The sequence below is a fragment of the Streptomyces sp. NPDC102437 genome, from assembly GCF_044765565.1.
Classification (GTDB): Bacteria; Actinomycetota; Actinomycetes; order Streptomycetales; family Streptomycetaceae; genus Streptomyces.
On sequence record NZ_JBIWKI010000020.1, the window covers coordinates 57,672 to 166,038 of the forward strand.

General features: G+C 70.8%; 89 protein-coding genes and 2 pseudogenes (1 of these 91 running past the window's edge). 44 read left to right on the forward strand and 47 right to left on the reverse strand.

Annotated features, from left to right (window positions below; translation table 11 throughout):
- Positions 1-1,937, forward strand: the 3' portion of a protein-coding gene (gene glgX / locus ACIRJP_RS24835) for a glycogen debranching protein GlgX (protein ID WP_404178057.1). It extends 274 nt beyond the left edge of the window; the window shows 1,937 of its 2,211 coding nt (coding positions 275-2,211); its start codon lies off the left edge, out of view; the stop codon is at positions 1,935-1,937.
- Positions 1,938-1,980: 43 nt separating this feature from the next.
- Here the strand turns inward: glgX and ACIRJP_RS24840 are convergent, their stop codons facing one another.
- The 4 genes from ACIRJP_RS24840 to ACIRJP_RS24855 are packed head-to-tail and all read right to left on the reverse strand — an operon-like array spanning position 1,981 to position 5,670.
- Positions 1,981-2,628, reverse strand: coding sequence for a response regulator (locus tag ACIRJP_RS24840; protein ID WP_404178060.1), 648 nt, complete (start codon positions 2,626-2,628; stop codon positions 1,981-1,983).
- A 19-nt stretch (positions 2,629-2,647) separates the two neighbouring features.
- A complete protein-coding gene (locus ACIRJP_RS24845; RefSeq protein WP_404178063.1) occupies positions 2,648-3,937 on the reverse strand; it encodes a sensor histidine kinase in 1,290 nt (429 codons plus the stop codon).
- A 31-nt stretch (positions 3,938-3,968) separates the two neighbouring features.
- Positions 3,969-4,766: an ABC transporter permease gene (locus ACIRJP_RS24850; RefSeq protein ID WP_404178066.1), complete on the reverse strand. Its 798-nt coding sequence runs from the start codon at positions 4,764-4,766 to the stop codon at positions 3,969-3,971.
- Position 4,767: 1 nt separating this feature from the next.
- Positions 4,768-5,670 (reverse strand): ABC transporter ATP-binding protein, encoded by a 903-nt coding sequence (locus ACIRJP_RS24855; RefSeq protein WP_404178069.1) that lies wholly within the window; start codon positions 5,668-5,670, stop codon positions 4,768-4,770.
- A 172-nt stretch (positions 5,671-5,842) separates the two neighbouring features.
- Between ACIRJP_RS24855 and ACIRJP_RS24860 the strand changes: the two genes are divergently transcribed.
- Together ACIRJP_RS24860 and ACIRJP_RS24865 are read left to right on the forward strand one after the other, a co-directional pair.
- A complete protein-coding gene (locus tag ACIRJP_RS24860; protein ID WP_404178072.1) occupies positions 5,843-7,741 on the forward strand; it encodes an ABC transporter ATP-binding protein in 1,899 nt (632 codons plus the stop codon).
- Positions 7,738-9,627 carry an ABC transporter ATP-binding protein gene (locus ACIRJP_RS24865; RefSeq protein ID WP_404178075.1) on the forward strand — a complete coding sequence of 630 codons (1,890 nt, stop codon included), beginning with the start codon at positions 7,738-7,740 and terminating at the stop codon, positions 9,625-9,627. The genes ACIRJP_RS24860 and ACIRJP_RS24865 overlap by 4 nt, the downstream gene beginning before the upstream one ends.
- A gap of 106 nt (positions 9,628-9,733) precedes the next feature.
- Here the strand turns inward: ACIRJP_RS24865 and ACIRJP_RS24870 are convergent, their stop codons facing one another.
- Positions 9,734-10,015 (reverse strand): hypothetical protein, encoded by a 282-nt coding sequence (locus ACIRJP_RS24870; RefSeq protein ID WP_404178078.1) that lies wholly within the window; start codon positions 10,013-10,015, stop codon positions 9,734-9,736.
- Positions 10,016-10,115: 100 nt separating this feature from the next.
- On the opposite strand from ACIRJP_RS24870, the gene ACIRJP_RS24875 reads away from it, so the two are divergent.
- Positions 10,116-10,841: a hypothetical protein gene (locus tag ACIRJP_RS24875; RefSeq protein WP_404178081.1), complete on the forward strand. Its 726-nt coding sequence runs from the start codon at positions 10,116-10,118 to the stop codon at positions 10,839-10,841.
- A gap of 209 nt (positions 10,842-11,050) precedes the next feature.
- Positions 11,051-14,617 (forward strand): CHAT domain-containing protein, encoded by a 3,567-nt coding sequence (locus ACIRJP_RS24880; RefSeq protein WP_404178084.1) that lies wholly within the window; start codon positions 11,051-11,053, stop codon positions 14,615-14,617.
- Positions 14,618-14,690: 73 nt separating this feature from the next.
- Here the strand turns inward: ACIRJP_RS24880 and ACIRJP_RS24885 are convergent, their stop codons facing one another.
- Complete coding sequence (locus ACIRJP_RS24885; protein WP_404178087.1) at positions 14,691-15,368, reverse strand: hypothetical protein; 678 nt, start codon at positions 15,366-15,368, stop codon at positions 14,691-14,693.
- 5 nt (positions 15,369-15,373) lie between these two features.
- Entirely contained in the window at positions 15,374-15,568 is a 195-nt protein-coding gene (locus ACIRJP_RS24890; protein WP_404178090.1) for a hypothetical protein, read from the reverse strand.
- A 140-nt stretch (positions 15,569-15,708) separates the two neighbouring features.
- Between ACIRJP_RS24890 and ACIRJP_RS24895 the strand changes: the two are divergent.
- A pseudogene (locus tag ACIRJP_RS24895) lies at positions 15,709-16,038 on the forward strand (ABC transporter ATP-binding protein); the annotation flags it as partial.
- 120 nt (positions 16,039-16,158) lie between these two features.
- Positions 16,159-17,187: an alcohol dehydrogenase gene (locus tag ACIRJP_RS24900; protein WP_404178093.1), complete on the forward strand. Its 1,029-nt coding sequence runs from the start codon at positions 16,159-16,161 to the stop codon at positions 17,185-17,187.
- A gap of 18 nt (positions 17,188-17,205) precedes the next feature.
- Here the strand turns inward: ACIRJP_RS24900 and ACIRJP_RS24905 are convergent, their stop codons facing one another.
- On the reverse strand, positions 17,206-18,768 hold the full coding sequence (locus ACIRJP_RS24905; RefSeq protein WP_404178096.1) for an MFS transporter: 1,563 nt from the start codon (positions 18,766-18,768) through the stop codon (positions 17,206-17,208).
- 137 nt (positions 18,769-18,905) lie between these two features.
- Between ACIRJP_RS24905 and ACIRJP_RS24910 the strand changes: the two genes are divergently transcribed.
- Positions 18,906-19,820: a TetR/AcrR family transcriptional regulator C-terminal domain-containing protein gene (locus ACIRJP_RS24910; protein WP_404178099.1), complete on the forward strand. Its 915-nt coding sequence runs from the start codon at positions 18,906-18,908 to the stop codon at positions 19,818-19,820.
- A gap of 164 nt (positions 19,821-19,984) precedes the next feature.
- Positions 19,985-22,018 (forward strand): M4 family metallopeptidase, encoded by a 2,034-nt coding sequence (locus ACIRJP_RS24915; RefSeq protein WP_404178102.1) that lies wholly within the window; start codon positions 19,985-19,987, stop codon positions 22,016-22,018.
- Positions 22,019-22,100: 82 nt separating this feature from the next.
- On the opposite strand, the gene glgP is transcribed toward ACIRJP_RS24915, so the two are convergent.
- Positions 22,101-24,707: an alpha-glucan family phosphorylase gene (gene glgP, locus ACIRJP_RS24920; RefSeq protein ID WP_404178105.1), complete on the reverse strand. Its 2,607-nt coding sequence runs from the start codon at positions 24,705-24,707 to the stop codon at positions 22,101-22,103.
- A 599-nt stretch (positions 24,708-25,306) separates the two neighbouring features.
- Between glgP and ACIRJP_RS24925 the strand changes: the two genes are divergently transcribed.
- The 4 genes from ACIRJP_RS24925 (at position 25,307) to glgB (ending at position 33,174) form a co-directional block, all read left to right on the forward strand.
- On the forward strand, positions 25,307-27,346 hold the full coding sequence (locus ACIRJP_RS24925; protein WP_404178108.1) for an alpha-1,4-glucan--maltose-1-phosphate maltosyltransferase: 2,040 nt from the start codon (positions 25,307-25,309) through the stop codon (positions 27,344-27,346).
- Complete coding sequence (gene treS, locus ACIRJP_RS24930; protein WP_404178111.1) at positions 27,343-29,049, forward strand: maltose alpha-D-glucosyltransferase; 1,707 nt, start codon at positions 27,343-27,345, stop codon at positions 29,047-29,049. The genes ACIRJP_RS24925 and treS overlap by 4 nt, the downstream gene beginning before the upstream one ends.
- A 238-nt stretch (positions 29,050-29,287) precedes the next feature.
- The gene (locus ACIRJP_RS24935; RefSeq protein WP_404178114.1) at positions 29,288-30,691 is read left to right on the forward strand and encodes a maltokinase; all 1,404 of its coding nucleotides are present in this window, start codon (positions 29,288-29,290) and stop codon (positions 30,689-30,691) included.
- A 56-nt stretch (positions 30,692-30,747) separates the two neighbouring features.
- The gene (glgB, locus tag ACIRJP_RS24940) at positions 30,748-33,174 is read left to right on the forward strand and encodes a 1,4-alpha-glucan branching enzyme (protein ID WP_404178117.1); all 2,427 of its coding nucleotides are present in this window, start codon (positions 30,748-30,750) and stop codon (positions 33,172-33,174) included.
- A gap of 81 nt (positions 33,175-33,255) precedes the next feature.
- On the opposite strand, the gene ACIRJP_RS24945 is transcribed toward glgB, so the two are convergent.
- The 3 genes from ACIRJP_RS24945 to ACIRJP_RS24955 form a co-directional block, all read right to left on the reverse strand.
- Positions 33,256-35,496 carry a hypothetical protein gene (locus ACIRJP_RS24945; RefSeq protein ID WP_404178120.1) on the reverse strand — a complete coding sequence of 747 codons (2,241 nt, stop codon included), beginning with the start codon at positions 35,494-35,496 and terminating at the stop codon, positions 33,256-33,258.
- Complete coding sequence (locus ACIRJP_RS24950; protein WP_404178296.1) at positions 35,493-36,170, reverse strand: ABC transporter ATP-binding protein; 678 nt, start codon at positions 36,168-36,170, stop codon at positions 35,493-35,495. Before ACIRJP_RS24950 ends, ACIRJP_RS24945 begins: the two co-directional genes overlap by 4 nt.
- 122 nt (positions 36,171-36,292) lie before the next feature.
- Positions 36,293-36,658 (reverse strand): hypothetical protein, encoded by a 366-nt coding sequence (locus ACIRJP_RS24955; RefSeq protein WP_376308213.1) that lies wholly within the window; start codon positions 36,656-36,658, stop codon positions 36,293-36,295.
- A gap of 482 nt (positions 36,659-37,140) precedes the next feature.
- On the opposite strand from ACIRJP_RS24955, the pseudogene ACIRJP_RS24960 reads away from it, so the two are divergent.
- Positions 37,141-37,380: pseudogene (locus tag ACIRJP_RS24960) on the forward strand (NIPSNAP family protein); the annotation flags it as partial.
- Between the two features lie 366 nt (positions 37,381-37,746).
- Here the strand turns inward: ACIRJP_RS24960 and ACIRJP_RS24965 are convergent.
- Complete coding sequence (locus ACIRJP_RS24965; protein ID WP_404178123.1) at positions 37,747-37,977, reverse strand: hypothetical protein; 231 nt, start codon at positions 37,975-37,977, stop codon at positions 37,747-37,749.
- A gap of 94 nt (positions 37,978-38,071) precedes the next feature.
- Positions 38,072-39,313, reverse strand: a complete 1,242-nt coding sequence (locus ACIRJP_RS24970) for a helix-turn-helix domain-containing protein (protein WP_404178126.1) — start codon at positions 39,311-39,313, stop codon at positions 38,072-38,074.
- Positions 39,314-39,746: 433 nt separating this feature from the next.
- Here ACIRJP_RS24970 and ACIRJP_RS24975 point away from each other — a divergent pair, with 433 nt between their 5' ends.
- A complete protein-coding gene (locus ACIRJP_RS24975) occupies positions 39,747-40,796 on the forward strand; it encodes a MarR family transcriptional regulator (protein WP_404178129.1) in 1,050 nt (349 codons plus the stop codon).
- A 246-nt stretch (positions 40,797-41,042) separates the two neighbouring features.
- The gene (locus tag ACIRJP_RS24980) at positions 41,043-41,396 is read left to right on the forward strand and encodes a beta/gamma crystallin domain-containing protein (protein ID WP_404178132.1); all 354 of its coding nucleotides are present in this window, start codon (positions 41,043-41,045) and stop codon (positions 41,394-41,396) included.
- A 43-nt stretch (positions 41,397-41,439) separates the two neighbouring features.
- On the opposite strand, the gene trxA is transcribed toward ACIRJP_RS24980, so the two are convergent.
- The 3 genes from trxA to ACIRJP_RS24995 all read right to left on the reverse strand — a co-directional run bounded on the left by trxA (position 41,440) and on the right by ACIRJP_RS24995 (position 43,655).
- Positions 41,440-41,781, reverse strand: a complete 342-nt coding sequence (gene trxA / locus ACIRJP_RS24985) for a thioredoxin (protein ID WP_404178135.1) — start codon at positions 41,779-41,781, stop codon at positions 41,440-41,442.
- 3 nt (positions 41,782-41,784) lie between these two features.
- Positions 41,785-42,189: a MerR family transcriptional regulator gene (locus tag ACIRJP_RS24990; protein WP_351260055.1), complete on the reverse strand. Its 405-nt coding sequence runs from the start codon at positions 42,187-42,189 to the stop codon at positions 41,785-41,787.
- A 107-nt stretch (positions 42,190-42,296) separates the two neighbouring features.
- Positions 42,297-43,655, reverse strand: a complete 1,359-nt coding sequence (locus ACIRJP_RS24995) for a cation:dicarboxylate symporter family transporter (RefSeq protein WP_404178138.1) — start codon at positions 43,653-43,655, stop codon at positions 42,297-42,299.
- Positions 43,656-43,823: 168 nt separating this feature from the next.
- Here ACIRJP_RS24995 and ACIRJP_RS25000 point away from each other — a divergent pair, with 168 nt between their 5' ends.
- Positions 43,824-45,515 (forward strand): ATP-binding protein, encoded by a 1,692-nt coding sequence (locus tag ACIRJP_RS25000; RefSeq protein ID WP_404178141.1) that lies wholly within the window; start codon positions 43,824-43,826, stop codon positions 45,513-45,515.
- Positions 45,512-46,186 carry a response regulator gene (locus ACIRJP_RS25005; protein WP_404178144.1) on the forward strand — a complete coding sequence of 225 codons (675 nt, stop codon included), beginning with the start codon at positions 45,512-45,514 and terminating at the stop codon, positions 46,184-46,186. Before ACIRJP_RS25000 ends, ACIRJP_RS25005 begins: the two co-directional genes overlap by 4 nt.
- 80 nt (positions 46,187-46,266) lie before the next feature.
- Here the strand turns inward: ACIRJP_RS25005 and ACIRJP_RS25010 are convergent, their stop codons facing one another.
- Positions 46,267-47,526, reverse strand: a complete 1,260-nt coding sequence (locus ACIRJP_RS25010) for a vanadium-dependent haloperoxidase (RefSeq protein WP_404178147.1) — start codon at positions 47,524-47,526, stop codon at positions 46,267-46,269.
- A 68-nt stretch (positions 47,527-47,594) separates the two neighbouring features.
- Entirely contained in the window at positions 47,595-48,287 is a 693-nt protein-coding gene (locus tag ACIRJP_RS25015) for a hypothetical protein (RefSeq protein ID WP_404178150.1), read from the reverse strand.
- A 319-nt stretch (positions 48,288-48,606) separates the two neighbouring features.
- On the opposite strand from ACIRJP_RS25015, the gene ACIRJP_RS25020 reads away from it, so the two are divergent.
- Both ACIRJP_RS25020 and ACIRJP_RS25025 read left to right on the forward strand, forming a co-directional pair.
- A complete protein-coding gene (locus tag ACIRJP_RS25020) occupies positions 48,607-49,116 on the forward strand; it encodes a sigma-70 family RNA polymerase sigma factor (RefSeq protein WP_404178153.1) in 510 nt (169 codons plus the stop codon).
- Positions 49,113-49,805, forward strand: a complete 693-nt coding sequence (locus tag ACIRJP_RS25025) for a zf-HC2 domain-containing protein (protein ID WP_404178156.1) — start codon at positions 49,113-49,115, stop codon at positions 49,803-49,805. Before ACIRJP_RS25020 ends, ACIRJP_RS25025 begins: the two co-directional genes overlap by 4 nt.
- Before the next feature lie 163 nt (positions 49,806-49,968).
- Here the strand turns inward: ACIRJP_RS25025 and ACIRJP_RS25030 are convergent, their stop codons facing one another.
- The 3 genes from ACIRJP_RS25030 to ACIRJP_RS25040 form a co-directional block, all read right to left on the reverse strand.
- Complete coding sequence (locus ACIRJP_RS25030) at positions 49,969-51,303, reverse strand: Dyp-type peroxidase (RefSeq protein ID WP_404178159.1); 1,335 nt, start codon at positions 51,301-51,303, stop codon at positions 49,969-49,971.
- Between the two features lie 20 nt (positions 51,304-51,323).
- Positions 51,324-52,337 carry a hypothetical protein gene (locus ACIRJP_RS25035; RefSeq protein WP_404178162.1) on the reverse strand — a complete coding sequence of 338 codons (1,014 nt, stop codon included), beginning with the start codon at positions 52,335-52,337 and terminating at the stop codon, positions 51,324-51,326.
- Between the two features lie 63 nt (positions 52,338-52,400).
- Positions 52,401-52,931: a hypothetical protein gene (locus ACIRJP_RS25040; protein ID WP_404178165.1), complete on the reverse strand. Its 531-nt coding sequence runs from the start codon at positions 52,929-52,931 to the stop codon at positions 52,401-52,403.
- A 279-nt stretch (positions 52,932-53,210) separates the two neighbouring features.
- Here ACIRJP_RS25040 and ACIRJP_RS25045 point away from each other — a divergent pair, with 279 nt between their 5' ends.
- The gene (locus tag ACIRJP_RS25045) at positions 53,211-53,852 is read left to right on the forward strand and encodes a helix-turn-helix domain-containing protein (protein ID WP_404178299.1); all 642 of its coding nucleotides are present in this window, start codon (positions 53,211-53,213) and stop codon (positions 53,850-53,852) included.
- 30 nt (positions 53,853-53,882) lie between these two features.
- Here ACIRJP_RS25045 and ACIRJP_RS25050 read toward each other — a convergent pair whose 3' ends face one another.
- Entirely contained in the window at positions 53,883-54,890 is a 1,008-nt protein-coding gene (locus ACIRJP_RS25050; RefSeq protein ID WP_404178169.1) for a helix-turn-helix domain-containing protein, read from the reverse strand.
- Positions 54,891-55,116: 226 nt separating this feature from the next.
- Positions 55,117-56,142, reverse strand: coding sequence for an ATP-dependent 6-phosphofructokinase (locus tag ACIRJP_RS25055; RefSeq protein WP_266729632.1), 1,026 nt, complete (start codon positions 56,140-56,142; stop codon positions 55,117-55,119).
- 237 nt (positions 56,143-56,379) lie between these two features.
- On the opposite strand from ACIRJP_RS25055, the gene pta reads away from it, so the two are divergent.
- The 3 genes from pta to pyk are packed head-to-tail and all read left to right on the forward strand — an operon-like array spanning position 56,380 to position 61,254.
- Positions 56,380-58,452 (forward strand): phosphate acetyltransferase, encoded by a 2,073-nt coding sequence (pta, locus tag ACIRJP_RS25060; protein WP_404178172.1) that lies wholly within the window; start codon positions 56,380-56,382, stop codon positions 58,450-58,452.
- A 5-nt stretch (positions 58,453-58,457) separates the two neighbouring features.
- Positions 58,458-59,813 (forward strand): acetate kinase, encoded by a 1,356-nt coding sequence (locus ACIRJP_RS25065; RefSeq protein ID WP_404178175.1) that lies wholly within the window; start codon positions 58,458-58,460, stop codon positions 59,811-59,813.
- Between the two features lie 10 nt (positions 59,814-59,823).
- Entirely contained in the window at positions 59,824-61,254 is a 1,431-nt protein-coding gene (pyk, locus tag ACIRJP_RS25070) for a pyruvate kinase (RefSeq protein ID WP_404178178.1), read from the forward strand.
- Positions 61,255-61,347: 93 nt separating this feature from the next.
- On the opposite strand, the gene ACIRJP_RS25075 is transcribed toward pyk, so the two are convergent.
- The 4 genes from ACIRJP_RS25075 to ACIRJP_RS25090 all read right to left on the reverse strand — a co-directional run bounded on the left by ACIRJP_RS25075 (position 61,348) and on the right by ACIRJP_RS25090 (position 65,468).
- Positions 61,348-62,622, reverse strand: coding sequence for a hypothetical protein (locus tag ACIRJP_RS25075; protein WP_404178181.1), 1,275 nt, complete (start codon positions 62,620-62,622; stop codon positions 61,348-61,350).
- Positions 62,612-63,169 carry a DUF6114 domain-containing protein gene (locus ACIRJP_RS25080; protein WP_404178184.1) on the reverse strand — a complete coding sequence of 186 codons (558 nt, stop codon included), beginning with the start codon at positions 63,167-63,169 and terminating at the stop codon, positions 62,612-62,614. Before ACIRJP_RS25080 ends, ACIRJP_RS25075 begins: the two co-directional genes overlap by 11 nt.
- A 94-nt stretch (positions 63,170-63,263) precedes the next feature.
- Positions 63,264-63,905: a DUF6230 family protein gene (locus ACIRJP_RS25085; protein WP_404178187.1), complete on the reverse strand. Its 642-nt coding sequence runs from the start codon at positions 63,903-63,905 to the stop codon at positions 63,264-63,266.
- Between the two features lie 600 nt (positions 63,906-64,505).
- Positions 64,506-65,468 (reverse strand): tetratricopeptide repeat protein, encoded by a 963-nt coding sequence (locus ACIRJP_RS25090; protein WP_404178190.1) that lies wholly within the window; start codon positions 65,466-65,468, stop codon positions 64,506-64,508.
- A gap of 357 nt (positions 65,469-65,825) precedes the next feature.
- Between ACIRJP_RS25090 and ACIRJP_RS25095 the strand changes: the two genes are divergently transcribed.
- Positions 65,826-66,455, forward strand: coding sequence for a TetR/AcrR family transcriptional regulator (locus ACIRJP_RS25095; protein ID WP_356086440.1), 630 nt, complete (start codon positions 65,826-65,828; stop codon positions 66,453-66,455).
- Positions 66,456-66,463: 8 nt separating this feature from the next.
- Here the strand turns inward: ACIRJP_RS25095 and ACIRJP_RS25100 are convergent, their stop codons facing one another.
- The 4 genes from ACIRJP_RS25100 to ACIRJP_RS25115 all read right to left on the reverse strand — a co-directional run bounded on the left by ACIRJP_RS25100 (position 66,464) and on the right by ACIRJP_RS25115 (position 70,534).
- The gene (locus tag ACIRJP_RS25100; RefSeq protein ID WP_404178194.1) at positions 66,464-68,164 is read right to left on the reverse strand and encodes a methylmalonyl-CoA mutase; all 1,701 of its coding nucleotides are present in this window, start codon (positions 68,162-68,164) and stop codon (positions 66,464-66,466) included.
- A 103-nt stretch (positions 68,165-68,267) separates the two neighbouring features.
- On the reverse strand, positions 68,268-68,600 hold the full coding sequence (locus tag ACIRJP_RS25105; protein ID WP_266729642.1) for a DUF3817 domain-containing protein: 333 nt from the start codon (positions 68,598-68,600) through the stop codon (positions 68,268-68,270).
- Positions 68,601-68,685: 85 nt separating this feature from the next.
- Positions 68,686-69,195, reverse strand: coding sequence for a MarR family transcriptional regulator (locus ACIRJP_RS25110; protein WP_356930959.1), 510 nt, complete (start codon positions 69,193-69,195; stop codon positions 68,686-68,688).
- Between the two features lie 10 nt (positions 69,196-69,205).
- Entirely contained in the window at positions 69,206-70,534 is a 1,329-nt protein-coding gene (locus tag ACIRJP_RS25115) for an MFS transporter (protein WP_404178198.1), read from the reverse strand.
- A 75-nt stretch (positions 70,535-70,609) separates the two neighbouring features.
- Between ACIRJP_RS25115 and ACIRJP_RS25120 the strand changes: the two genes are divergently transcribed.
- Positions 70,610-71,608, forward strand: a complete 999-nt coding sequence (locus ACIRJP_RS25120) for a DUF5937 family protein (RefSeq protein ID WP_404178200.1) — start codon at positions 70,610-70,612, stop codon at positions 71,606-71,608.
- Positions 71,609-71,665: 57 nt separating this feature from the next.
- Here ACIRJP_RS25120 and ACIRJP_RS25125 read toward each other — a convergent pair whose 3' ends face one another.
- Complete coding sequence (locus tag ACIRJP_RS25125; RefSeq protein ID WP_014048385.1) at positions 71,666-71,959, reverse strand: MTH1187 family thiamine-binding protein; 294 nt, start codon at positions 71,957-71,959, stop codon at positions 71,666-71,668.
- Positions 71,956-72,306 (reverse strand): DUF3817 domain-containing protein, encoded by a 351-nt coding sequence (locus ACIRJP_RS25130; protein ID WP_093544066.1) that lies wholly within the window; start codon positions 72,304-72,306, stop codon positions 71,956-71,958. Before ACIRJP_RS25130 ends, ACIRJP_RS25125 begins: the two co-directional genes overlap by 4 nt.
- Positions 72,307-72,552: 246 nt before the next feature.
- On the opposite strand from ACIRJP_RS25130, the gene ACIRJP_RS25135 reads away from it, so the two are divergent.
- From ACIRJP_RS25135 to ACIRJP_RS25150, 4 genes are all read left to right on the forward strand, one after another.
- Positions 72,553-73,185, forward strand: a complete 633-nt coding sequence (locus ACIRJP_RS25135; protein ID WP_383715634.1) for an AIM24 family protein — start codon at positions 72,553-72,555, stop codon at positions 73,183-73,185.
- Complete coding sequence (locus tag ACIRJP_RS25140) at positions 73,185-73,835, forward strand: AIM24 family protein (RefSeq protein WP_266912068.1); 651 nt, start codon at positions 73,185-73,187, stop codon at positions 73,833-73,835. Before ACIRJP_RS25135 ends, ACIRJP_RS25140 begins: the two co-directional genes overlap by 1 nt.
- Entirely contained in the window at positions 73,832-74,596 is a 765-nt protein-coding gene (locus ACIRJP_RS25145; RefSeq protein ID WP_404178204.1) for an AIM24 family protein, read from the forward strand. Before ACIRJP_RS25140 ends, ACIRJP_RS25145 begins: the two co-directional genes overlap by 4 nt.
- A 125-nt stretch (positions 74,597-74,721) precedes the next feature.
- A complete protein-coding gene (locus tag ACIRJP_RS25150) occupies positions 74,722-75,198 on the forward strand; it encodes a MarR family winged helix-turn-helix transcriptional regulator (RefSeq protein WP_404178207.1) in 477 nt (158 codons plus the stop codon).
- Positions 75,199-75,291: 93 nt separating this feature from the next.
- Here ACIRJP_RS25150 and ACIRJP_RS25155 read toward each other — a convergent pair whose 3' ends face one another.
- Both ACIRJP_RS25155 and ACIRJP_RS25160 read right to left on the reverse strand, forming a co-directional pair.
- Positions 75,292-76,764, reverse strand: a complete 1,473-nt coding sequence (locus ACIRJP_RS25155) for an ATP-binding protein (RefSeq protein WP_404178210.1) — start codon at positions 76,762-76,764, stop codon at positions 75,292-75,294.
- Positions 76,761-77,423 (reverse strand): response regulator transcription factor, encoded by a 663-nt coding sequence (locus ACIRJP_RS25160; RefSeq protein ID WP_404178213.1) that lies wholly within the window; start codon positions 77,421-77,423, stop codon positions 76,761-76,763. The genes ACIRJP_RS25155 and ACIRJP_RS25160 overlap by 4 nt, the downstream gene beginning before the upstream one ends.
- Positions 77,424-77,542: 119 nt before the next feature.
- Here ACIRJP_RS25160 and ACIRJP_RS25165 point away from each other — a divergent pair, with 119 nt between their 5' ends.
- Positions 77,543-78,148: a PepSY domain-containing protein gene (locus tag ACIRJP_RS25165; protein WP_404178217.1), complete on the forward strand. Its 606-nt coding sequence runs from the start codon at positions 77,543-77,545 to the stop codon at positions 78,146-78,148.
- Positions 78,149-78,247: 99 nt separating this feature from the next.
- On the opposite strand, the gene ACIRJP_RS25170 is transcribed toward ACIRJP_RS25165, so the two are convergent.
- The 4 genes from ACIRJP_RS25170 to ACIRJP_RS25185 form a co-directional block, all read right to left on the reverse strand.
- On the reverse strand, positions 78,248-80,557 hold the full coding sequence (locus ACIRJP_RS25170; RefSeq protein ID WP_404178220.1) for a protein kinase: 2,310 nt from the start codon (positions 80,555-80,557) through the stop codon (positions 78,248-78,250).
- 28 nt (positions 80,558-80,585) lie between these two features.
- On the reverse strand, positions 80,586-83,078 hold the full coding sequence (locus ACIRJP_RS25175; protein WP_404178223.1) for a protein kinase: 2,493 nt from the start codon (positions 83,076-83,078) through the stop codon (positions 80,586-80,588).
- A 224-nt stretch (positions 83,079-83,302) separates the two neighbouring features.
- Complete coding sequence (meaB, locus tag ACIRJP_RS25180) at positions 83,303-84,262, reverse strand: methylmalonyl Co-A mutase-associated GTPase MeaB (protein ID WP_404178226.1); 960 nt, start codon at positions 84,260-84,262, stop codon at positions 83,303-83,305.
- A 54-nt stretch (positions 84,263-84,316) separates the two neighbouring features.
- Positions 84,317-85,519, reverse strand: coding sequence for an acetyl-CoA C-acetyltransferase (locus ACIRJP_RS25185; protein ID WP_404178229.1), 1,203 nt, complete (start codon positions 85,517-85,519; stop codon positions 84,317-84,319).
- Positions 85,520-85,653: 134 nt separating this feature from the next.
- Between ACIRJP_RS25185 and mce the strand changes: the two genes are divergently transcribed.
- From mce to ACIRJP_RS25220, 7 genes are all read left to right on the forward strand, one after another.
- Positions 85,654-86,082 (forward strand): methylmalonyl-CoA epimerase, encoded by a 429-nt coding sequence (mce, locus tag ACIRJP_RS25190; RefSeq protein ID WP_072486742.1) that lies wholly within the window; start codon positions 85,654-85,656, stop codon positions 86,080-86,082.
- Between the two features lie 242 nt (positions 86,083-86,324).
- Positions 86,325-90,218 carry a polarized growth protein Scy gene (gene scy / locus ACIRJP_RS25195; RefSeq protein WP_404178232.1) on the forward strand — a complete coding sequence of 1,298 codons (3,894 nt, stop codon included), beginning with the start codon at positions 86,325-86,327 and terminating at the stop codon, positions 90,216-90,218.
- A 184-nt stretch (positions 90,219-90,402) separates the two neighbouring features.
- Positions 90,403-91,341 (forward strand): cellulose-binding protein, encoded by a 939-nt coding sequence (locus tag ACIRJP_RS25200; protein WP_266729657.1) that lies wholly within the window; start codon positions 90,403-90,405, stop codon positions 91,339-91,341.
- A 97-nt stretch (positions 91,342-91,438) separates the two neighbouring features.
- Positions 91,439-92,440 carry an ABC transporter ATP-binding protein gene (locus ACIRJP_RS25205; protein WP_404178236.1) on the forward strand — a complete coding sequence of 334 codons (1,002 nt, stop codon included), beginning with the start codon at positions 91,439-91,441 and terminating at the stop codon, positions 92,438-92,440.
- A gap of 5 nt (positions 92,441-92,445) precedes the next feature.
- Positions 92,446-93,225: an ABC transporter permease subunit gene (locus ACIRJP_RS25210; RefSeq protein ID WP_404178239.1), complete on the forward strand. Its 780-nt coding sequence runs from the start codon at positions 92,446-92,448 to the stop codon at positions 93,223-93,225.
- 205 nt (positions 93,226-93,430) lie between these two features.
- Complete coding sequence (locus ACIRJP_RS25215; protein WP_404178242.1) at positions 93,431-94,549, forward strand: ABC transporter ATP-binding protein; 1,119 nt, start codon at positions 93,431-93,433, stop codon at positions 94,547-94,549.
- Complete coding sequence (locus tag ACIRJP_RS25220) at positions 94,546-95,418, forward strand: ABC transporter permease subunit (RefSeq protein ID WP_404178245.1); 873 nt, start codon at positions 94,546-94,548, stop codon at positions 95,416-95,418. Before ACIRJP_RS25215 ends, ACIRJP_RS25220 begins: the two co-directional genes overlap by 4 nt.
- A gap of 25 nt (positions 95,419-95,443) precedes the next feature.
- On the opposite strand, the gene ACIRJP_RS25225 is transcribed toward ACIRJP_RS25220, so the two are convergent.
- On the reverse strand, positions 95,444-95,773 hold the full coding sequence (locus ACIRJP_RS25225) for an ATP/GTP-binding protein (RefSeq protein ID WP_404178248.1): 330 nt from the start codon (positions 95,771-95,773) through the stop codon (positions 95,444-95,446).
- Positions 95,774-95,994: 221 nt separating this feature from the next.
- On the opposite strand from ACIRJP_RS25225, the gene ACIRJP_RS25230 reads away from it, so the two are divergent.
- On the forward strand, positions 95,995-97,038 hold the full coding sequence (locus ACIRJP_RS25230; RefSeq protein WP_404178251.1) for an LLM class flavin-dependent oxidoreductase: 1,044 nt from the start codon (positions 95,995-95,997) through the stop codon (positions 97,036-97,038).
- 74 nt (positions 97,039-97,112) lie between these two features.
- On the opposite strand, the gene ACIRJP_RS25235 is transcribed toward ACIRJP_RS25230, so the two are convergent.
- Positions 97,113-97,505, reverse strand: coding sequence for an SCO5389 family protein (locus tag ACIRJP_RS25235; protein ID WP_404178254.1), 393 nt, complete (start codon positions 97,503-97,505; stop codon positions 97,113-97,115).
- Positions 97,506-97,775: 270 nt separating this feature from the next.
- Here ACIRJP_RS25235 and nucS point away from each other — a divergent pair, with 270 nt between their 5' ends.
- Complete coding sequence (nucS, locus tag ACIRJP_RS25240) at positions 97,776-98,447, forward strand: endonuclease NucS (protein WP_259931854.1); 672 nt, start codon at positions 97,776-97,778, stop codon at positions 98,445-98,447.
- Positions 98,448-98,537: 90 nt separating this feature from the next.
- On the opposite strand, the gene ACIRJP_RS25245 is transcribed toward nucS, so the two are convergent.
- The 4 genes from ACIRJP_RS25245 to ACIRJP_RS25260 form a co-directional block, all read right to left on the reverse strand.
- Positions 98,538-101,018 (reverse strand): ATP-binding protein, encoded by a 2,481-nt coding sequence (locus ACIRJP_RS25245; protein ID WP_404178257.1) that lies wholly within the window; start codon positions 101,016-101,018, stop codon positions 98,538-98,540.
- 214 nt (positions 101,019-101,232) lie between these two features.
- A complete protein-coding gene (locus ACIRJP_RS25250) occupies positions 101,233-101,556 on the reverse strand; it encodes an STAS domain-containing protein (RefSeq protein WP_123461690.1) in 324 nt (107 codons plus the stop codon).
- Between the two features lie 234 nt (positions 101,557-101,790).
- The gene (locus tag ACIRJP_RS25255) at positions 101,791-102,639 is read right to left on the reverse strand and encodes a 3-hydroxyacyl-CoA dehydrogenase family protein (RefSeq protein ID WP_404178260.1); all 849 of its coding nucleotides are present in this window, start codon (positions 102,637-102,639) and stop codon (positions 101,791-101,793) included.
- Positions 102,640-102,806: 167 nt separating this feature from the next.
- Positions 102,807-103,112, reverse strand: coding sequence for a hypothetical protein (locus ACIRJP_RS25260; RefSeq protein WP_404178263.1), 306 nt, complete (start codon positions 103,110-103,112; stop codon positions 102,807-102,809).
- Between the two features lie 453 nt (positions 103,113-103,565).
- On the opposite strand from ACIRJP_RS25260, the gene ACIRJP_RS25265 reads away from it, so the two are divergent.
- Entirely contained in the window at positions 103,566-104,153 is a 588-nt protein-coding gene (locus tag ACIRJP_RS25265) for a cob(I)yrinic acid a,c-diamide adenosyltransferase (RefSeq protein WP_404178266.1), read from the forward strand.
- A gap of 33 nt (positions 104,154-104,186) precedes the next feature.
- On the opposite strand, the gene ACIRJP_RS25270 is transcribed toward ACIRJP_RS25265, so the two are convergent.
- Entirely contained in the window at positions 104,187-104,738 is a 552-nt protein-coding gene (locus tag ACIRJP_RS25270; protein ID WP_404178269.1) for a hypothetical protein, read from the reverse strand.
- Positions 104,739-104,888: 150 nt separating this feature from the next.
- Between ACIRJP_RS25270 and ACIRJP_RS25275 the strand changes: the two genes are divergently transcribed.
- The 3 genes from ACIRJP_RS25275 to ACIRJP_RS25285 form a co-directional block, all read left to right on the forward strand.
- The gene (locus ACIRJP_RS25275; protein WP_404178272.1) at positions 104,889-106,085 is read left to right on the forward strand and encodes a sensor histidine kinase; all 1,197 of its coding nucleotides are present in this window, start codon (positions 104,889-104,891) and stop codon (positions 106,083-106,085) included.
- Positions 106,082-106,732: a response regulator gene (locus ACIRJP_RS25280; RefSeq protein WP_404178275.1), complete on the forward strand. Its 651-nt coding sequence runs from the start codon at positions 106,082-106,084 to the stop codon at positions 106,730-106,732. The genes ACIRJP_RS25275 and ACIRJP_RS25280 overlap by 4 nt, the downstream gene beginning before the upstream one ends.
- Positions 106,733-106,902: 170 nt before the next feature.
- On the forward strand, positions 106,903-108,367 hold a 1,465-nt coding region (locus tag ACIRJP_RS25285; RefSeq protein WP_404178278.1), incomplete at its 3' end, for a glycosyl hydrolase family 18 protein.

Genomic DNA, 108,367 nt, shown 5'->3' on the forward strand with positions numbered 1-108,367 from the left:
CGGGGCAGCGCTACGGCTACCGGGTGCACGGCCGCTGGGACCCCTGGACCGGGGCCCGCTGGAACCCGGCCAAGCTGCTCCTCGATCCGTACGCACGGGCGGTGGACGGCGCGTTCACCCTTCCGGCCGAGGTGTACGGCCATGTGAGGGACTGGCCGCAGCAGCAGGTCGCCGACACCGTCCGCGACGAACGGGACTCCGCCCCGCACGTCCCCAAGGGCGTCGTGGTCCATGACGACGACGACTGGGCCGAGGACCGCAGGCCCAAGACCCCGTGGGCGGACTTGGTCATCTACGAACTGCACGTACGCGGCTTCACCAAGCTGCACCCCCAGATCCCCGAGGAGCTGCGGGGCACGTACGCCGGCCTCGCCCATCCGGCGGCCGTCGGACACCTCCAGCGGCTCGGGGTGACGGCGGTGGAACTGCTGCCGGTGCATCAGTTCGCCCACGAGGACCATCTGCTGAGGCGCGGGCTGCACAACTACTGGGGCTACAACTCCATCGGCTACTTCGCCCCGCACGCCGGCTACTCGGCGAGCGGCACCGCGGGCCAGCAGGTCGGCGAGTTCAAGCGGATGGTGCGGGCGCTGCACGACGCGGGGATCGAGGTGATCCTCGACGTGGTCTACAACCACACCGCGGAGGCGGGCGAGCTCGGTCCGATGCTGTCGCTGCGCGGCATCGACAACCGGGGCTACTACCGTCTCCAGCCCGATGCCCGCAGGTACGCGGACTACACCGGCTGCGGCAACACCCTGCACGTGGTCCAGCCGCAGGTGCTGCGGCTGATCACGGACTCGCTGCGCTACTGGGTGACGGAGATGGGCGTCGACGGCTTCCGCTTCGACCTCGCGGCCGCGCTGGCCCGCTCCATGCACGACGTCGACATGCTCTCGCCGTTCCTCGCGGTGATCGCCCAGGACCCGGTGCTGCGCCGGGTGAAGCTGATCGCCGAGCCGTGGGACGTCGGCAACGGTGGCTACCAGGTGGGCGCCTTCCCGCCGCTGTGGACCGAGTGGAACGACCGCTACCGGGACGCCGTGCGGGACTTCTGGCGCGGCGCGCTGCCCGACGTGCGCGACCTCGGCTACCGGCTGACCGGGTCCAGCGACCTCTACGCGTGGGGCGGCCGGCGCCCCTACGCCTCGGTCAACTTCGTCACCGCGCACGACGGCTTCACCCTGCGCGACCTGGTGAGCTACGAGCAGAAGCACAACGAGGGCAACGGCGAGGGCAACCGGGACGGTACCGACGACAACCGGGCCTGGAACTGCGGCGCCGAGGGCGAGAGCGAGGACGCCGGGATCAACGCGCTGCGCCGCCGCCAGCTGCGCAACCTGCTGACCACGCTGCTGCTGTCGACGGGCGTGCCGATGCTGGTCGCGGGCGACGAGATGGGCCGTACGCAGGGCGGCAACAACAACGCGTACTGCCAGGACAACGAGATCGGCTGGCTGGACTGGTCACTGCTCGAACAGCCCGGCTGGCGGGCGCTGACCGAGCTGACGGCCCGGGTGCTGCGGCTGCGCCGCACCCATCCGGTGCTGCGCCGCCGGGCCTTCTTCTCCGGGCTGCCGCAGGCGGCGGACGGGCTGCGGGACCTGGCGTGGTTCACGGCGGGGGGTACGGAGATGACGGAGGCGGACTGGTACGCGCCGGCCGCCACGGTCGGCCTCTACCTCTCCGGGCGCGACATCCCCGGCCGGGACGCGCGGGGCGAGCAGATCACGGACGACAGCTTCCTGGCGGTCCTGCACGCCGGCCACCGCCCGTGCGGCTTCCGACTCCCCGGGCCGCCGTGGGCGCGGAGCTACGAGCTGGTCCTGGACACGTCGCGGGAGGACCAGGCCACGGCTCCCGGCACCGTCCACCCGGGCGACGGGACGCTGACCGTGCCGGCCAGGTCGGTGCAGCTGCTGCGCGTCAGGGAGTGAGTGGAGTGTGCGGTGTGAGCGGGCGCCGGGGCCGGGGCCGGGGTCAGCCGAGGATGCCCCGGTCGTAGCCGATCGCGACGGCGGCGGCCCGGTCCTTGGCGCCCAGTTTGGCGAAGACATGGGTGAGATGGGTCTTCACGGTGGCCTCGCTGATGAACAGCTCGGCGGCGATCTCCCGGTTCGACGTGCCCTTCGCGACGAGTTCGAGCACCTCGCGCTCGCGGCCCGACAGCGCCTCGCTGCCCGCCGCCGGGGTGCGCACCCGTGAGATGAGCCGGGAGGCGACGGCGGGCGAGAGCACGGTGCGGCCGTCGGCGGCGGCGCGGACGGCGGTGAACAGCTCGTCGCGGGGCGCGTCCTTGAGCAGATAACCGGTCGCGCCCGCCTCGATCGCGGGCAGGGTGTCGGTGTCGGTGTCGTACGTGGTGAGGACCAGCACCTTGGACCGGGCGCCGCGCCGGGCCAGTTCGGCAATGGCGGCGACTCCGCCGCCGCCCGGCATCCGCAGGTCCATCAGGACGACGTCGGGGTCCAGCCGGATCGCCAGCTCGACCCCCTCGACCCCGTTCGACGCCTCCCCGAGGACGTCGAAATCCGGGGCCGAGTCGAACATGCCGCGCAGACCGTCCCGTACGACGGGGTGGTCGTCGACGACGACGAGGGTGATGACACGTGCGGATTCCTGAGCCATGGCAGGACAACCGTACTGGTCATCGGCTGTGCCGGACCAGGGGCACCCGGGCACTGACGGCCGTGCCCCGGCCCGGCTCCGTCTCCACCTCGACCGTGCCCGCGATGCGTTCGGCTCGGGCCCGCATGCCGCCGAGCCCGAAGCCGCCCGCACCGCAGGCCGGCGGCAGGGCGGCCGGGTCGAAGCCGCAGCCGTCGTCCCGTACGTCCAGGGTGAGTTCGTCCCCCATGAACGACAGCGTGACTCCGGCCCGGGAGGCCCCGGCGTGGCGGCCGACATTGGCGAGGGCCTCCCCGGCGATCCGCAGGAGGGTGGCGGCTATCTCGTCGTGGACCGGCTCGACGGTGCCGGTGACGGTGAAATCGGCCCGGACCCCGTGGCGTTCGGACCACTCGGTGACCGTGCGCTTCAGCGCGCCCGGCAGGTCGTCGTGTTCCAGCGCGGCGGGGACCAGGTCGTGGACCGAGCGGCGGGCCTCGCCGAGGCTGTGCCGGGCGAGGGCGGCGGCGCGGTCCACGTGCACCCGGGCCTGCGCCGGGTCGGCGTCGCCGATCGAGGTCACCACCTGGAGCTGGGCGATGATGCCGGTCAGGCCCTGGGCCAGGGTGTCGTGGATCTCGGCGGCGAGCCGGCGGCGCTCGTCGGCGACGCCCGCCTCGCGGGCCTGGACCAGGAGCTGGGCGTGCAGCCCGGCGTTCTCCGCCATGGCCTGTTCGAGCCGGGCGTTGGCCGACTCCAGTTCGGTGATGGTGTCGACCTGGGTGCGGGCGTGGTCGGCCTCTCGGTCGCCGATCCTGGCGAAGACCATGGTGAGGGTGCCGTGCAGGCCGAACAGGGCGGCGAAGGCGAACCAGTTCATCAGGGAGGCCGGCGGCAGGCCGCTGCCGCACTGCGCGCCCGCCATGATGGCGGCGGTGACCAGCAGCGCGGGGCGGACGGCCCGGCGCGGGAGCAGCCGGCCGGTGTCGAAGTATCCGAGGATCGCGAACACCGAGTAGAAGGGGTTGCACCAGGTCAGTGCGAAGGCGAGCGCGGTGCGGGCGACGAAGTAGCACTGAGCCGCCCGCGACCTGGGCGGCCTGGTCGGCCCGACCCGCCCCCACCAGAGCTGGAGGACCAGGGCCGCCGGCACCAGCGCCGCCGTGGTGTACACGTCCGCGCGGTCCATGATGAACGGGGCGCTCACGGCCGCGACAACGGTGCTCAGGCCGAGGAACCCGTAGGGCCCGTACCTGAAGAACCGCTCCCACCCCAGCTCGGCACTGGTCACATCGTTTTGGTGCGCCGTCGCCGTGTCCCACGCCTTCATGGGTGCAGTCTCCCCGTATCCGGCGCGACGGTCACTCCCACCGGAACAGACGGGTCGCGAGGAAGGTCACCAGCGCGGTCCACAGCACCATCACACCGAGCTGGGTCAGACCGGGCCAGCTGCCGGACACCGCCCGGTCCAGCGCCTCGGACGCCGCTCCGAACGGGGTGAACCGGACGATGTTCCGGAGGGTGTCCGGCATGCTCTGCACCGGGATCCAGACACCGGCGGTGAACATCATCAGGACGTTCACCGCGGCACCGATGCCGGCGGACGCCTTGAGCGTGCGGGAGAGGGCGCAGAGCAGTGCGCCGAGGGTCAGCACGCTCGCCGTCGACAGCAGCAGCGCCAGGACGTAGCCGACGGGCTGTCCGGGCAGCGCGACGCCGAAGGCGACCCGGCCGACGGCCATCGCCAGTGCGGCGGAGCCGAGGGCGGCGGCGCCGTGCAGGGCGATCTGCGCGGTGAGCAGCGCGGAGGGGCGTACCGGAGTGGTGGACATCCGGCGCAGGATGCCGCGTTCGCGATAGCCGGTGAGGACGGGCGGCATGGCCTGCAGCCCGGACATGATCATGGCGAGCAGTACCGCCACCGGTACGTACAGATCGATGACGCGCCGGCCTCCGAGCGCGTCGTCGTGGGCCCGGAAGGAGGGGATCAGGCCGAGGACCGTCATGAGCGCGGTCGGGAAGACGAGGATCCAGAACAGGGCGGCGGGTTCGCGGAGGAAGAGCCGGGTCTCGGACCTGAGCACCGCCTTGCGCGCGGATGCGGAGGCGGGGGCGGATGTCGTGGTGGCCGTGGCCGTGGCCGAGTTCGGCGTGGTCATCTCAGGCCGCCTGTTCTGTGAGGTCGAGGAAGGCGTCGTCGAGCGTCGCCTCCGAGACGCGGAGCCGGTGTGCGGTGATGCTGTGCCGGGCCAGCAGGGAGATCACGGCGTTGACCGTCTCGTCGGTGCCGCTGATGACGACCCGGTCGTCCTCACGCTCCACGGAGACCGCGCCGGGCAATTGCTCCAGCTCCGTGTCGGTGAGCGGCCGGGACGGGGTGAAGGAGATGACCGTGGAGCCGGCGGAGCTGCCGATCAGGCCGGAGGGGGTGTCGAGGGCGACGACCTTCCCCTTGTCGATGACGGCGATCCGGTCGCAGAGCTGCCTGGCCTCCTCCATGAAGTGGGTGACCAGCAGGACGGTGACGCCGCTGTCGCGTACGTCCTCGATGAGCTTCCAGGTGTCCCGGCGGGCCCGTGGGTCCAGGCCGGTGGTCAGCTCGTCGAGCACCACCACGCGCGGGTTGCCGACCAGGGCGAGCGCGATGGACAGCCGCTGCTTCTGACCGCCGGACAGCTTGGCGAAGCGGGTGCCGTCCACGGTGTGCAGGCCCAGCCGTTCGGCGAGCTCCCGCCAGTCGACGGGGTCCGGGTAGAAGGCGCTGTACAGCTCCAGCGCCTCGGCCACGGTGAGTTTGGGCTGGAGCTCGCTCTCCTGGAGCTGGGCGCCGAGCAGGCCGGTGAGCCGGTCGTGGTCGGCGACGGGGTCGAGTCCGGCGACGCGGATCGTGCCGCCGTCGGGGACCCGCAGCCCCTCGACGCACTCGACGGTGGTGGTCTTGCCCGCGCCGTTGGGGCCGAGGATCCCGAAGATCTCCCCCTCCTCGACGGCGAAGCTCACTGAGTCGACCACGGTGCGCCCGGCGTACGCCTTCCGCACCCCGTTCACTTCGATGATTGCCATGGACACGAGCATCGGGCGCGGGGGCCCGGCGCACCATCGTCCATCGCGCTCGAAGAGGCATCAGCCGATCGGTTGATACGGACTACGACCTGCGCTCCCGCAGCCCATGGGACGTACGTCGGCCGGAAAACCACATGAGCGATGTCAGGGGTGAAACGTAATCTCGACTGTGATGCCCGAGGAACATGCAGAGCCCAAGGACCGGTCCACCGTTCAGTCCCTGTTGCGGTTGTGGCCCTATGTGAAGCCGGTACGCAAGCGGCTGTTCGGCGCCGCCCTGGTCGCGATCGTCGCGTCCAGCGTCGGCCTGGTGATCCCCCTCGTCCTGAAGTGGATGGTCGACGGCCCGGTGGCGGACCGCGACCCCGGCGGGGTCTGGCTCGGCGCGCTGTACCTGCTGCTGCTGGGCATCGCCGAGGCCGCACTGTTCGGGGTGCGGCGATGGATGGTTGCACGACCGCTGGCCGGGGTCGAGGCGGCGATGCGGGCCGATCTGTACCGGCATCTGCAACGGCTGCCGGTGGCGTTCCACGACCGCTGGCCGTCGGGGCAGTTGCTCTCGCGCGCGACCACGGACCTGATGCTGCTGCGTCAGTTCCTGGCCTTCCCGCTGACCTTCCTGCTGGTCAACGGTGCGACGATCCTGATCGGCATCGTCATTCTGCTGATGCAGCACTGGACACTGGGGCTGGTGCTGCTCGCTCCGGCGGTGCCCCTGATGGTCATCTGCCTGCTCTTCGAGACGAAGTTCTCACTGGTGGCGCGCCGGGCCCAGGACCAGGTCGGCGATCTGACGACGGTCGTCGAGGAGAGCGTGCTCGGCATCCGTATCATCAAGGGCTTCGGCCGGCACCGCAGCCAGGCCCTCGTCTTCCGTTCCCTCTCGGAGCGGCTGCGCACCACGGAGCTGGGCAAGGCCCGTCTGCTGGCGGGCATCTGGTCCGCCAACACCCTGCTCCCGGAGCTGTCCATCGGTGCGGCGCTGGTACTCGGCACGGTCCAGGTCGCGGACGGGAACCTCTCGGCGGGCACCCTGGTCGCCTTCCTCTCCACGGCGCTCGCGCTGCGCTGGCCGGTGGAGTCGATCGGCTTCCTGCTGGCGATGAGTCAGGAGTCGGCGACGGCGACCGAGCGGTTCTTCGAGGCGATGGACGTGGCCGAGGAGGCGGACGCGCCGGACGTGGCCGGGCGGGCCGACGCGGACGAACAGGCCGGCGTGGACGGGCGGATTCAGGGCCGCGAATCATCCCGGGGCGAAATGGTCTTCGAGGGCGTGGAGTTCCGCTACCCCGACGCGGAGCCCGGTTCCGTGCCCGTGCTGTCCCGGATCGATCTACGGATCCGGCCCGGCGAGACAATGGCCCTGGTCGGGGCCACGGGCTCCGGCAAGACGACGCTCACCGCCCTGGTGCCGCGGCTGCACGAGGCCACCGCGGGGCGGATCACACTGGACGGCACGGACATCGCCACCATGTCCCGGGAGCGCCTGCGCGAGCTGGTGTCGGTGGCGTTCGAGGAGCCGACGCTCTTCTCGGCGAGCATCGGGGAGAACGTGCTGATGGGTGCCGAGGGCGCCGGGGACGACGAGTTGCGCAGGGCACTGGCCATCGCCCAGGCCGGCTTCGCGCACGAGCTGCCCGAGGGCGTCGACACCCAGGTCGGCGAGCAGGGCCTCAGCCTCTCCGGCGGCCAGCGGCAACGGCTCGCGCTGGCCCGCGCGGTGGTCGGCCGGCCGCGCTTCCTGGTCCTGGACGACCCGCTCTCCGCGCTGGACGTGCACACGGAGGCGCTGGTGGAGGCCGCGCTGCGGGAGGTCCTGGCGGAGACGACGGCGATCGTGGTCGCGCACCGGCCGTCCACGGTGATGCTCGCGGACCGGGTCGCACTGCTCTCCGAGGGCCGGATCGCCGCCGTCGGCACCCATCAGGAACTGCTCCGCAGCAGCGCCGAGTACGCCTGGCTGATGTCGGGCACCGAGGGCGCCGGCGGTGCCGATGGCGCTGGTGGTGCCGATGGCGCCTTCCCCGACCAGTCCGCCGAGGACGTCCTCACCGAGAAGGGCACCCGATGACCAGTACGACGCCGGACACAGCCCCCGCCGACAACACAGCGGACGCAACGGACGCGACGGCCACGACGGACGCCACCGGCCCCCGTGCCGGGTCCCGTGACCGCTTCGACCGGGACGACCTGCCCACCCCGCCCGGCGCGACCGGGACACTGCTGCGGTCGCTGCTGCGGCCGATGAAGGCCCGGGTGGCGCTGATCGCGCTGCTGCTGCTGGTCCAGCAGGCCGCGCTCCAGGCGGGTCCGCTGCTCGTCGCCTACGCCATCGACAGCGGGGTGCCCGCGTTCCGGGAAGCGGACTACGGGCCGCTGATCGCGGTGGCCGTCGCCTACGCGCTGTGCTCGGCGGCGGGCGGGGCCACGCAGTACGCGTTCGTGCGGGTCTCCTCCCTGGTCAACCAGGACGCGCTGCTCGATCTGCGCGGGCGGATCTTCCGTCATGCGCAGGCGCTGAGCGTGGACTTCCACGAGCGCTACACCTCGGGCCGGCTGATCTCCCGTTCCACCACGGACGTGGAGTCGCTGCGGGAGCTGCTCAGCGAGGGGCTCCAGGAGCTGATCGCCGTCGTACTGTCCTTCGTCTCCATCTCGCTGATGCTGCTCTGGCTGGACTTCGGCCTGGGATCACTGGCCGTGCTCTCCTTCGTCCCGCTGTATCTGCTGGTGCGGCGCTTCCAGCGCCGGGCCGGACTGCTCTACGCCGAGCGGTCCTCGGCGATCGCCGCGGTCATCGTGAAGTTCGCGGAGACGATGAACGGCATCCGTCCCGTCCAGGCATTCCGCCGCGAGCCGGTCAACGACGGTCACTTCGAGGACCTCAACAACGCGCACCGGTGGACCAACGGCAGCGCGATGCTGGAGATGGGCCGCTATGTCGTCGGCTCCCGGCTGGTCGCCAACACGGCGATCGCCGGAATCGTGCTGTGGGGGGCGTACCGGGTGGCCTCGGGCACCCTGGCGCTCGGGGTGCTGGCCGCGGTCGTGCTCTATCTGCGCCGGCTGTACGACCCGATCGACCGGCTCGGCATGTTCCTCAACTCCTACCAGTCGGCCGCGGCCTCCCTGGAGAAGATCGCGGGCCTGCTGGCCCAGGCCCCGTCCGTCCCCGAGCCGTCGGACCCGCGCGAACTGCCGGCCCTCACCGGCGAACACCCGGGCCGCGAGGTCGTCTTCGACCAGGTGCGCTTCGCCTACCGCACGGGTGGCGAGGTGCTGCCTCGCTTCGATCTGACGGTCCCGGCCGGGCAGACCGTCGCCGTGGTCGGGTCGACGGGCGCGGGCAAGTCGACGCTGGCCAAGCTGCTGGCCCGGTTCTACGACCCGACGGACGGCCGGGTGCTGCTCGACGGCACGGATCTGCGCGACCTGGCCGTGCCGGAGCTGCGGCGCGGCGTGGTGATGGTGACCCAGGAGGCGTTCCTGTTCTCCGGGACGGTCGCCGAGAACATCGCGATCGGCAGCCCGGACGCGAGCCGCGCGGAGATCGAGCAGGCCGCGAAGGCGATCGGCGCGCACGATTTCATCACCGGTCTGCCCGACGGGTACGACACGGACGTACGCAAGCGGGGCGGCCGGATCTCGGCCGGTCAGCGCCAGCTGGTCGGCTTCGCCCGCGCCCTGCTCGCCGACCCGGCGGTGCTGATCCTCGACGAGGCGACCAGCTCCCTCGACATCCCCGGCGAACGGGCGGTGCAACGGGCCATGGACACGGTGCTGCACGGCCGCACCGCGGTGGTGATCGCCCACCGCCTGTCCACGGTGGAGATCGCGGACCGGGTCCTGGTGATGGAGCACGGCCGCATCGTGGAGGACGGCGCCCCCGCCGAACTCATCGCGGGCACGGGCCGCTTCGCGGGGCTGCACCGGGCGTGGCGGGAGAGCCTGTCGTGACGCGGCGAACTGCGACCGCACAGCTGACCGGGACGTAGAACGACTACGGAATCAGCAGGATGGACCTGGGCACACCCGGCACGGCGCACCAGCTCAGGCTCGGGCCTCAAGCGATCTCGTCATCGATGACGATCCTGAACACCTCCTCGACCAGCAGCTTCTCGTCGAGGCGATTTCCCTCGAAGAACGCCACACGCCGTTTGAGCCGGATTCCGCTGAACCGTTCCAGGATGCGCCTGGCCGCGTCGGCGAAGCCCTCCTCCGTCGTGGCGACCGTGCCCAGGGTGCCCTGCATCGGAGCGCCCGAGTGGGGGTCGAGGAGGTTACCCCACTCACCGCTCGCGTTCCGGACCTGGATGAGAAACGTGTAAGTCGCGTAGCCGGACATGGCAAACACCGTACGGTAACGTTGATTTGACATAGTGTCATTTCGGCCGAGAGCGAGGTGGTCCATGCCGGTGCCCGCTGCCGAGGCAGAAGCGATTTTCGTGATCTACATCGATGGCCGTGATCCGGATGTCGATGAAGTCGGCCGGATCATCGGTGAGTTCGGGCGGGCAACAGGGGTCTGTCTGGCGGGCAACCCCGTCGAACGGTGTCGCGGCGACGGCGACCTCGTCGAGGGTTACGGCACGTTCCTGGTCGACCTCTACGAACGCCAGGGCAAGCTCTCGCGCGGCGCGTCCGACCGCACGATCGTGCGTCGTCTCACGGTGGACGGCGTGGGGCGGGTGGTGGCGGCGGTGCTCACACGGGAGTTCAACGCGTGGGTCCGCGATCTGGTCCCGCGTCACCTGGAGCGAGTAACGGGGAGCGGAAATGCCGTGGCGCTGCGACCCGCGTTCTCCCGGCTGGGCGATGATTCGGCCCTGTCGTTCGTCGCGGGTGCGCGGGACGGGGAGACGCTCCAGTTCGGCGACCTCCAGATCACTGTGAGCCTGTTCCCGGAGACCGATCCTCGGCGCATCCGCGCGCTCATGCCCGGAGGCGAGTACACGCAACTGCTGGCCGAGCTGGGAATCCGGGAGCAGTTGGCGGCCGGGGCAAGCCCCGGGGCCCCGGACATCGCTCACTGGCTGCTCTGTGCGGACGGACAGGTCCGCGCCGTCCACCTCGGCTACTTCTTCCCGTCGGGCACGGGAAGAACCGGACTGCTCCCCTACGACGTGCTCTCGCCCACGGACCAGCAATCGCTCAAGCGATTCATCTTCTGACCTGTGCGGGAAGGGAAGACACGGTGGAGGAACCGGTGGGCCGACGACCGGACTGTCCGCATGCTCCGCATCCGTATTCCTGTGGTCCGCTCCATGAGGGACTGTGCGCACTCGCCCACCGCGGTGGCAGTTGCGAGGCGGTCCATCCCATCTGTCCACAGTGCGGGGCGCCGGCGCTGAACGTCGTCGTGCCCACGATCCTTGAGCGCATGCGGCGCGAGAATATCGCAACGGTCACGCTGCAATGCCAGACGTGCGACCGCGCCGAGTTCCGCTACAGGCTCGACCTGTTCTGCGACCGTTGCGACTGGCTGATTCCGCGCGTCAACGAGCGGTTCGCCGCGGCGCCCTCCGCGCTGTCCACACCTGCGGGCACCATCAGGGCCTGGGGCTCGCAGGCCCTGTCGATGCTCCGCAGTGCCGCGGAGTCCGGCGATCACGGCGCCCTCGACACCGCGATCGAACTGTTCGGCCGCATTGCGCGAGAGGCCCCCGAGGCCGACGCGATGCGCCTGTCCGCGCTGAGCAATCTCGGCATCGGGCTCCGCATGCGCGCCGAGCAGGACCGCGACGGCGAAGACGCGGACGCTGCGGTCCACGTGCTGCGCGAGGTACTGGACGCCGGTCCCCGCGATTCCCCGCACCGTCCACGCCACGCGACAAACCTGGGCAACGCGTTGCACACACGCGCCCTTCTCGACACCAGCCGCGCCGACGACCTGGACGAAGCTGTCGACGCGCACCGCGCGGCTGTCAAGGCAACCGGGGACGGTGACCGCAACCGGACCGGCCGCCTGGTCAACCTTGCCAGGACGCTGCGCAGTCGATACGACCGCATGAGGAGCCGGGACGATCTCGACGACGCGATCCGAACGTGGCACGAAGTGCTCCAGAGGTCGTTCGGCTTCCTCGGGATGGTCGATCCACAAGCACCGGGCTACGCATCCGAGTTCGCGGATGTCGTGCGCACTCGGCTTGAGGACTTCGCAGAGGACACTGACGTCGGACTCTCCGCAGTCGAGGCGATCATCGCGGGGCTGCCCCCGGGACCCGAGCGCCGGGACCTTCTCCTCGACTTCGGCAGCGTCCAGTTCGCGCGCTACAAGCACAGCGGCGACCGCGCCGCTGGGGAGAAGGCGACCGCTGTCCTACGACAGGCCGCCGACGAGGCGTCGACCGGCAGCCGCGAACGTGCGACCTACTTGAACGAGCTCGGTCTGCTCCTCGGGGAACGTCTGAGGGTCGAGAGCGTCGCCGACGCCATGGACGGCGCCGTCGACGCCCTGCGAGAGGCCGTCGCGCTCGTCCCGCTGGACGACCCACTGCGCCCGCAGTTCCTCTCCAACCTGGCAATCACGCTCAGGAGCCGGTTCGAGCACCGTGGCGACCCCTCGGATCTCGACTCCTCCATCCGCACACTGCGCGAGGCCGCCGACCTGATGCCCGAGCACGATCCCGACCGGACTCGTGTCGCGATGAACCTCGGAAACTCCCTGCTCACCCGGTTCGAGCAGCACTGGGACCGGGCCGACATCGACGAGGCGATCACGATGCTGCGTTCGGCCTCGGAGCTGTCCAGCGGCTCGCTGGAGAGCACACTGTCGGGGATCGGCAATCTCGCCCTCGCGCTGTCCCGGCGCTACGAACAGCTCGGGAACGGCACGGACCTCGACGAGGCCATCGCCGTGGCACGCGAAGCCGTGGAGCGGGCGCCGGCCGCGTATCCGGGCCGGATCGGCTACCTCGCGAATCTGGGCCACAGCCTGCTGCTGCGTTTCGAGAGAAACTTCAAGAAGAACAAGGACCGCCGCGACCTGGACTCAGCCATCGACGCGTGGCGGGTCGCCGCGGAAGCGACCCCCGAAGACCACTTGCACCACGCCCGGTACCTCTCAAGTCTCGGCAACGCGTTGCTGGTCAGGTTCGGTCTGTCCGGGGACCGGGCCGATATCGACCAGGCGGTGGATCTCGAAGCGCGTGCTGCCGGGAACACCCGGGTCGGCGGCAAGGAACGGGCGGCCTATCTGCTGAACCTCGGCAGCGCCCTGAGTGCTCGGCACGATCGCCTCGGACGTCCCGATGACGCCGACGCCGCACTTGAGGCGTGGAAAAGCTGCTGCGCCCTGGCTGCGATCCCGGCCTCCACCCGGATGATGGCAGGCCGGGAGTGGGGGCGGCTGGCGGCGGGGCTGGGCAGGTGGGACGAGGCGGTGCACGGCTACGCCATCGCAGTCGAGTCGCTGCCGCTCCTCGCCTGGCGGGGTCTCGGGCGCGACAGCCAGGAGCGCCTCCTGACGCAATGGCGCGGGCTGGCATCGGACGCGGCGGCGTGCGCAATCGCGGCGGGACTCCCCGAGCAGGCCGTCGAACTGCTCGACCTCGGCCGAGGCGTCCTGTGGTCGCAGCTCCTGGATCTGCGCACCGAGGTCGACACGCTGGCCGCGACCGATCCGCAGCTGGCGGCCGAAGTCGACTCCGTGCGCGCGGAATTGGACGGCGCATCCACCGGGCATCCCGTCTCAGCCACCTCTTCGTTCCCCAGGGCCGGTGAGAACGCGCCGGAGGCGGAAGCCGACCGACGTGTCCATCTCGCCCGCCGCTGGGAGGAGTTGGTCAACCGGGTCCGCACGCTGCCCGGCTTCCACGATTTCGCGTGCTCTCCCGGATTCGACCGGCTGCGGGACTCCGTCGAAGAGGGCGCCGTCGCAGTGGTCAACATCAGCCAGTGGCGCTGCGACGCACTGCTGCTCACCAAGGACGGCATCCGGGTCCGCGGCCTCGACGGCATCGACCGCGCCGAGGCCTGGCGTCGGGCCGACGCCTACATGGGCGTTCTGCAGCAGTCCCAACATCCCCGAGCCGATCCCGGCAGCGCGCAACACGCCCTGGAGCGGACCGTCACCGAGACGCTCACCTGGCTCTGGGACACCGTCGCCGAGCCCGTCCTCGACGCGCTGGGCCACATGACTCCCGCCGGAGGGCAGGCCTGGCCGCGGCTGTGGTGGTGTCCGACCGGCCCCCTGACCTTCCTGCCCCTGCACGCGGCGGGCCGCCACCGGCACAGCGGGCAGAGTGTCCTCGACCGCGTCGTCTCGTCCTACACGCCCACCCTCCGCGCCCTCGCCACGAGCCGTCGGCGTCCGGCCTCTGCATCGCCGGAGCCGGACCGGTGTCTGCTGATCGCGTTGCAGAACACTCCCGGACAGGCAGCACTGCCCGCGGTCGCGGCCGAAACGGCTTATCTCACACAGCGCCTGGGACGGGAGCGGGTCACCGCGCTCGTCGACACGGAGGCCACCAAGGCAAACATCCTCGGCGCGATGGCGGGACACACCTGGGTCCATGCGTCCTGTCACGGTGACCAGAACTTGACGGACCCGTCCTCCGGCGGCCTGGTTCCTCACGACTGGGAGCGCGCCGGACTTGTGCGAGTCCTCGACCTGACCACCGCGGGAGGTGCCTCGGGCGGCGAGCTGGCATTCCTGTCCGCGTGCAAGACGGCGACCGGTGGCGTGTTCAACCTCGACGAGAGCATCAACCTGGTTTCGGCGCTTCAATACGGAGGATGGCGCCACGTCATCGGCGCGCTCTGGTCGGTGGGCGACGCCTCGGCCGCAGAGATCATGTTCGCCACCTACGAACAGCTGCTCGGCGACGGGCGCGGCACCGCGCGCTCGGCCATCGCCCTGCACGAGGCGATCCGCGCCTACCGGGACAGGGCCGACCACCGGGAGCGCCCCAGCCGTTGGGCCTTCTTCGTCCATGTCGGCCCTTAGCGGTCGGCTCGGAAGTTCTTCGGGCTGTCACGATGGCTGGTCGCGCGGTGGGCTTGCGCTGCTGGACGGCTCCTCACGAAGCAGCGGAGAGGAAGACCACGGCGCCCAGCGCGGCGACCGCCCCACCGGCGAGCGAGTGCAGCCGCGCATTGCGCAGTTGTGCGCGAACCTGCCACGCGTGCGCGAGTTCCCAGAGCGATCTGAGACGGGCGTGGACGTTGGCCGCCGTCATCCGGGACTCGGTCAGCTTGCCGAGAAGGAGCGCGCGGCGCGGCCCGTCCGGCCCTTCGGACTCCAGCAGACGCTCGATGTTCCGCGCCACTGTCGAATGGAACTCCAAGGCCCTGTGGAGGTCGTTGGCGCTCGCGCCGAACGGGCCGTAGAAGGACTCCGGTTCACAGGCGATCCGGACGCGCAGGTCTGCCAGCAGCGGCGAGCAGTCCAGGGAACGCGGCGTCGTCAATGGCGGGATGAGCGCGTCGGCAGTCCGCCAGATGGCCCAGCCGATGCCGACGAGGCTGAGCAGCAGGCCCGCGTACGCGGTGACGGCCTGCCCCGGACCGTGGATCTTGCCGACAGCCGCGAGGGGACCGCCGCCGAGAAGGGCCGCACCGGTGACGGCGAGCGCGGCAAGGATCCACTTCGCGGTCGCCCGCATGTCGGCGACGGACTCAAGAGGAGAGGGCAGCGAAGACGCAAGGGAGCCGCCCTGGGTCTCGGTGGCACCCGTCTCCTCGGCGCCACCCACCACGGGCATCATCCCTCGGCCGGGTCCGACGGCCGGCGCGGCAGAGGGGGCGTCTGCCCCGTCCCGCCCTTGTAGATGGTCCCGAGGCCGGTGTCCTCGGGTGGTTCGTACGGTCCCCACGTCATACCGTCGAACACCTCCAGGATGCCCTCGCCGCTGAAGCGGACGGCTCCGGCTTCCGGATCGGATTCCAACTCGCCCATGCACGCCAAGCTACTCCACACGGCCAGTCGTGCACCACGTCGTCACGTCCCCGGCCGAGAGCCCGTCACGGGCCGCCCTCGCGTGAAGCGGGAGCACCAAGGCCCGACAGGACGATCGCCGCGGCAGGAGACAGGGGGCGCACCGGCCGGACGGCGCACGGGCGCAGCAGCTCGCCCTGGCGCGCGCGGTGCTGGCCGATCCGCACACGCTGATCCTCGACGAGGCCACCGCGCTCCTGGACCCGAGGACGGCCCGGCACACGGAGCGGGCGCTGGCTGCCGTGCTGGACGGCCGGACCGTCGTCACCGTCGCACACCGCCTGCAGACGGCTCACGACGCCGACCGGGTGGCGGTGATGGAGGACGGCCGGATCACCGAACTGGGCGCCCACGACGAGCTCGTGGCGGCCGGCGGCGCCTACGCCGCGCTCTGGCACTCCTGGCACGGCGAACGGCCGCCCTCCTCCTGAACCGGCGGGCGCGGCCGGAGAGGGGACCGCCCCCCGTCCGCCCCACCCGGCGCGCGCGAGCCGGCCGGAGCTGGTCTGCTGGTTCCGGGGGCCGTCCGTCCGTGACCCGGAGAGATCCAGATGAGTGTCTCCAGCACCTACCGAGCCGCGCAGGCCGCCGCGGGCGGCCCCTTCGAGATCGTCGAGCGCGCGGTGCCGCGGCCCGGCCCGGGGCAGGTCCGGGTGGCCGTGGACGCCTGCGGGGTCTGCCACAGCGATGCGCTGTTCGTGAGCGGCGCGCTGCCGGGCGTGCGGTTCCCGGTCGTACCCGGGCACGAGATCGCGGGCCGGATCGCGGAGTTCGGCGAGGGTACGCAGGGTGCCTGGCAGGTGGGCGACCGGGTGGCGGTGGGCTGGTTCGGCGGGAGTTGCGGCCACTGCACACCGTGCCGGCGGGGCGACTTCGTGGTCTGCGAGAACCTGAAGGTGCCCGGTTGGGCGTACGACGGTGGCTACGCCGAGAGCGTGGTCGTCCCGGCGGACGCCCTGGCCCGGATCCCCGACGCGCTGTCCGCCGTCGACGCGGCGCCGATGGCCTGTGCGGGTGTGACCACGTTCAACGGGCTGCGGCGCAGCGCCGCCCGGCCCGGGGACCTGGTCGCCGTGCTCGGTATCGGCGGCCTCGGACACCTGGGGGTGCAGTACGCGGCGGCGATGGGGTTCGAGACGGTGGCGATCGCCCGGGGCGCCGCCAAGGCCGACTTCGCGAAGGAGCTCGGCGCCCATCACTACGTCGACAGCACCGCGGGCACCGGCGTGGCGGACGCGCTGCAGGCCCTGGGCGGCGCCCGGGTCGTGCTGGCCACCGCCGCCAACTCCGCCGCCATCACAGCGACCGTGGAAGGACTCGCGCCGCGCGGCGAGCTGGTGGTCATCGGGGCCGACCCGGAGCCGCTGGGGATCAGCCCGAACCAGTTGCTGATGTCGGGCAAGGTCGTCCGGGGCCACCCGTCCGGCACCGCGCAGGACGTGCAGGACACCCTGGCGTTCAGCACCCTGCACGGGATCCGCCCGATGACCGAGACCGTGCCGCTGGACGGCGCGGAGGCCGCGTACCAGAAGATGATGTCCGGCGCGGCCCGCTTCCGGATGGTGCTCACCACCGGCTGAGGCCCGGTGGCCGGGGCCTCACCGCGGCGTACGGACGCCTCGGAGCAGGACGAAGGAGAGCACGGCGGCGCCGATCATCGTGGCGGCGGCACCGGCCGCGGCCATGTCCAGGCTGTGGGTGAAGGCCCTGGACGCCGAGGCGAGCACCGTCTCCCCCAGTCGGCCCGGCAGCTGCCGGGCCACCGCGACCGCGCCGCCCAGGGTCTCCCGCGCGGCATCGGGTACGGCGGCCGGCACCGTACCGCTCATGTCCCGGCCGTAGACGGCGGCGCCGACCGAGCCGAGCAGCGCCATCCCCAGGGCCCCGCCGAGCTCCTGCCCCGATTCGACGACGGCGGCGGCGGAGCCCGCGCGCTCGGGCGGTGCGGCGCCCAGGGCGAGTTCGTTGGCGAGGGTCATCGCGGAGACCAGCCCTCCCGCGTACACGGCGGACCCGGCGAGCGTCGTCCAGAGCGGTGAGTCCACGCCGGTCCGGGTGAGCCAGAGGAAGCCCGCGGCGGACACGAGGAACCCGCCGGCCATCACGTGACCGCGGTCGAACCGGCGGGCGAGCGAACCGCCCAACGGAGCGGCGACCAGGACGCCGAGCGAGGGCACCAGGCTCCACATCGCCGCCGCGAAGGGGCTCTTGCCCAGGACGGACTGCATGTACTGGGAGAAGAACGGGGCGAATCCGACCGTGGCCGCCATGGCCAGCAGGTTGACGGCGGCCGACCCGCCGAACGCGCGCCGGCGCAGAAGGGCGAGGTCGACCATCGGGTGGGCGAGCCGGGCCTGCCGGACCAGGAAGACGAAGCCCAGGGCGAGGCCCACGCCGATACCCAGGGCAGGCAGCGGCTGGTAGCCGTGCTTGGCGAGCTCCTTGATGCCGTGGATCAGCGGCAGCAGCGTGGCGAGCGAGAGCACCGCGCTCAGGATGTCGAACCGGCCCCGGGCGGGCGACTTGGACTCCGGCAGCAGCAGCGGTGCGAGGACGAGCAGCAGCGCCATCGCGGGCAGGTTGACGAGGAACACGGAGCCCCACCAGAAGTGTTCGAGCAGGGCCCCGCTGAGGACCGGGCCGATGGAGATGCCGGTGGCCAGCACGGTCGTCCAGACGGCGACCGCCCGTGCCCGCTGCCCCGGGTCGTGGAAGAGGTTGCGTACGAGCGCGAGGGTGGACGGCATCAGGCAGGCGCCGCCCACGCCGAGGAGGGCACGGGCCGCGATCAGCGCCCCGGGGGTCTGCGCGTAGGCGGCGGCGAGCGAGGCCGCCGCGAAGAGGACCGTGCCGGCGATCAGCACCTTGCGGCGGCCGACGCGGTCGCCGAGCGCCCCCATGGTGATGAGGAGTCCGGCGAGGACGAAGCCGTACATGTCCAGGATCCACAGCTGCTGGGTGGAGCCGGGTTCGAGGTCCGCGCCGATGGCCGGCAGGGCGTAGAACAGGATGGAGACGTCCATCGAGACGAAGAGCAGCGGCAGCATCAGCACGCCGAGCGCGGTCCATTCGCGGCGTGCGGCACGCGGGGCGGCGGGCTCCGGCGCGGCGGAGGCCGGGGCGGTCGGAGCCGGGGTCGGGGTGTTCGGTCCTGAAGTCATGGCGGGAGCAGAGCAGTTGCTCCGCGTACACCGCAAACACTGCCGTAGTGCACCTGACGAGCGGCCCCGAAATCCCCGCCCGGTTACCTGGGTTGAACGGGCGTACGCCGTTCCGGGTGCACTAGTACAGTGCACCCGTGCCGACCGAACCGCCCTACCTCAGGATCGCCGGTGGACTGCGCCACCGGATCGCCTCCGGTGAGCTCGCCCCGGGCGACCGGCTGCCCTCCACGCGCGCGATCGTGCGGGAGTGGGGGGTCGCCATGGCGACCGCCACCAAGGCGCTGTCGGTGCTGCGCGGCGAGGGTCTGGTGCGGGCGGTGCCGGGGGTCGGCACGGTCGTCGCCGAGCGGCCCGTGCCGGGTCCCGGCGACGCGGGCGACGGGCCCGCCCTGAGCCGTGGACGCATCGTGCGTACCGCCATCGAACTGGCCGACGCCGAAGGGCTGCCCGCGGTGTCGATGCGCCGGGTCGCGACCATCCTGTCCACCTCCACCATGGCGCTGTACCGGCATGTGCCGGGCAAGGCGGAGCTGGTCCGGCTGATGTCGGACGAGGCGTTCGGGGAACGCCCGCTGGGCGTGGTGCCCCACGGCTGGCGCCCCGGGCTGGAACTCGCCGCCCGGTGGCTCCGGTCGGTGTACGGGCGCCATCCGTGGCTGGCCCAGGCCGTGGCCTCCTTCACCCGGCCGACGGCTTCCCCGCACATGATGCGGTACACGGAGTGGGTGCTGCGCGCCCTCGCCGGCACCGGACTTCCGCCGTACACGAAGCTGCACATCCACCTCACGCTCTTCGCCCATGTGCAGGGGCTGGCGATGGCCGGCGAGCTGGAATCGCAGGCCCTTCAGGACACCGGGCTCTCCGTGGAGGAGTGGATGGAAAGGAATGAGCCACATTTCAACGCCATCTCGGCCAGTGGCGACTACCCGTTTCTCAACTCGTTGTTCGAACACGAGGAGTTCGAACTCGACCTCGGAGTTCTCTTCGAATTCGGGCTGCGGAGGACGCTGGACGGCATCGCGGTGATGATCGGCGAAACGTCCGCTTAACGAACATGACCTTTCCGGCAACGAACGACTTCCGGCCAACTTATTGACGCGGTCCTGACAGGAACGGCCTCCGGCTGACACTCTTCACCCCGTTCTGCGCACTTCTCGCTCACCCCGGACGGCTCACCTAGCCGCCGGTACCCCCCTCCGCAGAAGGAGTCCGCGTGAGATCCACGCCCAGCCGTCGTGCCACCGCGACCGGCGCTCTGATAGCCGCAGCAGCCCTCATCGCAGTCGGAGTCCAGACCGGTACGGCCACTGCCACCCCCGGCAGCACGACCTCGGCGGTACCGGCGTCCGCCGGCGCCAACCAGGGTTCCCTCGCCAAGCAGCTCTCCCCGTCCCAGCGCGCCGAGCTGATCCGCAAGGCGGACGCGAACAAGGCGGACACGGCCAAGGACCTCGGTCTCGGCTCGCAGGAGAAGCTCGTCGTCAAGGACATCGTCCAGGACAACGACGGCACCACGCACACGCGTTATGAGCGCACCTTCGCCGGCCTCCCCGTGCTCGGCGGCGACCTGGTCGTCAAGGAGTCCAAGGCCGGAGCGACCCAGGCCGTCACCAAGGCCTCCAAGGTGACCAGCGGTCAGCTGAAGGCCGTGGACCTGAAGGCGGACGTCGCGCCCGCCAAGGCTCAGAAGCAGGCGCTCGGCCTCGCCAAGGCCGACGGCGCCAAGAAGGCCGAGGCCGACCGGGCGCCCCGCAAGGTGGTCTGGATGGCGCAGGGCAAGCCGCAGCTCGCCTACGAGACCGTCGTCGGCGGCCTCCAGCAGGACGGCACCCCCAACGAGCTGCACGTCATCACGGACGCGGCCACCGGCGCGAAGCTGTACGAGTGGCAGGGTGTCGAGAACGGCACCGGCAACACCCAGTACAACGGCCAGGTCACCCTCGGCACCGCCCCGTCGTACACGCTGACCGACACGGGCCGCGGCAACCACAAGACCTACAACCTGAACCACGGGTCGTCCGGCACCGGGACGCTGTTCACCAACACCACCGACGTGTGGGGCAACGGCAATCCGTCGAACGCCGAGACGGCCGCCGCGGACGCCCACTACGGCGCGGCCGAGACCTGGGACTACTACAAGAACGTGCACGGCCGCACCGGTATCCGCGGTGACGGTGTCGGCGCGTACTCCCGCGTCCACTACGGCAACGCCTACGTCAACGCCTTCTGGCAGGACAGCTGCTTCTGCATGACGTACGGCGACGGCGAGGGCAACCTCAAGCCGCTGACCTCGCTCGACGTGGCCGCGCACGAGATGTCGCACGGTGTCACCGCCGCCACCGCCAACCTGGTCTACAGCGGCGAGTCCGGTGGCCTCAACGAGGCGACCAGCGACATCTTCGCCGCGGGCGTGGAGTTCTACTCCAACACCACCGCGGACCCGGGCGACTACCTCGTCGGCGAGAAGATCGACATCAACGGCGACGGCACTCCGCTGCGCTACATGGACAAGCCGAGCAAGGACGGCGCGTCCAAGGACGCGTGGTACTCGGGCATCGGCAACATCGACGTCCACTACTCCTCGGGCCCGGCGAACCACTTCTTCTACCTGCTCTCCGAGGGCAGCGGCGCCAAGGTCGTCAACGGGGTCTCCTACGACTCCCCGACCTCCGACGGCCTGCCGGTGACCGGCATCGGCCGCGCCAAGGCCGAGCAGATCTGGTTCAAGGCGCTCTCCACCAAGTTCACCTCCACCACCAACTACGCGGCGGCCCGCACCGGCACCCTCGCCGTGGCCGGTGAGCTGTACGGCACGACCAGCGCCGAGTACAAGGCGGTCGGCGACGCCTGGGCGGCCATCAACGTCGGCACCCGTGACGGCGGCAACCCGGACCCGGGCGGCAAGGTCTTCGAGAGCAAGACCACGGTCGCCATCCCGGACCGCGGTGCGGCCGTCACCAGCTCGGTCAACGTCACCGGTGTCACCGGCAACGCCCCCAGCACCCTCAAGGTCGGCGTGGACATCACCCACACCTACCGCGGTGACCTGGTCATCGACCTCGTCGCCCCGGACGGCACGGCCTACCGGCTGAAGAACTCCTCGGCCTCCGACTCCGCGGACAACGTCCAGACCACGTACACGGTCAACGCGTCGTCCGAGGTCGCCAACGGCACCTGGAAGCTCAAGGTCCAGGACGTCTACTCGGGTGACACGGGCAAGATCAACAGCTTCAAGCTCACCTTCTGAACCACTCACCGGTCATGCCCCGGTGACCCCCGCCCGGCAGGAGCTCACGCCCCTGCCGGGCGGTTCCATGTCCGGCAGGCCCTCAGCGCATCAGCACGCCCGCCCCGTCCCCCGCCGCCTCCGCGGGCAGCGCCACCAGGCCGAGTTCCGCCCCGGTCGCCAGCAGCGGATGGGCCGGCAGCACCCGCACCGTGTAGCCGTACGGACCCGTGCGGTCGAGGGCGAGCGGCCCCTCGTAGAGCCAGCGGCCCTCCAGGTCCTGGCCCCCGGCCGGTTTCAGCGGGAAGAGGCGGCCGTCCGAGATCCCGTCGGCGGCGTCCACCCGGCCTGCCACCGCCTGCACCTCCACGTCGTTCGGCTCCAGCACCCCGAGGGAGACCCTGACCCGGAGCAGCAGCGTCGAGCCCAGCTCGGCCGAGCCGTCCGCCGCGGTGGGCGCCACGGCCTCCACGTGGTCGACGGCCACCCGGGGCCAGGCGGCACGGACCCGGGCCTTCCAGTCGGCGAGCCGGCGCGCCGTCGGCGGGTCCAGCGCACGCCGGTCGTGCGCGGCGGGCGCGTACAGCCGCTCCACGTACTCGCAGACCATCCGGTCGGCCAGCAACTTGGGACCGAGGGTGCCCAGCGTGCGGCGGACCATCTCGATCCAGCGCCCCGGAAGGGCCTGATCGCCGCCCCGGTCGTAGAAGCGCGGCGCGACCCGGTCCTCGATCAGCTCGTAGAGGGCGGCCGCCTCCAGATCGTCCCGGCGGTCCTCGTCCAGGGCCAGACCGTCGGCGGTCGGGATCGCCCAGCCGAAGTCCGGCTCGAACCACTCGTCCCACCAGCCGTCGAGCACCGAGAGGTTGAGGCAGCCGTTGAGCGCCGCCTTCATCCCGCTCGTACCGCAGGCTTCCAGCGGGCGCAGCGGGTTGTTCAGCCATACGTCGCAGCCCGGGTAGAGCTTTCGCGCCATGGCCATCCCGTAGTCCGGCAGGAACACGATGCGGTGGCGCACCCGGGGGTCGTCGGAGAACCGCACCAGCTCCTGCACCAGCCGCTTCCCGCCGTCGTCGGCGGGGTGCGCCTTGCCGGCGACGACGATCTGGATCGGGCGGTCCGGGTGGAGCAGCAGCTCCCGCAGCCGGTCGCGGTCGCGCAGCATCAGCGTGAGCCGCTTGTACGAGGGGACACGCCGGGCGAAGCCGATGGTCAGCACGTCCGGGTCCAGCACGGAGTCGATCCAGCCGAGCTCGGCCGGCTCCGCGCCCCGGGCCCGCCAGGAGGCGTGGAGCCGTTCGCGGACCTCGGTGACCAGCTGTCCGCGCAGCGACCGCCGAAGCTCCCACAGTTCGCGGTCGGGGACCTCGGCGTCGGAGTCCCAGCGGCCGGGTGTGCCGCCGAAGCGGTCGCGCAGGCGGAAGACCTCGGGCGCGACCCAGGTGGGTGCGTGGACCCCGTTGGTCACCGAGGTGATCGGCACCTCGGCCGGGTCGAAGCCCGGCCACAGCCCGGCGAACATCTCCCGGCTGACCGAACCGTGGAGGGTCGAGACGCCGTTGGCCCGCTGGGCGAGCCGGAGTCCCATCACCGCCATGTTGAACAGGCCCGGCTCACCGCCGGGGTAGGTCTCCGTGCCCAGCTGCAGGATGCGTTCGGCGGACACGCCCGGGAGCTCGCCGTCGTCGCCGAAGTGCCGGGCGACCAGTTCGCGGTCGAACCGGTCGATCCCGGCAGGCACGGGTGTGTGGGTGGTGAAGACGGTGCCGGCCCGGACGGCCTCCATCGCGGAGTCGAAGTCCAGTCCGCTGCCGGAGAGTTCCCGGATGCGTTCGAGGCCGAGGAAGCCGGCGTGCCCCTCGTTGGTGTGGAACACCTCGGGTTCCGGGTGTCCGGTGAGGCGGCAGTAGGTGCGCACGGCCCGTACGCCGCCGATGCCGAGGAGCATCTCCTGGAGCAGCCGGTGCTCGCTGCCGCCGCCGTACAGCCGGTCGGTCACCTCGCGTTCGCCCGGCGCGTTCTCCTCCACGTCGGAGTCCAGCATCAGCAGCGGTACGCGGCCGACCCGGGCCTGCCAGATGTGGGCGTGCAGCGAACGGCCGCCGGGCAGGGCCAGCACCACCCGGCTCGGGGTGCCGTCGGCCTCGCGCAGCAGGGTGACCGGGAGCTCGTTGGGATCGAGTACCGGATAGTGCTCCTGCTGCCAGCCGTCGCGCGACAGGCTCTGGCGGAAGTAGCCGTGCCGGTAGAGCAGGCCGACCCCGACGAGGGGGACGCCGAGGTCGCTGGCGGCCTTGAGGTGATCGCCGGCGAGGATGCCGAGTCCGCCGGAGTACTGAGGCAGCGCCGCGGTCACCCCGAACTCGGGTGAGAAGTAGGCGACGGCGGCCGGGAGTTCCGCGCCCAGCCCCAGTTGTTCCTGGTACCACCTGGGACCTTCCAGGTAGTCCCGGAGGTCCTGGGACGCCTCGGTCAGCCGGTGCAGGAACTGCTCGTCCCGGGCCAGCTCGGCGAGGCGCCCCGCGGACACGGCGCCGAGCAGCCGCACGGGGTCGCGCTCCGCCGCCTCCCGGATCTCCGGGTCGACGGCCTGGAACAGCTCACGGGTCTCGGTGTGCCAGGACCAGCGCAGATTGCGGGCGAGGTCGCTGAGCGGTTGAAGGGGATCGGAGAGGACTGGACGCACGGTGAATCGACGAATGGCCTTCACGTGTTCCACCTTCGCAGGGGTCGTACGGATCCGAGGGGACGTACTCCGGTGCGTCCCCCACGCCCGTTCCGGCACATCGGCCACACAGGTAATGGCCGATTCCGTTCCCCCGTTCGGTCTTGTGGCACTCCGCACCAGAAGGAAAGCTGCCCAGTGGCGTCCAAAGGGGCATCTGCGGGCCCGTGAACGCGGGTCGGTGCCCGGTGCGAAAAGGTCGTCAGAGAAACGCCCGAGTATTTGACAAACCACCGGATTGGCCCACCTGGAATCGCGGGAAGGCTTCTCCGGGAGGTCGCCCGGATGCGCACCGGGTGCCATATGAACGATGCCCGGACGCAGCACGAATGCGAGGCATCCACGAGCCGGTTTCCATCCGGTTCACATCCACGAAACATACCCGTGCCCCGGCCATTCGACTGCCATTCGAGTGAATGCCGACAGGAGCGGCCATGCCCACACCCCGTCAGCCGTCAACGGAGCAGCTAGAAAGGACGGAACCCATCGGTCGCGGTGCGCGGATTTCGCCCTCCGCCGCTGTGCCGCGACCCGCTCGGCCCCGGTCCCAGTCCCAGCCCCAGCCCCAGTCCCCAGGTGATTCCATGATCGGTCGCATTCCCGTTCTCGACGTCCGTCCCCTCGTCGACTGCGGCAGAAGACCCGCCAAGGCCGTTGCCGGTGAGACCTTCCAGGTCACCGCGACCGTCTTCCGCGAGGGCCATGACGCTGTCGCCGCCAATGTGGTCCTGGTGGACCCGGGCGGGCGTCCCGGCCCCTGGACGCCGATGCGAGAGCTGGCCCCCGGCACCGACCGCTGGGGCGCCGATGTCACCCCGGACTCGGAGGGCCGCTGGACGTATACGGTCGAGGCCTGGAGCGATCCGGTGGCCACCTGGCGACAGCAGGCCGGGATCAAGATTCCGGCCGGGATCGACACCGCGCTCGTCCTGGCGGAGGGTGCCGAGCTGTACGAACGGGCCGCCGAGGGCGTACCGAAACGGGACGGGCGCGAGGCGGTACTGGCCGCCGTGGACGCGCTGCGCGACGAATCCCGTCCGGCCGCCGCCCGGCTGGCCGCGGCGCTCGTCCCCGAGGCGCGGGACGCGCTCGCCCGCCATCCGCTGCGCGAACTGGTCAGCGAGTCCCCTCCGCTGCCGCTGATGGTGGAGCGCCGGCGGGCTCTGTTCGGCTCCTGGTACGAGCTGTTCCCCCGCTCGGAGGGCGCCAGGGTGGAGCGGACCGGCCCGGCCACGAAGCGGAGAAGCAGGACGGCAAAGGCGGCGAAGGTCCCGACGAGGATCGTCAGCGGCACCTTCCGCACCGCCGCCGAACGGCTGCCCGCGGTCGCCGCGATGGGGTTCGACGTGGTCTATCTGCCGCCCGTCCACCCGATCGGGACCACCCACCGCAAGGGCCCCAACAACTCGCTGTCCGCCGCACCGCACGACGTGGGGGTGCCATGGGCGATCGGCTCGGCCGAGGGCGGTCACGACGCCGTCCATCCCGATCTCGGCACGCTCGAGGACTTCGATCATTTCGTGGCGACCGCCCATGACCTTCGCATGGAGATCGCCCTCGATTTCGCGCTCCAGTGCTCTCCCGACCACCCCTGGGTGGAGAAGCATCCGGAGTGGTTCCACCACCGCGCGGACGGCACGATCGCTCATGCCGAGAATCCGCCGAAGAAATACCAGGACATCTATCCGATCGCCTTCGACAAGGATCTGGGCGGACTGGTCGCGGAGAGCGTGCGCATTCTGCGGTTCTGGATGGATCACGGCGTACGGATCTTCCGCGTCGACAATCCGCACACCAAGCCGGTGATCTTCTGGGAGAAGGTGATCGCGGACATCAACCGGACAGATCCCGATGTGATCTTCCTGGCCGAGGCATTCACCCGGCCCGCGATGATGAAGACGCTCGCGACCATCGGATTCCAGCAGTCCTACACGTATTTCACCTGGCGCAACACCCGGCAGGAAATCACCGAATACGTCATGGAGTTGTCGGGCGAGACCGCTTCCTGCATGCGGCCCAACTTCTTCGTGAACACCCCGGACATCCTGTCCGGCTATCTCCAGGACGGAGGCCGCCCGGCCTTCGAGGCGCGGGCCGTACTCGCCGCGACGCTCTCCCCCTCCTGGGGTGTGTACGCGGGCTACGAGCTGTGCGAGAACACCCCGGCCGGGCCCGGCAGTGAGGAGTACCTCGACTCGGAGAAGTACGAGATCCGCCCCAGGGACTGGGAGGCGGCGGAGCGCGAGGGCCGTTCGCTGGCCCCGCTCATCACCACGCTCAACCGCGTCAGACGCCGCAACCCGGCGCTGCAGCAACTGCGCGACGTGCACTTCCACTCCACCGACAACGACGCGTTGATCGCGTACAGCAAGCGTTCGGGTTCGAACACCGTTCTGGTGGTCGTCAACCTCGACCCGCACCACACCCACGAGGCCACGGTCTCGTTGGACATGCCGCGACTCGGCCTCGACCGGCATGATCGCGTGCCGGTGCGCGACGAGCTCACCGGCGACACCTACCACTGGGGCAGGACCTTCTACGTGCGCCTAGAGCCGGGCGTCACGCCCGCGCACGTCGTCGTCCTGCGACCGTCCCCGTCGACCGGAGGGTCACCCACACCATGATCGTCAATGAGCCTGTCCACGACACGTTCGAGGACACCCCGGCCAAGGACCGCGATCCCGACTGGTTCAAGCGCGCCGTCTTCTACGAAGTCCTCGTCAGGTCCTTCCAGGACTCCAACGGCGACGGCATCGGCGACCTCAAGGGCATCACCGCCAAACTGGACTATCTCCAGTGGCTGGGCGTCGACTGCCTCTGGCTGCCCCCGTTCTTCAAGTCGCCGCTGCGCGACGGCGGCTACGACGTCTCCGACTACACCGCCGTGCTCCCGGAGTTCGGCGACCTGGCCGACTTCGTGGAGTTCGTCGACGCCGCGCACCAGCGCGGTATGCGCGTGATCATCGACTTCGTCATGAACCACACGAGCGATCAGCACGACTGGTTCCAGCAGTCCCGCACCGACCCCGACGGGCCGTACGGCGACTACTACGTCTGGGCCGACGACGACAAGCAGTTCCCGGACGCCCGGATCATCTTCGTCGACACCGAGACGTCCAACTGGACCTTCGACCCGGTGCGCAAGCAGTACTACTGGCACCGGTTCTTCTCCCACCAGCCCGATCTCAACTACGAGAACCCGGCGGTGCAGGAGGAGATCATCTCCGCGCTCCGCTTCTGGCTGGACCTCGGCATCGACGGCTTCCGGGTGGACGCCGTGCCGTACCTCTACCAGCGTGAGGGCACCAACTGCGAAAACCTCCCGGAGACCCACGACTTCCTCAAGCGGGTCCGCAAGGAGATCGACGCGCACTACCCGGACACCGTGCTGCTCGCCGAGGCCAACCAGTGGCCGGAGGACGTCGTCGACTACTTCGGCGAGTACCAGGCCGGCGGCGACGAGTGCCACATGGCGTTCCACTTCCCCGTGATGCCCCGGATCTTCATGGCGGTACGGCGCGAGAGCCGCTACCCGGTCTCCGAGATCCTGGCGAAGACACCGGCGATCCCGAAGAACTGCCAGTGGGGCATCTTCCTGCGCAACCACGACGAGCTCACCCTCGAAATGGTCACGGACGAAGAACGCGACTACATGTACGCGGAGTACGCCAAGGACCCGCGGATGCGGGCCAACATCGGCATCCGGCGGCGGCTGGCACCGCTGCTGGACAACGACCGCAACCAGATCGAGCTGTTCACCGCGCTGCTGCTGTCACTGCCCGGCTCCCCGATCCTCTACTACGGGGACGAGATCGGGATGGGCGACAACATCTGGCTCGGCGACCGGGACGCCGTGCGCACCCCGATGCAGTGGACGCCCGACCGCAACGCCGGGTTCTCCTCCAGCGACCCCGGACGGCTCTACCTCCCCACGATCATGGATCCCGTCTACGGCTACCAGGTCACCAACGTCGAGGCTTCGATGGCCTCCCCGTCGTCGCTGCTGCACTGGACGCGGCGGATGATCGAGATCCGCAAGCAGAATCCCGCCTTCGGCCTCGGCTCGTACAACGAACTGCCGTCGTCGAACCCGGCCGTGCTCGCCTTCACCCGTGAGCACGGGGACGATCTCGTGCTGTGCGTCCACAACTTCTCGCGGTTCGCGCAGCCGACGGAGCTCGATCTGCGGTCGTTCGAGGGGCGTCATCCGGTGGAGCTGATCGGCGGGGTGCGCTTCCCCGCCGTCGGCAAGTGGCCCTACCTGCTGACTCTGGCCGGACACGGTTTCTACTGGTTCCGGCTGCGCAAGGACGCTCCGCCGAGCTGACCCGAAAGCACCTCCCACCACCGACCGCGGGGCGGTTTCCGCCGCCCCGCACGGGGCGCCCTCCCCCACACCGCACACGTACGGCCCTTTCCGGGCCCCATCTGGCGTTTTGGTCCCATCGAGTCGAGTCCGTACGGACCATCCTGACCCGACACGTCCCGCACAGCCGGACAGCTATTGCCGCAATCCGGGACACTCTTCGCATCCTGTGGTGTGCCCGGGGAAAGGACGCGATGCCATGTCGGAGGCTGCATCCCTTCGGGTCGCCCTGGCCGACAGCCCAGCCCTGCTCCCGTCTCTCGCCCCCCTGTTGCACGACTGGCTGCCCCGGCAGCGGTGGTTCGCGGGCAAGGGGCGGCAGGTCACCGCGTTCTCGCTGGTGTCGGCGACCGAGATACTGCCGGTGGGCACCGGTTCCGTCGCCGCCGGAGCGGGAACCGGACTGCTCCACCTGCTGGTCCGGGTCCATCAGCCGGCCACACCCGCGCAGTCTCCGGACGACTGCTACCAACTCCTGCTCGGCGTACGGGCGGTGCTGCCGCCCCGGCTGGCACCCGCGCTCATCGGCCGGGTGACCGAGGGGCCGCTCGCCGGCCGCACCGTCTACGAGGCGCTGCACGATCCGCGCCTGGCCGAACTTCTGCTGGAACGATTCCGTACGCCCGGCACCCTGGGCGCGCTCCGCTTCGACCGGAGCGGCCCGGCCATCGCGGCAGGGCTCGCACCGCGGCTGCTCGGAACCGACCAGTCCAACACCTCGCTGGTCTACGGCGACGCCTACATCCTCAAGATCTTCCGCCGGATCTTCCCGGGCACCAACCCCGATCTGGAGCTGCCGCTCGCGCTGGCGCGGGAGGGCTGCGGGCGGGTCCCCGCCCCCGTCGCCTGGTTCGAGGCCGCCACCGCCTCGAAGCCCCTCACCCTCGGGGTCCTCCAGCCGTTCCTGAGCGGTGCTCAGGACGGCTGGCAGCTCGCGCTGCGCGCGCTGGCCGCGGGCCGGGACTTCACCGCCGAGGCCCACGCGCTGGGCCGGGCCACCGCCGAGGTGCACACCGCGCTGGCCGCCGCCCTGCCGACGCCCGCCCTGCAACGCGCCCAGACCGAGCACCTGGCCGCCGCGATGGTGCGCCGGCTGGAGGCCGCCGCGCAGGCGGTACCGGAACTCGTGCCCTACGTCCCGGGGCTGCGCACCGCCTTCGACGCCGTGGCCGCACTCGGGCACCGGGGGCGCGACTGGGCGGCCCAGCGGGTGCACGGCGATCTCCACCTCGGCCAGACGCTCCGCGCGGCCGACGGTTTCTGGTCACTGATCGACTTCGAGGGCGAACCGGCCAAACCACTGCCCGAACGCCGCCGGCCGCAGCTCCCGGTGCGCGACGTCGCCGGGATGCTCCGCTCCTTCGACTACGCCGCCCGCTCGCACCGCCCGTGGAACGCCGACTGGGCGGCCCGCTGCCGGACCGCCTACTGCGAGGGGTACGCCCGCGCCTCGGGCGCCGACCCGCGCGGCGAACCGGAGCTGCTGCGCGCCCACGAGACCGACAAGGCGGTGTACGAGGTGCTGTACGAGGCACGGCACCGGCCCGACTGGCTGCCGGTCCCGATGGCCGCCATTCACCGCCTGGCCGCCGCCGACGCCTGACGGCCGGGCACGCGCTCCCTTCTTCCCCCCCAACCCCTTCCGAGGAGGCTGTCCCCGTGACCGCCCGCAAGCCGTCCCGCAGAACGCCCGCCCCCACCGAGGCCCCCCGGGCCGAACCACCGGCACCCGAGGCGGTGGCGGCCCCCTCGGCACCACCGTCACCACCGGCACCACCGTCACCGGAGCCGGCCGCCCCGGCCGGACGGCAGAAGAAGCCGGCGTCCGATCGGGCCGGCGCCGCATCGCCCCGCCCCCGCCGGACCACCACCGCCGCCCGGGGCGTACGCCCGGCCCACCCCCTCGACGACGCCGACCGGGGCCGGCTGCTCGCCGGTGAGCACCACGCCCCGCACGACCTGCTCGGCGCCCACCCGGTCCGCGGCGGGGTGACCTTCCGGGTGCTGCGCCCGTACGCCCGGTCGGTGACCGTGCTCGCCAAGGGGCTGCGCGCGCAGCTGCACGACGACGGCGACGGCTTCTTCTCCGGACTGCTGCCGATGCCCTCGCTGCCCGACTACCGGCTCCTGGTCGCATACGACGACAACGAGATCGAGATCCACGACCCGTACCGCTTCCTGCCCGCGCTCGGCGATCTCGATCTGCATCTGATCGGCGAGGGGCGGCACGAGGAGCTGTGGACCGCCCTCGGCGCGCAGCCCATGGAGCACCAGGGGGTGGCGGGCACCCGGTTCACCGTGTGGGCGCCCAACGCCCGCGGCGTGCGGGTCGTCGGGGACTTCAACTACTGGGACGGCACCGGCTTCCCGATGCGCTCGCTCGGCTCCACCGGGGTGTGGGAGCTGTTCCTGCCCGGGATCGGGGAGGGCGCGCTCTACAAGTTCGACATCTGCCGCCCGGACGGCTCGCACACGCTGCGGGCCGACCCGATGGCCCGGTACGCCGAGGTGCCGCCCGCCACCGCCTCGATCGTGACGGCCACGCACCACCAGTGGCGGGACCAGGAGTGGATGGCACACCGTGGGGACGTCCCGGTGCACGAGGCACCGGTCTCGGTGTACGAGGTGCACCTGCCGTCCTGGCGGCCGGGCCTGACCTACCGCCAGCTCGCCGCCCAACTCCCTTCCTACGTAAGGGATCTCGGGTTCACGCATGTGGAGCTGATGCCGATCTCCGAGCATCCCTTCGGCGGTTCCTGGGGGTATCAGGTCACCGGGTTCTACGCCCCCACGTCACGCATGGGCACGCCCGACGACTTCCGGTTCCTCGTCGACTCCCTGCACCGGGCCGGGATCGGGGTGATCGTCGACTGGGTGCCCGCACACTTCCCGCGCGACGACTGGGCGCTGGCGGAGTTCGACGGCCGTCCGCTGTACGAGCACTCGGACCCGTCGCGGGCGGCGCATCCCGACTGGGGCACGCTGGAGTTCGACTTCGGGCGCACCGAGGTGCGCAACTTCCTGGTGGCCAACGCAACTTACTGGTGCGAGGAGTTCCACATCGACGGACTGCGGGTGGACGCCGTCGCCTCGATGCTCTACCTCGACTACTCGCGCAAGGACGGCGACTGGTCCCCGAACGAGCACGGCGGCCGGGAGAACCTGGACGCCGTCGCCTTCCTCCAGGAGATGAACGCCACCGTCTACCGCCGCAATCCGGGTGTCGTGACCATCGCCGAGGAGTCCACCGCCTGGGACGGCGTCACCCGCGCCACCCACCACGTCGGCCACCACGGATTCGGGGGTCTCGGCTTCGGGCTGAAGTGGAACATGGGCTGGATGCACGACTCGCTGGTGTACGTGTCGAAGGAGCCGGTGCACCGCAAGTACCACCACAACGAGATGACCTTCTCGATGGTGTACGCGTACAGCGAGAACTACGTCCTGCCGATCTCGCACGACGAGGTGGTGCACGGCAAACGCTCGCTGGTCTCCAAGATGCCCGGCGACTGGTGGCAGCAGCGCGCCAACCACCGGGCCTACCTCGGCTTCATGTGGGCCCACCCGGGCAAGCAACTCCTGTTCATGGGACAGGAGTTCGCTCAGGGGGCGGAGTGGTCGGAGGGCCACGGCCCGGACTGGTGGCTGCTCGACCCCTCGTACGCGGCGGAGAGCGACCACCGGGGCGTACGCACCCTGGTGGGCGACCTGAACGCGGTGTACGCCCAGACCCCCGCGCTCTGGCAGCGCGACACCGTCCCGGAGGGCTTCGACTGGGTGGACGGCGGCGCCGCCGAGGACAACGTCTTCGCCTTCCTGCGCTACGACGCGCAGGGCTCACCGCTCCTCGCGGTCAGCAACTTCTCCCCGGTGGTACGGCACGACTACCGCGTGGGCGTCCCGGACGTGCCCGGGGACCGGGTCGCGTGGTCGGAGGTCCTCAACACCGACGCCGCGCGGTACGGCGGCAGCGACGTACTCCACGGCGGACCGCTGAAACCCCGACCGGTGGCGTCGCACGGCCGTCCCGGCAGCATCCTGCTGACGCTGCCGCCGCTGGCGACGGTCTGGTTCCGGCCGGTCTGACGGGGCGGGCAGGGGTTGGGCGCACCCACGATGAGGCCTCGGAGCCCAGCGCGGCCGCGTCAGGGCCCCACCTCTGCCCGTTCAGTCGTGCCGGGGGCGCCAACGCCTCGATTCCCGTACGGCGCTCAGGGCGGCCAGACCGGCCACAAGGACGGCCAGGACACACAGCACAGCCACCGACGCGCTCAGCATCTGAGGCGGCAGCTCCCCGTTCCTGGGGGGTGTCGTGTAGGGCAAGGTGACCCAGATCGCACTGACCGCGCCCAGTGCGGCAGCAACGCACAGGGGAGCGGCAAGGGTCCAAGCGGCTACGGTCACGTACACCCGTCGGCTGCCGCTCACCACGGACACCGGCGCGATGGAGCGGGCAAAGCGCATGACCTCGGCGAGGCAGTTCAGCGCGGCTGCCAGCGCCACCAGTCCAACCCCCGCGACGCCCAGAAGCGTCACCCAGCGAAGCTGGGATGAAAGCAGCGCGGCGCCTCCGATCCACCCCTGCCCCACGCCCTCGACGAGGGCACCGGGGCCCAGCACGGCGAGAGCGTCACGCTTGAGCCTTCCCACCGGGAGTGTCTCGCCCTGCGGCGAGTACACGACGAGTACGTCGCCCTGACGAGCGGCAAAAGGGCCACGTCTCACGCCGACCTGCGTCACGGAAGCCGGCAGCAGAGCGCGGAGGGCGGGCGTGGCTCCCGAGAGTGGAACAGCTCGAGTGCTTCGCCCGGCCGGGCACTTCAGGCCCAGGCCCCGCAAAGCGTCACATCTTCCCCGGACCGTGACCGCCTGCTGGACCTCGACGGGTCCATCCGGCGATTCCCTCACCTCGCCTGCTCCGTTCGCCATGCCGAGCGTCGAGTCGAGCACCACGACCTCGGCACCGGCCGGCAGTCTCTTGACCCACGATCCGGCTCTTTTCTCGGCATCGTGCGGCATTTGGACGGTGAGGACGCTGTGCCCGAAGCGCTCCCGCATGGCCAGCGCCCCCTGAACAGACGCACTGTGCATGCTGGGGTACACCTGCACCACGCTCAGCAGTCCCAGCGCGATGACCACCCCGGCGACAAGGCGTGAAAGGTAGCCCGGGCGCCCTTGGGTCCACCGGCCGGCAAGGAGCGTTCCCGCAAAGCCCCAGCGGCGCCCGATTTCCGTCACGCCGCGTCCCGCTGCCGACAGCAACAGTGCGATGGCTGCGGGCAGGGTGGCCAGGGCCCCGACCGTGCCGAGCAGGGACACGAGCACGACGGTCTGGGTGGCCCCCTGCGTGGCGAATGCCGTGGGCGACCAGCTCAGGATTCCCAGGAATACGGGGCACAGCCCGGCTCCGACCTTCACCAGCCGCCCCCGACCGGCGCCGCGCGGCCTGGTGGACCGGCCGGGCCCCGCCCACTGATGCAACAGAACGACCAGGGCGACGAGCAGAAGAGGGGCTGCGATCAGCGCACAGACCAGCTGCCAGGCGTGGGATCGCATGTCGGAGGCTGCCAACACGTAGCCGACGAATGGAATCCTCAGGTCGGTGACCAGGGCCGCCCCCAGCACGGGCGCCGTCAGCGCAACGCCGAGCAGTAGAGCCGGAGCTGCCTCCCCCGTGCTCAAGAGCGCCAGTTGCCGACGTGAACCGCCCAGCGCGCCGAGAAGTGCAGTTCGCCGGTCACGGCCCGCAGCCCCCAGCCGAGTGGCCACCACCGCGAACAGACCGGCAGGCAAGCCGAGCATGGTGATCAACAAACTGAGGAAGACGGACAAGGGGCGCACGGCGGCCAAGTCGCCGAATCCTCCTGCGTCCTGGGAGCCGAAGCCGGTAGCGAGCAGGGCGTGCTTCACCGTGAGCGATCCATCTGCTGGCCGCGCATAGGCGTAGCGCTCGCCAGGACTCGCCAGTCCTTCCGGCGCGATGCTTCCCACGACGCGCCCGTACCGGTCCCCGACCCCGTCGGCGGCGAGAGAAGGTGAGAGCACCGCCTCGCCCGGACCCGGCCAGTGGGATACGCCGGGGGGCAGCGGGGCGTCAGTGCGCACGGGCTCGACGAAGACGACCTCGACCTGATGGTCGTGGACATCGTCCAGGTAGAATTGCAGGCGCAGAGGAGCCTCCTCCAGGGCCTGTCCTTCATGCAGGCGCAGCGCGGGCGTGCGCGCTGCTCCGCGTTCCGCCCGCTCCTGATACGTGGCCCAGGCGGCCACCGCTGACACCGTCGTCACGGCGAGCACGAACGTGGCAATCGTCAAGGCCACAAAGCGGATACGGCCATCGGCAGAGCCGTGTCCGGCGGCACGCCCCATCCGCAACAGCTGACGGCTGAGCGACTTCCCGGCGCTCATCGGACCCCACGCGGAAGGGAGGCCGCCTGGGCAACGAGTCGCCCTTCGTGAAGAGCGAAACGGTGGTCGGCCCGAGCAGCGACCGACTCGTCATGCGTGACCACCAGAACCGCGCACCCCCACCGCTCGGGGAGAGAGAACAGCAGCTCGGCAACAGCCTCTCGGTTCCGCGTGTCCAACGATCCCGTGGGCTCATCGGCCAGGAGCAGAGCCGGCCGGTTCACCAATGCTCGTGCCACAGCCGCCCGCTGTCTCTCTCCGCCGGACAGCTCAGCGGTTGGAGTTCCCTCCACGGGCACGCCGAGGTCGATCAGCAATTGGCGTGCACGGCCGAAGGCTTCAGCTCGCTTCACACCGGCCAGGAGTGCTGCCATCGCGACATTCTCCATGGGCGTGAGCTCGGGGAGCAGTTCACCGAACTGGAACACCATGCCGATGGTGTCGCGCCGGTGTCTGGCCAGGTCGCGTGGCTTGAGCCGGGCCAGGTCCTGACCGGCAATACGGACTTCACCCTGCTCGTACCGGATCAACCCGAGCACGCAGTTGAGCAGCGTGCTCTTGCCCGTCCCGCTGGGTCCGGTAACGGCCAACGACTGACCGGCGGGGAGAGTGAGGTCCACCCCGTCGAGCAGCGCTCTGCCGGCCACGGAGTAGTGGAGTTTCCGGACTTCCAGCACGGGATTCGCTTGCACCACACAGTCTCTCTCAGCGAGTCGGTCACCAGCACGTGACTGGATCACGGGCTGCAAAGATCTGACGGGGGCCCCTCGCGGTGGATCCCGTCAGCACACTTCTATCAGTGGCTCATGGCCACGTACACGGAGCAGTCGTCCGGCTGAGCTATCTGGGATTCGCAGATTCTCGCCTTGAGGACCCAGCTTCCGGTGCCCGAGTACGCCTCGGTGCCGGCGCCCTGCTTGTTCCACACATTCAGCTGGGTGCCGGAGTTCGCTGACCGGTAGTAAGAGCTGTAGACCGGGTTGGAGTCTGAAGTGCTGTCCCAGGCTCCCACCTTGGCGCTGCTCGACGTCGAATTGTCGTAAACGCGAGCCTGCCCGGTGCCGGAGAGTGTCGCAGTCTGGTAGGCGAGTGCCGGTGCGGCGCCGACAAGCCCGATGACTCCGAGGGTGGCGAGGGCCACTGCAATCCTTCGCTTGTTCATGAAAACTACCCCTTCTTGAAGTGTTCGCAACACGGAAGGCAGCATCGTATTCGGGATTTGATCATCAGGTAACTTCCCTCACAAGCGGAGGAATTACTTCCGTTCTTCACCGGAGGCAGAACGGGACGTTGTCGGCGATTCGGCTCCGCAAGCCCACCCCCGGGCTCCAACTAGACTGCTCGAAGGCACGTTTGGCCAGCGCCCGGGACTACACACACCATCTACCAGGCCGACGCACTGACTTCAGCTTTCGGGGCGCCTCCCTCCTACGCCACCCACTCGGCGCACGTGAGCCGCGCTGCCGCCGCGGGTGGCGGGAACGCAGGGACCCGAGTGCACGCCGTGGCACGGGGAATGGGGAATGAGGGCGGCACACGAAGGGCGGCCCGATCACGGCCGCCGAGGTCATCCGGCTCTCGGCGGACGCATGCGAGCCGCCGCACCTCCAACCGCCGCCTCCAGTTTCTGGAGCAGCCGGCGCCTGGGTCAGGCTCGTCAACCGTTTCGGCGGGACGCGCCACGGCTACTTCCTGCCGAGCGAGGGCTACAGCGACATCACCTACGCCCTCTTCTCCTTCCCCAGTCTCGCCACGTACGAGCAGTACCGCACGGACAGCATGTCCGACCCGGAGTGCCAGGATGCCTTCGAACTGGCTCGTAACACCCGCTGCATCAAGCGGTACGAGCGCCGCTTCCTGCGGCCGCTCGACGTCATGTCCTAGGCCAGGGGCTGGGCTTGGACGACTGCGCCCGAACGCCAAGACACGGACGTGCAGTTCTTCGACGCAATCGCCGTGGACTCGTTGCTCGGCGGCATGGGCGAGGAGGCTGACAGACGGCCCGGGGACCTCATCACGAGTCCCTCCACGTTCGCCAAGGCCTGGTGATCACCTCTCGGTACGTATGGTGGGACGGATTGCGCCCAGAGTGCGAAAGGGCCCATCCCTGCGGGGCGTCCCAGTCCTCCGCCGCCGGGGAGGACTCGCCGCAGACGACGCACAGCATGGCGTACGTCTGCGGTTCGGCATCCGGCTCCTGGTTCGGCGCGAGCGTCCACCGGACGTGCCTCACGATGGCGCGCGGCCCGCTCATGCTCGGCGCCTGGACTCGGCGTTGAGGGCGGCGAGGCGAACGGTCAGCTCCTGGCGCGAGGAAAGCACCTCGATGCTGTCCGGCTGGGCGTCCCACGACAGTCCGCCGCTGATCGGGCGGAGCTGGATGAGCCCGCCGATGGTCCCCATCACAACGCCGAAGCGATCGGCCTTCGTGTCCTTGACTGCCGCCCCGGTCCGGGGTTCGGTCTGCTGGTTGTTCGCCATGCCGAAGACGGTATGTAAACCCTGAGTGGCCAGCCAGACGCAAGGCACTGCACTTGATGTCACGGCCGGTCAGAACTACATCGGCGTGCTGCAGTCACCCAAATACGCCCAGGTGAGTGCCCACCGTGCGCATATCGGCAGTGAGCGTACGACGCTTCTTCGTGATCTCTTCGAAGGTGATCGCGGCGGCCGACTGGTGACGAAACCACTCGGGTGCGACGTGATCCAGGCGAGACAGTTCTTCCATGGCAGCCAAGGAGTCACCCGTGCGGACGCGAGCCCGAGCCAGATCGAGGAAGTAGCGGTTCCCGTCGTTCGTGCTCGGCTTCCCCAACCGCTTCCACGCCTTCGGTTGGAGTTCTTCCACCTCGCCGGACTTCCGGACGACAGTCCGGGCGTCTCCCGCAACCATCGCGTCCTCCAGCTCCTTCATCGCGGCTGTGACGGGCCCGAACTGAGACCAATGACGCAGAAGGTTGCGGTGCGAAACTCCCACTGCCCTCGCAGCCGTGCCGACCGCTCTCCGGAGCTCCTTGGCTTCCTCAGGGCGGTTGTTCCGGGCCGCCGCGGCGGCGGCCTCCATCGCAAGGCCACCCCAGGTCGCATACGCGTCCGCCGTGGCCCCCTTGATCTTCGGCTCGACGATGTCCATCGTCGCGACGGCAATGTCCTCAGCCTCGTCGAACCTCTCGGTTCGGATGAGCACGAAGCACATGCCGCCCACTCCCGAGGCTGCGGTCAGTTCGTTGCCGGACAGCCTGGCGTCACTGACGGCTTCCTTGATAGCCCCGTAGGCGAGGTCGTACTGCCTGATCTGCGTCAAATACCGCCCAGCCAGTTGCAGGGCTTCGGAGCGGGCACGCAGGGCGTCCCGGTGCTCGCTCCCGCGGTCGTAGTAGGCCACGGCCTCGTTCGCAGCTCGGATGAGAGCCGGGAGGTCAGCGGCAATGCTCTGGTAGCTGTCTCCGAAGTACAGGAGTGCGCTGTCATGGGTCATGCGGCGCAGGCGACGGATGTCGGGCGCATCACCCGTCGGCGCGTCAGGCGCGGCCAGGCTGACAGCCGGGGTCAGGGCGATGCGGAGTTCGCGGAGATTCGAGGTGTTCAGGTCGTCGTGAGGCACAGGCTTCGGAGCTCCAGCCGCCATCAGGTTGGAGGTCTTCACTCCAAGCGCGCGGGCGAGGGCGTGGAGTGTCTCCATTCGCACACCGTCGTCGCCCTGCTCGATCTTTCTGACGGGGCCGACCGACAGCCCCGCTCGGTGCGCGAGCTGCTCTTGACTGAGTCCGGCAGCACGACGGTATTTCCTGAGACTGTCAGCGAGTTCATCCGACATGCGACACCACCCTTCCCGATTCAGCGTACGCCGATCGAGAGACAGGAAAGGGACGTCGCCAGGGGTAGTGCCACCCTGCAGTCCGCAACCCGAGTTCCGGGCTTCGAGGGTCGGGGTTCGAGCTCCGGGACCGGCTGGTTCACTCTTTCGTGGGTGCGAGGAAGGAACCGGGCCCGACGCTTGAGCTTCGGGATTCGGGGGGCGAGATCCGGGAGCCGGGGTTCGAGCGCTCTTGTTCAACCGGTAGGTAAAAGAAGGTGGTTGGGAAAACCTCCCTACCCTCCCCGACCCGTCACGACCAGCAAGTACGACTAATCCGGACCGGCTTGCGGCGCGATGTCGCGGCTGCTTACGGTTCCCTGGACCAAGCGACCCCGGACGCGGTGTAAGCGCACCGGCCGGGGTCTCACCCAAAGATCGAAAAGGCGATCTCGTGGCTAGTGAGAACTTTAGCTCTGCCCTGCGCGCACCCGCATCCTCGCGCCCGTACGCGAAGGCCAATCCCGGTTACGGCAAGCGATCAACGCCAGACCAACACCCGTCGCGCGCCGACGACTTCATGCTGTTGCCCGAGCGCGAGCGCTACATCGCCGGGTTCGTCGACCATCTACCCGACGGCGCGGCCATGGACATCAAGTCGCTCGCCAAGAACATCCCCTTGTACGGACAGATGGCCGTCGGCAGCGCACTCAGGGCGTTGGGAGTGGCCGGTCACCTGCGGCACGCCCAGTGCCGGATCGAAGTGCGCGGCCAGGTCCGCTGGGTCACCCGGACCTTCTGGTCCCGCACCGCCCGCGACAACGAATGGTGGGGCACCTTTCTGGACGACGAGAACAGCCGAGCACCCCAGGAGGCGATCGTTCCCCCGTCGCCCCGGGGTCCTGCGGAAGTCCCCGCTCCCCGGGCCGGAGCACAACCGCCGGTCCCGGTCCCCGCGCCCCCGGCCGAGCCCCCGGCGAAGCCCACCTCGCCCGCTCCCGCCCCCGCCGTACCGCAGCAGCGAAACCCTGAACCGGCCCCGGCATCCCCCTCGCCCGCTTACCTCGCCCTGGCCCAGCTGGGCCGAATCGAACCGCGCCTGCCCCTCTCCGCCACCGACTGCGCGGTGCTGGAGCCCCTGGCTGCCGAGTGGCTCACCAGGGGCGTGGACGCCGACTACCTCACCCACGCCCTCACCTCCGGCCTCCCCGCCCAGGTCGACTCCCCCATCGGCTTCGTACGCCGCCGCCTCAACGACAAGGTCCCGCCCCACCTGCCCACCGCCCCTGCACCGGCCGCACCAGGCACCCCCGTCCGCCGTCTGATGGTGGAATGCACCGAGTGCGGCACACCCGGCCCGCCCGATGCGCTCCCCGACGGCCTCTGCCGCACCTGCCGCGAGCCCAAGCCGGGCGCGGCCCCGGCCGCCCCCGCCGACCCGATCGTCGAACGTGACATCCACGCACTGGTCGGCAACCTCCGCGACCTGATGAGAGCCCCCTGATCGCCACCACCCACCCGAGCCGGGCCCGGACGGCTGGCCGTCAGGCCTGAGCCTGGGGCGGTCCGAGATCACGAGACTTTGAAATCGCCCTTGGCCCCGGCGCATTCGGTCAGGCATTCACGTTCAGGTGATTTCCCTTCCAGGCCCTCCTGAATGGGTGATCGACTTCGTACGATGCTTGTTCAGCACCGATGTCCACGTCGTCGAAGTGGGCTATTGGTTCCATATTCAATTCAAGGGGAAACTATGACCTCGAAAAAGAGGAACGTTGTGCGCACGATGGCCGCGGCGCTTGCCGCAGCCGCCGCGTTCACCCTGGCCGGGCCGGCCGGAACCGCCTCCGCCATCGATCACGTGACCTGCGACCCGGACGCGGGTTTCCTTAAGATCTGGTCGCACGACGGCAGTGGGCGCGACAGCGTGGACTGCTATGCGAATCGCGGGAAGACCGACTTCGGCGGGTGGTGGGTCGATCAGATCTCCACGGGGAACAACGACGTGAAGTACTACGACGCCAACGGCGACGTGGTGAAAATCCCCCGGAATTCGAACATTAAATATTCGAACGTGCCGAAGGTCGATGCCATCGAAATCCTGTAGGGATTTCCTCCAGGGACGTTCCGCAGTCCCGGTCGCGCCCGCCTCACGCCGTCTCGAAGACCTCCTCCAGCTCCTGGAGGAGCTTGCGCCTGGGGCGGGCGCCCACCATCGACTTCACGGGTTCACCGTCCCGGAACACCATCAGGGTCGGCGCCGCGAGCACCGCGTACCGGCTCGCGATTCCGGGGCTGGTGTCGATGTCCAGCTGGACGACCTCCATGCGGCCGGCCAGTTCCGTGGCGACGGCGCTGAGCACGGGGGCGAGTTGGCGGCACGGGCCGCACCAGTCGGCGGTGAACTCGACCAGCACCGGGCCGTCTGCCGCGAGCACCTCGGTGTCGAAGGTGGCGTCGGTGACCTCTGCCACGCCCTCTGCATGAATCATCTGTCATCCTCCCAGTTCACAACGTGGTTCCGGACCACCGGGGAGCGCCGCCCCGGCCTCCAGTTCGGCCCTGGCGAGCTGGGCGCCCACCTCGGCGCGGACCGTCCGGAGCTGTTCGATGAGCGAGTCGAGCTCGCCGAGCTTGCGCCGGTAGACGGCGAGCGAGGCGGGGCAGGCGTCACCGGCCGGGTGGCCGGCGCGCAGGCACTCGACGAACGGCCGGGTCTCCTCCAGCTCGAACCCGAAGTCCTGCAGGGTCCGGATCTGCTGGACCAGCCGCAGGTCGTCCTCGTCGTACGCGCGGTAGCCGTTGTCGGCCCGCCGGGCCGGCAGCAGTCCGCGGGACTCGTAGTAGCGCAGAGTCCGCGTGGTCGTTCCGGCCCGTTCTGCCAGCTCCCCGATTCGCATGTCCTCGACGGTAGACCTTGACGCCGACGTCAGGGCAAGCACGAAGGGGCCGCCGCGGGAGTTCCCGCGGCGGCCCCTTTCCGGTGCCGTTTCCGGTGCCGGTGCGGTTACGCCTTCGCCACCGCGTGCTGCTCGTCGCTGTCGCGCGGCTCCGGGACGCCGTGCACGTCGCCGTCCTGGTTGAGCATCTGCTCGTTCCACGGGAGCGCGCCGGAGAGCACCTTGTCCACCCGCTCCTTGTCGATCTCCTTGGTCCAGGTGCCGACCAGGACGGTGGCGACCGCGTTGCCCGCGAAGTTCGTCATGGCGCGGGCCTCGCTCATGAAGCGGTCGATGCCGACGATGAGGCCGACGCCGTCGACCAGGCCGGGGCGGTGCGACTGGAGGCCGCCCGCGAGGGTGGCCAGGCCCGCGCCGGTGACTCCGGCCGCGCCCTTCGAGGCGACGATCATGAAGAGCAGCAGCGAGATCTGCTCACCGGCGCTCAGCGGGTCGCCCATCGCGTTGGCGATGAAGAGCGAGGACATCGTGAGGTAGATCGCGGTGCCGTCCAGGTTGAAGGAGTAGCCGGTCGGCACGGTGATACCGACGACCGGGCGGCTGACCCCGAGGTGCTCCATCTTCGCGATGAGCCGGGGCAGGGCCGACTCGGAGGAGGAGGTGGAGAGGATCAGCAGGAACTCGCGGCCCAGGTACTTCAGCAGGGCGATCAGGTTGACCCCCGCGACCAGCCGCAGGATGGCCCCGAGCACCACGAAGACGAAGATCGCGCAGGTGACGTAGAAGCCGATCATGATGATCGCGAGGGACTTCAGCGCGTCCACGCCGGTCTCGCCGACCACCGCCGCCATCGCGCCGAACGCGCCGACCGGCGCCGCCCACATGATCATGGCGAGGATGCGGAAGACAAGGCGCTGGATGTGACCGATGCCGCGCAGCACCGGCTCGCCGGCCGAGCCCATGGCCTGGAGCGCGAAGCCCGCGAGCAGCGCGATGAGCAGGGTCTGGAGCACTTCGCCCTCGGTGAAGGCGGAGACGACCGTGGTCGGGATGATGCCGAGCAGGAAGTCGGTGGTGGACTCGCTCGGCCCCGCCGCCTGCTTCTCACCGGCGGCGCGTACGGCTTCGGTGAGGTGGAGGCCCTGGCCGGGCTCCAGGAGGTTGCCGACGAGCAGGCCGATGGCCAGCGCGACGGTCGACATCACCAGGAAGTAGCCGAGGGCGAGGCCGCCGACCGCGCCGACCTTGGCGGCCTTGCGTACCGAGCCGACGCCCAGCACGATCGTGCAGAAGATGATGGGCGAGATCATCATCTTGATCAGATTCACGAAGCCGGTGCCGATCGGCTTGAGCTCGACGGCGACGCCCGGGGCCACGAAGCCCACCAGGATGCCGAGAGCCACCGCCGCGATCACGGCCAGATACAGATAGTGCGTGCGGTCCCGCTTGGCGGCTGCCACTCCCACGGGGGTTCTCCTCGGCTCGTCCGGATCACGCCCCCGTCCCTGGGGGGTGCAAGGGCTGTCCGGCGGATCCAGGCCGGAAAAACCCTTGGTGAATATCTCGCTCCCTGTGACGCCGGTCACCGTTACGTGCATTTCGTTCATGTGTTTTCGGCCAGGCAGACTGGTGCCATGCGTCTCCCCCGTCCCCGGACCCGCCCGCGCAGCCTGGCCGGTCAGCTCTTCGCCATGCAGGTGGTGCTGGTGGCGGCCGTGGTGGCGGGGTGCGCGTTCTTCGCGTACGTCTCCGGCAGCGCGCAGGCGAAGGAGACCGCGACCCGGCAGGTCAGGGCGGCCGCGCTGGCGATCGCCGACTCGCCGTCGGTGCGGGAGGCGATCGGCACCCCGGACCCGTCGGCCGTGCTTCAGCCGTACGCGGAGCAGGTCCGCAGGGACACCGGGATCACCTTCGTCACGATCATGTCCCCGGAGCGGGTCCGCTGGACGCACCCGGACGCCGGCCGGATCGGTGAGACGTTCCTCGGGCACACCGCGCGGGCGTTGCGCGGCGAGACGTTCACGGAGACGTACACCGGCACGCTCGGCCCCTCGATCCGGGTCGTCACCCCGGTCCGGGACGGCTCCCGGATCATCGGGCTGGTCAGTGCGGGCATCACGGTCGAGCGGGTCTCCTCGCAGGTGCGGGCGCAGCTCGGGGCGCTGGGCCTGGCGGCGGGCGGGGCGCTCGCGCTCGGCGGCATCGGCACGTACGTGATCAACGCCCGGCTGCGTCGGCACACGCACGGCATGAACGCCGCCGAGCTGAGCCGGATGCACGACTACCACCAGGCCACGCTGCACGCGGTGCGCGAGGGGCTGCTGATGCTCGACGGGCGGCGCCGGATCGCGCTGATCAACGACGCGGGCCGGGAGCTGCTCGGTCTGGGGCCGGGTGCGGTGGGGCGCAGGGTCGCCGAGCTGGAGCTGCCGGCGCCGCTGACCGGTGCGCTGCTCGCCTCCGAGGAGCGGGTCGACGAACTGCATCTGACGGCGGACCGGGTGATCGTGGTCAACACCCGTCCGGTGGTGGGCGGGGAGCAGCGCGGCACCGTCGTGACGCTGCGCGATCACACGGAACTCCAGGCGCTGTCCGGTGAGTTGGACTCCGAGCGGGGGTTCACCCAGGCGTTGCGCTCGCAGGCGCACGAGGCGGCGAACCGGCTGCACACCGTCGTCTCGCTGATCGAACTGGGCCGGGCCGAGGAGGCGGTGGGCTTCGCCACCGCCGAGCTGGAACTGGCCCAGGCCCTCACCGACCGGGTGGTGGGAGCGGTGGCCGAACCGGTGCTGGCCGCGCTGCTGCTCGGCAAGGCGGCACAGGCGAACGAACGGGGGGTGGAGCTGGTGCTCGCGGACGACAGCCTGATCGACGACGGCGACCTGCCGGCGACACTGCCGCACCGGGATCTGGTGACGATCCTCGGCAATCTGATCGACAACGCGGTGGACGCGGCGTCGGAGGCGGTGACCGGTGGGCCGGGCCCCGGATCCGTGCCCGCCCAGCGGGGAGCGGGTGGCGGCCGGGCCGCCCGCGCCCGGGTCACCGTCACCGCGCTGGCCGGGGAGGGCGAACTGCTGTTGCGGGTCGCCGACACCGGGGCCGGGGTCGATCCGGCGGACGCCGCCGAGGTGTTCGAGCGGGGCTGGTCGACGCGTGGAGCGGGCCGGGGCATCGGGCTCGCCCTCGTACAGCAGGCGGTGCACCGCAACGGCGGCACGGTCACCCTGGACGGCGGGGCGGACGGCGGGGCGCGGTTCACCGTGCGGCTGCCGCTGGCCTTCGCCGGGCCCACGGCGCACACCACGAAGGAGGGAACGGCGTGATCCGCGTACTGATCGTCGAGGACGATCCCGTCGCCGCCGACGCCCACCGGCTGTACGTGGGCCGCGTCCCCGGATTCACGGTGGCGGCAGTCGCGCATTCTCGGGCGGAGGCGGTGCGGGCACTGGACCGCACCCCGGTCGATCTACTGCTCCTGGATCTGTACCTGCCCGACGGGCACGGTCTCCAACTGCTGCGCTCGCTGCGCGCGGCCGGGCACTCGGCGGATGTCATCGCGGTGACGTCGGCGCGCGATCTGGCGGTGGTCCGGGAGGGGGTGTCGCTCGGGGTCGTCCAGTACGTGCTGAAGCCGTTCACCTTCGCCACCCTGCGCGACCGGCTGGTGCGCTACGCGGAGTTCAGGGCGGCGGCCGGTGAGGCCAGCGGCCAGGACGAGGTGGACCGGGCGATCGGCGTACTGCGCGCCCCGCAGCCGGCCCGGCTGCCGAAGGGGCTGAGCAGCCCGACGCTGGAGGCCGTCACCCGCGCCCTGCGGGCCGCCCCGGACGGGGTGACGGCGGCGGCGGCCGGGGAGGGACTGGGCATCTCGCGGATCACCGCGCGCCGTTATCTGGAGCATCTGGTGACGGTGGGGCGCGCGGTGCGCAGTCCGCAGTACGGCCAGATCGGGCGCCCGGAGCTGCACTACCGGTGGGTGACCCGCAACCGCTGACGGAGCGACGGCACCCGGGCCCGCGTCCTCGCCGACTCGACGTGGACGCGGGCCCGGACGGCGGTGTTCGTCCGGCCGCTTCAGTGCTCCTGGAACAGCGACCGGGCGTGGCTCAGCCCGTACCTGGCGACATCGGTGCCCAGCTCGACCCCGGCCTCGTCCGCGAGTCGGGTGTGGATGCCCAGCCAGACCCGCGCGTCCATGTTCTCGAGCGTGAGCTGGTGCCATGCCGTGTAGCTGCGGACGACGCCCGGTGCTGTGCCGCTGGTCAGGGTGAACGGGGCCGTGCGCGGTCCCGCGAGGGCGGTGAGCACGGTTTCCGTCGCGCCCGCGTAGGTGTTGTGGCCGCTTGGGTAGTCCGGGTGCGCCGGGGTGGTGTGCAGCGGGGTCCACGACGGGTCGGCCGCCATGTCGCCCACGCCGGCCCGGATCGCGGTGACGGGACGCCACAGCGGGTAGGTGTACTTGCTGTCGGAGGTCGCGATCTGGGTGTCCACCAATGTGGCGTGGGCCAGAGCGACGAGTTCGGCCTGCTTGGCCGGCGGCCGGTGGGACGTGGCGGCGAGCGCGACGCGAATCGGTTTGGTCCACAGGGCGAGCGACGAGTCGAACCAGAAGTTGGCCGTGTCGGTCTGCCGCGCGGTGCGCGCGGTGCTGTTCAGCTCGCCGAAGTCCCGGACCTCCTTCAGGTCGGTCAGGTACCGCTCGGACGTCGGAGCGGGCGGCGCGGGCAGCCGGAACTGGTCGGCGCTCTTCAGCAGGAAGGGCCGGGCGAACCTGCTGCCGTTCTGGATGGCTGGGGCGAACGCGGGCGGGGTGGGCTGCCAGACGCCCGGCGCGGCCGGCGGCACGGTGAAGGGGGCGTTCACGGAGGCCGCGTCGAGGCCGTCGTCCTCGCGGTCGTGCAGGACCTCCCGCGCCTGGCGTTCGCCCGCCGCGACGCCCAGGGTCTCGGCCGGGCCGTCGGGAGTCCGGTCCAGGGTCTCCCGCAGGGCGGCATCCAGCTCCGGGGCACGGGTGGGCGCCAGCTCGACCAGGGCGCGGTGCACCGCGGCGGCCAGCGCCGCGTCCTGGTAGTCCCCGCGGTCGACCCCGGACGGCACATGCTGCAGGGCCCGCGCCGCCGCGATCCAGCTGATCGCCCAGGTGCGGTTGTTGGTCACCGGAGGCAGCGCCGATCCGGCCGTCGCGATCGTGTCGGCCGTGGTGTCGTACCAGGCGAGCGCCACGGAGGTGCGGTCGTGCCCGGACGCAGGGGCGGCGACGCCCGGGGCCGCGCCGGAGGCGACCAGTAGTGCCGTGGAGGCCACCAGGGCCGCACGGGTCTTCGGAATTTTCACGGGAGCAGCTCCTGATGGTGGGGTGGGGCCGGATGCCGGCAGCGGCGTTACTCCTGACCCGGTGGTGTTCAGGCGGGGTCGGCGTCGATGTGGAAGGGGACGGTGACGATGTTGGAGGCGACGCCCATCCGGTCCAGGTCCTTGGCGCCGATCTTCCCGTCGCCGTCGAGATCCTTCACGACGGCGGGTGCGTCGTTGTAGATGCCGTCGTGGTCGAGGTCGTCGACGACCGCCACGGTGAGAGTGGTGTCGACGTTCTGCCCCACGATGGGGGCGCCGACGATCCAGGTGTCCCACAGCTCGGTCGTGTGCGGGGTGCGGTCGGTGACGCCGGAGAGGTTGAACAGGTTGGCCAGGTTGGTACCCGGCCCGGAGAAGCCGGGGAGGGTGCTGTTGGTGGTGGAGTCCAGCACGACCAGTCCAGGGACCTTTTCGTCCCGGCCGGTGGAGAACTTACCGGGGAAGGGGGCGGTCTCGTTGTGCGCGGCCGGGCCGGTGAGCTGGAGCCCGTTGTAGCCGGTCTGGGCCAGGGTCTTGCCCCGGAAGGAGAGCTTCAGGTCCACGATCCAGCCCTTGCCCTCCACGCCCGCGTTGTCCCCGCGCTGGGGCGCGACGACCTTCACCTTGACCGGGTGCTTCGCGGCGGAGGGCCTGTCCACGCTCGACGCGTTCGCGCTGGTGAGTCCGAAGGCCGTGGCGCCGAGGCCGAGGATCACGGCCGCACTCGCGCCGAGGGTCCAGCCGAGCTTGTTCTTCCTCATGACTTGTCCTCCTGGGTGTCGGGGCTTGCGGCCATGTGTACGACCGCGTGTGGCACCCGGTTCAATCCGCGGGTGAACTCGGACCCCCCGCTCGTCGTACACGTAGCTGCGAGGCCCAGGATCAGTGCCTCAGGACATCAGAAGCCGCAGGTCGCAGCCGTCCTCCAGGTCAGCGCAGCCGATGCGGTCAGGTATGGAAGTGAGTCGGATGGACCGGATCCGGTTCCGCGCCGCCCCGGGGCGCGGACTGTCAGCCGCCCGCGGTTCGGGCCCGGCGCTGCTCCGAGCGACCCCAGCCCGCGAGACGAGGACATCGAGCGTGACGCCGGACGAGCAGTTGATGACTGCGTTGTACACCGAGCACCACGATGTGCTGCTCTCCTTCGTGCGCAGGTACGTGCGCAGCCCCGAGCAGGCGGAGGACATGGTGCAGGAGACGCTGTTGCGGGCATGGCGCAGCATCGACAGGATCGAAACCAGCCAGGTCACCATCCGCTCCTATCTCTTCACGATCGCCCGCAACGTGCTCACCGACAGCTGGCGTGCCGAGCAGCGGCGTCCGGAACCGCTCTACGACGACGAGGCGCTCGCGGCCGTACCTTCTGCCGATGACGTGGAGGCGGCGCTGGAGGGCCACGTGATCAGCGCGGCGCTGGAACGCTTGTCCGGCGAGCACCGTGATGTGATCCAGGCTCTGTACTTCGAGGGGCTGACCGTTGCCGAGTCCGCGTCACGACTCACGATCCCGGAGGGAACGGTCAAGTCCCGCGCCTACTACGCCGTACGCAACCTGCGCGCAGCCTTTGAAGAAATGGGAGTTCTGCGGTGAGCACCGACCACGATGACGTGCGCATGCTGATCGGCGCATATGTGCTGGGCGGTCTCGGGGAGACCGACCGCCGCGTCCTGGAGTCCCACCTGCCGATGTGCCAGGAATGCCGTGACGAGCTCGCGAGTTCGGCCCCGCTGGCCGGACTGCTCCGCCGCGCCCCGGCCATGCCCGCGCCCCGCCCCCCGGACACACGCGAGACCGGCACCGACGCGGCGCCGCCGGCCGGGCTCGGCCGCCTGCTGGAGCAGGTCCGCACCGTCGATGCCGTACGCAGGCGCCGGGCCCGTCGGCAGTGGCTGGCACTGGCCGCGGCCCTGATCGTGATCGCCGGGCTCGGAGTGGGGTCGATGCTGCAGTCCCGGCACCCGGCCGGCCCGGACGGCCCGGCCACCGCCTTCACTTCGGCCGCCGGGTACTCCGTGTCCGGCCGTGCCACGCTCACGGACAAGCCCTGGGGCACCGCGGTGAGCGTCACCCTGGCCGACCTGCCCGCAGGAGCACCAGGACCCTTCGTCCTCCAGGTCTCCTCGGTGGACGGCCGCAAGGAGCAGGCGGCCACCTGGGCGATCACTCCCAACGGCAGCGCCGCCGTGACGGGGGCGAGTGCCGTGCGCCTCCCCGACATCCGGTCCATCTCCGTGATGGACCGTGAGGGCCGCCTGGTCGCCACGGCCCGACCGCTCTGACACGATGCCGGGATGGTGGCCCCGGACCGGCGGTGAACATGGCGGCCGCGATGAAGATCACGGCGACGGCGTCGAACAACAGATACAGGGCTTCCATGAGACAGGTCCTCCCGGGCAGCCGAGAGCCTCGGCTGCCCGGTGCCACGGCATGCGTGACCGCGTGTCAGCCCTGAAGATCACCGAGCCACCGCAAGGCGTTCAGACCCGGCAGGAAGCAGTACTCGCCGCCGCGGGTGACGACGAACCGCGGCAGTGGGGACAGGCGTCGCCGCAGTGGCCGCCGGGGAACCGTGAAGCCGGTGAGGCCGTCGTGGGATCCGGTGACGGGATCCCTGGCGCCGCCCCCGCCGAAGAAGACGCCGTCGTTCATCCACTCGGACTGAACGAATTCGAACTGCCGCCCGAGGTGGGCTCCGATGAACGCGAACATCAGGCCGCGGTCGACCCCGTCGTCCTCCAGGACTCCTTCGGGCAGCGGCGGGCCGTAGACGGCGCCGCGTCTGATCATGCGGTGCAGCCGCACTTCACCCGCCACCGCCGCGTCGCGGGGATTGGCCCGCCGGATGTGGCAGCCGCTGGGCGTGATAAATCCCGCCGGATCGTCCCGCCCGTACAGGAAGGTGTTGCGACGGTGCGAGTCGGCGCCCAGATCGGGGTCGTCGTGCTGGGGGCTGAGTGCCAGCGGTGCCCCGCTGCGCCAGCGCCCCATGATCTTGGCTGCGAGCAGCTCCTCGTCCTCGGAACCGGTGGCGTTGTCTTGCAAGTAGCGCCGGAACGCGGCGACCCGCTGGTGGAGTTTGCGGAAGACCGCGTAGCTGCCGTTACGTCCCAGCACCTCCGGCTGCGGGGTCTGAACGCCTCCGATCTCGTCCTGGTAGCCGAGCACGAACTCGCCCGCCTTCAACGGCACCTCCAACCGGTTCGACCCGGCGATACCGCTGCCCTCCACGGCCGGATGGCTGACGCCGTCGCGGTAGCCGAAATGCTCGGTCTCGGTGGGCAGCGCGTAGCAGTCCTGCCGCCAGATCGCGGTCACCCCGGGAAGCCGGTCGTAGGCGGGGCGGGCCCGGTCGAGGGCCGCCTCCAACCGTGTGGCATCAGGGGCGAGCGCCGCGAACACCACATGGACATCCGATGTGCCCAGTGGCACTTCCCAGTGCTCGGGGCCGCTCTCGCCGACATCGCCCAGCGCCTCGGACCGGGCGGCCATCCCCTGCCGGAACTCCCAGGCGAACGTGTCCAGCGATGCCCGCGGCACACCCAGAGCCTCCAGCCCGTGAAAGGTGACCGCGACACTCACCCACGTCTCCCCCAGGGCACTGACCGAGTCGGCGGCGGGAGTCACCACCGCACTCGCGCGCCGCATCAGCTCCCGTCCATGTGCCCGGTCATCGACACGGAACACCAGGTAGGTCGCCGTGTAGGGGGTCGGGCGGGGACTGAGGACCCCGCTCTGAATGTCGTCGAACTCCAACGCGGCCGACGGGTGCACGCTCACGGCCTCGCCTCCTCGCGTCACTACTTCGTGACGAGGTTCCGCCAGAAATTCCGCAGGCTCTCGTCGCCGCCGAACAACGAACTGAAGATCGTGGAGTCGGCCAGCAGCACATCGGCGGCCCGCTCACCGCTCGGGGGCATCCACAGGAACATGTTGAACTCGGTGTTTCCGACCTCGATGAACGGATGCGGCATGGAGGTGTCGACCGGCTGCCGGGCCAGCACACGTATGACATCCGGCTCGTCGCTCGTCACCGCGTAATGCGGAAGATGCTGGTGGAAGTTGAAGTTCGTCACCCCGTCCAGCCACCCTTTCGAATCCGCATCCCTGATCGCGGAGAACGGGGCTATTCGGTTCGGCGCCTGCACGGCGGGGCGCAGTCCGTAGCGGTTCTCGACGGGTACCCCGAGACCCTGCATCAAGCCCCGGACATAGCCGGCGAACCGCTGCTGGCGGGGAACCAGGGGATCGCCGTGATGGCGGTACTCCACCTCCCGCACCGACAGATCGTCCGATGCCCCGACGTCGTGGTGGGGCCCCAGGACCAGGCTGGCGTCCTCCCGCCCGAGGAAGGCCCGTAGTGCCTCGACCTCCCCGGCCCCGGCCTCTTGTCCTGTGATCGTGTGATCCAGCCCGAACACGAACAAGGTGTCGGTGTCAGCCAGTACCCGCTCGTCGAGCGGTGTACGAAAACCGGCCTGGTCGATGCGCTGGTACACGGGGACAGCGTGTCCGGTGATCTCCTCGACGAACCGCTGGAACGGCACCCAGGCCAGGAAGAACAACTCCAGTGAGCCGGCGATGCCCTGCTGGAACCGCAACGGGTCGGACCACTTCGGGTCCTCGTAGGCAGGCCAGGCGACCCGGCGGACCTCGGTCATGGTGGAGAACCGGTTGTCCAGCTCGGCCGGGTTCCTGCCTGCCTCCGCCGGATAGCTCCACGCGACGTAGATGCTCACCCGTCGCCGACCGGGCGTGTATTCGCGCGGGACGTGGTTCTGGTTGTAGGTGCGTGCGGTCTGGACCTCGCTCATCGCGCCTCCGATCCACAACAGACCTGACCCGGACCGGGCAGTGGGACGAACGGCAGCCGTTTCTCACTGCAGTTGGTCGAGCATCTCCGACAGGGCGCTCTTGATCCGCAGTGCCTTCTTGATCTCGTCAGCCGTGACGTACGGGTACTCCCCGTACTCGATGAAGCTCGGACAGTGGTGTTCGCGCACGAACCGGCCGAATGCCTCGGGGTTGGTCTTCCAGTCCTCGGGGAACCCTTCAAGATTCTCGAAAGCCGTGCTCACCCGCGCCTTACCGAAAAGGGCAACGGCGTCCTCGGTGTACTTGTCGAAATCGGTGTCGAAGATCCCCTGATACATGAAACGGGTGTCGTCGTCGAACAGCACCCAGCGCAGGTAGTGCAACTTCAGCGGCGCCAGGAGGTACGGATCCTCCTTCAGCGCCTCGGCCAGCGTGTTGCCGTACTCCCGCATCGCCTCGGCCCGGCCCGGCTTGACCTTCGCGACGATGGTGAACCCGTAGCACGCCGGTGTCTTCGGGAAAACGGGGCCGTACTTGCCCTGTTCGAGGTCTGCTTCCTTGGGGAGGACGACCGCCTGCGGCTTGATCTCCATCCCTGCTCCTCCCTCCGCCTACCGGCCGGGAACCATCGCTCCTATCGTCCCACCCAGCCACTGGATCCGCCTCGTGAGCAGCACCGTCGTGATCCCGAGCCCCGCGTGCGGGCAGCACTGCCGACAGCGTTCAGCATTCTTCTAGGACGTTCCTACGATCCGTGGATATCGGTGAAACACACCGTAGTCATTCCATGCCTTGACTCCTACCGTGGGGCCGTGCACCCGTCCCCGCCGTTCAACGCCCCCGCCGCCCGCCGACTGCGCGAGGCCCTGGGGATGCTTCCCGGCCATGTCGCCTACGGGCTCGGAGCCCAGTACGGGCTCCGGGTCAGCACCGAGACGGTGGTCGCCTGGGAGCGCGGGCTCGCCTCGCCGGACGAGTACGAACTCATGGCGCTGGCCGGGGTGTTGTGGTGCTCGCCGGGCGAGCTGCTCACCGCCGCGCGCACCCTGCGGGAGCACCGGGTGGCCAGGGAACTGGCCGTCGAGGAGCTGGCGCGGCTGCTGGGGCTGTCCACCTCCGCGTATCTGCGGATGGAGGATTCGGGGCGCTGGCGCGGCAACGAACGCCAGTCCGCGGTGCTCGCCGAGGTGCTGGGGCTGACGCCCGCCGGGTTGGTGACGGTGTCCGGGCGGGACGAGGAGCTGGCGGAGCTGCTGCGGGGCGCGGTGACCACGCGCTGGCAGGCCCATCTGCGGCCGGTGGCCAAGCTGGTGCCGCTGGAGCGCGGGTTCCTCCAGGACGTGCTGGAGCAACTGCACACCGACTACCAGGCGCTGATGGTGTCGACGCTGAGCTGGAGCAGCACGGGTGCGGAGCGGGCCGGCGCCACGGGCGACTCGGGGCGGGTGTTCCTGGCGGAGATCCTGGAACGGTTCTGGCGGGCGGCGGGGGTGAAGGGGCCGGACGGCCACTGAACCGCCCGGCCCCGGCACCCCCGTACGCGCTCAGCCGCCGGCCGTCTCCGGGACCACCGGGTCGAAGGAGAACAGGCTTGCCCGGTCCGCTCCGTCGCAGCTCGCCTGCACCAGCTTGGCGCCGCGCTCCTTGCTGTTCCCCTCGGCACCGACGCACAGGCGGGTGTGGGCGGGACGGATGCGGTACCCCTCGACGGGACGGCCGACGGGCTCGATCAGGAACTCCTCCGCATCGCCACGTTTGCCACACCCCTGGTCCTGCAACCCGGCTCCCGCATCCCGCATCCCGTCCCAGATTCCGGTGCAGCCCAGGTCGAATTCCGGGTGATCGGTCACGATCCGCCAGGCGTCGCCGTCCAGCGGCTTGAGGGAGAAACTCGGGATCGTCTCCTGCTCGCACGGCACCTGGTACAGCCGCCCGCTGTCGCTGCCCCGCTTCTCGGAGAGGCAGAACCCGGAGTGCACGGAACGTATCTGCACCGTCCGCCCGGCCACGGGCCCGCTCACGGGGGTGGCTTCCTTCCCGTCGTCGCGTACGAGGAGGGTGACGGTCACCGCGGCGGCGGCGAGCACGACGAGCCCGGCGGCGGCCGCCAGAACCTTCCTGAACCGGGGGCGCCGGGCAGGGGCCGGTTCGGGGAACGGGACGGTGGGCGGCTCGGACGAGTGCCCGGCGGTGGCTTCCGGTGCTGCCTCGGGCTCCTCCCCCGTCCCGGCCCGCTCCCCGTGCACGGCGAGTTCCTTGCGTACGGCGAGCCACTCCGCCACCTCCGCGGGCCCGCAGCCGCAGGCCCGTACGAAGGCGGCGAGGAGCTCCTCGCGCGGGACCGACGTGCGCCCCAGCATGTTGGCGATCGTGGAGCGCGGCAGCACGTCCCCGACCGCGTCGGCCCGCTGGGCCAGTTCGCGGTACGTCAGACCCGACGCTTCCTTGAGCACCCCCAACAGGGCTACGAACTCGGGCGCGTTGCGCGCCCCACAAGGATCGGGAGCTCTGCCCTCGACGACCATCTGCTGTGCCTCTCCCCTGGATTTCACGCCCGGACAAGGTTGGGACATGTCCCGGACAGGGACAAGCCTTGTTGATCCGGTCCGTCGGCTCAAGAGTTGTTTCCGGCACCGCGGCCCGTCCGGATCCGACCATCCGGAACGGCGTCCGGACGCCGGGGGAACGACGAGCGGCCCTGACCGTCCACGGGGGGACAGTCAGGGCCGCAGGGTCGTTCGAGCCGGGCCGCTGCCGTGCGGCCGGGGCCGGAGCGGGTCAGAAGACCGACTCGGCCTCGTCCATACGGTCCTTGGGCACCGTCTTGAGCTGTGTGATCGCGTCGGCAAGCGGAACCATCTCGATGTCGGTGCCGCGCAGTGCCGTCATCCGGCCGAAGTCGCCCCGGTGCGCCGCCTCGACCGCGTGCCAGCCGAAGCGGGTGGCGAGCACCCGGTCGTACGCGGTCGGCGTGCCGCCCCGCTGCACATGGCCGAGAATGACCGGCCGGGCCTCCTTGCCGAGCCGGGTCTCCAGCTCGATGGCCAGCCGGTTGCCGATGCCCTGGAAGCGCTCGTGGCCGTACTGGTCGATCTCGCCCTTGGCGTACGGCATGGAGCCCTCCGCCGGGTGCGCGCCCTCGGCCACGCAGATGACCGCGAACTTCTTGCCGCGCGCGAAGCGTTCCTCGACCATCTTCACCAGGTCCTCGACCTGGAAGCGGCGCTCGGGGAGGCAGATGCCGTGCGCGCCGCCCGCCATTCCGGACTCCAGCGCGATCCAGCCCGCGTGCCGGCCCATCACCTCGACGACCATGACCCGCTGGTGCGATTCGGCGGTGGTCTTGAGACGGTCTATGGCGTCGGTGGCGACGCCCACCGCCGTGTCGAAGCCGAAGGTCCGGTCCGTGGCGGAGATGTCGTTGTCGATGGTCTTGGGGACGCCGACGACGGGCATGCCCGCGTCCGACAGCATCCGGGCGGCGGTGAGGGTGCCCTCGCCGCCGATCGGAATGAGGGCGTCCATGCCGTAGCGGCGGCTCAGCTCGGCGCAGTTCTCGGCGGCCTCGCGCAGCCGGTCGCGCTCCAGCCGGGCCGAGCCGAGGATGGTGCCGCCGCGGGCGAGGATGCCGCTGACCGCGTTGAGGTCGAGGGGGCGGAAGTGTCCGTCGAGGAGGCCCTTGAACCCGTCCTCGAAGCCGATGACTTCATCGCCGTGGCCCACCACGGCGCGGTGCACGACCGACCGGATCACTGCGTTCAGACCTGGGCAGTCGCCGCCTGCGGTGAGAATTCCGATGCGCATCGTGCCTTGTCTCCTGCTCGCTAGTGCCGTGCATTCGGGGGACGTCCACTGAGTCCCCCGTACCGTGAGCCACGACGATTGTCCCACGCCTGGTCTGGACCTCGCGTTCGCCGTCCTCCGGGACGGCTCCGCGGCCCCCGCGCGGGGCGCTTCGCCCGGCGGGCGACGCCTCGGTTCCCGCAGGTATCGTCAACATGGCAATACCATCCCAAACCGCAATTGGACGGGGGAACACGCGTGACGCGCAGCGTGTACGTGACCGGGATCGACCGGGGAGACGGCCGGCAGGTCGTCGATCTGGGAGTCATGGAGCTCCTGACGCGTCAGGTGGACCGGGTCGGGGTGTTCCGGCCGCTCGTCCACGACGGACCCGATCGCCTGTTCGAGCTGCTGCGGGCCCGCTACCGGCTCTCCCAGGACCCCGCATCGGCCTACGGTCTCGACTACCACGAGGCGTCCGCGCTCCAGGCGGAACAGGGCACGGACGAGCTGGTCTCCCGGCTGGTCGACCGGTTCCACCAGGTGGCCCAGAAGTACGAGGTGGTGCTGGGGCTCGGCACCGACTTCGCCGCCACCCAGCTCCCCGACGAGCTGGCCCTCAACGCCCGCCTGGCCAACGAGTTCGGCGCCTCGGTGATCGCGGTGGTCGGCGGGAAGGGGCAGACCGCGGAGTCGGTGCGGGCCGAGACCCGCAACGCCTACCGCGCGTACGCCGGACTGGGCTGCGACGTGGTCGCGATGATCGTGAACCGGGTGGCGGCCGAGGACCGCGACGCCATCGCGGAGCGGCTGACGGCCACGCTGCCCGTCCCCTGTTCGGTCCTGCCCGACGACGCGGCGCTCTCCGCGCCGACCGTCGCCCAGATCACCGCGGCGCTCGGCGGCACGGTCCTGCTCGGCGACGACTCCGGGCTGGCGAGGGACGCGCTGGACTTCGTCTTCGGCGGCGCGATGCTGCCGAACATGCTGAACGCGCTGACGCCGGGCTGTCTGGTGGTCACGCCCGGGGACCGGGCGGACCTGGTGGTCGGCTCGCTGGCCGCGCACAGCGCCGGGACGCCGCCCATCGCGGGGGTGCTGCTGACCCTGGACGAGCGCCCCGGCGAGGAGATACTCAGGCTGGCCGCGCGACTCGCACCGGGCACCCCGGTCGTGTCGGTGGCCGGCGGATCCTTCCCCACCGCGGCCCGGCTCTTCGCCCTGGAGGGCAAGCTGAACGCCGCGACGCCCCGCAAGGCGGAGACCGCGCTGGGCCTCTTCGAGCGCCATGTGGACACCGGCGCCCTGCTGGAGCGGATCTCGGTGGCCCGCAGCGGCCGCGTCACCCCGATGATGTTCGAGCACGAGCTGCTGGAGCAGGCGCGCGCCGACCGGCGCAGGGTCGTACTGCCGGAGGGCACCGAGGAGCGGGTGCTGCGCGCCGCCGACGTACTGATGCGCCGCGGCGTCTGCGACCTCACCCTGCTCGGCGACCCCGACGTCATCCGCAAGAAGGCCGCCGACCTCGGCATCGACCTCGCCGACACACAGCTCATCGACCCGCAGACCGCCGAGCTGCGCCAGACCTTCGCCGAGCGGTACGCCCAGCTGCGGGCCCACCGCGGCGTCACGGTGGAGCTGGCGTACGACGTCGTCGCGGACGTCAACTACTTCGGCACCCTGATGGTCCAGGAGGGGCTCGCGGACGGCATGGTCTCCGGGGCGGTGCACTCCACCGCGGCGACCATCCGCCCTGCCTTCGAGATCATCAAGACAAAGCCGGACGCCTCGATCGTCTCCTCCGTCTTCTTCATGTGCCTCGCCGACAAGGTGCTGGTGTACGGCGACTGCGCGGTCAATCCGGACCCGGACGCGGAGCAGCTCGCCGACATCGCGGTGCAGTCGGCGGCCACCGCCGCACGGTTCGGCGTGGACCCGCGGATCGCGATGCTGTCGTACTCGACGGGGACCTCGGGGTCGGGTGCCGATGTCGACAAGGTGCGCGCGGCGACGGACCGGGTCCGCGCGAGCAGGCCGGACCTGAGGATCGAGGGCCCGATCCAGTACGACGCCGCGGTGGAGCCGAGCGTCGCCGCGACGAAGCTGCCCGGCTCCGAGGTGGCGGGCCAGGCGACGGTGCTGATCTTCCCGGACCTGAACACCGGCAACAACACCTACAAGGCCGTGCAGCGCTCGGCGGGCGCGGTGGCCGTCGGACCGGTGCTCCAGGGGCTGCGCAAGCCCGTCAACGACCTGTCCCGGGGCGCGCTCGTCCAGGACATCGTCAATACCGTGGCCATCACGGCGATCCAGGCTCAGGGCAAGGAGTGAACGGCATGACCACCCCGACCACAGCGGCTTCCACCACGGCGGGCGCGTACCGCGTGCTGGTCCTCAACTCCGGCTCCTCGTCGGTGAAGTACCAACTGCTGGACATGAGCGACCGCACCCGGCTCGCGGTGGGGCTGGTCGAGCGGATCGGCGAGGAGACCTCCCGGCTGGTGCACACCCCGCTGACCGGCGGCGCCGAGCGCCGTGAGCGCACCGGCCCGATCGCCGACCACGAGGCGGCGCTGAAGGCGGCGGCGGAGGAACTGGCGGCCGACGGGCTCGGCCTGGACTCCCCGCAGCTGGCGGCGATCGGCCACCGGGTGGTGCACGGCGGGCTGCGGTTCACCGAGCCCGTGGTGATCGACGACGAGGTGCTGGCGGAGATCGAGCGCCTGGTCCCGGTGGCCCCGCTGCACAATCCGGCGAACATCACCGGAATCCGTACCGCCATGGCCCTGCGGCCGGACCTTCCGCAGGTGGCGGTCTTCGACACGGCCTTCCACACGACGATGCCGGAGTACGCGGCGCGGTACGCGATCGACACGGAGACCGCCGACGCGCACCGCATCCGGCGCTACGGATTCCACGGCACCTCGCACGCGTACGTCTCCCGCAGAACAGCCGAGCTGCTGGGACGCACCCCCGAGGAGGTCAATGTCATCGTGCTGCACCTGGGCAACGGCGCCTCGGCGTCGGCGGTGGCCGGTGGCCGGTGCGTGGAGACCTCGATGGGGCTGACGCCTCTGGAGGGGCTGGTGATGGGCACCCGCTCCGGGGACATCGATCCGGCCGTCACCTTCCATCTGATGCGCGTCGCGGGGATGTCGGCGGACGAGGTCGACGCACTGCTCAACAAGAAGAGCGGCCTGGTCGGCCTCTGCGGCGACAATGACATGCGGGAGATCCGGCGCCGGATCGACGAGGGCGACGAGCGTGCGGCGCTGGCCTTCGACATCTACGTGCACCGGCTGAAGAAGTACATCGGCGCCTATTCGGCGGTCCTCGGCCGGGTGGATGCCGTGGCGTTCACGGCGGGGGTCGGGGAGAACTCGGCACCGGTGCGGGAGGCTGCCGTCGCCGGTCTCGAAGAGCTGGGCCTGGCGGTGGACGCGGATCTGAACGCCGTTCGGTCCGACGAGCCCCGGCTGATCTCGCCGGACTACGCACGGGTCGCGGTCGCCGTGGTGCCGACGGACGAGGAACTGGAGATTGCCGTACAGACCTTCGCGCTCGTCGGACAGGCCCACGGCATGGCCGGCGGGGCCGCCCGGGACGCAGTCGGACAGCCCACAACTGAGCGCCGCCGCGCCCCTTTGTACCTTCCACCAGACGGAATATTCCGTAGCGAAACAAACCGATAGGATCCGCCTCATGCGCCGTTCCAAAATCGTCTGCACACTCGGTCCCGCCGTCGACTCGCACGAGCAGCTCGTCGCTCTGATCGAGGCCGGCATGAGCGTGGCCCGCTTCAACTTCAGTCACGGCAGCCACGAGGAGCACCAGGGTCGTTACGACCGGGTCCGCAGGGCCGCCGCCGAGACCGGGCGGGCGATCGGTGTGCTCGCCGACCTCCAGGGCCCGAAGATCCGCCTGGCGAAGTTCGCCGAGGGTCCTGTGGAGCTGGTTCGCGGGGACGAGTTCACCATCACCGCCGAGGACGTCCCCGGCGACAAGTCGATCTGCGGCACGACCTACAAGGGCCTGCCGGGCGACGTCGCCAAGGGCGACCCGATCCTGATCAACGACGGCAACGTCGAGCTGAAGGTCGTCGCGGTCGAGGGCCCCCGGGTGAAGACCATCGTCATCGAGGGCGGTGTCATCTCCGACCACAAGGGCATCAACCTGCCCGGTGCGGCGGTCAACGTCCCGGCCCTGTCCGAGAAGGACGTCGACGACCTGCGGTTCGCCCTGCGGATGGGCTGCGACCTGGTGGCGCTGTCCTTCGTGCGGGACGCCGACGACGTCAAGGACGTCCACCGGGTGATGGACGAGGAGGGCCGCCGGGTCCCCGTCATCGCCAAGGTCGAGAAGCCGCAGGCCGTCGAGCACATGGAGGGCGTCGTCATGGCGTTCGACGGTGTGATGGTCGCCCGCGGTGACCTGGCCGTCGAGTATCCCCTGGAGAAGGTCCCGATGGTGCAGAAGCGCCTGGTGGAGCTCTGCCGTCGGAACGCCAAGCCGGTGATCGTCGCGACCCAGATGATGGAGTCGATGATCACCAACTCGCGGCCGACCCGCGCCGAGGCGTCCGACGTCGCCAACGCGATCCTGGACGGCGCGGACGCGGTCATGCTGTCGGCCGAGTCCAGCGTGGGCGCGTACCCGATCGAGACGGTCAAGACAATGTCGAAGATCGTCGTGGCCGCCGAGGAGGAGCTGCTCTCCAAGGGCCTGCAGCCGCTGGTCCCGGGCAAGAAGCCCCGCACCCAGGGTGGTTCGGTGGCCCGTGCGGCCTGCGAGATCGCGGACTTCCTGAACGGCCGGGCGCTGGTCGCCTTCACCAAGTCCGGTGACACGGCCCGCCGGCTCTCCCGCTACCGCGCGACGCAGCCGATCCTGGCCTTCACCACGGACGAGTCCACCCGCAACCAGCTCGCGCTGAGCTGGGGCGTCGAGGCCCACGTCGTGCCGCACGTGGACAACACGGACGCGATGGTCGACCTGGTAGACGGCGAGCTGCTGAAGCTGGGCCGCTACAACGAGGGCGACACCATGGTCATCACGGCCGGTTCGCCCCCCGGCATCCCGGGCACGACGAACATGGTGCGGGTGCACCACGTCGGCGGCACCAGCCGCGACTGACGTACCCGTCATGCCTGGACGAACGACCGTGGGCCGCACTCCTGACGAGTGCGGCCCACGGCCCTTCGCGACTCCCGGACGGAACGGTGCCGGCTAGCTGTTGGCGCCGGTGAAGTAGTTGTGCAGCCCGGGAATCCTGAGCGAGCCGCCGAACTGGCCGGCCTGGGTCACCTTGACCTTGGTGAAGAAGGCGAAGGGCACGTTCAGCGGAGGCGGTGTCTGAGGGCTGAACGTCACCGGGATGAGGCCGAAGAGGTTGCCCTTCAGCTCCTCCGTGTACATCGTCACCGTGCCGTGGCGGATGGTGGACTTGGAGCCCTTCCGCGCCTCGACATGAGCCGTCGTACCGGCCGGACCGACGGTCTTCTGGTGAAGGTTGTCGATGTCGATGGAGCTGGCGGTGAACTTCAGCACCTTCTTGACCTTGCCGCCGTACGTCTTCACCTCGACGATGCCCTTGTAGTCGAGCCCGCTGAGGGTGAGCATCGAGCTCTCCAGGATCCACGGGTCGTCCGGGAGCAGCGGGACGCCGGTCTCCAGATCGGCCGCGGCCAGCGCCTCGGGGTCGGCGGTGGGACACGGGAAGCGCTCCTTGGCGCCGTCCGGGATGTCCTCGTCCTTCTTGGCGTCGAGCCCCTTGACGTCCTCGTCGAGCTCCTCGACCGACTTGCCTGCCTTGTCGGCGGCCTCGCGGATGGCGGCGGCGGTCTTGTCGGCCGTCTCCTTCGCGGCGTCGGTGGCCTTCTCGACGGGCTTCTCCGCAGGCGTGTCCGCGGTGTCGGTCGCCGAGGGCTTCGGGGACGCGGTGCTCGCGCTCGGGGACGGGCTCGCCGTCTCCTTGTCCGGTCCGTCGAAGAGGTCCCTGAGCGCGTCGCCGACGCCCAGCGGGTCGAGCGGGTTCGTCGACTTCGTGGGGGTGGGCGAGGCGCTCGGCGTGGCGGCCGGTGCGTCGGCCTGGGCTCCGGCTTCGGCGGCCTTCGCCTTCGGCTGGGCCTCGTCGGTCGCGGACGGGGTCGTGGAGGGCTTCGGGGTCGCCGAACCGCCCTGGTCACCGGAGTCGGTGGCGGAGGGGGACGGGGTCGGCGACTTCGACGCGGACGGCGAGGGCTCCTCGCTCGGCTCGTCGGAGCGGGTCACGCAGGGACCCGGCGCGAACGGGATGTCGGAGCTGTCGTCGGCCAGCGCGAGCTTGGGGGTGAGCCCCATGCCCACGAAGACGGCCGTCGGCATCGCGGCGAGCGCGAACGCCTTGCCCGCGGGTATGTGCAGCTTCGTCAGCAAGGACTTCCTGGGGGCCGCGTGGCGCGGTCCGCCTCTCGTACCGGACTCCTCCCCGGTCGAGTTCAGCTGCCTCTCGTCACCCCGCACGGTACCTCCCGCCGTCGACCTCAACTGTCGTGTCGTACTGCTCCGGCTGCTGGGGCACCGCTGCCGTGCTGTGGAACTCGGGTCCGGACTCCTGCGTGCCGGGGACGGACTTCTCCACCGCCGTGCCGGCCGGCCCGGCGTCCGGCGTCGGCTCACCCGGGGCCCAGGAGATGGAGAGCGCCCCACCCAGCAGGGCGAACAGGAAGCCCACCAGGAAGCCGCCGATGTTGGCGACCGGTATCGAGATCAGCGCCAGCAGGATCGCGGCGACCCCGGCGAACACCCTCACGATGTGGTGGAACCACATGGTGAGACCCAGAGTGATGAGCAGGATCCCGATGATCAGGGAACCGGCACCGGCAGTGGTGGACATCGCCAGTGTGACGTTGCCGAGGTGCATGTTGGCGTACGGAAAATACGCGATGGGTAGACCACCCACGATGGTGAACAGGCCCGCCCAGAACGGCCGGTTACCCCGCCAGGTGCGGAATCTCCGCCAGAAGACGCGGAGGTAGTGCTCGTTCTGCCCTGTGGACTCGGGGCTCATGGAAAACAGCTCCCTGGAACCGGTACTGCTGTGAGAAGAGAATGGGTGGGCGGCCGGAGTCCCCCAGGGAGCGCTCCGGCCACCCGGCGGGTGCTTAGTAGCACTCCTTGGTGCCACTGTGCAGCCGCAGGCTCAGGTTGCTGAGCTTGAAGGTGCCGGCGGTGGTCGCCCATGCCGTCTGCTTCACGTCGGTCAGCGTCACCGTCTTGGCGCGCTGCGCGAAGCCGTTCGGGTTGACGGCCTTCTCGGTACCGGCCTGGATGCCGGGCTTGCCCATGTCACCGGCGGCGACGCCGATGTCGATGTTCTCGAAGTACGCGTCGGCGTCGAGCTCGGCGACATCGAGGTACAGGTTGGTCGCCTCGACCGGCTTCTTCGGGTCGGTGCCCGCCTTCAGCTGCAGCGTGACCGTGCCCAGACCGAACGGCAGGTTCGGCGTGACCACCGACTGGCACATGTTGGTGATCGTGGCATCGCTGAAGCCGGACACGGCAACGGCGTGAGCCCCGTTCTTGCCCTCGGGGTTCATACCGGTGGCGACGGAGCCGTACTGCACGAAGTCATGGCCGACGAGCTTGTCGGTGCGTACCTTGAAGCTCTGGCCGGACACGCTGAAGGACGCCGCGAGGGCACCCTGCGCGAGACCGACACCCACCGCCGCGGTCGCGACGACGCTCGGCACCATGACCAGAGCGAAACGCTTCCATCTGGTGCCGCCACGAACCTGGGAACTCATAATTTTCCTCCTTCTCGGACGTACATCTCCGGTCCGGGCCTGGGCCCGTCCTGGGATGGGAGAAGTGCTACGTCCTCGGCAAGGAGAGCGCCTGCGGACGGAGGCATGAACCGCGTCCGAATCACCGGCGATCACCCCCGAGCGACAACCACTGGCCACGCATGCGCGCGACCCGTATCGGACAGGCCCTGCCGGACGACAGGAACCCCCCTGTCCGGAGCCCGCGTCACTGCCGCCGGCCCACTCGGTGGGGACCCAACAGGGCCGCCGCACCGACTGGCAGCCGGGCTGGCGTTATTGGACCGAGCGTCGCCGATCGTGGTGCATTCCCGCCCGTGACACAAGGGGGTTCGTTACTCGCTAGTAACGGCCCGATAACCGATGCGCGACCGGCCGGTACCGCCCGGCCACACAGGGTAGCTTCGCGGCGATGGACGAAAGGGAGGATCGCTGCGCCAATACGGACAGACCCCAGTGCTTGATTTACTGCGAGTAACAGGCCCCTGCTTTATCAAGATTTGGTAAAGCAGGGCCGTCTCTTATCGCCCGATCGCGAAAACGGCTGCGGTCCCCGACGGGGCACCGCAGCCGCTTGTCACATCAGAACAAGACCCGCGCCAGCGCCGTACGCGCGGCGCCGACCCGCGGATCGTCGGGGCCGATCACCTCGAACAGCTCCAGCAGCCGCAGCCGCGCGGTGTCCCGGTCGTCGCCGAAGTTGCGCCGCACCGTCTCGACGAGCCGGCCGAAGGCATCCTCGACATGACCGCCGACCAGATCCAGATCGGCGGCGGCGAGCTGCGCCGCGACATCGGCCGGCTTCGCGGCGGCTTCCTCGCGGACCCGCTGGGCGTCCATGTCCTTGACCCGGGAGAGGAGTTCGGCCTGGGCGAGGCCGAGCTTGGCCTCGGTGTTGGCCGGGTCGTCGGACAGGACGTTCTTGTACGCCTGGACGGCACCGGCGAAGTCGTCGGCGTCCAGGGCCTGTACGGCCGCTTCGAGCAGGGCGTCGTACGGCCCCGCGGGCGCCTCGGCCGGAGCCTGGTCGGCGGCCCCGTCGGCGGCGTCCTGGTCGACCACGATCCCGGTGAGTCCGAACCGCTCCTCGCCGACCTGGATCAGCTGGTCCAGCGTCTGCCGGATCTGGGCCTCGGGGGCCGCACCCTGGAAGAGCGGGAGGGCCTGCCCGGCGACGACGGCGAAGACCGCCGGGATGCCCTGGATACCGAACTGCTGCATCAGCATCTGGTTGGCGTCGACATCGACCTTGGCCAGCACGAAGCGGCCGTTGTACTCACGGGCCAGGCGCTCCAGGAGCGGGCCCAACTGCTTGCACGGCTCGCACCACTCGGCCCAGAAGTCGATGACGACCGGGACCTCGGCGGAACGCTGCAGGACATCGTTCTCGAAGCCCGCCTCATCGACATCGATCACCAGGGCGGACGGCGGCACCGCGCCGCCACCGCCCTGCCGGGAGGCCTCCGCACGGGCCTGCTCCGCCTTCACCTTGGCCTCGCCGGCCGCCTTCACCGCGGCGAGGTCGACGACGCCGCTCATGGACATGTTCCTAGGCTGCATACGTACATCCTCCCCCCTTGGTGCGCCGATCCGGAAAGCGATACGGGAACCGCACCCGTCCGCAGCCCCGGCCGGTGTGCGGGGCGTACGGGCGGACACGGTTCGAGGCCGTGATTTCGAGACACGGCCGAGGGCCCCTGAAAGACCCGGTTCGGCGCCGGGTCCCCACCCGGCGCCTGTGGCTGTCATTCGGTTGCGGCGTCACGACGGCATGATCGTCGTCCTTACGCTACGACCCGTAGCGTAACTGCCGACCACCCCTCGCGCACAGGTGCTATCGGTGATCTGTCTCACGGCGACCGGGACCGGCCGGTTCTACTTACTGACCGGTATGGTCACGGCATGCTGAGCCGAAGCCACCCCAAACCCCTTCGAACGGGACGTCCGCGCAGTGCCGCCGCCGATGAAGCGATCCTGGAGGCGACCAGGGCCTCGCTGGTCGACCTCGGCTGGTCGAAACTGACCATGAGCGATGTGGCGACGCGGGCCGGGGTGGCCAAGACGACCCTGTACCGGCGGTGGGCGGGCAAGAACGAGCTGGTCGTGGACGCCGTCGCGGTCCTCTTCGACGAGCTGGAACTGCCCGATCTGGGCAGCCTGTCGGCCGATGTTCAGGCGGTGGTACTGCAGTTCGCCGCGCTGCTGGAGCGGCCGGAGACCCAGACCGCGCTGATGGCGGTGGTCGCGGAGTCGACGCGCGACGAGGCGCTGCGGACCCGGATCCGCGACTCGATCGTGGACCGGCAGAAGCGGCTGGTACTCCAGGGCCGCCGACGGGCGCAGGAGCGCGGGGAGTTGCCCGTCGAGCAGGACGAGGACGCGGCGGCGGCGACCGCGGATCTGATCTTCGATGTGATAGCCGGCGCGGTCGTGCACCGGGCCCTGGTGAGCGCCGAGCCCGTCGACGCGGACTGGGCCCGGCGCTTCACCGTGCTGCTGCTCGCGGGGCTGAAGGCCGCGGCCTCCGCGTAGCTCCTGGCTCAGAACCCGGGCGGCTCCGTGTAGCTGCCCCACTCGTCGCGCAGGACGCCGCAGATCTCGCCGAGCGTCGCCTCGGCCCGTACCGCGTCCAGCATCGGCGCGATCATGTTGGAGCCGTCGCGGGCGGCGGCCAGCATCGCGTCCAGCGCCGACTTGACCCGGGCGTCGTCGCGGGCGTCCTTGCGGCCGCCGAGCATCCGGACCTGCTCGCGCTCGACCTCGTGGCTGACCCGCAGGATCTCCAGGTCGCCGGTGACCGAGCCGTGGTGGACGTTGACGCCGACGACCCGCTTGTCGCCCTTCTCCAGCGACTGCTGGTAGCGGAAGGCGGACTCGGCGATCTCGCCGGTGAACCAGCCGTCCTCGATGCCGCGCAGGATGCCGGAGGTGATCGGCCCGATGGGGTGCTGCCCGTCCGGGTGGGCCCGGGTGCCGCGCTCCTTGATCTGCTCGAAGATCTTCTCGGCGTCGGCCTCGATCCGGTCGGTGAGCTGCTCGACGTACCAGGAACCGCCCAGCGGGTCGGCCACGTTGGCGACGCCGGTCTCCTCCATCAGCACCTGCTGGGTGCGCAGGGCGATCTCGGCGGCCTGCTCGGAGGGGAGCGCGAGGGTCTCGTCAAGGGCGTTGGTGTGCAGCGAGTTGGTGCCGCCGAGCACCGCCGAGAGCGCCTCCACGGCCGTCCGTACGACGTTGTTGTACGGCTGCTGGGCGGTGAGCGAGACACCGGCGGTCTGGGTGTGGAAGCGGAGCCACTGCGCCTTGTCGGTCTTCGCCCCGTACGTCTCCTTCATCCAGCGGGCCCAGATCCGGCGGGCCGCGCGGAACTTGGCGATCTCCTCGAAGAAGTCGAGGTGCGCGTCGAAGAAGAAGGAGAGGCCGGGCGCGAAGGTGTCGACGTCCAGGCCGCGGGAGAGGCCGAGCTCCACGTAGCCGAAGCCGTCGGCGAGGGTGTACGCGAGCTCCTGCGCGGCCGTCGCCCCGGCCTCGCGGATGTGGTAGCCGGAGACGGAGAGCGGCTTATAGGCAGGGATGTCGCGGGCGCAGTGCTCCATCAGGTCGCCGATGAGGCGCAGATGGGGCTCGGGCTGGAAGAGCCACTCCTTCTGCGCGATGTACTCCTTGAAGATGTCGGTCTGGAGCGTGCCGTTGAGCACGCCCGGATCGACCCCCTGGCGCTCGGCGGCGACCAGGTACATGCAGAAGACCGGGACGGCGGGGCCACTGATCGTCATGGACGTCGTGACGTCGCCGAGCGGGATGTCCTTGAAGAGGACCTCCATGTCGGCGGCGGAGTCGATGGCCACACCGCAGTGCCCGACCTCGCCGAGCGAGCGGGGGTCGTCGGAGTCGCGGCCCATCAGCGTCGGCATGTCGAAGGCGACGCTGAGCCCGCCGCCGCCCGCGGCCAGGATCATCTTGTAGCGCTCGTTGGTCTGCTCGGCGTTGCCGAAGCCGGCGAACTGGCGGATGGTCCAGGTCCGGCCGCGGTAGCCGGTCGGGTAGAGCCCCCGGGTGAAGGGGTACTCACCGGGCCAGCCGATCCGCTCGAACCCCTGGTACGTGTCCCCGGTGCGGGGGCCGTACACGGGCTCCACCGGATCCCCGGAGAGTGTGGTGAAGTCCGCGTCACGCTTGCGGGCCTTGTCGTAACGGGCCTGCCAGCGGCGGCGGCCTTCCTCGATCGCGTCAGCGTCCATACCATCGAATTTACTAGGACGTCCTAGTAAATGTCGATGGCAAACCGCCCGGTGCTTCGCACGGGGCGGTTCGGGCGGCGCGGACCGGGGTGGTCCCGCCGGGTCAGGCCTTGGCGGTCGCGGGGGCGCCGTCGACGATCAGCGGCTCGACCTCGCGGACGACCTTGCGCTCGACGAAGAACGCGGCCGTCGGGATGGTGCCGGAGATCAGCACCCAGAGGAGCTTGCCCATCGGCCACTTCGCCTTGGAACCGAGGTCGAAGGCGAAGATCAGGTAGATGATGTAGAGCACACCGTGGATCTGGGAGACGACGAGCGTCAGGCCCTCGCCCGTCTCGAATCCGTACTTGAAGACCATGCAGGTGCAGAGCACCAGCAACATGACGGCGGTGACGTAGGCCATCACCCGGTACCGGGTCAGCACACTGCGTTTCATGGCACCGAGACTAACCGGACGACCGGGGCGATCTTGCAGCGGGCCGGGCTCTCGAAACGCCGTTCTACGCCCCGTGTTTCCTTCGCTACGCCTCTTCGAAGTCGTGGGCGGCGACCCGCAGCGGGCGCAGCATCGCGAAGATCTCCGCGCACTCCTCGGCGTCGTACGCCCCGAGCCCGAACTCCATGTCGACCAGGTCCTTGGTCGCCGCCTCGACGACCTCGCGGCCCTTGTCGGTGATGGAGGCGAGGGTGCCGCGGCCGTCGTTGGGGTTGGGGCGCTTGGCGACCAGGCCGGAGCGCACCAGCCGGTCCACGGTGTTGGTGACGGAGGTGGGGTGGACCATGAGCCGCTCGCCGATCTTGGACATCGGCAGCTCGCCGGCCTTGGAGAAGGTGAGCAGCACCAGCGCCTCGTAGCGGGCGAAGGTCAGTCCGTAAGGCTTGACCACCGCGTCGACCTCGGCGAGGAGGATCTGCTGGGCGCGCATGATCGAGGTGATCGCCCCCATCGAGGGCACGGGGCCCCAGCGCTGCTGCCAGAGTTCGTCGGCGCGGGCGATGGGATCGAAGGGGAGACTGAGCGGCTTCGGCACGGCACCGACCTTACCCACTGGTCATATGCTGGTCAGCCCCGTCTCGAACTTCGGTCCGAATACGGTGGGCGGGGGCGGTTCTCCTGACCTCCAGGACGAGCGCCAGCAGACAGAGGGCGCCGAGCGCACCGGCTCCGGCGACCACCTGGTGCACAGGGAGGAACTCGGCGGCGAGCCCGGCAAGGGCCATACCGACCCCCTGGAGCGTCATCAGTCCGGCGGTGAGCAGGGTCATGGCCCTGCCGCGCAGCGCCTCCGGGACGGCTTCGACGAACCACTGGTCGAGGCCGATGACGTACGCCCCGCCCGCCCCGGCGAGCACCAGCGCGAGCGCGGTCGCGACCATGCCTGGGCGCAGTCCGTACACCACCAGGGGCAGCGGTCCCGCGACGGCGGCCGGCAGCACGACCAGGGCGCGCAGCCGGGAGCCGAGCGCCGTGCCGACGTAGAGTTCGGCGACGATCTGGCCGATGGGCATCGCACACATCAGCAGTCCCAGCACGACGGGGCCGGCCCCGATCTCGTCCGCGTACGGGGCGGCCAGCGCCTCCGGTGCGACGACGAACAGCGGGGGCACCCAGAAGAGCAGCATCAGCGCGCGGATCCTGCGGTTCCGGAGCAGGTCGCGGGCTCCGGCGAGCGATTCCTTGAGCAGGGCGTCACGACGGTCCCCGTCGGACCTGGCGGGCCGGTCCCGGGTGCCGAAGCGGAGCAGCGCAGCCGAGCAGAGGAAGGTCACCGCGGTGACCGTGATCGCCCCCCGGGGCGAGAACACGGCGAGCAGCACCCCACCCGCCCCGAAGCCGGCGAGCAGCGCGCTCTGCGAGACGATCCGCAGCAGCGAGCGGCCGAGGATGTAGCGCTCGCCCTCGCCCAGGATGTCCGTGAGCGCGGCCATCCGCGTCCCGGTGAAGACCGGCGAGACGGCGGCGATCAGGCAGCGCAGCGCGAGCAGTCCCCCGACCGGGGTGCCCGGCAGCACCATCACGGTGACGCAGCCGGCACAGATCAGATCGCAGGTGACGAGGACCCGGCGGGCGGGGTAGCGGTCGGCGACCCCGGCGAAGAGGGTGCCTCCCACCAGGTACGGGAGAAGGCCGAGCGCGAAGGTGAGCGCGCTGAGCAGGGGCGAGCCGGTGAGCCCGTACACCAGGACGGTGAGAGCGAGCTCGCTGACGACGACGCCGAGGAGGGAGAGCAGATGCGCGGCGAAGACCGCCCGGAACTCCCGGACGGCGAAGACGGCGCGGTAGCCGCCGGAGGTACCGGCGTCGGCCGCGTCGGGGGCGGCCGCCCCGGGTGCGGGAGAGACGGCTGGGTTTTCGGTGTCTGACGGCATGGTCGCAGCCTGGGGGCCTGCGGCGGCTCTCCGTAGACTTTCGGCCCACACCGAAAGTTACGAGGGGGTCCGGGCATGTCGTTCCAGCTGCACCTCGACGGGGGCGATCTGCTGCGCTGCCGGTTCGCGCTGTCACCGCTCGGCGAGACCCAGGCGGCCGTGCGCGTCCTGGCCCAGCCCGAGCGGCACGGGTACCACCTGCCGTGGCTCCGGCTGATCCGCGACGCGGCCGACGGCCTCGAACTCGGGCCACTGTGGCAGCTGATGGCACGGCGCGGGCACAACCCCGACTTCTTCAGCCCGCCGCCGCCCGGTCCGGTCACCACCTTCGAGGAGGAGATCGCCGGGGTGCGGTCCGTCGATCCGGAGGTCGCCCGCCGGGACATCGCACTGTCACTGGCCAACCGGCCCGAACTGCTGCGCTCCCCCACCGGACAGGCGATGCTCGCCGATCCGGTGGGGACCGCCCGGTATCTGGCCGGCCTGCTGGAGCAGGCCTGGCGGGTGCTGATCGAGCCGCACTGGCCACGGCTGCGCGCGCTGCTGGAGGCGGACATCGCCTACCACTCGCGGCGGCTCGCCGCGGTCGGCTTCGAGCGGCTGCTGGGTGAGCTGAGCCCCCAGCTGAGCTGGTCGGAATCGACGCTCACCATCATCGGGACACGCGGCAGACACACCCGGGTACTGGGCGGGCAGGGGCTGGTCCTGATCCCCAGCGTCTTCTGCTGGCCGGACGCGGTCAGCGGCTTCGAACCGCCGTGGCAGCCCGCGATCGTCTACCCGGCGCGCGGCATCGGCGGGCTGTGGACGGAACCCGCCGACCGCACCCCGCAGGCGCTCGCCCGGCTGCTGGGGCGCGGCCGGGCCGATGTCCTGTGCGCGCTCGACGAACCAGCCGGCCCGAGCGCGCTCGCGCACCGTCTGGGCCTCGCGGTGTCCTCCGTGTCGGAGCATCTGTCGGTGCTGCGTGCGGCGGGGTTGCTGACGTCGCGCCGGTACGGGCATCAGGTGCTGTACGAGCGGACTCCGCTCGGGATCGCCCTGGCCGTGCCGGAGCGCGGCCGGGCGGAATGAGGCGAGCCCCCGGGCCGGGGGCCGGGGGCTCGTCACGGGGGCGTCGCGGGCGGGGCGTCAGTCCGCGAGGTAGCGCTCGACCGTCTCGACCTTGGAGGTCAGGCCGTCGGTGACGCCGGGGCGGATGTCGGCCTTCAGTACGAGGGAGACGCGTCCGGCGCGGGCCTCGACGGCGGCGACGGCCCGCTTGACGACGTCCATGACTTCGTCCCATTCACCTTCCACGGAGGTGAACATGGCGTCCGTACGGTTGGGCAAACCGGACTCGCGGACGACCCGGACGGCGTCGGCGACGTACTCGCCGACGTCCTCACCGACACCCAGGGGGCTGACCGAGAACGCGACGATCATGCGCTGACCACGCCTTCGCGGCGTGCGCGGGCGGCGATGACGCCGTCGGCCTCGTAGCGCTTGAGCAGCTTGTCGCCGTACAGCCCGCCGAACGGCAGCAGCGCGAGCAGGAAGAAGAGCGCGACGCGCTTCAGCGGCCACTTGGTCTTGGCCCACACATCGAGCAGCAGGACGGCGTAGATCACGAAGAGCACGCCGTGCAGGATGCCCAGCGGCATCATCAGGAAGTCGATGTCGGAGACCCGGCTGAGGACCGAGCCGAAGATGATCAGAGCGGGGAAGGAGAGCGCCTCGGGAATCGAGATGAGGCGCAGCCGGTGCAGGGCGGTAGCGGTCTTGATGTCCACGGGGGCACCTTCGGTGGGAGGACGGTGACAGCTTGTGAATACAGGCACAAGCGGACCCATTGTGACATCGGCGCGGTCGGTGCCCGGCGCCGGGGCCCGATACGGGGGGTCGCAGGCGCCGGGTCATACGTCCCGGTTGCGTACGGGTCCGGTACCGGATGCGTATCAGGGGCGGTTCGGGGCCGGAGATCCTCCCCCGGGCCCTGTCCGGGCCGGGCGGCCTGGCGTTAACGTCGCTCCGTGGCAATGTTCCGACTCCAAGGCAGCAGAACGCTCGCCGTCGACCTGGCCGGTGACGCCGTCAAGGCGAAGAACGGCTCGATGGTCGCCTACGACGGCCGGATGACGTTCAAGAAGATGACCGGCGGCGGTGACGGGCTGCGCGGCATGGTGACCCGGCGGCTGACCGGCGAGCAGATGTCCGTGATGGAGGTGACCGGCCAGGGCACCTGTTATTTCGCGGACCGCGCGAGCGAGATCAACCTCGTCTCGCTGCACGGCGACAAGCTCTACGTCGAGGCGAGCAATCTGCTGTGCGCCGACGCCGGGCTGCGCACCGGCACCACCTTCACCGGCCTGCGCGGCGGGGCGAGCGGGAACGGCCTGTTCACCACCACCGTCGAGGGCACCGGCCAGGTGGCGATCATGTCGGACGGCGCGGCGGTGGCGCTGCGGGTCTCGGCCCAGTACCCGCTGTTCGTCGACCCGGGCGCCTACATCGCCCACCAGGGCAAGCTCCAGCAGCACTTCCAGTCCGGGGTGAACTTCCGGACGCTGATCGGCGAGGGCTCCGGGGAGTCCTTCCAGATCCGGTTCGAGGGCGAGGGCGTGGTCTACGTCCAGCCGAGCGAGCGGAACACCATCGGGGGCGATGTCTGATGCCGTTCCGCGAGATCAACTCGAAGATGGTCGAGGCGACGGTGGTTCCCGGCCAGAAGATGTACAGCCAGCGGGGCGCGATGCTCGCCTACCGCGGCGAGGTGTCGTTCACGCCGAACATCCAGGGCGGCCAGGGCGGCGTGATGTCGATGATCGGCCGGCGGGTGGCGGGCGAGGCGACCCCGCTGATGACGGTCGAGGGCAGCGGAACGGTGATGTTCGGCCACGGCGGCCATCACATCCAGGTGATCAATCTGGCCGGGGACACCCTCTACGTGGAGGCCGACCGGCTGCTCGCCTTCGACGGGACGCTCCAGCAGGGCACCATGTTCATGGGCTCGCAGGGCGGCGTGATGGGTATGGTGCGCGGTCAGGTGACCGGACAGGGGCTGTTCACCACCACGCTCCAGGGCCACGGCGCGGTCGCGGTGATGGCCCACGGCGGCGTGATCGAGCTGCCGATCACTCCCGGCCGCGACGTCCATGTGGACCCGCAGGCGTACGTCGCGCACCACGGCGACGTACGGAACAAACTCTCGACCGCGCTCGGCTGGCGCGACATGGTGGGGCGCGGCTCCGGCGAGGCGTTCCAGCTGGAGCTGAGCGGCAGTGGCGCGGTGTACGTCCAGGCCTCGGAGGAGAAGCTGTGAGCACGCCCGTGGTCTTCGACCCGATGACGCTGCCGTCGGACGACAACGTCAACTCGTACACCTTCTGCGTGGAGCTCAAGGGGAGTCAGTGGTTCCTGCAGAAGGGCAAGATGATCGCCTATTACGGGCGGATCGATTTCAACGGCATCGGTCACGGCCGCTTCGAGCGGCTGATCCGTACGAGCTTCCACTCACCGCTGCACGCGAGCGACTGGGTGGTCGCCGAGGGCAGCGGCAAGATGCTGCTCGCGGACCGGGCCTTCGACGTGAACTCCTACGACCTGGACGAGGGGAACCTGACGATCAGGTCGGGCAATCTCCTCGCCTACCAGCCGTCGCTGGCACTCAAGCAGTCGATCGTGCCGGGATTTCTGACCCTGATCGGTACGGGAAAGTTCGTGGCCGCCTCCAACGGCCCGGTGGTCTTCATGGAGCCGCCGCTGCGGGTCGACCCCCAGGCCCTGGTGGGCTGGGCGGACTGTCCCTCGCCGTGCCACCACTACGACCACGGCTACGTGACGGGTGTACTGGGCGGACTGCGGTCTCTGACCGGGATCGGGGGCACCTCGGGCGAGGAGCACCAGTTCGAGTTCGTCGGCGCGGGCACGGTGCTGCTCCAGTCGACCGAGACCCTGATGGCCGAACAGCCGACGGGCGCGGTGCCGGGGCAGGCCGGGGTTCCGGGCGGCGGCGGTCAACCTGGCGCCTCACCCCGTATGCCCGGTCAGCTCGGGGACCTCCAGCGCCGCTTCGGTTTGTGAACGATAGACTGCGGAGCGTGACGTCGAACGTCTGCACCCTGCGGCCGGACCCGCCTCCGGACCGGTGCGGACCGTCACACCCCCCTACTTCGTCCGGCTTTCAACTTCTTAGGTAGAATCCATATATGGAGACCGAGACGGCCACCCGCTGGCTGAACGACGCGGAGCAGTGCGCCTGGCGCACCCACCTGGACGTCAGCAGGCTGCTGACGCACCAACTGGAGAAGGATCTCCAGCCGTTCGGACTGACCATGAACGACTACGAGATCCTGGTCAATCTCTCGGAGTCGGAGGACCAGCGCATGCGGATGAGCGACCTCGCCGCCTCGACGCTGCAGTCCAAGAGCAGGCTCTCGCACCAGATCACCCGCATGGAGAACGCCGGCCTGGTCCGCAGGGAGAACTGCGAGTCCGACCGGCGCGGTCTGTACGCGGTCCTGACCGAGGACGGCGCGGAGACGATGCGCAAGGTGGCGCCGCACCACGTGGCGTCGGTCCGCAAGCACTTCATCGACCTGCTGACGCCGGAGGCGCTGGCGGACCTGCACGCGGCACTGACCCCGATCGCGGAGCATCTGCGAGGGCGACGCGGCAAGGTGTGATCAGCGGCGAGGCAGCCTTCGGCGCCGGTGACGCGCACCGCGCGTGACCCCGCCCGGCGCGGCGTCCGGCCCGGCCATCGCCCGGCGTGGCGTTCAGCCGGCGCCGGGCAGCCTGAGCTCGAACCGGGCGCCGCCCTCCCGCGCACTGTCGACCGTCAGCCGGCCCCCGTGCCGGACGGCGACGTCCCGGGCGATGGCCAGACCGAGACCCGCGCCGCCGTCGTCCCGGGTGCGGGCGTCGTCGAGCCGTACGAAACGTTCGAAGATCCGCTCGCGCTCCTCCGGCGGCACGCCCGTCCCGTCGTCGGTGACGGCGACGACCACGGCACCCCGCTCCGCCGCCCGCACCGAGACGGTCACCGCGCTCCGCGCATGCCGCTCCGCGTTGTCCAGCAGATTGCCGATCACCCGCGCCAACTGCCCGCGTGATCCGGCCACTTCGAAGGGCCCGGAGTCCGGCACCGACACCGTCACCGCGATCCGGTCCCCGGTGCGCTGCGAGACCTCCTCGCGGACCAGCGCGCCCAGGTCCACCACCGTACGGCCCGGCCGCTCCCCCGCGTCCAGCCTGGCCAGCAGCAGGAGATCGGCGGCCAGTGCCTGGAGCCGTACGGTGTCGGCGACCGCGCCCGGCAGGTCCAGCAGCTCCGGATGGGCCGCGCCCACCTCCAGCTGGGTGCGCAGCGAGGCGATCGGGCTGCGCAGTTCGTGCGAGGCGTCCGCGACGAACCGCCGCTGCCGGTCGACGGAGGCCTCCAGAGCGGTGAGCGTCTCATTGGTCGTACGGGCCAGCCGGGCGACCTCGTCGCGCGAGCCGGGCTCCGGCACCCGCCGGCTCAGGTCCTCGGACGCGGTGATCGCGGCCATCTCGCGCCGAATGCCCTCGACCGGGCGCAGCGCCCGCCGGGTCACCAGCCAGGTCACCCCGGCGACCACGAGCAGCAGCAACGGCAGCCCGATCAGCATCGCGCCGCGCACCGTGCCCACGGCCTCCTGCTCGGCGGCCAGCGGGGCGCCCGCGTGCACGGTCAGCGTCACCCCGGCGGGGGTCGTCGCCCGCACGGACGCGAAACGGTAGTCGGCCGTCTCGCCGTCCACGTTCGCGGTGCCGTTGGTGAAGTCCGGTTCGTCGGAGTCGACTTCGCCGCGGCCGGGGGCGGGGGTGGCGTGGGAGTCGTCGTCATCGCTTCCCTCGTCGCCCCCGTTGTCGTCGTCGCTTCCGCTGCCGGACGCCCCGGCGGCCGGGGGCGGGGCCGGGACGGGCGTGACCCGGTCCGTGCCGGTGCCGGAGATCGCCCGGAGGTCCTTGGAGACGGCGACCACCCGCCCGTCCTCGTCGGTCACCTGGACCGGATGGTCCTCCTCGTCGCGCATCTCCAGCCGGCCGTAGGGCACGTCGAGGGCGAGCTGCCCGGCCACTTCCCGGGCCACCACCTCGGCCTGGAGCCCCGCCTGGTCGGTGAGGTTGGCACGAAGGACGAACAGTACGGAGAGCCCGGCGCCGATCAGCGCGAGGGCGACCACCACGGTGGCGCCGAGCGCGGCCCTGGCCCGGACCGACCTCACAGCGCCTCCAGCCGGTACCCGGCGCCGCGCACCGTGCGGATGGCGGCCGGGCCGAGCTTGCGCCGCAGCGTGCTCACGTACACCTCGACGATGTTCGGGTCGCCGTCGTAGGCGAAGTCCCAGACGTGTTCGAGGATGTCGGCCTTGCTCACCACCTGCCCGGAGCGCAGCGCGAGCTGTTCCAGCACCGCGAACTCCTTGGTGGTGAGGGTGATCTCGGCCTCGCCGAGGTGGACCCGGCGGGCGGCGGTGTCCATGCGCAGGGCGCCGACGGTGACCACCGGCGAGCCGGAGCCGCCGCGCCGGCGCCGCAGCAGCGCCCGGATCCGCGCCACCAGCACGACGTACGAGAAGGGCTTGGTCAGATAGTCGTCCGCCCCGGTGTCGAGGCCCTCCGCCTCGTCGTACTCCCCGTCCTTCGCCGTCAGCATCAGGATGGGCGTCTCGTGCCCGGCGGCGCGCAGGGCGGCGCAGACCCGGTAGCCGTTCATCCCGGGCAGCATGATGTCGAGGACGATGAGGTCGTACGCCCCTTCGGCGGCCCGGTGCAGCCCTTCGAGGCCGTCGTGCACGACGTCCACGGCGAAGCCCTCGGCGGTGAGTCCCGCGGCCAGGGCCGTCGCGAGCCGCTTCTCGTCCTCCACGATCAACAGGCGCATACGCACAGGGTCGCAAACCGAACCTGAAGACGGCTTCAGGTGGCTTCAGGCTGCGTTCAGCATCACCCCGGCAATGTGGTCCTCGTCGAAACCGGCCACCCGATCGGGGAGGAACCCTCATGAAGCGCAAGATCGTCATCGCCGCCGTCACCGCGGCCGTGCTCGCCGGCGGCGGAGCCGCCACCGCGGTCGCCTTCGCGGACGACGACGGCCACGACCGCGAGGTCAAAAGCAGCGTGACGAGCGACGGCACCGCCCGGGTGGACGTGAAGGACGCGGTCGCGGCCGCCGTCAAGGCCGTTCCCGGCACGGTCACCGAGGCCGAGCTGGACGACGAGGACGGCGGGCTCGTCTGGGACCTCGACGTGTACGGCTCCGACAAGGTCCGGCACGACGTGACGGTGGACGCCGGCAACGGCAAGGTGCTCGCCGAGCACACCTCCGACGATGACGACGACCACGGCGACGACGGCGACCGGCACGCGCCCCGGTCCGCCGCCGTGTCGCTGGACCCGGCGGTCGACGCCGCGCTGAAGGCGAACCCCGGGACGGTGACGTCGGTCGACCTCGACGGCGAGCGCGGCGGCGCGCTGCACTGGGAGGTCGACGTCCGGGGCAAGGACGGCAAGCAGCACGAGCTGAACGTCGACGCGAAGACGGGCAAGGTGACGGCGGACCGGTCGGACGACGGTCACGACGACGACCGTGACGGGGACGACGACTAGCAAGGGCCTCTCGTTCGGATCGAGCCGGGCTCGCGTGCCCCGGTGCCTGATCCCGCCTGATCCAAGCGAAAGACCCAGGGCCGGACGCGGCCCAGGGCCTCAGGGGGTATTGCCCGAGAGGACCGTGCCATCGGCGAACCCCATGAACAGCACGTCGCCCCGGGCGATCAGCGAGACCGTCGCCGGGTCGAGCGGATCGCCCGGGGGCGCGGGCCAGCCCGTGTACTGCTTGACGCCCACGCTTTCCACGCTTCCCGTGTCGGGCGGCTTCAGGTCAAGGGCGTCCGTGCCGTATCCCGCGACGAGGACGACCCGGTCCCCGGCCAGGACCGGGGCGCCCTCGGTCTCCAGCCCCTCGGACGCCTCTGTCGTCGACCAGACCAGCTGGCCGTCGGAGAGCCGGAGCGCGTACACCTGCTTCTTGTCGCTGATCACGACCGTGCCGTCGCGTGACACGGTGGGCCGGTAGGCGATGTCCACGCCGGGGGCGTAGGACCGGCGGCTGCCAGGGTCCGTCACATCGACGACGGTCAGTCCGTCCGGTCCCGAGCAGAGAAGGTTCTTGCCCTTCAGGACGGGGGTGCGACAGGTGACGTCATCGGCGGCGACGTCGGCCGGCGAGGTGCCGTCCGTGCTCTTCAGGACGGTGATGCCCGCGCCGACCGCGACGAGCCGGCCGTCGGCGAGGGCGAGTTGAGCCGTGGTGGCCCGGTCGCTCCACGGCTTGTCCCAGACTCCGGTGTGGCTGCCGGTGAGCCGGTGGGCGAGGAGCCGGGCCGCGCCCGTGCCGGTGGCCCTCGTGGCGTAGTACAGGACTCCGTCCGACTCGACGGAGTCGGTCACTCGGGTGCCCTCGGGCAGTGGCTCCCGCCACTTCCGCGCCCCGTCGTCCAGGCCGAGCGCCACCAGGGCGCCGTCCTGGAATGCGTAGACGGTGGTGCCGATGACGGCGGCCACCGAGGCCGGCCCACTGCCCGCCCCGCCCCGCTCGGTCCGCCAGCGCCGTTCGCCGTTCGCGGCGTCCAGCACGGTGATGCGCTGCGGGCCGCCGCAGACCAGGGACGTGCCGGCCAGTACGCACTCCACCGGCCCGCTCTCGATCTTGGTCTTCCATGCCTTCCAGTCCGCCGGTTTCCTGGAGACGTCGGTGGCGGCCGCCCCGAAGTCCCCGGTGTGGCCCGCGTCCGCGCCCGGCACGACTGCGGGCCCCGCCTTCGTCCGCGCTGCGTCCGAGGCGGAAGCGGTCGGCCCCGCGCCGCCACCGGCTCTGCCCGCGTTGTCGTCGCTCCCTCCGTCCCCCTCGAAGAGTCCCGGCAGCAGCACCGCGCCCAGCACCACACACACCACCGTGGCCACCGCCGCCAACGCGGTCCACAGCCCCTTGTAGCCCGTGCGGTCACCAGGTACGGCCACCGGCACGGCCGGCGTCGGGGCGAAGGCGGGTCCGCCGGGGTGCGGGGCGCCGGACGGGGCCGGCGGGGCGGCGGCGGCCGGGGCGGCTGCCTCGGCGGCGGCGCGCGCCGCCGCCGCGTGCGCGGCGAGCTGCCCCCGTACCGCTTCCGTCCAGGGGAAGACTCCTGGGGTCGCCCGGCCCGGCATCAGCAGCTCGGCCAGCTGTTGCGGCGTCGGCCGGGCCCCGGCCTCGCTGCGCAGACACTCCTCGATCACCGCGCGCAACAGCGGTGGTACGCCGGAGAGTTCGGCCTCGCCCTGGGCGATCCGGAAGATCACGGCGGCCATGTCGGAGTCGTCGAACGGGCCCCGGCCGGTCGCCGCGAAGGCGAGCACCGCACCGAGGCAGAAGACGTCCGACGCGGGTACGAGCGCACGTGAGCCGTTGACGTGCTCCGGCGAGATGTAGCCGGGGCTGCCGACGACCACACCCGTGCGGGTCAGCTGGGTGGCGTCGAAGGCCTGGGCGATCCCGAAGTCGATGACCTTCGGCCCGTCGGCGCCGAGCAGCACGTTGCCCGGCTTGAGGTCGCGGTGGAGCACGCGCACCGCGTGCATGTCGGCGAGCGCGCGGGCCAGACCGGCGCCCATCTCGCGCACCACCGGCTCGGGCATCGGCCCGCCCCGGATCACCGCCTCGGCGAGCGAGGGGCCGGGGACGTACTCCGTCGCCAGCCAGGGCAGCCGGCCGCCCGCGTCGCCGCCGACGAGGGACGCGGTGTGCGGGCTGAGCACGGCGCCCGCCGCGTCGATCTCACGCCGGAAGCGGATCCGGAAACCGTCGTCGAGGTCGAGATCGGCACGTACGGTCTTCAGCGCGACCAGCCCGGAGAGAGGGTCCGGTGCACCGGCGGGCCGGGCGAGATACACCTCGCCCATGCCGCCGGCGCCCAGCAGTCCGAGAAGCTGGTACGGGCCGATCAGCCGTGCTCTGCCGGGTGGAAGCGGCTCGATCACTGCGCGGTCCCCTCACACGGTTCGTGGTTCATCCGGGCAGCGGTACGGAGACCGTGGTGCCGTCGTCGTACACGACATGCACGACGCCGCCGACCGGCAGCACCTGCGGGTCGTTCAGTTCCTTGTCCAGCTGGACGCCCTCGCGCATGTCGTACTCCGGTGTGCGACTCGGGCCCGGAGCGCCCTCCAGCCGGGTCCTGACCAGCGCGCCCAGCGTGCCGTCGGGGCGGATCGGGACGGTGTACAGCGTCGTGCTGTCCGCCCAGACGACCGTGTCGGCGACGATGAGGGCATCGGAGACCGGGTTGCTCATGCCCTCGCCCGCCTTCACGGTGAGCGGGAACCTGCCGAGGGTCCTGCCCTTGTCCCGGCCGACGACGACGAGCTCGTCGGGCACGTCCAGCACGTACTTGTAGCCCCGGCGCAGGGCCACCGCCCGTTCGTCGAGCGCGGTGACGGTCGCCTGCGCGACGAGCCCGGAGTCCAGCGGGACCCGCCCCTCTTCCGCGAGCGTGGCCGCGTCGAGCCGCAGCACGCTGGTGTCGGTACCGAAGCCGGAGGAGTCCTCGTTGTCGGTGTAGACGGAGCAGTAGGCGGACGCGCCCCACAGCCGCAGCTCCCCGCAGGACGAGCCCTCGCCGCGCACCGCGCCGAGCAGTTTGCCGTCCTTCGCCCGGAACGCCTTCGGCCCCTCTGTGCTGATCGCGTACACCGTCTGGCCGTCAGTGGCGACCGGCCAGAAGTTGCCCCTCGCGGCCTTGGCGACCACCTTCGGGGCCAGCGGCTGGTGCCACGTCCGGGCGCCGCTGCGGAGGTCGTACGCGGCGAGCTCCGCCCCCTCGGACGACCAGGTGGTGGCGGCGAGGACCAGGCCGCCGACGACCATCGGGGCGCTCTCCAGGTCGTGCGCGCCACCGCCCCGGACCGCCCAGCGGACCTTGCCGGTGCTGGCGTCCAGCGCCTGCAGCCGGTCGCCCGCGGCGAGCAGCACGGTGTCGTCGTACACCCGGGGGCGGGTGGCGCCGGCCGGCATGAAGAACTGGCCGGTCGGCCCCCAGCCCGCGACCTTAGAGGTCTCACCCGTGTCCAGCGTCCACATCCGGTGGCCGTCCGCCGCCGACAAGGCCTCGTACGTGCCGTCCGTCTTCCGGCAGACCACCACGTCGCGGCCCGCCGCGCAGCCGATCGGCGACCCGGCGAACTTCCCCTTCCAGGGCCTCTTCCACCCCGCCGGACGGACGTCGCGGCCGTACGGGACCGTGCCCGAGGCGTCCGGGCCGCCGTTCTCGTCCACCCCCGCCACGATCTTGACGCCCTCGGCCGGACCGCCGCCCCGGGCCGTCCCGCCGGGCGCGCCCTTGTCCCGCCAGGCCAGGATCCCGCCCGTCGCCGCGCCCAGCACGATCAGCGCGGCGAGCGCGACGGCCAGGGCGCGACGGGAGCGGCGCGGGGGCGGGGTCCGGGTGGTGCCCGCAGGGGTGGGCCGGGCGAGGCCGGGGCCCTGGGTGGGGGCGCTGTGCGGGTCGGGGGCGACGGGCGGGGTCGGGCCGGGGCCCTGGGTGGGCAGTTGATGGAGGGCCGGGCCGCTCGCGGCGGCCGCCTCGGTGGGGGTGTACCCCGGCAGCAGCGGGCCGCCCAGCGCCACGACCCGGGCCAGCTCGCGCCCGTGCTCGGCGATGTGCTGCGCCACCGGGTCCGGCCACCGGGCCGCCGCGCCGGGGTCGAGCAGCTCCGCGAGTTCGGCGGCGGCCGGGCGGGCGGACGGGTCCGCCACCAGGCAGCGTTCCAGCACGGCCCGCAACGTGTCCGGCACGTCGTCGAGATCGGCCTCGACGTATTTGACCCGGTAGAGCACGGCGGCGACCGGGCCGTCGCCGAAGGGGTCGCGGCCGGTGGCGGCGTAACAGAGCACGGAGGCCAGACAGAAGACGTCCGAGGCGGGCACGACGCGTCCGCTGCCCGCCACGTGCTCCGGGGACATGAAGGCCGGGCTGCCGACCATGCGGCTGGTGGTGGTGAGCGGGGTCGCGCCGGAGTCGCGGGCGATCCCGAAGTCGATCAGGCTCGGGCCGTCCGACGCGAGCATCACGTTGCCGGGCTTCATGTCTCGGTGGACGATGCCGGCCGCGTGGACGGCCGCCAGGGCGCGGGCGAGTCCGGCGCCGAGCCTCCGTACCTCGGCCTCGTCCATGGCACCCGCCCGGCGTACCGCGGCGGACAGGGTCGGCCCCGCCACGTATCCGGTGGCGAGCCAGGGCACTTCGGCGTCGGCGTCCCCGTCGAGCAGCAGGGCGAGATGGGGTCCGGCGACGGACCGGGCGACGGTGATCTCGCGGCGGAAGCGGCTGCGGAAGCCGGGGTCCTTGGCCACGTCGCGGCGGACGGTCTTGACGGCGACCGGGTCCTCGCCGCCGTCGCGGACGCCGAGGAAGACCTCCCCCATGCCTCCCGCACCGAGCCTGGCCCGTATCCCGTACGGACCTATCCGTCTCGGCGAGTCCTCCCGCAGCGGACCCAACATGCGCCACTCCCCCCCGTCGCCACGCATGGACCAACGGGCATCCCGCGCCCGTATCCGGCGGTAATCCTGCCACGGACACGTCATCCGCCGCAGCGCCGGGCGGGACGACGGGAGACACGGACGGGTGGGTCCGCAGAGCCTGACGGACACGGACGGGCGGGTCCGGAAGCGGCCCGCACGCCGCCCCCGGACCCACCCGTCCGGCCGTACTCCGTCGCTCCGGATCACACCTCGCCGGTGAGCCCCGCCACCAGTTCGTCGGCCGCCGCGTACGGATCGAGGCTGCCCGCCACGATGCGTTCGGCGAGCGCGCCGAGGTGGCGGTCGCCGTGCAGGTCGCCGATGCGCTCGCGCAGCCGGGTCACGGCGATGGTCTCGACCTCGCGGGACGCCCGTGCGGTACGCCGCTCGGCGAGCACTCCGTGCTCCTCCATCCACGCCCGGTGCTTCTCCAGCGCCTCGACGACCTCGTCGATGCCCTCGCCCCGGGCGGCGACCGTCTTCACGATCGGCGGCCGCCAGTCGCCGGGGCTCCGCGATTCGCCGAGGCCCAGCATGTGGTTGAGCTCGCGCGCGGTGGCGTCCGCGCCGTCCCGGTCGGCCTTGTTGACGACGTACACGTCGCCGATCTCCAGGATTCCGGCCTTCGCCGCCTGGATGCCGTCGCCCATGCCGGGTGCCAGCAGGACGACGGAGGTGTCGGCCTGGGAGGCGATCTCCACCTCCGACTGGCCGACGCCGACCGTCTCCACGAGGATCACCTCGCAGCCCGCCGCGTCCAGGACCCGGATCGCCTGCGGTGCCGACCAGGCGAGCCCGCCCAGATGGCCGCGGGTGGCCATGGAGCGGATGTAGACGCCCGGGTCGGAGGCGTGCTCCGACATCCGGACCCGGTCGCCGAGGAGCGCGCCGCCGGAGAACGGCGAGGACGGGTCGACGGCGAGCACGCCGACCCGCTTGCCGGCCTTCCGGTACGCCGAGACCAGCGCAGACGTCGATGTCGACTTGCCGACACCGGGTGAGCCGGTGAGGCCGACGACGTACGCGTTGCCGGTCAGCGGCGCCAGGGCCGCCATCACCTCGCGCAGCTGCGGCGACGCCCCCTCCACCAGGGAGATGAGCCGGGCCACGGCCCGCGGCCGGCCCGCACGTGCCTGCTCGACCAGGGTGGGGACGTCCACCATCACCGCTCCGTTCGCTCGCTCACTCGCTGCTCTGCATGTACCGCGTACTGCCTGTTACTTGCCCGGAACGCGGATGATCAGTGCGTCGCCCTGACCACCGCCGCCGCACAGCGCCGCCGCACCGGTGCCGCCGCCGCGCCGCTTCAGCTCCAGCGCCAGGTGCAGCACCACACGGGCGCCGGACATGCCGATGGGGTGGCCGAGCGCGATGGCGCCGCCGTTGACGTTGACCTTGTCCGGGGTGACGCCGAGGTCCTTCATCGACTGGACGGCGACGGCGGCGAACGCCTCGTTGATCTCGATCAGGTCGAGGTCGCCGGCCTCCAGGCCCTCCTTCTTGAGGGCGTGCTTGATGGCGTTGGACGGCTGCGACTGGAGCGAGTTGTCCGGGCCCGCCACATTGCCGTGGGCGCCGATCTCGGCGATCCAGTCCAGGCCCAGCTCCTCGGCCTTGGCCTTGCTCATGACGACGACCGCGGCGGCACCGTCGGAGATCTGCGAGGAGGTGCCCGCGGTGATCGTGCCGTCCTTGGCGAACGCGGGGCGCAGCTTGCCGAGCGACTCCGCGGTGGTCTCCGGGCGGATGCCCTCGTCCTTGGCGAAGAGGACCGGGTCGCCCTTGCGCTGCGGGATCTCGACCGGGGTGATCTCGGCCTCGAAGAGGCCGTTCTTCTGGGCCGCGGCGGCGCGCTGGTGCGAGAGGGCGCCGATCTCGTCCTGGTCGGCGCGGCTCAGGCCGAGGCGGGTGTTGTGCTTCTCGGTGGACTCGCCCATCGGGATGTTCTCGTAGGCGTCGGTCAGACCGTCGTACGCCATGGAGTCGAGCATCTCGATCGCGCCGTACTTGTGGCCCTCGCGGGACTTGGGGAGCAGGTGCGGGGCGTTGGTCATGGACTCCTGGCCGCCGGCCACGACGACGTCGAACTCGCCGGCGCGGATCAGCTGGTCGGCCAGGGCGATCGCGTCGAGCCCGGACAGACACACCTTGTTGACGGTGAGCGCGGGAACGTTCATCGGGATGCCCGCCTTGACGGCGGCCTGGCGGGCCGGCATCTGGCCCGCACCCGCCTGGAGCACCTGCCCCATGATCACGTACTCGACCTGGTCGCCGCCGATGCCGGCCCGGTCCAGCGCGGCCTTGATGGCGAAACCGCCGAGGTCGGCGCCGGAGAAGCTCTTCAGCGAGCCGAGGAGGCGGCCCATGGGCGTACGCGCGCCCGCGACGATCACTGAGGTGGTACCGGTCGTTCCAGACATGAGGGGCGCCCCTTGGGATGAGGAGTGAACGAGGGTTTACTTGAATGTACTGAGCGGCACCTCACCCGTCATCCGGCAGCGGGTGTGACGGCGCGCACGTTGCGTAACCATCCGTGTGGCGCTGCACTGGTTCCATGCTGACGCGAATCGATCACATCGGGATCGCCTGTTTCGACCTCGACAAGACCGTCGAGTTCTACCGCTCGACCTACGGGTTCGAAGTGTTCCATTCCGAGATCAACGAGGAGCAGGGCGTACGGGAGGCCATGCTCAAGATCAACGATACGTCCGACGGCGGTGCTTCCTACCTCCAGCTCCTGGAGCCGACCCGGGAGGACTCGGCCGTGGGCAAGTGGCTGGCGAAGAACGGGGAGGGTGTCCACCACATCGCCTTCGGCACCGCGGACGTCGACGCGGATTCCGCGGACATCCGGGAGAAGGGGGTCAGGGTGCTGTACGAGGAGCCCAGGACGGGTTCGATGGGGTCCCGGATCACCTTCCTGCACCCCAAGGACTGCCACGGTGTCCTCACCGAACTGGTCACGTCCGCAGCGGAGCACTGACCTCCGGATACCTGGCCCGGTAGAGTGGGCTGTTCCGGGCCGGGGCCGGGTCGGGGCCGCGCCGCGTCCTCAGCCGTTGATCTGTCACCATTCCCCGGGGGACCGTTCACTGGTGAACGGTACTCGCTGGAGAGTTGCGACCAGGGTTGGGGTCTCCCCTGCTCAGTGGGGCATCCCCTGCTCGAACGAAGTTGAGAGTTTGGGGAAGAAGTTGAGAGCTCGGGGAAGGATGGGACCGCGCAGTGCGGGGCTACGAACGGCAGGAGAGCCACCGAGCTGAAGACGACCATCTCTCGCGGTTCGAGGCCGAGATGGACCGGCTGAAGACCGACCGGGAGAAGGCCGTCCAGCACGCCGAGGACCTCGGTTACCAGGTCGAGGTCTTGCGCGCCAAGCTGCACGAGGCTCGGCGCAATCTCGCGACCCGTCCCGCGTACGACAGCGCGGACATCGGCTATCAGGCCGACCAGTTGCTCCGTAACGCCCAGATCCAGGCGGATCAGTTGCGGACCGACGCCGAGCGGGAGCTCCGCGACGCCCGCGCGCAGACGCAGCGGATCCTCCAGGAGCACGCCGAGCACCAGGCGAGGCTCCAGGCCGAGCTGCACAACGAGGCGGTGCAGCGGCGCCAGCGGCTCGACCAGGAGCTGGCGGAGCGCCGCCAGACCGTCGAGTCCCACGTCAACGAGAACGTCGCCTGGGCCGAGCAGCTCCGGGCCAGGACGGAGTCCCAGGCCCGCCGGCTGCTGGAGGAGTCCCGGGCCGAGGCCGAGCAGTCCCTGTCGGCCGCGCGCGCCGAGGCGAGCCGGCTGGCGGAGGAGACCCGGCAGCGGCTCGGTTCCGAGGCGGAGACGGCCCGGTCCGAGGCCGAGGCGATCCTGCTGCGCGCCCGCAAGGACGCCGAACGGCTGCTGGACGCCGCCGCCGGCCAGGCGCAGGAGGCCACCAGCCACGCCGAGCAGCTGCGTACGTCGACGACGGCCGAGACCGAGCAGACCCGGCGGCAGACCGCCGAGCTGAACCGGGCCGCCGAGCAGCGCATGCAGGAGGCCGAGACCCGGCTGCGCGAGGCCCGGCTGGAGGCCGAGAAGGTCACCGCCGAGGCGAAGGAGGCCGCGGTCAAGCGGCTGGCCGCCGCCGAGTCGCAGAACGAGCAGCGCACCCGTACGGCCAAGTCGGAGATCGCCCGGCTGGTCGGCGAGGCCACCAAGGACGCCGAGACGCTCAAGGCGGAGGCCGAGCAGGCGCTTGCCGATGCCCGCGCCGAGGCGGACCGACTGAAGTCCGAGGCTTCCGAGAAGGCCCGCACGGCCGCCGCCGAGGACACCGCGGCGCAGCTCGCCAAGGCCGCCAGGAGCGCCGAGGAGGTGCTGACCAAGGCGTCCGAGGACGCGCGGTCCACCACCAGGGCGGCGAGCGAGGAGGCCGACCGGATCCGCCGCGAGGCGGAGGCCGAGGCGGACCGGCTGCGCGGCGAGGCCGCCGAGCAGGCCGACCAGCTCAAAGGCGCGGCCAAGGACGACACCAAGGAGTACCGGGCCAAGACGGTCGAGCTCCAGGAGGAGGCGCGCCGGCTGCGCGGCGAGGCCGAGCAGCTGCGCTCCGAGGCGGTCGCCGAGGGCGAGCGGATCCGCGGCGAGGCCCGCCGCGAGGCGGTCCAGCAGATCGAGGAGGGCGCGAAGACCGCCGAGGAGCTGCTGGCCAAGGCGAAGGCGGACGCGGAGGAGCTGCGGTCCACCGCGGGCACCGAGAGCGAGCGGGTCCGCGGCGAGGCGGCCGAGCGGGCCGGCGCACTGCGCAAGCAGGCCGAGGAGGCCCTGGAGAGGGCCCGCGCCGAGGCGGAACAGCTGCGTACCGAGTCCGAGGAGCAGGCCGCTTCGACCACCACAGCGGCCGAGCGGGCGGCGGCGGAACTGCGCGAGGAGACCGAGCGCGCGGTCGCGGCCCGGCAGGCGGAGGCGGCCGAGGAGCTGACCCGGCTGCACACCGAGGCCGAGACCCGGGTCACCGGCGCCGAGCAGGCGCTCACGGACGCGCGCGCCGAGGCGGAGCGCATCCGGCGCGAGACGAACGAGGAGTCCGAGCGGCTGCGCGCGGAGGCCGCCGAGCGGATCCGGACGCTGCGCGAGCAGGCGGAGACGGAGGCGGAGCGGCTGCGCGACGAGGCCGTGGCGGACGCGGCGCAGTCGCGTGCGGAGGGCGAGGCCGTCGCCGTACGGCTGCGTTCCGAGGCGGCCGCCGAGGCGGAGCGGCTCAAGTCCGAGGCGCAGGAGAGCGCCGACCGGGTGCGGTCCGAGGCCGCCGCCGCCGCGGAGCGGGTGGGCACGGAGGCCGCCGAGGCGCTGGCCGCCGCCCAGGAGGAGGCCAACCGGCGCCGCCGGGAGGCCGAGGAGACCCTCGACGCGGCGCGCACCGAGGCGAACCAGGAGCGCGAGCGGGCCCGCGAGCAGAGCGAGGAGCTGCTCGCCTCCGCCCGCAAGCGGGTCGAGCAGGCGCAGGCCGAGGCGCAGCGCCTGGTCGAGGAGGCGGACAGCCGGGCGACCGAGCTGGTCTCCGCGGCCGAGCAGACCGCCCAGCAGGTGCGGGATTCGGTCAGCGGGCTGCAGGAGCAGGCCGAGGCGGAGATCGCCGGGCTGCGCTCGACCGCCGAGCACGTGGCGGAGCGGACGAAGTCCGAGGCGCAGGAGGAGGCGGACCGGGTCCGCACCGACGCGCACGCGGAGCGGGAGCGGGCCGGCGAGGACGCGTCCCGGATCCGCCGCGAGGCGCAGGAGGAGTCCGAGGCCGCGAAGGCGATGGCCGAGCGGACCGTCGCGGAGGCGATCGCCGAGTCGGAGCGGATGCGGGCGGACACCGCCGAGTACAGCCAGCGGATGCGCACCGAGGCCTCCGACGCGCTGGCCTCGGCCGAGCAGGACGCCTCGCGCAGCCGCGCCGAGGCCCGCGAGGACGCCAACCGGATGCGTTCCGACGCGGCGGCCCAGGCCGACCGGCTGGTGGGTGAGGCCACGAGCGAGGCCGAGCGGATCGGCACGGAGTCGACGCAGCGCGCCACCACGCTCGTGGAGGAGGCGACGCAGCGGGCCACCGGCCTCGTGGAAGAGGCGACGCAGCGGGCCACCACGCTGGTCGAAGAGGCGAAGCAGCAGGCGGCCCGGCTGTCGGACGAGGCCGCGGACGAGGCGGAGCGGCTGCGCGCGGAGGCGGCGGCCACCGTCGTCTCGGCGCAGGAGCACGCGGCCCGCACCCGCGAGGAGGCGGAACGGCTGCGCGCGGAGACGGAGTCGGCGGCCGAGCAGATGCGCGCGGAGGCCCGCCAGGAGGCGGACCGGCTGCTCGACGAGGCCCGGGAGGCCGCGGCGAAGCGCCGGGCCGATGCCGCGGAGCAGGCAGATCAGCTCATCAACAAGGCCCAGGAGGAGGCGCTGCGCGCCGCCACCGAGGCGGAGAAGCAGGCCGACACGATGGTCGGCGCGGCCCGCAAGGAAGCCGTGCGGATCACCTCGGAGGCCACGGTCGAGGGCAACTCCCTGGTGGAGCGGGCCCGTACGGACGCGGACGAGCTGCTGGTCGGCGCGCGCCGGGACTCCACCGCGATCCGCGAGCGGGCCGAGGAGCTGCGGGCCCGGATCGAGGGCGAGATCGAGGAGTTGCACGACCGCGCCCGGCGGGAGACCTCCGAGCAGATGAAGACGGCGGGCGAGCGCGTCGACAACCTGATGAAGGCGGCGACGGAGCAGCGCGACGAGGCGGCGGCCAAGGCCAAGGAACTGCTGGCGGACGCCAATTCGGAGGCGAGCAAGGTCCGGATCGCCGCGGTGAAACGGGCCGAGTCGCTGCTGAAGGAGGCCGAGCAGAAGAAGGCCACGCTGGTCCGCGAGGCCGAGAAGCTGCGGGCCGACGCCGAGGCCGAGGCGAAGCGTACGGTGGACGAGGGCAAGCGTGAGCTGGACCTACTGGTGCGTCGGCGCGAGGACATCAACACCGAGATCTCCCGTGTCCAGGACGTGCTGGAGGCGTTGGAGTCCTTCGAGACGCCGACGGGCGGCGGCAAGGGCGCGAGCGGTTCCACCGGCGGCGTCAAGGCCGGCGCCTCGGCGGGCACTCGATCGAGTGGCAAGTCGTCCGAGGGGTAGTCGCCTTGCCTTTTTTCATGCTCCGTCAAGAACGTTCAACCCTCCGAGTGGCAAGGGCTACTGGGCTCAGCCACTCAAAAGAGGTGTCATTCTCCAGATCAAAAGCGCATCCGCTCGGTGACACGCCGTTCCGGCCCCTAGGATTCCCCCTAACACCTCACCGGTCTCATTCGACAGGAACCTCATGAGCGACCCTTCCTCCCCCTTCGGCTTCGAGCTCGTGCGACGTGGATACGACCGCGGTCAGGTGGATGACCGCATTACCAAGCTCGTCGCCGACCGTGATAGTGCCCTGACCCGCATCACCTCTCTGGAGAAGCGCATCGAGGAGCTCCACCTCGAAACGCAGAACGCCCAGGCCCAGGTGAACGACGCGGAGCCGTCGTACGCCGGACTCGGCGCCCGCGTCGAGAAGATCCTCCGCCTGGCCGAGGAGGAGGCGAAGGACCTGCGCGAGGAGGCCCGTCGCGCCGCCGAGCAGCACCGTGAGCTCGCCGAGTCGGCCGCCCAGCAGGTGCGCAACGATGCCGAGACGTTCGCCGCCGAGCGCAAGGCGAAGGCCGAGGACGAGGGCGTCCGCATCGTCGAGAAGGCCAAGGGTGAGGCCGGCTCGCTGCGTACGGAGGCCCAGAAGGACGCCGCGCAGAAGCGCGAGGAGGCGGATGCCCTCTTCGAGGAGACCCGCGCCAAGGCCGCCCAGGCCGCCGCGGACTTCGAGACCAACCTGGCCAAGCGCCGCGACCAGTCGGAGCGCGACCTCGCGTCCCGTCAGGCCAAGGCCGAGAAGCGCCTCGCCGAGATCGAGCACCGCGCCGAGCAGCTCCGCCTGGAGGCCGAGAAGCTCCGTACGGACGCCGAGCGCCGGGCCCGTCAGACGGTGGAGACCGCGCAGCGCCAGTCCGAGGACATCGTGGCCGACGCGAACGCCAAGGCCGACCGGATCCGCAGCGAATCGGAGCGCGAGCTGGCGGCGCTCACCAACCGCCGCGACTCGATCAACGCCCAGCTGACCAACGTCCGCGAGATGCTGGCCACGCTGACCGGTGCCGCGGTCGCCGCGGCCGGTGCCCCCGCCGACGACGAGCCGGTCACCCGTGGTGTCCCGGCTCAGCAGGGTCGCTGACCCCCGGGTACTGCAGCTGTACCCCTGGAATGACACTGACGCGCCCGGTTCCGCCCTTGTGGTGGCGCCGGGCGCGCGGCCGTTCTAGCGTGAACGCATGATCGAGCTCGATGGCCTCACCAAGCGCTTTGGCAACAAGGTTGCCGTCGACCGGCTGTCCTGCCGGGTCAGGCCCGGAATGGTGACGGGTTTTCTGGGGCCCAACGGGGCGGGCAAGTCCACGACGATGCGGATGATGCTCGATCTCGACAACCCGACCAGCGGTTCGGTGCGCATCGACGGCAAGCACTACCGCGACCTGGAAGAACCCCTGAAGTACATCGGGGCGCTGCTGGACGCCAAGTCGATGCACGGCGGACGCAGCGCGTACAACAATCTGCTCTGTCTCGCGCAGAGCAACCGCATCCCGGAGAGCCGGGTCGCGGAGGTGCTGGACACCGTGGGTCTGACCGCGGTGGCGAAGAAGAAGTCGAAGGGGTTCTCGCTCGGCATGGGCCAGCGGCTCGGCATCGCGGCGGCGCTGCTCGGCGACCCGCAGGTGCTGCTCTTCGACGAACCGGTCAACGGCCTGGACCCCGAGGGCATCCACTGGATCCGCAATCTGATGAAGGCGCTCGCCGCGGAGGGCCGGACGATCTTCGTCTCCTCGCACCTGATGAGCGAAATGGCCCTCACCGCAGACCACTTGATCGTGATCGGCCAGGGCAGGCTGCTCGCCGACACCTCGATGGCCGACTTCATTCATCAGAACTCCCGCAGTTACGTACGGCTGCGCTCGCCGCAGCAGGAGCGGCTGCGCGACGTACTGCACGAGGCGGGGCTGATCGTGGTCGAGACCGGGGGCGGCACGCTGGAGATCGACGGCGCCACGACAGAGGCGCTGGGCGAGCTCGCCGCGCAGCACCAGATCGTGCTGCACGAGCTGAGTGCCCAGCGGGCCTCTCTGGAGGAGGCATTCATGCAGATGACCGCGGACTCCGTGGAGTACCACGCGCACTCCGACCACGCCCCGGCGCCACCGCCGACGGGCCCGCAGTGGGGCGAGCAGTGGAACCAGCAGACCGGCGGCCCCGCCGCCGGCAGCCGCAAGGAGGTGTGACGACGATGGCATCGGTACCCGCGGTCCTGACCTCCGAGTGGACCAAGATCCGTTCGGTCTCCTCGACCGTCTGGACGCTGATCTCGGCGTTCGTCGTCACCGTCGCGATGAGCGCGGCGCTCTGCGCCCTGATGAACTCCCAGTTCGACGAGCTCCCGGTGGCGGAGAGAGTCACCTTCGACCCGACCCTGATCAGCTTCTCCGGCATGGTCCTCGGTCAGCTGGCCATGGTCGTCTTCGGGGTGCTGGTGGTCGGTACGGAGTACAGCTCCGGCATGATCCGCACCTCGCTGGCGGCGGTGCCCCAGCGCGGTTCGTTCCTGTTCAGCAAGATCGCGGTGGCCGGGGCGCTGGCCCTGGTGGTCGGCATCGCCACCAGCTTCGTCTCGTTCTTCCTCGGGCAGGCCCTGCTCGGCGACCACCACACGGACATCGGCGCGGACAACGTGCTGCGCGCGGTCGTCGGCGGCGGCATCTACATGGGGCTGATCGGGATCTTCTCGATGGGCGTGGCGACGATGCTGCGCAGCTCCATGCTGTCGCTCGGCATCCTGATGCCGTTCTTCTTCCTGGTCTCCCAGATCCTGTCGGCGGTGCCGGGGGCGAAGAAGGTCGCCCGCTACTTCCCCGACCAGGCCGGCTCCAAGATCATGCAGGTGGTCCCCGACGCGATGAACAGCAACCCGGCCCCGTACGGGCCGTGGGGCGGGCTCGGGATTCTGGTCGCCTGGGTGGCTGCCGCGCTGATCGGCGGCTATGTCGTACTGAAGAGGCGGGACGCGTAAAGGCCGCCTCGACGGCGTCGGCGGGCGGCCCCCGCGGCCTGCACGGCCTGCCCGGAAGCCTTCCGTCCGCTCCGACCGGACCGATGCTCAACCGCAACGGCTTGGCCGGAACCGTCAAGGCCTGGATATCCTCCTAACTCTTACGGGGGCGTGCGGCCGGACGGCCTGGGCCCCGACGACAGATGTGAGTCGATGGGGCTGGAGCATGATCGAGGCAGTCGGCCTGACCAAGCGCTACGGCGCGAAGACGGCCGTGCACAACCTTTCCTTCCAGGTGCGGCCGGGCGCCGTCACCGGATTCCTCGGTCCCAACGGGTCGGGCAAGTCCACCACCATGCGCATGATCCTGGGCCTGGATCAGCCGACCTCCGGCCATGTGACGATCGGCGGCCATCCCTTCCGCAGCCTGCCGAACGCACCGCGCCAGGTGGGTGCGCTGCTGGACGCGAAGGCGGTGCACGGCGGCCGCAGCGCCCGTAACCACCTCCTCTCGCTCGCCCAGCTCGCCGGGATCCCGGCCGCCCGGGTCGACGAGGTGCTCGGCGTCGTCGGCCTCCAGGACGTCGCCCGGAAGCGCTCCAAGGGGTTCTCGCTCGGCATGGGCCAGCGGCTCGGCATCGCGGCGGCGCTGCTCGGCGACCCGCAGGTGCTGCTCTTCGACGAACCGGTCAACGGCCTGGACCCCGAGGGCATCCTCTGGGTCCGCAATCTGATGAAGATGCTGGCGTCCGAGGGGCGTACGGTCTTCGTCTCCAGCCACCTGATGAGCGAGATGGCGCTCACCGCCGACCATCTGATCGTGATCGGCCGGGGCCAGCTGCTCTCCGACATGAACATCAAGGACTTCATCTCGGCCAACTCGGCCGACTTCGCCCGGGTGCGGGTCGCGGACGGCCTCGCGGAGCGGCGCGAGAAGCTGACGGCCTCGCTCACCGAGGCGGGCGGACAGGTCATGTCCGAGCCGGACGGGGCGCTGCGCGTCACCGGACTGCCGCTGCCGCGGATCAGCGATGTGGCCCACGAGGCGGACGTCCGGCTGTGGGAGCTCTCGCCGCACCAGGCCTCGCTGGAGGAGGCGTACATGCGGATGACCCAGGGCGCCGTGGACTACCGCTCGACGGCGGACCAGAAGGCGGGTCTTCAGCAGCCGGTGCCCGGCGGGTACGCGCAGCAGGGGTACGCGCCGCAGCCTCCGGAGATGCCGCAGCAGAACTGGTACGCCCCGCCGCCACCCGGACAGAACCCGTACGCGGCGGCCCCGGCCGAGCCGGCCCCCGCCACCCCGGACCTGACCAAGCGCGAGACCAGCGAGGACGCCCGATGACAACGCCGCCGACCCCGCAGGCGCCGTACCAGCAGCAGGTCCCGGCCGCGCCGCACAGCCCGTCGGCCGCACCGGCCGGTATGTACACCTCGCCGATCCCGGTGCGCCGGGCCACGCTCGGCGATGCGATCGCGTCCGAGTGGACCAAGATCCGCTCGGTGCGCTCCACGATGTGGACGCTCGGCATCATGATCGTGCTGCTGCTCGGGGTCGGGCTGCTCGCCGCGGTCGCGGTCAACGCCTCCGGGAGCGGTCTCGACTCGACGCCGGTGCTCAGCTTCGGCTTCTTCGGGGTGCTGCTGGGCTCGATCTGTGTGATCACGCTCGGCGTGATGACCATCGCGTCGGAGTACGGCACGGGCATGATCCGTACGACGCTGACGGCCTGCCCCAGCCGGGCCCGGGTGCTGAGCGCGAAGGCGATCGTCTTCTTCCTGCTCACTTTCGTGATCACGACCGTGACAACCGCGCTGGTCGCGGTGTTGCAGACGGCGATCATCGACAGCGCACCGCCCTCCGGCGGCGACTGGCTGCGCGCGACGGTCGGTGTCGGCCTCTACATCGCGACGCTGGGGCTGCTCTCGCTCGCGGTCGGCGCTCTCATCCGGCACTCCGCCGGCGCGATCACGATCATGATCGGCGTGGTGCTGCTGCCGCTCGTGATGGCCATGTTCATGTTCGCGGAGTCCCTCTCCGGCCTACGGATGAAGCTCTTCGAGTACTCGATCCCCAACCAGCTCAGCGCGTTCTACTCCACCTCGGTCGCCGAATCGGGGCCGTCCGGCTGGGACCCGCTGTGGATCATGCTCGGAGTCACGGCCGTGGCGCTGTTCGGGGCGTTCGCCGCTCTGGACCGCCGGGACGTGTGACCCTTCCGGGCCTGCCCCGAAGGGCTCAGTAGCGAGGCGCGTTCCTGGACCGCTGCACCTGTGTGGTGCGGCGGTCCTTCGCGTTCCAGCACGCCTTGTGCCAGTGCCTGCGGTCGTCGATCCCGCCGTACTCGGACCAGGCCACCAGGTGCGGGACACCGGACGGGATCTCCTGGTCGCAGCCGGGGCAGCGGTACCGCTTGCCCGCCGCGCTCGCGCCGCTGACCGGGCGGACCGACCACTGCTCGCCCTGCCACTCCTCGGCACGTCCGCCGCCGCCGTACCGGCCCAGCGGATCCGCTGTGCTGTCGTGGGGACTCTCGCCGCCTCGGGGGCGGTTGCGGCGCGGGGACACGTGACACCTCACGGGGCAGGCTGGGCAGTTCCCGTCCAGCGTAGGGCCATTTGGCCGAGCCGGTCGTCCGGAGCCTCCTGGGGCGGTGTCACGGGAGCTCCCGTGAGGGGTGAGTTACCGGAAAATCGCAACAACCTGCCGGTGGACCGTGCCTTTGGCACGTGTCAGACGTTGTTGCTCAATAGGGGAGAGCCGCGTCGGCCGCAAGGAGGCAATTGGCGATGCGTGTGGGAACGTTCGTACTGGCAGCCCAGTTTCCGGGGCAGGGGCCAGGTGAAGCGCTGTATCGCGCTGTCCGGTCCACCGAGGTGGCGGAGGAATCCGGCCTCGACTCGGTCTGGCTGGCAGAGCATCATTTCGTGCCGTACGGGGTCTGCCCCTCCGCCGTCACGCTGGCCGCGCTGCTGCTCGGCCGCACCCGCAGGATCCGGGTGGGCACGGCGGTGAGCGTGCTGTCGACCCAGCACCCGGTGGCGCTCGGCGAACAGGCCGCGCTGCTCCATCTCACCAGCGGCGGCCGGTTCACGCTCGGCGTCGGCCGGGGCGGCCCCTGGGTGGATCTGGAGGTGTTCGGCGGGGGCCTGGAGGCGTACGAGAAGGGCTTCCCGGAGTCCCTGGAGCTGCTGCTCGACTGGCTGGGCAGCCCGAAGGTGACCGGGCGCGGCGAGCGGTACGGCTTCCGCGAGGTCGCCGTGGTCCCCCGGGCCGACGAGCTGCTCGCCGAGGACGGCGGCGAGAGCCCCGGCGGCCCCGAGGTGGTCGTCGCGTGCACCTCTGCGAAGACGGTGAAGCTCGCCGCGGAGAACGGCCTGCCGATGCTGCTCGGGATGCACTGCGGGGATCAGGAGAAGGCCGACATGGTCGCCCTGTGGCGCTCCACCGCGCTCGCCGCGGGCCGCTCGCCCGAGAGCGTCCGCGAGGCCGGGCACGTGTCCGCGGGGGTGGCCCAGATCGCCGACCGTCCCCAGGAGGCGGTGGAGACGCTGGTTAAGGCGATGCCGGGCTGGCTGCGGCAGGGTCTGGAGGCCCATGTCACGGTCGACGGCCGGCACCGGGTGATGCGCGATCCGGTCGCGTACACGGAGCTGCTGTGCGGTCTTCATCCTGTGGGGCCGCCCCGGCTCGCCGCCGACCGGCTCGCAGCCACCGCCGAGCGGACGGGCATCACCCGCTTCGCGCTCCTGGTGGAGGGGTCGGGAGATCTGGCGGCCACGGAGGAGAACGTAGCGCGGCTCGGTACCGAAGTGCTCCCGCTGCTCACCTGACAGGTCGTCGGAGGTACGGGGGCTGCCGCTCCGGAGCCAGTCGCGCGGTCTCGGCCCGGAACGGCAGCAAGCGTTTAACAGTCCCGCAGTTCGGGCGACTGGTTGAGCAACTGGCCCCTCACCGAGGTGAAGCGGGCCAGACGCTCGTCGACCGACGGGTCCAGCGGGAACACCGCGACGCGGTGGCAGTTCTGGAATGCCAGGCGCACCCCGAAGTGCCGCTGGAGCGCGCCGCGGATCGCATCACTCGCGAGCGCGCGCAGCAGCTGACCACGTGCCTGCTCGTCCGGCGGGGGCGTCTGGTTGTCGGCGAACTCTCCGCCGTCCACCTTCAGCTGTGCCACCAGAGAGCTGATCATCTCCCATGCGAAGGGCAGGGAGGTCCGGACGCAGTCGACGAAGTCGGCTTCGTCGACCTCGCCTCGCTCGGCCTGTTCCAACAGCGCCGGTGAGACGTCGAGCGACATGGGTTCTCCTCTCGCGACCCCGACGCCGGGCCGGGGCCTTACGGGCAGGGAAGGAGGACGGCGACGCAGCGTACACAGACGACGACCTCCTGCTTACACGGTAAGGGTGCGGTCCGGGCCGCACCAGGAGATTGGGAACACAACCGGCCAATAACGAAGGGGCGCAAAGAGGGGCAAGCCCCGACTGCGCCCCCTGGACGAAAACGGGGTGACGGGAGTGGCAGGGGGAGAATCGCGTGGAACACCCCTCGTCGAGTAGCGTTGCCGACCATGCGTCTCGTCATCGCCCGCTGCTCCGTGGACTACGCCGGCCGGCTCACTGCCCACCTGCCCTCCGCTCCCCGTCTGATCCTGGTGAAGGCGGACGGGAGCGTGTCGATCCACGCCGACGACAGGGCGTACAAACCCCTCAACTGGATGTCACCGCCCTGCACTCTGAAGGAGGGCACCGGCGACACCGCGGACGTCTGGACCGTGGTGAACAAAGCGGGCGAGAAACTCATCATCACGATGGAGGAAATCCTCCACGACTCGTCCCACGAGCTGGGTGTCGACCCGGGCCTGATCAAGGACGGCGTCGAAGCGCACCTGCAGGAACTGCTCGCCGACCGGATCGAGATCCTCGGCGAGGGCTACACCCTGATCCGCCGCGAGTACTTCACCGCCATCGGGCCGGTCGACATCCTGTGCCGGGACGCCGACGGCCAGACCGTCGCCGTGGAGCTGAAGCGGCGCGGCGACATCGACGGCGTGGAGCAGCTGACCCGCTATCTGGAACTGCTCAACCGCGATCCGCACCTCGCCCCGGTGAAGGGCGTCTTCGCGGCCCAGGAGATCAAGCCCCAGGCCCGGGTGCTGGCGACGGACCGCGGGATCGGCTGTGTCGTGCTCGACTACGACGCGATGCGCGGCATCGAGGACGACAAGCTCCGGCTGTTCTGACCCGCCCCGCTGCCCCTGTTCCCGCTTCCTTTCCGGTCCCCGACGCCGGACGTGCCCGTCACGTCCGGCGTTCGTCGGTTCCGGGGCGGTTCAGGCGATGGCCGGACCGCTGTCCGCGCTCGCCGCCGACGACGAGGAGGGGCCGCTCGCCGAGTCGGAGGTGTCGGGCGAGGACGGCTCGGGTTCGGTGGCCGTGTCCGTCGGGCTCGGGGACTCGGTCTCCGTCGGGCCGGCGGTCGGGCTGGAGGTCTTCGTCGGCCTGGGCGACTTCGTCGTGGTGGGCGACGTGGTCGGCTCGTGCGACGGCGGCCTGCTGCTGGACGACGGGTCCGAGGACGGGGTGCCGCTCGGTTCCGTCGGGTCCGTGGACGGTGTACCGCTGCCGCTCGGCGTGATCTCGGTGCCCGACGGACCGGGCGTCTCCGGACTGCCGCTGGATGCCGGGTCGGCGGAGGTCGAACCGTCGGCCGGGCCGTCGGCCGGCACTTCGTCCTCGCCGCCGTCCTGGCTCTGCGACTGTTCGGTCGTGACGTCCTGGTTCCCCTGGACGTCGTCGTCGCCGGAGGTCAGCCCCAGCCCGACCACCGTGCCGAGCACACCGGTCAACAGGACGCCCGCGGCCGTCGCGACCAGATTACGCCGGGCCCCGGCGAGCAGCCCGAAGCGGCCTCCCCGCGCGCCCCCGGCGGCCTTGGGCGCGCTTGGCCGCGAGATCACCGCGGTGGCGCCCTCGTACGGCCTCGGCGGCGTCTGCGTCACGGACGGCCTCGTGCCGGCGGGCGGCGTCGCCGGCGCCTCGGCTCGCGAAACCGGCAGCTCGTCCCCGGGCGGGGTGAGGACGATGGGCAGCGGGCCGCCGGAACGGTCCGCGACCAGGGCGAGCGCGCGTCGTCCGGCCACCGCCCCGGACTTGTCCGCCAGCGCCCCGCGCATGCTGATCGAGGTCTCCAGCTCGGCCCTGGCCCGGTCCGGATTTCCGGCCAGGAGCGCGAGTACCCCCAACTCGTGGTGGAAGTAGGCCTCTTCGGCGAGCTCCCCGGCGATCCGGGCCGCCTCCTGGCCGATCCGCAGCGCCTTCTCCCAGGCTCCCCAGTGCAGGCCCGCCGCGAAGGCCGGGGTGGCGCTGCGGGCCAGCAGCACGGCCACGCTGGTCTGCCCCGCCCCGTCGCCGGGCACCAGCTGCGCCATCGCCGCGATGACGGCGTCGCCCTCGGCCGTCACCCGCTCGGGGGTGACCGAGGGGTGACCGGCCCACCAGGCGTAGTGCTGGGCCGCGGTACGGGCCCGCTCGGTGGCGTCCTCGCCGTATCCGGCGGCCTCCAGCTGGGTGACGACACCGGCGGCGAGCCGGTAGCGCGAACCGGCCGGGGAGAGCAGCCCGCAGCCGGCCAGTTCGCCGAGCGCGGCATCCGCGTGGGTGTCCCCGATGAGCGCCGGCAGATGCGCCTGGTGCGGCACCTCGCCGCCCAGGGCCACCGCGAAGCGCAGGGTGTCGCGGGCGGGCCCGCTCAGCCGTGAGGCGAGCAGTGCGGCGGGCGCCGCCCCCTCCCCGAGGCTGGGCAGCGGGATGTGGACCCCGTCGACGGCCTGGTCGTGCCCGAAGGGGGCGGCCGTGGGCAGGCCGTCGCGGCCGCCGGAATCGCCGTACGCCTCGGGGTCGGTGCGCAGCAGATCGCGCTGGCGCAGCAGGGCGGCCGCCTGGACGAAGCGCAGCGGCAGCCCCTCGGACTCGAACCAGAGGTCTCCCGCCCAGTTCGCCTCCTCTTCGGTGAGCGGGCGCTCGGCGGCCCGCTCCAGCAGGTCGACCGCGGCGCTGCGGCCGAGGCCCGCGAGGAAGACCTCTTCGAGGTGCGAGTCCGTGGTGGGCGCGGCGACGTCCGGAACCGTCGCGAACAGGAAGGCGCACTCCGGTGTCGCGTCGAGCAGCTCCTCCAGCGCGGCCCCGCCGAACTCCAGGTCGTCGAGCAGCACGACGGCGCCGATGCCCCGGACCCGTTCGAGCAGCCGGTCACGGTCCGGGCGGTGCAGCGTCGCGTCGTGTACGGCCTCGAAGAGCCCGTACAGCAGGTCGGTGGCGCTCCGCTTGTAGCCGCTGAGCCGTACGACTCCGTCCGGTGCCAGGTCCGCGCAGTCGGCCGCGACTGCGTCGAGCAGTGCCGTGCGGCCCGATCCGGCGGGTCCGGTGAGCCGCACCGAGCGGCCCTGGGACAGCAGGCGCACCAGTCGTTCGCGCTCCGGCGCGCGTTCCAGGAGCGGCAGTTGGGGGGTGGGCGGGCCGGGTGGTACGGGCGGCGCGGTGGCGCGTTCGCGGTCGGCCCGGCCGGTCGCGGTGCGCCGGGCGGGCGGGCCGGGCTGCTCCCCCGGCGGGCACAGCTCGACCTCGCTGCCGTCGATCGGGTTGACGGTGAGGAGGTAGTCGCCCGCTATGAGCCGGACGACGCGTGCCTGCGGCGTCGGCTGGCCGGGCTCCGGGGTCAGCTGGTCACGGGCCGGCCGTCTGCGGCCGGACCCCTCGCCGAAGCCGCCGTTGTCCCGGCCGTACTCTTCCGGTCCCCGGTGTGTCGGGTCCATCGCCAAAGCCCCCAGACGCGTCGCGCACGATTGCCCCTCCGGCCTCGCACGCCCCGCTGTCGCTTCCGGTCCGGTGTCCGCCCGGTGGGTTCGTCAATCGGCGGACGGGCGAACCCTAGACCGTCGCGCCGGGTCCCCGCACAGTCGGGGGGTCACGCCGCCCGAAGCGCGCGTTCTCGCGCGGATTGTGCGCTTTCGACCCCGGCGTACGCCGCTACACGCGCGGCAGCGATTCCGCGGCGATTCCGCCTTCGATGGCCAGGATGCGGTGCAGCCGGGTCGCCACCAGCAGGCGCTGCATCTGCGGCGGCACGCCGCGGAGCACCAGCCGCCGCCCGGCCCGTCCGGCCCTGCGGTGTGCGCCCATGATGACGCCGAGTCCGGTGGCGTCCCAGGAATCCAGCTCGGTCAGGTCGAGCACCAGGTCGCCGACGCCGTCGTCGAGGGCCGAGTGCAGGGCCGTACGGGCGTCCGCCGCGCTTCGGACGTCGAGGCGGCCCCCGACGACCAGCTCGGCGTGGTCGCCCCTGATGTGCATATGCGCTCCCCTGGAATGCTCCGTGGCAAAGTTCGTCTGTCTGTTCTGTCTCTCCCACAACTGACTGCGGCAGCGACAGGGAAGTTGCCGTCTGTAAGCGAACCGATACCGAATTCACCCCGTGGAGTGACCGAGGCGCGGCGAGGGCCCGATCGGACCCGGTGATTCCGGGAGACTCCCCGGGATCTCCGGGCCTGACCGACGGCAGATCAGGCAACCGGAGACCGAAAACGATCAGTACGTGTAGAAGCCCTGCCCGCTCTTGCGGCCGATGTCACCAGCATCCACCATCCGGCGCATCAGCTCCGGAGCGGCGAACTTCTCGTCCTGCGACTCGGTGTAGATGTTGCTCGTGGCGTGCAGCAGGATGTCGACGCCGGTCAGGTCCGCCGTGGCGAGCGGGCCCATGGCGTGGCCGAAGCCCAGCTTGCAGGCGATGTCGATGTCCTCGGCCGAGGCGACGCCCGACTCGTACAGCTTGGCGGCCTCGACGACGAGCGCCGAGATCAGCCGGGTGGTGACGAAGCCGGCGACGTCACGGTTGACGACGATGCAGGTCTTGCCGACGGACTCGGCGAACTCCCGCGCGGTGGCGAGGGTTTCGTCACTGGTCTTGTAGCCCCGTACGAGTTCGCAGAGCTGCATCATCGGGACCGGCGAGAAGAAGTGCACGCCGACGACTCGCTCGGGGCGCTCCGTCACGGCCGCGATCTTGGTGATCGGGATGGCGGAGGTGTTGGAGGCGAGCACCGTGTCGTCCCGGACGATCTTGTCGAGGGCCCGGAAGATCTCGTGCTTGACCTCCAGCTTCTCGAAGACGGCCTCGACGACGACATCCGCGTCGGCGACCGCGTCGAGGTCGGTGGTGGTCGTGATGCGGGCGAGCGCGGCCTCGGCGTCGGCGGCGTCCAGCTTGCCCTTGGAGACGAACTTGCCGTAAGACGCCTCGATGCCGCCACGCCCACGGGCCAGTGCCTCGTCGGTGACATCGCGCAGCACCACGTCCCAGCCCGCCTGGGCGGAGACCTGCGCGATGCCGGACCCCATGAGTCCGGCTCCGATGACGGCAAGCTTCCTGGCCACGTCTGCACCCCTTGGTTTTCTGCCCGCCTCTGCAGCTGGTCCCTGCACGGCCGGGTCTCGACGGTTCTTCACATGCTCTCCGGCGGAGATTAGTACCGTTGGGGGGCCCTGGGGTCGTGAAGAGATGCGCGTCACGTCTCACATGACGGACATCACACCGGGACCCCTCATTCGGCGGCGCGCCGGGCGTAGTTGAGGACCTTTTCGCCGAACAGGTCCTCGATGTCGTCGAGCAGGACGAGCGCGTCCCGGGACACCTCGCCCGCCTTGCGGCCGGCCACCATCTCACGGCGGATGTACGCCATGAGCGTGCTGTGCACCCAGGCGAGCTGACCCGCCACCAGGATCGGCGTCGGGTCCCCGGGCTCCGTCCCGCACTCCGCCTGGAGCGTCGTCTCCAGATGCTGAAGAACCTCCTGCTGTGCGTGCCAGAGGCGGTCCTTGAGGCCGTCCGTACCCTCGATGGCCTGCATGAAGCGCTCGTAACCGTTGCCAGTCAGTGCACATGAGTGGGTCCTGGACCCACTCATGTGTGCTGGGCGCGTTCCGAACAGTGTTGGACGCGCTGGGTCGCCGCTTTCTCGTCCCGTCCGGCGGCCCGCCTCCGGGGGCGTGGTCCGTGGCGCGTGGGCGGGTTCCCTCACGCCCCGTGCACCTGGTCCGGCCTGGGCTGTCCGATGCCCCGCACGAGCGGCGATCGCCGTGGCGGTGGGCACACGCGTCTTCCGGCGGGCGGATGCCTGACTAAGGGCTGTCCCGTAATCCCTGGCGGGCGCGACGACAGCCACGGCACCTCGCCGCGTTGTCGGAACGCCCGAATACATCCAACATCCAGTATTCGGGCGTCCCTCCGCCTTGCGATGCACCGCGTCTGACGCCGCACGCTGATCCACCAGGGATTGCGGGACAGCCCTTAGGCTGACCGCATGGTCAATCTGACACGTATCTACACGCGCACCGGCGACCAGGGGACCACCGCCCTCGGCGACATGAGCCGGACCGCCAAGACCGATCTGCGGATCTCCGCGTACGCCGACACGAATGAGGCCAACGCCGTCATCGGTACCGCGATCGCGCTCGGGCAGCTCCCCGAGGACGTCGTGAAGGTCCTCGTCCGTGTGCAGAACGACCTGTTCGACGTGGGCGCGGACCTGTCGACCCCGGTCGTCGAGGACCCGGCGCTTCTAAAAAAAATGGTCCCGCCGCTGCGGGTGGAGCAGAGTTACGTCGACAGGCTGGAGGCGGACTGCGACCACTTCCTGGAGCAACTGGAGAAGCTGCGCAGCTTCATCCTGCCGGGCGGCACCCCCGGGGCGGCGCTGCTGCACCAGGCGTGCACGGTGGTCCGGCGCGCGGAGCGGTCCACCTGGGCGGCGCTGGAGGTGCACGGCGAAGTGATGAACGCGCTGACCGCGACGTATCTCAACCGGCTCTCCGACCTGCTGTTCATCCTCGCCAGGACGGCGAACAAGGAGGTCGGCGACGTGCTGTGGGTGCCGGGCGGCGAGCGGTAGCCGTCCCGGTCCGCGGACCGGGACGGGCCGGGGTCAGCTCGACGGCCCCGGCCCCGGCGCCGCCTTCGGGAACAGCGTGTAGCTCCCCGCGATGACCACGTTGATCCCGATCACGAACAGCATCTTCTGCTGCCACGCCTGCAACGACGACACGTCGCCGTCTCCGCCCACGTACCAGACGGCCGCCTGGAGCAGCGCCAGCGCGGTCACAGCCGCGACCGTCCAGCGCGCCGCGACCTTCCACTCGTGCACCGCGCGCGCCATGCCGTACTTCGGCGGCTTCACCGGCGGCGGGCCGCCCGCGAAGCGGTGCGCGACCCGGGCGTCGGCCCAGCGGATCGTGGAGTGGCCGAGCCCCACCGTGAAGCCGATGTAGACCGCGGCGAGCCCGTGCTTCCAGTCGGGCTGAGCCCCGTTCTTCAGGTCGATGGCGGTCACCACCAGCAGTACGACCTCCAGCAGCGGCTCGCACAGCAGCACGGCCGCGCCCAGCCTCGGTTTCTTCGCCAGGTACCGCAGCGCGAGCCCCGCGGCCAGCAGCACCCAGAAGGCGACTTCGCAGAACACGATCAGCGTGACGATCACAGCCCTCTCCTTTCCGTCTCCTCCAGCCTCCCGGCCGCCCGGCCCGGATTCGTCGTCTGCGATGACGAACCACGACTGCATCCTTCGATGTACTCGCGCCTCGCCCCTGGTACGGAGGTCCGGGCGCGGGCCGCCGTGTTGGATGGGAGGGTGCTCTCCCTTCCCCGGCCGCACCGCCACGACGTGCTCCTGGCGGTCATCGGCCTCTTCGGCGGCCTCGTCCTGTGGATGCTCGGTCTGAACATCCAGGGTGACCGGACCTTCGTCGCCCCCTGGGTGTCCCTGCTGCCGCTCGCCGTCGTGTCGGCGCTCGAAGTGGTCCGCCGGACCGCCCCGCAGACTGCCCTGGTCATCGGCACACTCGCACTGGTCGCGGACCAGTTCACGGTCGGGAACCTGGCGACGGTGCTGATGTTCACGGACCTGATGTACGCGGCCGTGCTGTACGGGAAGCCGTCCGCCGCCCGCCGCATCCCGGTGACCACGTTCCTGATCACGATCGCGGTCACCATCGGGTTCCTGGCCTGGTTCCGCGACGCCCAGGCACTGCTCATCGGCGTCGTCACCGCCATGGTCTCGTTCCTGCCCGCCATCACCGGGGTCAGCGTCCGCAACCACCGCGACGCCGCCGAGACGGCCCGGCTGCACGCCGAACAGACCGCGCTGCTGGCCGAGATGGACCGGGCCCAGGCCGTGACCGCCGAGCGCACCCGGATGGCCCGCGAACTCCACGACATGGTGGCCAACCACCTGTCCGCGATCGCCATCCACTCCACCGCCGCGCTCTCCATCGACGACCCGGGCACCTCCCGCGATGCGCTGGGGGTGATCCGGGAGAACAGCGTCGCCGGGCTCGCCGAGATGCGGAGGCTGATCGGGCTGCTGCGTACCGGCGGCGGCGCCCTGGAACCGGCCGCCTCGCCCACCCTCGCCTCGCTGGACGCCCTGCTGGAGCAGACCCGTACGAACGCTGCGTCGAGCGGCCTGACCTGTACGTTCGAGGACGAGCGGGGCGAGGGCGTCACACTGCCCACGCCGGTCGAGCTGGCCGCGTACCGGATCGTCCAGGAGTCCCTGACGAACGCGCTCAAGCATGCCGCGCCGGGCCCGGTCACGGTGCGGCTCGGGCAGTCCGGGCAGCTGCTCACGGTGGAGGTCAGCAGTGTGTTCGGGGGCCGCCCCGGGCCGCGCGCACCCGGCTCGGGGGCCGGTCTGGTGGGGATGCGGGAGCGGGTGGCGCTGCTGGGCGGCGCGATCGAGGCCGGTCCGTCAACCACCGGCGACGGTACGAAGATCTGGCGGGTACGGGCCGAACTGCCCGTGGAGGAAGGGGCGTCGAGGACATGACGATCCGGGTTGTGGTTGCCGAGGACCAGTCGGCCGTACGGGCGGGGCTGGTACTGATTCTGCGCAGTGCCCCCGACATCGAGGTCGTGGGCGAGGCCGGGGACGGCGAGGAGGCGGTGCGCCTGGCGCGCGAGCTGCGGCCGGACCTGGTGCTGATGGACATTCAGATGCCTCGGCTGGACGGCGTGTCGGCGACCGGGCAGGTGGTGGCCGAACGACTCTCGGACGTGCTGGTGCTGACCACGTTCGATCTGGACGAGTACGTCTTCGGGGCCCTGCGGGCGGGGGCCGCGGGCTTCCTGCTGAAGAACACCGACGCACGCGATCTGCTCGACGCCGTACGGACAGTGGCGCGCGGCGAGGGGCTGATCGCCCCGGGCGTGACGCGCAGGCTCATCGCCGAGTTCGCCGGGGCTTCTCCCGCACGGCCGGCGAACGCGCCCGACCCCGCGGTGCTGGACGCGCTCACCCGGCGGGAGCGGGAGGTTCTGGGCTGCCTCGGCGAGGGCCTGTCGAACGCCGAGATCGCGGTCCGGCTCTCCGTGGCGGAGGCGACGGTGAAGACCCATGTGAGCAGGCTGCTGGGCAAGCTGGAGCTGCGCAGCCGGGTCCAGGCGGCGGTACTCGCACAGGAATTGGGAGTCTGAAGGTTTAGTCGCGAACTTTGGTCCAGACCTCTTGACGATTGGTCCAGACCTTCCTAATCTCACCGAGCACACTGCGGTGAGCACGCCATGACAAGGCGGGCTCAGGGCGGCGCAGGGTTTGCAGTCCACGGACCACCCCCGATTGTCCGGACCTCACCCGAGGAGCACCGTTGAGCACTGAAACCCCCCTACGCCGGACCCGATTCAGACTCGGGACCGGAAGAGCCACCAGATCCAGAGCAGTCGCCGGTGTCACCGCGCTGCTGCTTCCACTCGCCGCGATGGTCGGCCTGGCCTCCCCCGCCGAGGCCGCCACCTCGGCGACCGCCTCCTTCGTCAAGAAATCCGACTGGGGCAGCGGCTTCGAGGGCCAGTGGACGGTGAAGAACACCGGCACCACCGCCCTGTCCTCCTGGACCATCGAGTGGGACTTCCCCTCCGGCACCGCGGTCGGCTCCGCCTGGGACGCCACCGTCACCGGCTCCGGAACCCACTGGACCGCCAAGAACCTCGGCTGGAACGGTTCGGTCGCCCCCGGCGCCTCCGTCAGCTTCGGCTTCAACGGCACCGGCCCCGGCGCCCCCACCGGCTGCAAGCTGAACGGCGCCTCCTGCGACGGCGGCAGCGTCCCCGGCGACAACGCCCCCTCAGCACCGGGCACCCCCACCGCGAGCGCCGTCACCGACACCTCGGCCAAGCTGAGCTGGTCCGCCGCGACCGACGACAATGGCATCAAGAACTACGACGTGCTGCGGGACGGCACGGTCGTCTCGACCGTCACCGGCACGACGTACACGGACTCCGGCCTCAAGGCCGGCACCGACTACTCGTACACCGTGCAGGCCCGTGACACCGCCGACCAGACCGGCCCGGTCAGCGGCGCGGTCAAGGTCCATACCACCGGCGGCGGCGGCAACCCCGACCCCGGCACCGGCGGCAAGGTCAACCTCGGTTACTTCACCGACTGGGGCGTCTACGGCCGCAATTACCACGTCAAGAACCTGGACACCTCGGGTTCCGCCGCGAAGATCACGCACATCAACTACGCCTTCGGCAACGTCCAGGGCGGCAAGTGCACGATCGGTGACTCCTACGCCGACTACGACATGGCGTACACCGCCGACAAGTCCGTCGACGGCGTCGCCGACACCTGGGACCAACCGCTGCGCGGCAGCTTCAACCAGCTGCGCAAGCTCAAGGCGAAGTACCCGCACATCAAGGTGCTGTGGTCGTTCGGCGGCTGGACCTGGTCCGGCGGCTTCGGTGAGGCCGCGAAGAACCCGGCCGCGTTCGCCGACTCCTGCTACAAGCTGGTGGAGGACCCCCGCTGGGCCGATGTCTTCGACGGCATCGACATCGACTGGGAGTACCCCAACGCCTGCGGCCTGACCTGTGACACCAGCGGCCCGGCCGCGCTGAAGGGCCTCACCACCGCGCTGCGCTCGAAGTTCGGCAGCAACAACCTGGTGACGGCCGCCATCACCGCCGACGGCTCCGAGGGCGGCAAGATCGACGCCGCCGACTACGCCGGCGCCGCCCAGTCCCTGGACTGGTACAACGTGATGACGTACGACTTCTTCGGCGCCTGGGCGGCCAAGGGTCCGACCGCCCCGCACTCCCCGCTCACCTCCTACG

Bases quoted from the DNA above. Each gene is read 5' to 3' on its own strand.
- ACIRJP_RS24945 (WP_404178120.1), bottom strand. From the start codon at position 35,496: ATGAGCGCCGGGAAGTCGCTCAGCCGTCAGCTGTTGCGGATGGGGCGT.
- ACIRJP_RS24905 (WP_404178096.1), bottom strand. From the start codon at position 18,768: ATGACTTCAGGACCGAACACCCCGACCCCGGCTCCGACCGCCCCGGCC.
- meaB (WP_404178226.1), bottom strand. From the start codon at position 84,262: ATGGTGGACGTCCCCACCCTGGTCGAGCAGGCACGTGCGGGCCGGCCG.
- ACIRJP_RS24880 (WP_404178084.1), top strand. From the start codon at position 11,051: ATGCGGCGCGAGAATATCGCAACGGTCACGCTGCAATGCCAGACGTGC.
- ACIRJP_RS25100 (WP_404178194.1), bottom strand. From the start codon at position 68,164: ATGGACGCTGACGCGATCGAGGAAGGCCGCCGCCGCTGGCAGGCCCGT.
- ACIRJP_RS24980 (WP_404178132.1), top strand. From the start codon at position 41,043: ATGACCTCGAAAAAGAGGAACGTTGTGCGCACGATGGCCGCGGCGCTT.
- ACIRJP_RS24870 (WP_404178078.1), bottom strand. From the start codon at position 10,015: ATGTCCGGCTACGCGACTTACACGTTTCTCATCCAGGTCCGGAACGCG.
- ACIRJP_RS24900 (WP_404178093.1), top strand. From the start codon at position 16,159: ATGAGTGTCTCCAGCACCTACCGAGCCGCGCAGGCCGCCGCGGGCGGC.
- ACIRJP_RS25250 (WP_123461690.1), bottom strand. From the start codon at position 101,556: ATGCACATCAGGGGCGACCACGCCGAGCTGGTCGTCGGGGGCCGCCTC.
- ACIRJP_RS25215 (WP_404178242.1), top strand. From the start codon at position 93,431: ATGATCGAGGCAGTCGGCCTGACCAAGCGCTACGGCGCGAAGACGGCC.
- ACIRJP_RS25210 (WP_404178239.1), top strand. From the start codon at position 92,446: ATGGCATCGGTACCCGCGGTCCTGACCTCCGAGTGGACCAAGATCCGT.
- ACIRJP_RS25065 (WP_404178175.1), top strand. From the start codon at position 58,458: ATGACCACCCCGACCACAGCGGCTTCCACCACGGCGGGCGCGTACCGC.
- ACIRJP_RS24935 (WP_404178114.1), top strand. From the start codon at position 29,288: ATGTCGGAGGCTGCATCCCTTCGGGTCGCCCTGGCCGACAGCCCAGCC.
- ACIRJP_RS24850 (WP_404178066.1), bottom strand. From the start codon at position 4,766: ATGACCACGCCGAACTCGGCCACGGCCACGGCCACCACGACATCCGCC.
- ACIRJP_RS25120 (WP_404178200.1), top strand. From the start codon at position 70,610: ATGTCGTTCCAGCTGCACCTCGACGGGGGCGATCTGCTGCGCTGCCGG.
- ACIRJP_RS25200 (WP_266729657.1), top strand. From the start codon at position 90,403: ATGAGCGACCCTTCCTCCCCCTTCGGCTTCGAGCTCGTGCGACGTGGA.
- ACIRJP_RS25230 (WP_404178251.1), top strand. From the start codon at position 95,995: ATGCGTGTGGGAACGTTCGTACTGGCAGCCCAGTTTCCGGGGCAGGGG.
- ACIRJP_RS25265 (WP_404178266.1), top strand. From the start codon at position 103,566: ATGGTCAATCTGACACGTATCTACACGCGCACCGGCGACCAGGGGACC.
- ACIRJP_RS24925 (WP_404178108.1), top strand. From the start codon at position 25,307: ATGATCGGTCGCATTCCCGTTCTCGACGTCCGTCCCCTCGTCGACTGC.
- nucS (WP_259931854.1), top strand. From the start codon at position 97,776: ATGCGTCTCGTCATCGCCCGCTGCTCCGTGGACTACGCCGGCCGGCTC.
- ACIRJP_RS24855 (WP_404178069.1), bottom strand. From the start codon at position 5,670: ATGGCAATCATCGAAGTGAACGGGGTGCGGAAGGCGTACGCCGGGCGC.
- ACIRJP_RS25125 (WP_014048385.1), bottom strand. From the start codon at position 71,959: ATGATCGTCGCGTTCTCGGTCAGCCCCCTGGGTGTCGGTGAGGACGTC.
- pyk (WP_404178178.1), top strand. From the start codon at position 59,824: ATGCGCCGTTCCAAAATCGTCTGCACACTCGGTCCCGCCGTCGACTCG.
- ACIRJP_RS25035 (WP_404178162.1), bottom strand. From the start codon at position 52,337: ATGAGCGAGGTCCAGACCGCACGCACCTACAACCAGAACCACGTCCCG.
- ACIRJP_RS25015 (WP_404178150.1), bottom strand. From the start codon at position 48,287: ATGAGGAAGAACAAGCTCGGCTGGACCCTCGGCGCGAGTGCGGCCGTG.
- ACIRJP_RS24860 (WP_404178072.1), top strand. From the start codon at position 5,843: ATGCCCGAGGAACATGCAGAGCCCAAGGACCGGTCCACCGTTCAGTCC.
- ACIRJP_RS24840 (WP_404178060.1), bottom strand. From the start codon at position 2,628: ATGGCTCAGGAATCCGCACGTGTCATCACCCTCGTCGTCGTCGACGAC.
- mce (WP_072486742.1), top strand. From the start codon at position 85,654: ATGCTGACGCGAATCGATCACATCGGGATCGCCTGTTTCGACCTCGAC.
- ACIRJP_RS25140 (WP_266912068.1), top strand. From the start codon at position 73,185: ATGCCGTTCCGCGAGATCAACTCGAAGATGGTCGAGGCGACGGTGGTT.
- ACIRJP_RS25150 (WP_404178207.1), top strand. From the start codon at position 74,722: ATGGAGACCGAGACGGCCACCCGCTGGCTGAACGACGCGGAGCAGTGC.
- trxA (WP_404178135.1), bottom strand. From the start codon at position 41,781: ATGATTCATGCAGAGGGCGTGGCAGAGGTCACCGACGCCACCTTCGAC.
- ACIRJP_RS25220 (WP_404178245.1), top strand. From the start codon at position 94,546: ATGACAACGCCGCCGACCCCGCAGGCGCCGTACCAGCAGCAGGTCCCG.
- ACIRJP_RS24865 (WP_404178075.1), top strand. From the start codon at position 7,738: ATGACCAGTACGACGCCGGACACAGCCCCCGCCGACAACACAGCGGAC.
- ACIRJP_RS25045 (WP_404178299.1), top strand. From the start codon at position 53,211: ATGCTTCCCGGCCATGTCGCCTACGGGCTCGGAGCCCAGTACGGGCTC.
- ACIRJP_RS25160 (WP_404178213.1), bottom strand. From the start codon at position 77,423: ATGCGCCTGTTGATCGTGGAGGACGAGAAGCGGCTCGCGACGGCCCTG.
- ACIRJP_RS25095 (WP_356086440.1), top strand. From the start codon at position 65,826: ATGCTGAGCCGAAGCCACCCCAAACCCCTTCGAACGGGACGTCCGCGC.
- ACIRJP_RS25280 (WP_404178275.1), top strand. From the start codon at position 106,082: ATGACGATCCGGGTTGTGGTTGCCGAGGACCAGTCGGCCGTACGGGCG.
- ACIRJP_RS25115 (WP_404178198.1), bottom strand. From the start codon at position 70,534: ATGCCGTCAGACACCGAAAACCCAGCCGTCTCTCCCGCACCCGGGGCG.
- ACIRJP_RS25260 (WP_404178263.1), bottom strand. From the start codon at position 103,112: ATGCAGGCCATCGAGGGTACGGACGGCCTCAAGGACCGCCTCTGGCAC.
- ACIRJP_RS25165 (WP_404178217.1), top strand. From the start codon at position 77,543: ATGAAGCGCAAGATCGTCATCGCCGCCGTCACCGCGGCCGTGCTCGCC.
- ACIRJP_RS24890 (WP_404178090.1), bottom strand. From the start codon at position 15,568: ATGGGCGAGTTGGAATCCGATCCGGAAGCCGGAGCCGTCCGCTTCAGC.
- ACIRJP_RS25080 (WP_404178184.1), bottom strand. From the start codon at position 63,169: ATGAGCCCCGAGTCCACAGGGCAGAACGAGCACTACCTCCGCGTCTTC.
- ACIRJP_RS24990 (WP_351260055.1), bottom strand. From the start codon at position 42,189: ATGCGAATCGGGGAGCTGGCAGAACGGGCCGGAACGACCACGCGGACT.
- ACIRJP_RS24965 (WP_404178123.1), bottom strand. From the start codon at position 37,977: ATGGCGAACAACCAGCAGACCGAACCCCGGACCGGGGCGGCAGTCAAG.
- ACIRJP_RS24845 (WP_404178063.1), bottom strand. From the start codon at position 3,937: ATGAAGGCGTGGGACACGGCGACGGCGCACCAAAACGATGTGACCAGT.
- ACIRJP_RS25055 (WP_266729632.1), bottom strand. From the start codon at position 56,142: ATGCGCATCGGAATTCTCACCGCAGGCGGCGACTGCCCAGGTCTGAAC.
- ACIRJP_RS25090 (WP_404178190.1), bottom strand. From the start codon at position 65,468: ATGTCCATGAGCGGCGTCGTCGACCTCGCCGCGGTGAAGGCGGCCGGC.
- ACIRJP_RS25040 (WP_404178165.1), bottom strand. From the start codon at position 52,931: ATGGAGATCAAGCCGCAGGCGGTCGTCCTCCCCAAGGAAGCAGACCTC.
- ACIRJP_RS25245 (WP_404178257.1), bottom strand. From the start codon at position 101,018: ATGGACCCGACACACCGGGGACCGGAAGAGTACGGCCGGGACAACGGC.
- ACIRJP_RS25085 (WP_404178187.1), bottom strand. From the start codon at position 63,905: ATGAGTTCCCAGGTTCGTGGCGGCACCAGATGGAAGCGTTTCGCTCTG.
- ACIRJP_RS24970 (WP_404178126.1), bottom strand. From the start codon at position 39,313: ATGTCGGATGAACTCGCTGACAGTCTCAGGAAATACCGTCGTGCTGCC.
- treS (WP_404178111.1), top strand. From the start codon at position 27,343: ATGATCGTCAATGAGCCTGTCCACGACACGTTCGAGGACACCCCGGCC.
- ACIRJP_RS25105 (WP_266729642.1), bottom strand. From the start codon at position 68,600: ATGAAACGCAGTGTGCTGACCCGGTACCGGGTGATGGCCTACGTCACC.
- ACIRJP_RS25175 (WP_404178223.1), bottom strand. From the start codon at position 83,078: ATGTTGGGTCCGCTGCGGGAGGACTCGCCGAGACGGATAGGTCCGTAC.
- ACIRJP_RS25185 (WP_404178229.1), bottom strand. From the start codon at position 85,519: ATGTCTGGAACGACCGGTACCACCTCAGTGATCGTCGCGGGCGCGCGT.
- ACIRJP_RS25000 (WP_404178141.1), top strand. From the start codon at position 43,824: ATGCGTCTCCCCCGTCCCCGGACCCGCCCGCGCAGCCTGGCCGGTCAG.
- ACIRJP_RS25235 (WP_404178254.1), bottom strand. From the start codon at position 97,505: ATGTCGCTCGACGTCTCACCGGCGCTGTTGGAACAGGCCGAGCGAGGC.
- ACIRJP_RS25205 (WP_404178236.1), top strand. From the start codon at position 91,439: ATGATCGAGCTCGATGGCCTCACCAAGCGCTTTGGCAACAAGGTTGCC.
- ACIRJP_RS24955 (WP_376308213.1), bottom strand. From the start codon at position 36,658: ATGAACAAGCGAAGGATTGCAGTGGCCCTCGCCACCCTCGGAGTCATC.
- ACIRJP_RS25135 (WP_383715634.1), top strand. From the start codon at position 72,553: ATGTTCCGACTCCAAGGCAGCAGAACGCTCGCCGTCGACCTGGCCGGT.